The following is a 115,343-nucleotide window of genomic DNA, read 5'->3' on the forward strand; positions in this document are numbered from 1 at the left end:
GCAATGACCTTGCCTTGTGATAATTCCGTAATTTCAATACCAAGCGACGTCATTAGCGTATCCTTCAGATTCATATCCATTATCATATCTCCTTTTTTATGGGAATTTCCTGATGCTGCACAAAATTATATCTCTGCTGCATAAGTCTTCGCATACATTAGGAACATATAAACCTTTTAGCTTTCATACCTTATAGGCAGAACACTTCGAATTGCTGCATTTTTAATCAGTCATACGCCAAGGAGGAAAGGATATGGGGAATATACCCTATTTTTATTATCCCGGTTATTATCAGCATCCATCCTGTCTGCATCTATCTCCTTATTCATACCCTGTTGCAGCAGACAGGCAATTTAACATGACAAACCCGGATATGTTTATAAAGTCTGCAAATGTCTCCCTGGACTTGCTGAGAGATGCTGAAAAACTGCTTTCATCTTTAACGCGCTCCAGGGCTCTTTCACAGAAAATCATGTCTGCAGCCCAGTCTTCTGACATGAACGAAGTACGCAAACTGATTTTAAGGACGGGTATACAAACTTCTCCAGACATCCTCTTCTCACCCGACGGCATCCGCCTGGACTTTCATCCGAAAACAGCAAATGCCCAAGAAGGCTGCTGCCACATTATATTAAGAATAAAATGGATGAATTTCTAACAAAAAAAGCGGAAGCGCCTCGGTCAGCTCGCGAAGCAAATAGGGTTTTGGCCTTAGAAGGCGCTCTTTGCCTTCTGAGGACAAAACATCTTTCAAAGATCGAAGGCTAAGTGCTCTGCATCCTGCAGAAACGCCTTCATTACCTGCATCCTGCAGGCCTCAGCGAGCTAGGCACTGAAGCTGGATTACACAAAAAAGCGGAAGCGCCTGTTCAGAGGACCAAAGACTAAAAACGCCGCGTCCTGCGGCAACGTCTTTTGTGACCCCCATCCTGAGGGCCTTCGACCAGCATAAGGCGTCTCCGAATAGAAGGCGCTCTTTGCCTTCAATTCGGTGATGACTTATGACCTCGAGAGGCTAGGCGCTGAAGCTGGATTACACAAAAAGCGGAAGCGCCTGTTCAGAGGACCAAAGACTAAGAACGCCGCGTCCTGCGGCAACGTCTTTGTGACCCCCATCCTGGGGGCCTTCGACCAACATAAGGCGTCTCCGAATAGAAGGCGCTCTTTTGCCTTCAATTCGGATGTGGCTTATGACCTCGAGAGGCTAGGAGCTTCATGCAAATGACAGGCATTGTCCCCTTATTTTCCCGACTCAAATCTTTCCACCAGCAAGGCAAGTGTTCTTGTCATGACACCTGTTCCCCCTGCTGTACCAAGGTCAGATGAAGAGTTTGCTGTTGAAGTGCCGGCAATATCAAGGTGCACCCACGGAGTGTCCTCGGCGAATTCACCGACAAATGCCCCGCCCATTATTGCGTGCCCTGCTGCGCCTGGAGAATTATTGAGATCTGCAATCCGGCTTCCTCTTACACGTTCTTTATCTTTTTCCGTAATAGGAAGTCTCCACATTGGCTCACCTGCTTCGAATGAGGCCTCAAGCACTTGTTCGAAAAATTCCTCATTATTAGTCATGGCACCTGTCATATCATTTCCCAGCGCTGTGATAACACCGCCTGTCAGTGTGGCAACATCGACCAGATATTCCGCTCCGTGCTGCTTTGCATACGTGACCGCATCAGCCAGCACCAGCCGTCCCTCTGCATCCGTGTTCAGGACTTCAATGGTCTTGCCGCTCATCGAAGTAATAACATCGTCAGGCTTAAAGGCATTTCCGCTGATCATATTGTCTGTTGATGGAATAACAGCTACAACGTTTTGCTCTGGTCTTAGCTCGCCGATAATCTCCATGGCGCCAAGAACAGCTGCAGCGCCTCCCATGTCTGTTTTCATCCCGACAATGCCTGTTTTCGTTTTCAAAGAGTATCCGCCAGTATCAAAGGTAATACCTTTTCCGACCAGCCCAATAACATCCTTCCACTCTTCTTTTCCCTGATATTTTAAAACAATCATTTTTGGAGGTTCAACAGATCCCTGGTTGACCGCTAAAAGTGCGCCCATTCCAAGCTCAAGCATTTCATCCTTTTCCAAAATCTCAATTTCAAATCCGTAGCGTCCGCCAAGATCTGCCGCATGATCCGCAAGATCGGTTGATGTCAGAAGGTTTCCTGGCAGATTGACAAGTGTTCTTGCCGAGTTTGTAGCTTTACCGAAAACATGGCCAACTGTCAGGGAAGCAAGAATTTCCTCAGAGTCTTCTTTTGTATAAACGTTAAAGGAATTCAGCGTTTTTACAGCAGCATTCGATTTCTGCTTATACCCCTCAAATTCATACGTTGACAGCGCCAGAGCTTCACTTAATGCATGTGCAGCGTCAAGTGCGCCAATTTTCTCAGAGGTAAATGTATCAAGGTCTGCAGCAAGGGAAGTGAATTTCCCGTTCAGGCTTTTAAAAGCTCTTCCGTATGCCTCGCGAAGGGTTTCGAAAGTCAGCTCACTTTCTTTGCCCAAACCGATGAATACTAGCCTCTTCACACCAATTTTCCCTAATGTATGTATTCTGCCAATGCTTTTTTTCTTTCCGGCGATATCTCCGGATTTTAATAATTCCGAAAGCTGCCCTTCCAATTTCTGATCAGCAATCTCAGCGGCACCTGATAGTCTGGCAGGTTTATCAAAAACTCCAATCAGCAGACATTCCTGGCCTTGATTTAAATCGAGCTCATTCAGGACATTAAACATTCTGTCATTCCCCTCTCATATTGTCTCTCTCCATTATATCCAAGTTATCGATATTTTTCGAATGTTAAGGATGAAAGAAAAGCAGCTGTCACTGACCGCCGCTGTGAATACATGCTTTTTCTGCTGGGAAATGTTTAAAGAATAGCAAACTGGAGAACAAAGAACATATGACAATGACAATTTTGGCGGTTTAAGAAGGATTTTGGCTTCATTTATTGAATCAATAAATTCTGCCGTCTGAAAAAGCATTCTCACGGCCAATGTGAATTCACCATTAACATTATTAATAAATTTAAAGAAATGAGGCGAATAAGCTTGGAATTTTTTTTTAATTTCCCTTTAATATCATCTTTGGTTGCCATATTTTTCGCACAGTTCATCAAGGTTCCCATCCATTTCGTTGCTTTTAAAAAAATGGATTGGTCCTTGCTTACCTCTACAGGCGGCATGCCAAGCTCCCACTCTGCTGCCGTTACAGCGCTGGCAACTGCCATAGGCATAGAGTCCGGCCCTGACTCTCCTTCATTCGCTGTGGCTGCTGTTTTTGCCATTATTACGATGTTCGATGCAACAGGGGTAAGGCGGCAGGCTGGCGAACAGGCAGTGGTTTTGAATCGCCTTGTGGCAGATTTCAACACTTTTGTAGAAGAAGCAAAGAATTGGCAGAAGAAAGAGGAAAAACAAAAGCAGCGGAAATTGAAGGAGCTGCTTGGCCACAAGCCTATCGAAGTATTCTTTGGCGGATTGTCCGGCATATTTGTTGCACTTATTCTTAATATGCTTTTATTCCAGGGATAGGCTTTCACATGGCATATTCTGCTATTATTTAATATGCAGGGCTCATTTCAAATGCATCAGGGAGCCTATCATTTATTGGAAGGTGAGAGCATGAAAATCATTTCAATATGTCCAAGCAATACAGAGCTATGCGTTTATCTTGGCGCAGATGACCTGCTGATAGCACTTGATGATTATTCTGATTGGCCAGAACACCTGCAAAGCCTTCCTAAGCTCGGGCCGGACTTATCCATCCGCATGGATCGCCTGGAAGCTTTAAATCCCGATCTTGTCCTTGCCTCGCTTAGTGTGCCTGGAATGGAAAAAAACATCATGGAATTGGAGAAAAGGAATATTCCCCATATCATCTTTAATCCTCAGTCTCTGGATGATATAGCCAACGACTTAATTGTACTCGGTGAAGCTCTGGGAATGAAGGAGGAAGCAGAAAAAAGAGCCGGGCAATTCCTTGCATCACTGGAGGAATTCCGCATGGCGTCAAGCAGAATTAAGCATAAGCCCTCCCTATACTGGGAATGGTGGCCAAACCCATTATTCACGCCCGGCGGCATTAACTGGCTGACGGAAATTTCAAGGCTGGCAGGTGCCTATAATATTTTTGAGAACATTGAGCTTGCAAGTGTACAAGTGACCCCTGACGATGTCATTCAGCACGACCCTGATTACATCTGTCTTGCATGGGTAGGCGTGCCTGAAAAGAAGGTAAAGCCAGATCTTGTTAAAAAACGCCAAGGCTGGGGGGAACTCCAGGCAGTGAAGAACAATAACATATTCATATTGGAAGAGCCTCTGTACTGCCGGCCGTCTCCTCGGCTGCTCGAGGGTCTGCACAAGCTTGCAGGACTTTTGCATCCAAAGGAATTTCCACTATTAACGTCTTCTAAAAGCGCGCTGCAGGAATAAGAGATTATAATGCAAAAGAAGCAAGCACTAAGGCCCAATGTCCTCAGTGCTTGCTTCTTTTTCGTTCCGTTATGTATATCATGCTTTTTAGTGCATTGATTTCCCTGTAAATTGCTGGCGGAAAACCTGCAGCTCTTTATTTTCGTTCAGGTTCGTAAGCTGCTTCTCTGACAGCTTTCCGTCACCCTTTTTTATGATATAAACATCGAGTGTTTTCTTTCCCCAGTTGTTGTAAACCTCTTCCACCGTATCATAAAATAAATCCAGTTCGTTGCCTTTTATAGCCCCTCCTTTATCTGCCACTACCCCATATCCATAGTCTGGAATGAAAAGGATGGTTCCGACGGGAAAAACATTTAAATCAGCAGCAACCGTGGAGTACAGGTCTCTTTTAACTTTAACTCCGGAATATGTAATGCCATATGAAGGATTTCCAGGTTTTTTTCCGGTGGATTCGTATCCTGCCGTATACCCAGTAGCCTTAACCTTCGCTTTGGGATATTGTGAAAAATTCATTTTGCTTTCAATAGACTGCGGCTGCACATGTTCCATGCTGGATAAAACCAGTGGTGCCGCACCATATGCAGGATGCAAAGAGTTACTTTGCGGGCCTGTACCCAAGTCCATAGCTTTGCTCCATGATGTGCTGTGATAGGCAGAGCTCGTTTCCGGCAGTAAATCTGCTATTTTGGCATCCACACCTGTAATATGATAGAGGGTAGCATGAAGCGCTGCTGCAAAAAGCAGGATGATTCCCGCTCTCTTAGCTGTATTTTTAATTTTTGTCATATAAAAATATTTCACTCCTCTCATTTCATATTTCTTTCCCGAAAAAAGGAAAAGTATGCATAAAAGAGAGAAACATTTTTTTCATAAAAAGCGTAAGCGCCTCTCAGAGGATCAAAGACTAAGAACGCCACGTCCTGTGGCAACGTCTTTGTGACCACCGTCCTGGTGGCCTCCGACCAGCATAAGGCGCGTGAGAATAGAAGGCGCTTTTTGCCTTCAATTCTCATGTGACTTATGACCTCGAGGGGCTAGGCGCTGAAGCTGGATTACATAAAAAGCGTAAACGCCTGTTCAGAGGGTCAATGACTAAGAACGCCGCGTCCTGCCGCAACGTCATTGTGACCCCCGTCCTGGAGGCATCTGACCAGCATAAGTCACGTAAGAATAGAAGGCGCTTTTTGCCTTCAATTCTTACGTGACTTATAACCTCGAGGGGCTAAGGCGCTGAAGCTGGACTACATAAAAAAGCGTAAGCGTCTTGAAAGCTGGAGGACGGCATGAAGTGGAGAAGCTTATCCGCGATTGTTTTATAAAATCTTTAGGACATTTATTTTTCAGACAAGAAAAAAACAGGCTGCCAACTGACACAGCCTGTTCGATATTAGAACATTTGATACCCTTTATTTCTTAATAATTTGATAATGAACCCTGCTAAAATGGCTCCCGCAAGGCCGCTTGCCAAAATGATGATGTCTGCAGACTGCAGCGCAGAAAATTTTCCGCCCATCTGTCCAAATACTGTACCAGGATCTCTGAAATACTGTATCAGCTTTGCACCATTGACAATGAAAATTGCTATTATTGGGAAAATAATGACCATGATCCACGAGGAACGAAACAACATATTAAGCAAAAAGCCGATTCCAAAGAATAATACAAAAAATAAAACAACGGATATGATTAAAACCGGCAGCGGCATTCGCATTTTATTTAAGACCCCCTACAAGAAGCATCTATTTTAGTTTACTTAATGCACGTATGTCCGTCAATAACTGAAATGCCAGTATATTCAAGAAAATCATCTCAGAGAGAAAGGGGTTTCACCGGATTTACTGCGTAATATATGAAACAGCTAAAAAAGATTCATATTATTTTCAAAAAAAAGGGCTCCAAAGAAGGGGCCCATTTATTTTTGTTCCTTCACTTTTCCGCTTCCCTGACAGCAAGAACAGGTCTCTGACCCTCCAAGCAGCAATTGAAAATAACCTTTTCCAGCACAGTAAAGACACTCATTATTTTTATTGTTCATTTTCAGATCCCCTTTATTTTTTAAATTTTCTGATAATATATCAAGAATTAAAAAAAATGAAAACCCCTAAAATGGACATTATACTTTTATGTAAACGGATACATTGTATCATTTCTCCCATTTACTCATCTTTTGTTAAAATTACTGAAAATTACAAAAATAACTTATAAGAGGTGTATCCAAAGTGGCTCCCTGTATCAATACCATCCAGAATGGTTTGCATATGCTCTTTTTTATAAGACAGCAGCTGCTCAAGCAATACAGAATGATTGCCTTCTTTTATCAAAATCTCAGGATCTATAAATTTAGCTTCATATAGTTCCTCTGTCTGAGCAATCACATCAAAGGATCGTGGCTTCAGCAGAAAAATCAGCATATTATCGCTTATTTCATTGCCGATTACCCCGCTTCTTATCCCCAGCAATCCCTCTACCTCTGCTTGTATTCCTGTTTCCTCCAAAACCTCCCGGATGACGGCTTCATCAACTGTTTCGTTTTCTTTTACAAAACCGGCAGGCAGAGACCATACACCCTTTAGCCCCCCATATCTTTTATTGACGACAAGCCATTTTCCATCCTCTGCAGCGACAAGGCCTGAAACGGCCAGCCATACATTCTTACCGCGTTCTTTCATCTGCTCCATGCCCCTCCCATTTGAATTAATTTTTCTGTTTATCCTGTTTGCTGCCACAGGCCCACAATCGTAGCCTTCAAAACTTCCCGCTGCATCGCGCCTGCGTGATTATTACGTAATCCGCTATTTCACAGAGAATTTCAGCAATTGGCTGCAAATCAGCTTACATCTAAAGTTAAAAGACCATTAAGGAAAACCTTAACAGCCTTTCATTAACTCAGCAATACCCGTTTAATACTTAGCACGCCCATGAAGCCTAACTGCGGATAACATTGTTTTAAAAAATATTGAATTTTCCCTTTTTTAGGACCATGGAGGCCCCGCCGATCATATACAATGAACGATTATCAATGACTTTTTTCATAAAGGAAGCTTTCTTTCCTGACATTTTCTTGCCAAATGCCACACCTATTGCATCATGTTCACCAAGTGAACATACCGTACCTTTAATGTCTGGTTTAAATGAAATCAAATCATCTTCATTACGGATTAGTTTAGTCAGATTCTTTGCCACCGCTACTCCCTGCTGCATCGCTATCTGTGCAGTCGGCGGATATGGCCGGTTAATTTCTTCATTAATGACCAAGCTGCAGTCACCAATGATAAAAATGTCTTCATGCCCAGGGACCCTCAGGTCATGGTTTACTTTCACACGGCCGCGGGCAGCTTCAATCCCGGAGGTTTCAATAATTGAGCTTCCGCGTACCCCAGCAGCCCAGACAACTGTCCCTGCCTTAATTTCCTCTACTTCTTCCTCTCCCTTGCCAACGATGATTCCATCCGGAGTACACCCTTTTATAGGAGTTCCAATCATAAATTCAATGCCTTTTTTCTCAAGGTAATGTACCGCATATTCTACCAGCTCAGGATCAAAGCCCGGCAAAACGCTTGGTGCAGCCTCAACACAAATTACCCGTACATGGCGGAAGTCTACATCATAATCTTTGCATAGCTCGGGAATGCGGTTGGCCAATTCGCCAAGAAACTCGATTCCCGTAAAGCCGGCCCCTCCAACCACTATGGTCAGGCGCTCGAGCTTATTTTCTTCCTCTGCATGGAATGTCGCAAACTGCAGGTCAATATGTTCTTTAATCTGCCTCGCAGCATTAACATTCGTAATCGCGAAAGCATGTTCCTTTAGGCCTTGAATGCCGAATGTTTCGGCTTCAGCCCCTAGAGATACAACTAAATAATCGTAAGAAACTTCCCTGTCCTCAAGGATGACTTTTTTATCTGCAATTTTCATTTCTGTCACAGTGCCTTTAATAAAATCAACTTTATTTTTATCAATGACACTTTTGACATCGTACCGCACCCGGTCTGGATGCAGGGTACCTGCCGAGGCTTCATGCAGCCAGGTTGTTTCATAATGATAATCATGTTTATTAATCAGGATAATATCCGCTTCATTGACACCTAATGCCTTCTGCAGGCGGACAACCGTCATTAAACCGCCGTAGCCCGCCCCTAATATAACGATTCTTGGTTTGTTCAAGGGTATCACTTCACCTTTACTATTATTTCTTGTTTACCTTGTACTTATCATTTACAGGTTGCACGAACAATAGTGATAAAAATACAATTTTTTTTTGTGAATGTATTCACTAAGGCATGAAGAAGCCAGGCGGTGTTATTCGGAAAATTCACATAATTTTTCTGAAAAAATAATAACCTTTATCATTTTCTTTTTTCAATAACGATTTGTTTAATACTAACTGAACAATAGAAAGCATAATTTTACATACCCATTCTTTTCATAACACAATCCTTTTTTAAAGTGTTCTGTTACATTCAGCACCTTCCTTAACCGCACTTTTCCAGTGGCTTTCGCGGGGAGATTTGACGGATTCTTTTGAATAAAAGAAAAAATTGCCTTTTAATTCAGCTGCCAAATCAGTATTATTTAAAAGGATTAAGATATTATTTATGATAAAATATAAGGCAGATTAGAGTTATTACTTAGGAGGTTATCACTTGGAAGAAAATGAACAGGTTTTTGATATAACAATCATCGGCGGAGGTCCGGTAGGCTTATTCACTGCTTTTTACGGAGGAATGAGACAGGCCACCGTAAAAATCATTGAAAGTCTGCCGCAGCTTGGCGGCCAGCTATCAGCATTATATCCGGAAAAATATATATATGATGTTGCAGGGTTCCCCAAGGTAAGGGCACAAGAGCTCGTTAATAATTTAAAAGAGCAAATGTCCAAATTCGAACAAGAAGTGGTATTGGAACAATCTGTGCAAAGGCTTGAAAAGCAGGCAGACGGCATATTCAAGCTAACAACAGAAAAAGGAATCCACTATTCAAAAACAATTATCATCACTGCAGGAAATGGAGCGTTCCAGCCCCGCAGAATTGAATTGGAAGATGCTGTTAAATATGAGGGCAAAAACCTTCACTACTTTATTGATGATTTAAATCAGTTTGCCGGCAAAAAGGTTGTCGTTTTTGGAGGCGGAGATTCTGCAGTAGACTGGGCGCTTATGCTTGAGCCAATTGCTGAAAAGGTAACCATCGTTCACCGCCGCGACAAATTCCGCGCCCACGAACATAGTGTAGATAACCTTAAAAATTCTAAAGTAGACATCAAAACACCTTTTGTGCCTGCTGAATTTATCGGAAACGAAGACAAGATTACACAGGTTGTTGTTGAAGGTGCAAACGGAGAAGACAAGGAAGTAATTGACGTGGACTCTGTAATAGTCAATTATGGCTTTGTTTCTTCCCTTGGGCCAATCAAAGAATGGGGATTGGATATTCAGAAAAACACCATTGTTGTTAATTCGAAAATGGAGACCAACATTCCCGGCATTTATGCAGCTGGCGACATCTGCACATATGATGGAAAGGTAAAATTGATTGCAAGCGGATTTGGCGAGGCTCCAACTGCCATTAATAATGCAAAACAATACATCGATCCGAAGGCAAGAATCCAGCCTATGCATAGTTCTTCTATGTTTTAATACCGAAATCCATATAAAAATGAAAGGAAACCAGGGCGTTTGTTTTGCCCGTTTTGGTTTCCTTTTTTTTTGGGCAAGCAGGCTTAGGGAAATACAATGTAGTTTACTTCATTAACTGTCGGGGAAGATAATACGAGAAGCAAAAATGAGAGGGTGAAAAATAAATGAAAGTATTAATCGTCGGTGCAAACGGACATACAGGAAGAATAGCGGCAGAAATTCTTAGCCGTGACAGCGAGCATCAGGCATATGCCATGATTCGCAGCCAGGAACAGCAGAATGACATGGAGGGTCTTGGTGCAATCCCGGTTATAGCCGATTTGGAGCAAGAGGTTGATCATGCACTCAAAGATATGGATGCTGTGATTTTCGCAGCGGGATCCGGATCAAAGACCGGCCCTGAAAAAACCATTTCCGTTGATAGAGATGGCGCGATAAAGGTTGTCGATGCTGCAAAGAAAGCTGGCATTAAACGCTTTGTCATGCTGAGCTCCATGGGATCAGATTATCCGGAACAGGGAGCAAAGGAAATGCAGAATTATTATCAGGCCAAGCATGATGCAGATGAGCATTTAAAAAGCAGCGGCTTGTCTTACTCCATTGTGCGTCCAGGAGCACTTTCATTCGATGATCCAACAGGTAAAATCGTCGCCCAGGAAAAATTGGAAAGCCATAAAGGATCTATCACCAGGGGAGATGTCGCCCAGGTGCTTGTCCATTCTCTTACCGCTGCAAGAACATTGAATAAATCCTTTGAAATATTAAACGGCAATGTGCCTATAGAAGAAGCCATTGAAAATCTGTAACCGCCAATAGATGGATAAATAAAAAACCGGCCTGCAGCAGGCCGGTTTTTTTCAGCAATATCCGCCGTATCCGTAGCCGCCGGCATAACCGCCGCCACAGCTGCAGCCGATGATAATTAAAAGGATGAACAAAACAATTAATAATGCGAAACCTCCGCCAAATCCAAATCCGTCAGACATGTAAAACATCTCCTTATTCTTATTAAGGAAGTACTTCAATGGGTTAATACATAGTATGCAGGGCATAGGGAAATGACACAGAAAATGATTATTGGCTATTTATTGGGCGGGAAAACAAATACTCCTTCAACAGAAACCACCTCTCTAAAAACCGCTAAATTTAAAAACACCCTCTTCATGTGCATATCTATGGCCAATTAAAAATCTGCATTTTTTACATTCCTTGGCGGCCTTCATACAAAATGGCTGGCTTGTTCACCACTTTAGGAATAAACTGGATTTTTTGTGTTGCATTATCCTTTGTCTCTTTCTTTCCTTCCCTCAGACCTCAGTATTCGTGATAAATTTAATTATGCCTGGATTCAAGCGAAATCCAAAGAATTTAAGCCAAATTGAAATTTTAACCCCAGTAAAAGCACTCTTATTCACCTGCTTTAAAGCTCTTAATTAAATAAGACCGTTCATTTATTTTTTATGTTCGAATCGGAGTTATTTTTTCCTTTAATTGGATAATCGATTCTAATTGCGTCTTGATTCAAGCCAAATCGAAATGCTCACCAAAAAAGAGAACCAAAACGTTTTATCTTGTTTTATTGTAAACAGTTTCATCATAGCCCTATTAGGGACCGGCCATTTTCATTAAAAAACAAAAAAGCCAAATCCCTTTAATAAGAGACTTGACTACTTTTTTTAGCAAATAGGCTGATTGAAGCACAAAACGAGGCAACCCAACACGCCAATCAGCTAGCCGATTTTCTTAAGGCTGCACTTCAATCAGCGGCCCTGGATAGTGAGAGTTCAGCATTTAGCAATTCTCCGGAGTTCCTGCATTCGTTGCTGTCTTAAAGGATGACCCGCAGCCGCAAGATGCGATGGCGTTCGGGTTTTCGATGGTAAACCCGCCGCCCATTAAGGATTGTTTATAATCAATGACCGTGCCATTCAAGATGGGGGCGTCCTGTCCGTCTACAAGGACAGCTATGCCGAATTGCTCATCTTTTTGATCATTTTCTCCGGCTTTCTGTTCAAAGCCCATTCCATAGGATAATCCGCTGCATCCGCCGCCCTTTACCGCTACCCTTAAAAAGGATCCTTCTTCTCCGTTGTGTTTCATCATTTCTTTTATTTGAAAAGCTGCCGCTTCCGTAATTGTTACAACTTCACTCATTTGTAATCCTCCTTATCAATCTGCGTAAGGCATATTCTATTTATCAGTATATACCAGGAGATAAAGGCTTCTCAACTATCCCGCATTTAGGCTGTAAAAAGAATTGCTTCCAACGAAAGAAATATCCGCTATAATAAAAATATAGTCATAATATACTATATGCCGAATATGCCAAATGAACCATACAAATACATAAGGAGTGAAAATTATGGAAGGAATACAGCCGTTGTTTGACCGTAAGATGGAATGCATATATTGCCAGCACAAATCCAGCGTCAAAAATATCCGTTCGCGTTTTATTAAAGTTTCAAGCTATGATACTGATTTCTGCCCGCAATACAGCGCTGAAAGCGAAAATGCCCTCTTATACAATATTCACGTCTGCCCTAATTGCGGCTTTTCCTATTCTGCAGATTTTTCTCCATATTTTCCGCCTTCCACCAGGGAATCCATCGAGGATAAAATATGCGCAAACTGGGTCCCCCATGATTTCGGGGGCAAAAGAACTATTTATGAAGCTATTAAAACCTATAAACTAGCCAGTTATTGTGCTGTACTGAAAAAGGAAAAACATATCACCATTGCCGGAATTTATTTAAGGCTGGCTTGGCTGTTCCGGCTGTCAGAGGATTCTGTCCAGGAAATCCGCTTCATGAAATTAGCACGCCAGGAATACATGAATTCCTATTCTACAGATGACTTTAAAGGAACACAGGTATCAGAAGTTAAACTTTTATACCTTGCAGGAGAACTATCAAGAAGAATTTCAGATCTTCCCTCTGCAGTCAGGTACTTCTCTATGGTTATAGAACGCCAGAAGCAGACTATAGAGCCCAAAATCGTGGAAATGGCAAAAGAGCGCTGGCAGGAAATCCGCGAAGATAAGAAATCCCAGTCTGCTGAACTAATCGGAATCTGAGGCAGATACCAAAAAGGGACAGGCTCATTTCAGCCTGTCCCTAAGTTGTATTTATAGGGTTTAACCCAAAAAGTTCAAGTGCCTGCCGTTACCCTGCAGCACCGCAAATGGCTTACTCAGATGGTGATTTCCCCATAAATTTCCTGATATATATACTTGTTACTCTCTATTAAAACATTGGATTGTCTTCGAGATATTGGTAAATATTCCGGACAAGCTCCTCTGTGGTGTTTCCTGTTACAGGCTCTCCATTCACCAATGCAAATAAACTTCTGGCACACTTGCCGCAATAGCTTAAGCATCCATACTCAACAATATCAAAGTTTGGATCTCTTTCTAATTGCTCTAATGCTTCTTGAGAGCCGCTTGCCAGGTTGCTGATACAAAACTCGATAATTGGATTCATTCTACCACCTCACTATCACTAACAGAACATCCTACCCTTTTTCTTTACTCCAGTCAACTAATATAGAATCAAACAGCATCCTTTTTTTATAATTAAGTTGTGATTTTTTCACAATTTCGATATACTTTTGTATGGTATTTAAAAATATTTTACAATTAATCCTGCAGTAACGGGCAGTCATAACCTGCTTAAAAAATGGAATTATTATGAAGCAGGAAAGAATTTCTGTACAATCCCGAATGGTACGCCTTGCTGCCAGCGGGAGGCTGAATGCCTCCGCTGACGGAAGTTTTACTTTACTGCAAAAACAAAACGAACAGCATAGAACAAAGGAATCAGGGGATTTTTTTGAATGCTGCATAATGGCAGCTGACGGCTGAGCACTTAACGATCTAACCAATAAGATCATACACAAAGGGGAAATTCAAGATGAAGAATTTAGTCATACTTGGCGGCGGTTACGGCGGAATGAGAATCCTTCAAAGATTACTGCCTGGACAGCTTCCTGAAGATGTAACGATAACACTTGTTGACCGCAATCCATATCATTGCCTAAAAACAGAATATTACGCACTGGCAGCCGGAACGATCTCAGATCATCATATCCGTATGGCCTTTCCTGAGCATCCTCGCCTTAAAATCGTTTACGGTGAAATCGTTTCCGTGAACACAGAGGAAAAGCAGGTTATCTTAAAGGATAAAGAGCCTTTAAACTATGATGATTTAGTCATCGGCCTGGGCTGTGAGGATAAATACCACAATGTGCCTGGGGCAGATACCTATACCTACAGCATTCAAACCATGCATAAATCAAGAAAAACATATCAGGCACTTAACAATCTTGGCGAAGGAGCAACTGTAGCCATTGTTGGTGCAGGCCTTAGCGGTGTGGAATTGGCAAGTGAATTGATAGAAAGCCGTTCGGATTTGAACATCAAACTATTCGACCGCGGTGCACATATCCTTTCAGCATATCCTGAGCGCTTAAGCAAATATGTGGAGAGCTGGTTTACCAAGCATGATGTTGAAATTGTCAATAATTCCAATATTACGCGTGTTGAACCTAACCTGCTTTATAACCATGATGAAGCCATTCCGTGCGATGTCATTGTATGGACTGCCGGCATTCAGCCAAGCAGGGTCATTAGAGAAATGGATATTGAAAAAGACCGTCAAGGAAGGGCTGTATTGACTCCGCAGCATTTCATCCCAGGCAGCGACAGTGTCTTTGTAGTAGGAGACTGCGCAAGCCTTCCGCATGCTCCAAGCGCACAATTAGCTGAAGGACAAGCTGAACAAATCGTTCAGGTTTTGCTGAAAAAATGGGCAAATGAGCCGCTTCCTGAAAGCTTCCCGGTCATTAAGCTAAAAGGAGTCATGGGCTCACTTGGCAAAAAACACGGATTTGGCCTTGTAGCAGACCGTGCCATTACAGGCAGGGTAGCACGTCTCCTAAAATCAGGCATACTATGGATGTATAAGTATCATAACGGATAAGTATCTATTTCTTATATTCTTTCAATAACCCCTGATAAAAAAGGGGCTTTTTTACATTTATGAGGGGTTTCTATCCGATTGTACAATTGGGGAACGTTTTGTATAAAACTTAATTGCTGTTTTTTGAGTAAGTACATATGTTTTATTTCAAATGGTTATCTTAAAAGTGGGTAACAACCCTAACTAACTTCGATGTGGAGGGATACTTTAATGAATATACGTGAAGGTATGATCCCAACCGTTTTAGGTTCTGTAGTTACTGCTACTGGCTATGCCTTGAAACAAAAACCCGGTTCCAACAAAATGATTGCAAACACAGTTTTCGGATTCGGTTTAGCGCATATTGTATTAGGTACAATTGACCTTTTAGAACATCGTCGTTAGTAAAAATGGGGGCACTTTATGTGCTCTCATTTTTAATTTTTGCATTTCATAAGTGACGAACTATTCGGTACATGCTTCACTTTCCCAACCGCGTTTACAAATAGATGAACCGTATCAGGCACCCGCTCCTCCCCTTTAACATCTTTCCATAGATACAGTGCATTCATAGGCTATTTCTTCTCCGCCTGCTTCTTTAATTTTATTATTCTTACAAACGGGAAAATTCTTCATTTTTAAACCACCCTGGACAACACAGTTTTTGTTCAGTAGGAATGAACTGCGAATATTTTTTTCTCCTCGTGTACATATTTTTTTGAAATATTAAAGCCTTTGTTTTCATTGCTTACCCATGTATAGTTACAGGCATATCATATTTTAAGGAGTGGTTTTTTTGTTTTTAAATCTTTCAAAAGAGCAGCAGCAATTAATGATTTCCGATATTCAAACATTCTTTTCCCTAGAAAGAGATGAAGAGATAACTGAATTTGCGGCAGAAAGAGTATTAGATTTTGTTAAGGAGTCACTTGCTCCTCATTTCTATAATGCGGCTGTCCAAGATGCTAGACACGTTGCTGAACAACAGTTTTCTTCACTTGAAGATGAAATACTAACTCTTGAACGCCCCCTAAAAAACATATGATTTTTTTAGTGTGGATCAATTAGATTCACTCTTCACCCTTTTGTGCATTCAAAAGAAACTCCACTCTCACATACCGCCATACACATACTTTGATGCTGCCGAGGGGAATGTTAATTTACCGGCAATTATGAAAAGATCGGGTTACTCAAGCGGGAAGACCACCACGCAAATTTACACTCGCGTCACTAAAAGGATGCAGAATAAAATTGATGAAAGTATCTCTGAAGTTATAAGTCATCTTCTTTAAAAATGATGTTTTTTAAAAAGGCTGATTTCGTAAACTTTGTTGCTATGGAACAAGAGGTTGATTTCCGCTTCAGGATGCTCGCTTTCCGCGTGGCGGGCGGTGAGCCTCCACAGCAATGCCTGCGGGGGCCTCACCTTTCGCTAATCTAAGCAGGAGTCTCGCACCTTACGCTCCAATCAACCCGGTACAACGGAATCGCCTCACAGAACTCATAAAAAAACAACAATCTTTAAGAAAAGAGCCTTTAAAAAAAATGTTGGGTTTTAGTTGGATGAATTGTGATTGATACACCTATTAGTGGCAATAAAGACTAGTAATAAGGTTTGTAAATAATCACAGTACCATAACGGATAATGTCACGGCTCCTGAAACCCCTTTGAACAGGGGTTTTTATATCATTCTTTTAAACTGCAATCGCCATAAAAAAATCTCCCTGCATGATATGTTCATACAGAGAGATCTCTATTCAAAAATGGATTGTTCATGTCTTTCATTTTGCTCCTTGCATTCGGGGGAACCCCCCATTTATTATCCTACTAACTTAACAAGAAGATGTGCCAGTTTATGCTGTTCGTCCTTGTCGCCGACCTTCCAAAGCTCTTGAAGAAGCTTTTCTTCACGGTTGCGCGGCTCTTCATGTTTCGCAAGATAGCTCGCCACTTTTTCAGCTGTTTTAGCCAGCTGCTCTTCGTTTAGCCCAAGCTTTTCACCTTTAGAAACCTTATCGCCTAAATAGTCTTTGAATTCCTGGAAGCTTGATAGAATTTGGTCCTTTTGATTTCCATCCATGTTTTGTAATTTTCCTTCTACTTTATTAACATTTGTTTCTGCCATTTTACATTCCTCCTTTTATTGTTTACACGTATTCAATAGCCATGTTTCAATCCATTCAAACCTATCGATGTGTTTTCACAGATATTTCATTATCCATATATTTCCCCTGAGGGCGGCTCTGTCCTCTATAGGGCTCTTTTCTTTAAAAACTCCGTACAGATTATTTATGTCTGCAAATAAAAAAGGACTGATTTCTCGCAGTCCTCCATACTCTTGCTATTCTTTTATATGATCTTTTTTCAAACTGTCTAATTTGCGGCATATAAAGAACTGATAGCCGTTCCTGCTGAAAGTCTCTTTAATTATTCAGCCGGGACGTATCCATAGGTTTCCATCGTTTTGATAATGGATTTCAGGCGGGGATTTCCTTCCGCAATAATTTCTTCTTCAATTAAAACGACCGGATAAAACAAATCTTCATCAATAACCCTTTGTGCAAATGCTTTTTTTTTGGTTTCTTCTGCAGGATTGAAGATATCAATATATGTCACAGTGAATGGCTGTTCCGGAAACTTCCTCGCAAGCGCAGCCTCAAGCCACTCATAGGTGTCTTTTGAAGATGGCAGGTTCACACAGCTTGCACATATCTGTTCGGCGCCATATATTTGAATTTCAACATGTTTTTTCTCCATAAACGTCTCCCTGTCTTTTTTATCTCTATTGTAACTGATACCGCCCTGAAGAAGATAGGCGATTTTAGGCGAAGTTTCAGTTGGATTTTTTCATATGATGATATTATAATAAGTATTAGGAAAGGAGTCGATTGCAATGTCTGAACAAGCAATGGAAACTCAGGTTCAAGAGGTATTGGATAAACTTCGCCCGTTTCTTCTTAGAGATGGCGGCGACTGTGAACTTGTAGACGTAGAGGATGGCATCGTTAAATTGCGTCTTCTTGGTGCATGCGGCAGCTGTCCAAGTTCTACAATTACCCTTAAAGCTGGTATCGAACGTGCTTTGCTGGAGGAAGTTCCAGGAGTTTTAGAAGTTGAACAAGTATTTTAATAACTATCCTATAAAACAAAGCTGACTTCTTGAGTCAGCTTTTTTCTTTGCAGCTATTTCCTCCGCACATACAGTAAAACTCCCGTCAGCGGGTTACCTGTATTCCCCAATAATTTTATGCGTGATACATCTGGCCTTTTCCTTCCGTTAAAATGGACGTTTGGCTGCCTTCATTTACGATTTCAATTATCTTGATGAAAAAATCGGGGAATTCCTTAATCAGAATCTCTTGGATGCTTTTAGCCTGCTCATCCTGTACCAGGCAAAGTACAGTTGGTCCTGCGCCGCTTAAAGCCGTACCTATGGCTCCCGCTTTGGCAGCCTCCTTTTCTATCAGTTCCATATGCGGTACAAGATGTGAGCGGCAGGGCTGATGAAATCTGTCTCTCTTCATCATGGCCCCGGCGACTTCCCACTTCTTCGCCAAGATGGCCCCCAATAGCACATTTGCCGCTGCACTTGCACTGACGGCATCCTTGAATGACAAGGTATTCGGCAAAACATTTCTGGAGTCTTCTGTTAATAATTCATAATCAGGAATAACAGCAACCACCTTGATTCCTACCACCGGAAACGAAATGATATCGGTCCGCTCCTCCGTATGCCACCCTGCCACAAGCCCGCCATATACAGAGGCTCCCGCGTTATCAGGATGGCCTTCCAGTATAGAGGCATGCCTGTTTTTTTCGTGCAGGGGCAACTCCAGGCCGCAAACAATATTAGCCAATTCTATTCCTGCTACAATAGCTGACGCACTGCTGCCAAGCCCCCTTGCAAGAGGAATTTCGCTTTGAATAAACAGCTTGCAGGGAGGAAGCTCTCTTCCGTAATGCCGGGCTGTTTTTATGGCAACAGAAACTATATAATTACTTTCATCCGCAGGAAAAACAGATAATTCCTCATTCATCGGAATGACTTCCCACTTATCCGACAGGCAGCCCTTTATTTCCAGATATAATCCCAATGCAAGTCCGATTGAATCAAAGCCCGGCCCAAGATTGGCTGTGCTTGCCGGGACACGGATCAAAAACATCTCTCCTTCTTTCATAGAACAGGAGATCCTTGCAGATGTCTTAGAATGACTTCTTCATCCATCGGGAGCACAGCAGGCTTAATATCACTTGTTTCCACAGCTACATTGGGATCCTTCAATCCATTCCCCGTGAGTACAGCCACAATTTTGCTACCTTTTTGAATCTCGCCGCTTTTCAGTCCCTTGAAAATGCCGGCAATGGATGCGCATGATGCAGGCTCTGCGAATATGCCCTCTTTTCTGGCCAGAAAATGATAAGCCTCCAAAATTTCTTCATCAGACACCTCATCAATCTTGCCATTAGATTCATCTGCAGCCTCAACCGCGCTGTTCCAGCTTGCAGGGTTGCCAATGCGGATTGCCGTCGCAATGGTTTCCGGACTTTCAAAGACCCGGTTATGAACGATAGCAGCTGCACCTTCTGCTTCAAAGCCCCTGATTACTGGAAGCCCTGTCGCATTCCGTTCATGGTATTCTTTAAATCCCTTCCAGTAAGCCGTAATATTGCCCGCATTCCCGACTGGAAGAGCGAGGATTTCCGGCGCGCTTCCCAAAGCGTCGCAGATTTCAAAAGCAGCGGTTTTTTGTCCTTCAATCCGGTAAGGATTAACAGAATTGACTAAAGTAACTGGAGCTGTCTCACTAATATTCCGTACAATTTTCAGCGCCTGATCGAAGTTCCCCTTTATTGAAATGATTTCAGCGCCATACATAACAGCCTGGGCCAGCTTTCCCATCGCAATTTTCCCTTCAGGGATGACCACAATGCACCTCAAATTCGCTCTTGCCGCATAAGCTGCTGCCGCTGCAGAAGTATTGCCTGTTGAAGCACATATGATTGCATCACTTCCTGCCTCTGCTGCTTTTGCAACGGCCATGACCATGCCCCTGTCTTTAAATGAACCCGTAGGATTTGCACCTTCATACTTCACATACAGCTCAATATCCCATTCCTCTGAAATCCTGCTGCATTTTATCAAGGGGGTATTGCCCTCATGAAGAGATAGCTCCGGCGTATTTTCAGTAAGAGGCAAATAATCCCCATATTCTTTTAAAAGGCCCCTCCAGCTCATAAGATGTTCTCCCCCTCAACACGATATGTACTTTCAATTCCTTTTACCATTTCATAGCTCTCCAGCTTTTGGAGAATGCACTCGTAATCTCTCAAGGAAGCGGTATGCGTGACAAGTACGATTTCTGAGTAATCTTTGTCTTTTAAAGGCAATTGAAGGATTTTATCAAACCCGACACCATGTTCGGCAAATAATAGCGTAATGTTGGCAAGCACCCCTACTTCATCTTTTACATGAATCCGGATAAAGTACTTTGCGAAAATTTCAGCTGGTTTTTTCAGTAATTTGGAAAACTGCGGGGACACAGCACTCTTTCCATTGACTCCCAATCTTAAATTCTTAAGCACAGCCACAAGGTCGGACACAATGGCAGTCGCCGTCGGCAGGCTTCCTGCACCTGGTCCGTAAAACATCGTTTCGCCCACCGCTTCTCCATAAACATAAACCGCGTTATATTCATTATTCACTCCTGCTAGAGGGTGGCCCTCCGGAAGCAGGGCTGGCTGGACGCTTACCTCTACTTTATCTCCATCCCTCGAAGCAAGCCCGATCAGCTTCATGGTATAGCCAAGTTTTTTGCTGTATTTCAGATCCTCTTCAGATATTTCAGTGATTCCACGAACCTTAACATCAGCCAAATCAATATTCATTGAAAATCCCAGTGTGGCTAATATCGCCATTTTTCTTGCTGCATCCAATCCGCTGACATCTGAGGAAGGATCTGCTTCAGCGAATCCAAGCTCCTGCGCTTCCCTTAATACTTCTTCATATGCGCTGCCGTTTTTACTCATCTTTGTGAGGATGAAATTTGTCGTTCCATTGACGATCCCCATAAGCTTGGTAATGCGGTCTGACGATAAACCGTCGACTAATCCCCTTAGAATTGGAATTCCGCCGGCAACACTCGCCTCATAAAATAAGTCACAATTATTGCGGGATGCAGCAGCCAATAGCTCTGGGCCATGTAAGGCCATTAAATCTTTATTGGCTGTAACAATATGTTTGTTATTGGCTAATGCTTTCAATAAATATTCTCTTGTTAACTCTATTCCGCCCATCACTTCAATGACTGCATCTATTTCCGGATCCTCAAGTATCTCTGAGGGATTCAGCGTAAGCAGATTTTCATCAATGGAAACACGCCTCTCTTTTTCTATATCCTTTACAAGTACCTTTTTGATTAAAATTGGACAGCCAATCTGGTGCATAAGCTTGTCTTGGTGATTTTCAATAATTTTCACGACTCCAGAACCTACTGTTCCAAGTCCCAATAACCCAATCGAAATGGCCTTCACGATGGCTCCCCCTCTTCAATGTACTCTATATAAACACAAACGTTCTTTGCTTGTAGACATTATAAAAGTTTCTCTAACTATTTACAATAGTCTGAAATCTATTTGCAGATTGATGTAATCGCTTTACACACAGGGAGAGTAAGACTCATTTATTTTCAAAAAAATATCTTTATTTGATTTTGCCTCTTGTTTTGTGAATCAGGCAGTACCCATCATGCGAAACAGGCAAGGATCAACGCTGGAATCCCTCACTTTTGCTGGTTAGCTTGCTTTAACTAAAAAAATAGGCTGTTTTCGTAAACTTTGTTGCTATGAAACAAGGTGGTTGATTTCCGCTCCAGGATGCTCGCTTTCCGCGGGCAGGCGGTGAGCCTCCTCGGCTGCGCCTGCGGGGTCTCACCTGATCTGCTAACCCCGCAGGAGTCTCGCACCTTACGCTTCAATCAACCTGACTTAACAATGGGATCGCCTCACAAAACAAATATTAAAAAAATAATCTTTAAGAAAAGAGCAAAAAAATAAAAGAAACCAGCTGTGAAGGCTGGCTTTTATAATTTTTCGAGATAATCAGTAGTGCCTAAGAATATCCTGGGATTTTGTTTTGGTTCCAGCCAGTTTAAGATGCTGCGGACATTGTTTTCAGCTGTTGCTGTACATCCGGCCGTCCTGCTGTTCTCCCCTTTCCATACATGCAGAAATACCGCACTTCCCTTGCCCTTGATTATTGGATTTGTATTATAGTTAATGCTTATCCCATATTTATAGAGCGGATGATTCATCCTTTCAAATGAATGCCATCTCTTCTGGGGATTTCCCTTGTAATGGATCCACTTATTATAGTCCTTGGAAGATGTATCATCTATCCAATAATCATTTGCCCCCGTTTTTTTATAGGGCCATGTGACCCCTGCAGGCTTTGCTGAACTGCCAAATGCTGTGCCAAAGGAAAAAGTGCCCATAGGGGTTTTTCCGTCTCCTTCTTTTTTGCTGCCGGCAAATCCATTATAGCCGATGACACCTTTCATTACCTTCAAGCTTCTTCGCCAGGATCCATAAACCTTTTCATATGCTTCCATGTTTACTTTTACAGAGGCAGCCTTTGATCCTGTGACGGCAAGAATTTGATGGACTTCCTTTTTCCTCCCGATTTTTGAGAACAGTTTAAGCTGTTTTGAATTGAATACTTCTGATGTACCCGCTGCTTCTGTATAACCCGTTTTTCCGCTGATGCACACTGTATACCAGTTATTGTTCCGGCTGACAGCAGAAATCTTTTGTTTTCCTGAAAGCATCTTCAATGTCTTCGAGCGATTTTCCCGTGCAGCCTTAATAGTATGCTTAGCTGGAACAACAATTTGAAAACTCGTTTTTGCGCAGCTTGGCTGTTCTTGGGCACTGCTATCCGGTGCAGCAAAAAGAGAGAATAGTAGAGAAGTGATTAGTAAAACAGTCAATGATTTCATTTTTTTGGCGCCTCCTCTAAGCTGTATGTGCCATATGGTCTTCATTGGCTCTTCCATTCCTTATTTACAAGGGTTATAGGTCTTTCACCACGCAGGACCCTTTCAATATTTCCGCAGCAAAGGTTCATCATCTTTGTTCTAGTTTCCCTGCTTGCGCTCCCGATATGCGGCAGTGCCACTACATTAGGAAGGGAAAGAAGCGGATGTGATTTCTGTATAGGCTCTTTTTGAAAGACATCGAGTCCGGCACCTGCAATTTCTCCTTGTACCAGGGCGTTATATAAATCCTCTTCATTTGTTGTCGCCCCTCTTGAAACATTAATGAAGATGGCTGTATTTTTCATTTTCTTAAAAGCTTCAGCATTGAACATTCCTTGTGTTTCGTTTGTTAAAGGAGCGAGGCATACAACAAAGTCCGATGAAGAAATAAGTTCATCAAAGCTGCAATAAACAGCACCGAGCTCATATTCCGACGCAGGCTTGCGTTTACGGTTATGATAGAGAATTTTCATATCAAAACCTGATGCCCTTCTTGCCACCGCTTCTCCGATTTTCCCCATTCCCACTAGGCCGATTGTTTTATGATGAATATCCGTTCCGGCCAGTAAAAAGGGACTCCAGCTTTTCCAATTTCCTTCTTTTACCATTTTAAAAGCTTCTGTGATTCTCCGGGCAGAAGCCAGCAGCAATCCAAAAGTTAGGTCCGCTGTTGTGTCTGTTAAAACATCAGGTGTATGGCAAACTGCAATTCCCTTTTCATCCGCAGCCGCAATATCGATGTTGTCATAGCCAACAGCAAGGTTTGCAATAACTGAAAGATGTTCTGCCTGATTGATCATCTCCCCGTCCACACGGTCAGAGAGCATGGTGAGAAGCGCATCAGCTTTCTTTGCTTCTTCCTGCAATATGTTTCTAGGAACTGGAATATCTTCACTTTCCCATACCTTCACAGTAAAGTTTACCTTAAGGCGTTCAATGGCTGCTGGAGCTATTTGCCTTGTAATGAATACATAGGGCTTGTCCATTTTATACTCCTTCCCATGTCATGATGGCATGTATGACCTAATCATAACATAGGAATATCCAATATTACCCTGAGACCATTTTCCCTTTTAAAGCCAGCCTAATTCAGGAAGTTTATAATGCCTGGCCGGTATGTGTGCCAGCTCATAAAAACCTGCCAGGAACTCTTCATAATAGCCGGATGATTCTGCATAGAATTGAAGCTTTTCTTCCAGAACAATCGACCGCGATTCAGATGGCTTCGAATAATATTCCTCGATTGTTTCGTAATAATGCAGCGGAAAGATAAGCCTGGCATACAATAGCCTTGATGAAAAGCCGGATAGCCGCTGCACACTCTGATAATCCTGCATGAACTGGGAAATGCCGGGCTGATGTGTATGAACATTGCCATTATAATGCTCTCGGATCCATTCCCCTGCATCACGGCTTGCATGGTCGAATATCCAGTCAAACGGATTTTTTATACAATACTTCCCGCTCCAGGTCCCTTCCGAAAATCGTTCATAGCACACTGTGCCTCCATCAGATTCTTCCGGATTTCCGTCAATTTCCGTATCCACAAGATATTGAATGGCCGTTTCTCCCAGTGACATGTAGTAAGGAAAGGTCTCGATAAACAGCTGTTCAAATTTATTATTAGGATGTGCCATCAATTTTTCATTCCACATTCTCTCCAGCTGATCAATGCGCTGCTCCCAAAGCTGCCTCCAATTTCCTATTCTCGAGCATTTTTTTATAGGATAGCTGATGGTCCTGGCCCTGTGATGGAACTTGGCAAGCTTTCTTCCAAGCTTATAGCTTCTCGGCTCATCCAGTACAGGATTAGCCAGGAGAACAAACATGGCACCGTCCGCATCTGATATATAGCTGCCATGATTTGAAGCGACAAAGCCCGAAACATATCTGTCTCCTTGCTGAAGCAGGTGCTCAGACATTTTTTGCCTTTCCTCCAGCTCCTCTGGTTCCAATTCTTCAAGAGGAATAATACTATATATCACATTACCGGAATAAAAAGAGGGAAATCTGCTGCCCGCTTCTTCTTTTTCAACCGTAATATTGTAATTACTGTAGATTACATCTTCAATCACGCAATCATCGCCGCCTTTATGTAAAAGTGTAAACAGGTCAATAATGGACATTCTAATTTATATATATGAGCATTTTGCTGTTTTCTGCATACTTCTTGCAGAATGTTCGAAAACCCTTCATTGATTCTTAAAAGGATCGGTGGCTAATAATTACAAGGAAACCGGAGGCAGAGGCATGGATGATAAAATAAATAATCTCTCTGAGCAGACAGCAAGAAGATGGCTTGATGAGAGGGGCGTAAAGATTAAGGATATTGCAGAGCTGGTGATGTTCCTGCAGTCGAATTATCATGAAAATCTGCAAATAGAAGAATGTATTGAAAATGTTGAAAGAGTCCTTTCCAAGCGCGAAGTGCAAAATGCAATACTTACAGGAATCCAGCTGGATGTCCTCGCCGAGAAAAACCTGCTCGAAGACCCGCTGCAATCAATAATCCGAACAGATGAAAGCCTGTACGGAGTCGATGAAATTCTGGCTTTCTCCATTGTAAATGTATATGGCTCAATAGGATTCACCAATTACGGCTACATCGACAAACTGAAACCCGGCATTCTAAAATACCTAAATGATAAAAGCACAGGAATGGTCCATACCTATCTAGACGATATCGTGGGAGCCATAGCAGCAGCAGCCTCAAGCAGACTCGCACACCGTGTAAGAAATGAAATCTAACCAAATGCGCAAGCGCCTTGGTCAGCCTCGAACAGCATAAGACGCATAAGAATAGAAGGCGCTTTTTGCCTTCAATTCTTATGTGGCTTATGACCTCGAGAGGCTAGGCGCTGAAGCTGGATGAAACCAAATGTGCAAGCGCCTGTCAGCCTCAAATAGCATAAGACAGTTATGAATGAAGCTGTTCTTTGCTGCAGAGTCTTATAAACAGGTAAACAATAAAACAGGCCTGACTAGCCCAAAAGGAATGGTCAGACCTGTTTTTGTTTTTCAATCTTCAAATTTCCATAAATCAAGGGAATCGATGGCATGTGTAGGCATTTCATTGTAGCCCCCCAGCAATTCTCTGGTGGTTACGCCAGTATGCACAAGCAATGTATCCATTCCCGCATTGATGCCTGCAAGAATGTCTGTATCATAATTGTCCCCGACCATAATTGTATCCTCCTTAGGGATGCCAAGGACTTTAAGGGCCTGCTCCACGATGATGGATTCAGGCTTGCCGATGAAAATTGGCTGAACGCCTGTAGAAACAGTTATGACAGCTGTAATCGATCCATTTCCAGGTAATAATCCTCTTTCCGTAGGGAGGGCTATGTCGCCATTTGTTGAAATAAAGGTTGCTCCCTTTCGGACAGCCAAGCAAGCTTTAGCAAGCTTTTCATAGTTGATGTCCCTGTCGATGCCGACTACTACAAAATCCGGATTTTCATCTTCAAAGGTCATGCCTTTTTCTTTGAGCGCCTCCTTTATGCCTTCCTCACCAATCACATAGACGGATGCATTTTTCTTTTTCTCCTCTATGTAATTCGCTGTGGCCATGCTTGTTGTGAAAACCTGATCATCTTCCGTCGGAATGCTGAAGACCCGTAGCTTTCCTGCCACCTGTTCAGGGGTTCTAGAGGAATTGTTGGTTACAAACAAATATGGAATGCCTCTTTTTATCAGCTCATTGATAAAGTCTCCGGCTTCTTCTATTTTTTCACTGCCTCTGTACATCGTTCCGTCTAAATCAATTAAATAGCCTTTATACTGTTTCAATGATGTCCTCCTTCTGGTTTGCTGCAGCAAACAAGCCTTTTTATATAGTGCCTCTTCTTCTGCTGACAAATCCAAGCATTCTATTTTTACACGAAACACTCTGATAAAACAAGAAAAGGGCAGGCATAATGTTAAATTACAGCCTCAGCAGCCAGTAATTATATGCCTGTCCCTCATAAAAATTTAATTCTTAAAAGCCGAAACCGGCCCAAGTTCATTTCCCAGATATTCTCTTACAGCGTTCGGGTATTGTTTAAACGCTTCCAAGTTGCGCGTGAATCCGTCAGCTATTTCATTATGGGAAGTGCTCAGGTAATCCTGGATCAGCATTTTGCGAAGCGGCAGCATTTCTTTAAATTGAATAGCTGTGCCTTCCGTAATTACTTTTTCATCCTGCAGAATATCGAGAATGTCCTCATAGCTGCCGGGATCTCTCATGATAAAGCCATCAATCAGGGCATTTCCTGTATCCAGTACCGAGTCAATCGATACCTGTACAATCCTCTGCAATGCCAATTCGGCACGAGTCCCCTCCCAAACCGGATCACTTTCAAAGCTTTTAATCTGCTGTTCAAGAAACACTAAGATTTGTTCAATTTTCTGTCTGTCTACAAAGTACATCTTCCCAGATCCTTTCTGCCTAAGATGACATAGGGATTTTTTCCATTATGGCAGGTTTTGCATAGAAATATCCCTGTGCCAGGTCAACCTTATTCCTTGATAATACCATAGCTTCGGCGGCACTCTCAATTCCTTCAGCGACAACAAGGGATCCGGCTTCCTTCGCAATGAGCAGGAGTCCTTTCAAAATAGACTCTTTAATTGTGCTGCTGTCTATATCCTGGATGACCGAACGATCAATTTTAATGATGTCAGGTATAACCTCGCTTATCGTATGAAGACTCGCATATCCAGCACCAGTGTCATCTACGGCAACCCTGAAGCCAAGTGAGCGGAGCAGCTTAATATTCTTAGCAAAGTGGGCTAAATCATCAATTGAATCCCGTTCGGTAATTTCAATGACAATCCTTTCAGAATGAACATCCTGATATTTACCCAGCATTTTTTTCATATCGGAGACAAAGTTTTCATTTCCAATGGTCACGGGAGTAAAGTTAATGAATACCTGCTGCCCGGATTGATTTTCAGTAATCTGGTGAAGTGTTTTTTCAAGTACAATCATCTCAAGATCATACAAATGATTGGTTTGCCTTGCAACAGAAAATAGGGATAACGGGCTTTCCAGCTCTGTCCCGACAGGACCCCTTGTCAATACTTCATACGCTCTTATTTCACTTGTGGCCACATCAAAAATCGGCTGAGCCATGAGCCGGATGTTTTTATGTATAATAATTCTGTTCATTTGCTGGACTAATTGATTAAACTCCGTCTCAACTTTGCGGTCCGCCATGCTAATCGCCTGCTGCTCCGCTTTTCTAATTGCCTCTTCTGCGGAATAATGCTGCTTTTCAACAAACATATATCCTGTATTAAATTCCGCATCCACATCTGGCAAAGTGTCTTTTATCCGCTGTTCAGCTTCTCTTAAAACTGTATATGTAATGGCATCTATCTCGAGGAGACTTTGCTTTTCCCCTCCAGTCCGTAGCATAAGTGTGATTCCATCTGTATTATAATCATGGAGCACCAAAATCTCTTCTTCCGGAACAAGGTCCATAATAACTTCTTGAAAGGTTTTATTCAGGCAGCCTCTATATGTATGATAGCGCTCATAACCGATGCTTTCGGTTAATTGCTGCAGATTCTTAATGTTAAACACGATGACCGCAACTTCAAATCCCGATTCCAAAGCATTCCGGACACCGCTGACAACGGGATTTCTCAAAATAAACTGCGGGGGATAAAAGCGGATTTTTGAATGGGAGGAGAAAATTTTCATCCATTCAGCTAGTCGTTTCTTCCCTGTTCCGTATGGCTGTCTCATAGTATACATCCCTTCTGGGTGGACAATATTACCTATATATTATCATAATAATTAAAAAAAAGCGGATTTTTGTTAACTTTTATGAAATGCCCGCACATTTGTCCTGTGACTTTAGATATATTCCGCAAGATTTTGCAGTCAAAATCCGACATCCATTCCCTGTTTTCTTTTGTTATGATGGATATAATCATGCAGGAGAGGGAGAGATATCCAATGACTGAGCGATTTTTTTTATACAACGATTACCTGGATACGAAAACCAGGTTTGTGAGTTTTATGGGAGACCAGTCCAGGATGGATTTGGCCATTGTTGTGACCGACCGGTTTTATGGAAAAAAACTCGTACTGGACATGCAAAGCAGCCGCTTTGCCATCATAGGCCACGATGACTTAGAAGAAGAAGGATATTTGGAACACATTTTCCGCTTATCGGACGAAGAAGCAGAAGAGCTGCGGAATTTTTTATACGAGGTCATTTAGCGGTCTCCCCTCATGATTGTGCACCCTTTGGATACCCTATGAAGAGTGCTTACCGATCATTACGAGGTGATAATATGGATAAGAAAGAAAAATACTTTGATTTCTCAAACGTTGAAAAACAAAGAAACTTCATCATTCCTGAAGACTTGCCAGAAGGACCCTACGGTGCACCCCGGGGTAAAGACACCCCTGTTGAAAACAAAAGCACACCATGGGAAGAAGGCCAGCGCTACCAAAGCGCATTTAACTATGAAAACAAGTCCCTTCACGAAGGCATACCGCGCCAAATGGATGGCGCCCACCCAACACACGACGACCCAAAAACAAACCAGCAAAAACCATACTAAGGATGCGGAAGCGGACGTTTAGACCCGTCAAGCATAAGACGAAGCTATTTGGAAGGCGGTTTTCCCTTCCTAATAGCTTTGGCTTATGACCTCGAGGGGCTGGCCGCTGCAGCTGGACTATTAAGGATGCGGAAGCACCTGTCCTGCTTGCGAAGGAAATAGGGCTTTGATCCTGAAGCCGCTTTTTGGCTTCTGGAGCAAAGCATCTTTTCCACAGCAAGCAAGGCGCTGCAGCTGGACTATTAAGGATGCGGAAGCGGACGTTTAGACCCGTCAAGCATAAGACGAAGCTATTTGGAAGGCGGTTTTCCCTTCCTAATAGCTTTGGCTTATGACCTCGAGGGGCTGGCCGCTGCAGCTGGACTATTAAGGATGCGGAAGCGGACGTTCAGACCCGTCAAGCATAAGACGAAGCTATTTGGAAGGCGGTTTTCCCTTCCTAATAGCTTTGGCTTATGACCTCGAGGGGCTGGCCGCTGCAGCTGGACTACTAAGGATGCGGAAGCGGACGTTCTGCCCTAAGTTCACCATATCCTGCACCAATGTCTTTGTGATCACCCGCACCCATATATTTGAGAAAACCAAAAAACGACGGGCCGGAATCTTGATTCCAGCCCATCGTTTTTATTTTTTTATTTTCTTTGCCACAAAGTATGGGCAGCCAAAATTACAGTATTCATAAAGATACTCGGTTAGAGTGCTTATTTTTGTATCGAAGGTGGCTTTTTGATTTTGGTCATCAAAGAAGCCCCGCAGTCTTAGCTGGCCATAGCCCCAGTCACCGACAATATAATCATACTTGGTCAATATTTCACTGTAGCGGGCTTTGAAAGCTTCTTCATTGTAGCCTTCACTGCGCTCTTCCACTATTTCATATGTCAGGTTATTGATGCTAATCATGTGATCACCTCTCCCTTGCATGCTACTTCCTTAAATTATAACTTATTCCCCATGAATTACTAAGCGAAATTTAGAGAAAAGTGTTCATCCTATCTGATAGGGGGTGTTTTACCGTTGAAAAAGACTATTATATCTTTAGGCTTGGGTTCTATGCTGGCCCTGGCTGCATGCAGCAATAATCATGATCAGGGTGAAGGGCGCCGGATGAGCAATAGCCCTAATGACAACAGGAACACTGTCCATCCTGATCAAGTAAGCTCACCAGTAAAATATTATGATGAAGATCAGCGCCAGAAGAAAAGCAGCTCCCACGATTTTGGTTTTGTAAGGATGAACACTGCTGAAATAAACGGCAAGAATACCGCACATCAAACCCCATCCATTGATAGGGAACAGCTCGCGCATATGATATCACGATTATGTGCCCAAATGCCGGATGTAAGCAATGTTGCCACACTTGTGACTGATGAAGAAGCTTTGGTTGTATACAGAACACATTCTAAAAATCGATTCGAAACAGCTGATCAGGTAAAGAAAACGGCAAGTTCTGTTGTCCCCCGTTATTTTCATATTTATGTAAGCGACAACCATGCTTTGGCAAATGATATCGAAAGCTACGCCAATCTCCATACCACAAGCAAAAATATCGATTATGCCATTGATAAAACCATCCAGCAAATGCTGAAATCCCCTCAGGGGAGAAAGCTAAGTGATGGAGAAGATGCAAATGGCCGCATGTTGAACGAAAGTAATTCACTGCTAAACAAAAACAGCGAAAAATCCAGCAGCCCCTCCAATCAGTCCATGAAATGATTGGGAACAGGATCTAAGAAGTCCGGTAAAGGCTGGAGCAGCGAGCAGTCAAACCGCATAAAAAAAAGTGCCGAAAGCCGGCACTTTTTCTCCGTGTTTATTTCGCTTCAAGCACTTCTTCACCTTTTAAATGCATTTGCTTTGCAGCTGCATTCACCTGCTCATCCGCATGATAAGATGAACGGACCATCGGGCCAGCCTCACAATGGCTGAATCCTTTTTTAAGAGCAATTTCCTTCAATTCCGCAAATTCTTCAGGCGTATAATATTTCAGAACCTTTAAATGTTTTCTTGATGGCTGCAAATATTGACCAATCGTCATGATATCGACGTTATGTGCCCGCAGATCGTCCATCGTTTCAATAATTTCCTCTTTAGTTTCTCCAAGTCCGACCATAAGGCTTGACTTAGTCGGGATTTCCGGATACAGATCCTTGGCTCTTTGAAGAAGCTCGAGGGAACGGTCATATTTTGCTCTGGCACGGACGCGGTCAGACAAACTGCGAACGGTTTCAATATTGTGGTTCAAAATATCGGGCTTGGCATCCATGAGGGTTTTAATATTTTCGTAAACACCACCCATATCAGAAGGAAGAACTTCAATAGAAGTAAATGGATTTTTCCGTCGTATTGCTCTGACAGTCTCAGCAAATACGGCAGAACCGCCATCCTTTAAATCATCACGGGCAACGGCTGTAATAACGGCATGCTTCAGGTTCATGGCGAATACAGAATCCGCTACGCGTTCCGGCTCAGCAAGATCAAGCTCAGTTGGAAGGCCAGTTTTGACAGCACAAAAACGGCAAGCCCTTGTACAAACATCACCAAGTATCATGAAAGTGGCCGTTCTTCTTACAGCCCAGCACTCATGGATATTGGGACATTTTGCTTCTTCGCATACTGTATGTAAATTCTTTTCGCGCATCATTTTTTTTAGACCGGTATAGTTCTCATTTGTATTTAATTTAATTTTAAGCCATTCCGGTTTCCGGATGTGCTCTTCTTTGGTAGTCATGAAGATCCGCTCCAATCTATTTCTTAGAAAATTTTTGGGAAATCTTTAACTTGTTACCATGCAACTTTATCAAAAATTAATCATTCCGACAAGTTTCAGGGGATATTTCCAATATTTAATTTCAATATTTCAGAAAAACTTCAGCAAACTATAAGTATGAAATCAAGAAGGGAGAACGGGGATGCTTTTTAAAAGGATTTTTATTGGATGCATCATTTTATTCCTGACTTTAACGGGCATGCCCTTGTCCAAAATGGAGCATGCACAGGCATCGCCTGCTGTTTCTGACACAACAAAACGAAGAATGGAATTGTATAAAAATATGGAGGCAGCCCTTCAGATACCTTGGTACTATTTGGCTGCAGCAGATCAATATGAACAAAATCGGAGAAATTCAAGAAGAGATGCTGAACCTGCCAAAGGCTCAATCAGCATAGATATTAATCCTGTACGCTGGAACGGTCCGCTGAATCCTAAGGCTGTGGATGACAATCCGCTCACCATCAATTTCTTTCATGGATTAGGAGCCGATGGAAATGGAGACGGAAAGGCTGATATCCATAGCGATGAGGATATACTATTTGCTTTTTCAAGAGTGCTGCTTTCATACGGAACAGATGATGATAACATACGCATTGCCCTTTGGAATTATTATAAGCGGGATAAAGCAGTCGGGATCATAATGGGAAACGCCAAAATTTTCAAGACCTTCGGAAGGATTGACCTTCAGGAAAAAGTTTTTCCGGTTCCTGTCCGCACCCATTACACCTACCATAGCACCTGGGGTTCTGCCAGGGGATGGGGTGGCCGGCGTATCCATGAAGGAACAGATATTTTTGCCGATTATGGTCTTCCTGTCCGCTCCACCTGCTATGGAATCATTGAAATGAAGGGCTGGAATAAATACGGAGGATGGCGGATCGGCATCAGGGATATCAACAATTCCTACCACTATTTTGCGCATTTAAATGGCTTTGCCAAAGATTTAAAGGCTGGCCAGGTCGTTTCACCGGGCATGCTTCTCGGGGGAGTAGGCAGCACAGGGTATGGCCCTCCAGGCACATCAGGCAAGTTTCCGCCTCACCTTCATTACGGGATGTACAAGGATAACGGTTACCTGGAATGGAGCTTCGATCCTTATCCATATTTAAGAATGTGGGAAAGACGGGATTTGGCAAAGCCGAAATAAATAAAAAAATGAATCAAGGGGCCCTCGTGCCCCTTTTTTATTCTTTTATCAGATACCAGGAAGATTCGCAGGGCGGTGAGCATAGGTATAGTACAAAGGGGGCTGTATCATGTTCCGAAAAAGATTCCGGCCAAAGCCTGGTTTTTCAAAAGGGCCGCTGCCGACCAGATACGTTATTTTAATCACCTTTATCTTTTTTTCCAGTACCAGCCTGGTTTCCCTCTGGATCGTAAATAAGTCCATTGAACCCGTCATCATGGACATAGCAAAAAATGAAATTAAAAGAGTGGCTTCTGAAGTAATCAATGATTCTGTGGATAAAAACATTTTAAAGCAGCTCGATAAAGAAGAAGTTGTTCTTTATGATAAAAATGGAAGCGGGACAATCCGGTTTAATCCGAAGTATTACAGCAGCATCCGTGCCGATACGATAAAAGATATTCAAAAAAAGCTGGGGCTGAATGAAGAAAATCCTTTTACGAAGTCCCAAAATACAAAAGACCAATTTAAATCCATTGTTTATTATATACCTTTGGGAGTGGTGACCGGAAATGCCATTTTGGCAAATCTTGGGCCCAAAGTGCCTGTCAAGATGTCGCTGGTGGGTGATGTCGATTCAACAGAAAGGCTCAAGGTTACAGATACAGGAATAAACAGCAGCTACATAGAACTTTTTATTAATTTTACTGTAAACGTAAAAGTCGTGATTCCCTCTCTTACTGCAGAGACGCAAGTAAAACATGAAGTGAAAATCGGGGACTACCTCTTTCCCGGAAAAGTACCAAACTACTACGGAAATATGCCTGCTCCTGCAATCATCCAGCCAGGGACAGAAGAAAAAAAATAAAAAGCTTAAACCCGGGGTGCTCCCGCGGTTTAAGCTTTTTTTATTCCGGCATGCACTGTACAATCATCAGTGACGTTTCTGTCTGCAAATTTATTTCATATGCGTGATCAAGCTTCCTGCCTTTTTGTTCCAGGATAAAAATCTTAGGCCTTTCGCTCATCCCGCTATTCTGTGCGGAAACTACCCCTTTTCTTCCATCACTTAATTCAACTGTCAGACCTGTAGGGTAAATGGCGACGGCCTTTCTGAATGCCTCAATGACATTCGGGTCAAATTGTGAGCCGGAGCCTGCATATAAAATCTCCAGACCTTCATGCGGAAGCATTGCCTTCCTGTATACCCGGTTTGATGTAACTGCATCAAAAACATCCGCTACCGCAATGATCTTCCCAAATTGATGAATTTCATCACTGACAAGGCCCCGCGGATAGCCTGATCCATCAAGGCGTTCATGATGCTGATAGGCACAATGTGCAACAAGCAGCGGTAGGGTATGAATCCCTCTCAACAGATGAAAACCAAATTCTGAATGCTTTTTTATCATATGGAATTCTTCTTCAGTCAGCCGCCCTTCTTTCATTAACACCTCGGTTGGTACAAGCATTTTTCCGACATCATGCAAAATAGCGCCGAGACCCAGGATCTCGGCTTGTTTTTGGTCCAGCTTTAATTCTATTCCGATTGCCAAGGTATATAGAGTCACATTTAGTGAATGAGTGAAAATATAGTTATCATATGTATAAACGTCAGCTAAAAGCGAGAGCAATTCTTTATTTCCCTTAATTTCGCCTATAATAGACCGTATTAGACCGCTGAATTTCCTGACAGCCTTCTCAACAATAAATGAGGCAGATACGGAATTTTCGTGCTTTATGTCATTAAGTATTTTCTTAATCGTATCAGCAGCTTCTCTTCTTAGCTGTTCAGGGATTGAAGTTCCTGGCTTGATATGCTTTGTTTGTTCATCTTCTATGTAAGCGAAAGGGATATCAAGCTGCACCAAACGGTTTATCAGCTTTTCTGACAGCTCTTTCCCCGCTGCCAGCAGGATATTACCGTTATCGTTATAAATGTTTCTCCCCAGCTTATCCCCAGGCTTAACCGAGTCTATTGTTACCAGCCTCATATTATAGCTCCTGTTCATTCATCATCTATGAGGAAAATTTTAAGGTTTTAATCTCTTAACATAATTCCTCAGCTTTCCTTTTAATGTTAATATCGGCAGATTTGTGAATTATTGAAGTAATAGCTGCTGTAAAAGAACTGCAAGCGCCTGATTAAGGAGTAACGGCCTGAACGCCCAGCCCTCCTATCCATTGCTGACAGACTGTCAAGCGCACACATATATGGCCTTTAAGGCTAAAGCTTAAACTGGAGACACAAAGGAGTTATCCCCCCAAAAAAAGCCTGGTCTCCATGAATGGACCAGGCTGGAATTTCGCTATATATCAAACATTTTCAGTAAAGCAGATCTACCCGACATTCCTGCTGTCACGCCGATTTTTCCCGCTTCTTCAGTGACTGACTCCAAAGGGGCAGATAGGAGTTCATCAATGGTTTTGACCCCTACAGCCCTTGCAGCAATAATTCCCCGGCCCTTAAGTTTTCTATTGAGCAGCTCCACATCAAGTGCACCGCACATAATGTATCCCTTTTCTGCAGTGACCGCAAGCAGAGTGGTCTTTGGCAATTCAACAGTGATGGCGAGGAACGTCTTGCCGTCAATAAGTATTGGTGACATGCTTATCATTTCCATCCACTCCTTTCTTCTATATTTATGAAGAAAGGAAGCAGTATTGCTGATGATTTATTTTAAAGGAAACATTTTTTTCAATTTCCATTCAAGGATATCTCTCATAAATTCAGGCAGAAGATATTCTTTTTGCTCTGTTCGCTTTAAATGCGGAAAAAAGTAACCGAACGTAAACATATCAGGAAGCGCCAGGCTGTATCTGCCTGTTGGATTCAGTTTTACTCCATTAATCATGATTTCTTTAGGAGAAATAAATTCAATTCCTTCATAAAGCATGATTCCCATCATTTTGCCCCGGAAGCCGAATCCTTTCACCTGTATATGCGGCCATTCTTCATTCATGGACTGCATCAGAATTTCTTTCAATTCACTGCCCGACAGCTCTGCAATGCAGGGATTGATCGGGTGTGGACAAATCCGGTGAATGTCGCCTTTTGTAACATCACCTGCAGGCAGGCCGTCCAAAAGCAGGCCGGCATTTACAAAAGCACAATCCGCCTTTGTCCACTCTTTCAGTGATTCACACATTATCAGCGAAAGCGAAGAGGATTCGAACCATTTATTTTCCAAAGGATATGGCAGTGTTACACACTTTTCCTGAAGCAGGCCTTCCCCTTTTTTATTAATTTCCTCAATATATGATGATTCCAAAGGATCGGCGGGCAAAGTATTGGTATCGTAAAGCTGTGCTGTCTTGCGGGTCACACGGCGGTCATCGGAAACAGCCAAGTCTGCCTGGCCAATATAATAGCCAAATTTGCCGCCGCCGCACAGCAGGGTATTATTGATAGTTTTTCCTTCATGAAGTATATGATGAGTATGAGCACCTAAAATGACGTCGATTTCAGGATGTTCTTCTGCAATTCTTTCATCATCATGAATGCCTAAGTGTGAAAGCAAGACGATGACATGTGCTTTATCTTTTATTTCATCGAGCTGTTTTTTTAACTCCTCATAAGGGTCGGTGATATCCCAGCCCAATGCAGAATAGAATTTTTGAAAATAGGCTGTCAGCCCGATTAAAGCAATTTTCGTTCCCATTCTTGTTGTATGGATGCTATAAGGTTTGGCCCATGCTGGACGATCGCCATTTTTTTTGTAAATGTTGGCCGCTAGCACCTTAAAGGAAGCAGCCTCGTACAAAGAGTCCAGGTCATTGTGAGGAAGTGTGATTCCTTCGTTGTTTCCTATGGCAGCATATTGATAGCCTGCAGCATTTAGAAGTTCTACGTTCCCCTTTCCCATTGTGCCTTCCGTGAAAGGATGCCACCGGTCTACATGGTCTCCAATATCCATGATCAGGCACTCTTCCCCTGCATCGTGGTGCAGCTTCTTTCTTTCCTTCAAAAATGATTCAATCCTGGGCCAGTTTTCAAAATGGCTGTGAAGATCATTTGTATGATAAATATGTATATTCTCTGACACATGAATTACCCCATTTCCTGCCAGATAGTAAATGCCAATGTTTACATGTATTTTATGGCTGATGTGCGGAACTCCGCCTACGCTACAATCATACCACCCTGGCTGTTTCCAGAAAAGAGAACCGTTCTATTCATTATTTCCTTTAGTTGCTTGCGTTAAAACAAATCAAGCTGCTTTGGAGCAAGCCCCATATAGGTAAGGCCAAGAAGGTCAATCATTTCTTTGGCATTGCCGGCAGCATCTCCGCCAGAATTGTTATTGAACAGCACGTAAACATCCTTACTTTCCTTTTGCAGGAGTTTAATTTTACTTGCCCATTCCTGAAGCTCCTGTTTATTATAGCGGTACAAATAGCGGACCTCTCTCCAATTTCCTGAAGACGGCTTGTTCCAGCCATAAACGTTCCTGCCATGAAAACGGACCAGTGCTGCATCCGGATTGGTGGACTGAAGAACAATAGGCACAGAACCTTCACCTGCCTGCGGTTCATCACAAACAGTGTGGATCCAGCCTTTCTCCTTCATAAAAGCTAGGGTTTTGTCATACATAGGCGGCAGGAACCATGTATTATTGCGGAACTCCAGAGCCGATGGAATGCCGTTCATCTCCTGTTTGCACCAGCGCAGGTAATCCACATTCTCCTTGCTGCAGTCAAACCATGGCGGAAACTGAAAAAGAACCATACCCAGCTTTCCTGCCTCCCTATAAGACTTTAAGGATTCCCTGAACGCAGCAAACATATCACTTTTATTCGGAAATGGATTTTCACCCCGCTGGTGACCTGTCATCCCTTGATAAGCCTTCACAATAAACCGAAAAGACTCCGGTGTGTCGCGAACCCACTTATCTGTATTCCGCTTAGGCTGAACCGCATAAAAAGAAGCATCCACCTCAACAGCAGGAAAATGCGAACCATACACCTTCAGCTTATCCCGCCCAGCCACCTCCCCGGAATACAAAGAATCATGATCCCCCCATCCTGTCACACCCACATAAATCATAATGCTTGCCCTCCTTTTGGGGTCAGACCCCATTTCCCGAGTATTTCCCTTTGTATCTTCTACCCTATTTTTCAGGCTTTAAATCAGGAGAAAGTCCGGTTTGATCAGGTTCCTCGATTTTAACTTTTTTGCGGGAAATGGGGTCAGACCCCATTTCCCAGTTCATTTCCCATTGTTGGTATAATGGTTTGTATGATTGATTTTGAATGCAGGTTCATATTTATAGCGTGCCCGCTATTTATTTTATTTAGGAGGCTTAAAGATGAAGTATGTGATTGGAGTTGACTTGGGTACAAGTTCTGTGAAGGTTATTCTGGTTGATCAGGATGGGATTGTGCAGAATTCAGCCACTAAGGAATATCCTCTTATACAGCCTGAACCCGGGTATAGTGAACAAGATCCCGAGGAGTGGGTGGAGAAGACCATCCAGGCATTGAAACAGCTTATGGATGAAGGAGGGGCCAAGCCTCAGGATATTGAAGGAATGAGCTTTTCAGGCCAAATGCATGGCCTTGTTTTATTAGATAAAAATCATAAGGTCATCCGAAATGCGATTCTTTGGAATGACACCAGAACTACTCCGCAATGCAGGGAAATAGAACAAAAAATGGGCAGCAGGCTTATGGACATTGCCAAAAATCCTGCTCTTGAAGGGTTTACGCTGCCTAAGCTTCTCTGGGTGAAGGAGCATGAACCAGAGAATTTTGAAAATACCGCCGTTTTTTTGCTTCCGAAGGATTATCTCCGTTTCCGTCTGACAGGCAGCCTTCAAAGCGAGTATTCTGATGCATCGGGAACACTTTTGCTTGATATTGAAAATAAAGCCTGGAGCATGGACATTATCCGCACTTTTGAGCTTCCTGCTGATATTTGCCCTCCTCTAGTAAATTCTGGGGATCATACAGGAGATATACTTCCTGAAATTGCAATCGTTACAGGTCTTTCTCCAGCAGTAAAGGTGTTCGCCGGCGGCGCTGACAATGCTTGCGGTGCAATTGGCGCAGGCATACTGTCAGAAGGCAAGGCGCTATGCAGCATCGGAACTTCCGGCGTATTTTTATCTTATGAAGGAAATACCACCAGAAGCTATGACGGAAAGGTGCACTTGTTCAATCATGGAGAAAAGGATGCCTGCTATAGCATGGGTGTCACTCTCTCTGCAGGACACAGCCTAACCTGGTTCAAAAATACATTTGCAGAAAATGAAAGCTTTGATGAACTGATTGAAAAAGCTTCTTCATCACCAATCGGAGCAAACGGCCTATTATTTGCACCATACCTTACCGGTGAAAGGACACCACATGCGGATGCAAAAATCAGGGGCACTTTCACTGGGATTGACACCACACATAAAAAACGTGATTTCACCCGTGCTGTGCTGGAAGGCATTGTCTTTTCCATTAATGAAACAGTTGAGATTTTCCGCAATTACGGCAAAAAAATTGATATCGTGGTCTCTACTGGCGGCGGGGCTAAAAATGAGCTATGGCTGCAGATTCAAGCAGATATTTTTAATGCTAAAATCATTAAGCTGAAAAGCGAACAAGGACCTGCAATGGGGGCCGCTATGCTTGCTGCAGCTGGTTTAAAGTGGTTTTCATCCCTTAAGGAGTGTGCAGAGTGTTTTACCTCATCAGATGCCGTTTATGAGCCAATACCAGATAATGTCCTGCGCTATCAGGAACTTTTCCAGCTTTATAAAAAGATCTATCCGCATACAGCAGCAATAAATCACGGATTATTTGATTTTAAATCAAATCAGTAACCCTCCCCCAAAACATACAGATTTTAGGAACCAAAAAGTTATGCCCGGTTAATCATACTGAATTCCACGCAAAAAAGCTGCCATTAAGATCCATGAAGATGATCTTAATGACAGCTTTTTTAATAAAAAAATTATCCGATAGAGCCTTCCATTTCGAACTTGATCAAACGGTTCATTTCAACCGCATATTCCATTGGAAGTTCTTTTGTGAATGGTTCAATGAAGCCCATGACGATCATTTCTGTTGCTTCCTGTTGAGAAACTCCGCGGCTCATCAGATAGAATAACTGCTCTTCTGAAACCTTGGAAACCTTTGCTTCATGCTCAAGGGAAATGTTGTCGTTAAGAATTTCATTGTAAGGGATCGTATCAGAAGTAGACTGATTATCCATGATTAATGTGTCGCACTCGATGTTAGCACGTGCGCCATCTGCTTTGCGGCCGAAGTGTACAATTCCTCGATATGTCACTTTTCCGCCATGCTTGGAGATGGATTTAGACACAATTGTTGAAGATGTGTTTGGTGCAAGGTGGGTCATTTTTGCTCCAGCATCCTGGTGCTGCCCTTTTCCTGCAATTGCAATGGAAAGGGTCATGCCGCGGGCGCCTTCGCCTTTTAGGATGACTGCAGGATATTTCATGGTTAACTTAGAACCAATGTTTCCGTCAATCCATTCCATTGTTGCATTTGCATCACACACAGCACGCTTAGTAACCAGGTTATAGACATTGTTCGCCCAGTTCTGGATTGTTGTATAACGGCAGTATGCATCCTTCTTGATTATGATTTCAACTACTGCACTGTGAAGGGAGTTCGTTGTGTAAACCGGTGCTGTACAGCCTTCTACATAATGAACATGTGCGCCTTCATCAACAATGATCAGCGTACGTTCGAATTGTCCCATGTTTTCTGAGTTGATCCGGAAGTAGGCTTGAAGCGGCGTATCCACTTTGATGCCCTTTGGCACGTAAATGAATGAGCCTCCGGACCAGACAGCAGAATTCAATGCTGCGAATTTATTATCTGTAGGAGGAATGGTTTTTCCAAAGTGCTCGCGGAAAAGCTCTTCATTTTCTTTAAGAGCGGAATCAGTGTCTTTAAAGACAATGCCCATTTCTTCAAGATCTTCCTTCATATTGTGATAAACAACTTCCGATTCATACTGTGCAGAAACACCAGCTAGATATTTTTGCTCAGCTTCAGGAATTCCCAATTTATCGAAGGTTTGTTTAATTTCATCAGGAACTTCATCCCATGACTTTTCGGATTTCTCAGATGGCTTAACATAATAGGTGATTTCATCAAAGTTTAAGCTCATTAAGTCTCCGCCCCATTGAGGCATAGGCATTTTATAAAAATGCTCCAGAGATTTAAGACGGAAATCAAGCATCCATTGCGGTTCTTCTTTCATGCGTGAGATTTCTTCAACGATTTCTTTGGTAAGTCCCCGTTTTGAACGAAAAATCGACACATCGCGATCTGCAAAACCATATTTATAATCACCGATTTCAGGCATTTTCTTAGCCATAGTTCATATTCCTCCATTTCATAAATGGATGAAGCGTTTCGCTTAAAAAGGCCAGGCGCCAGCTCAGCCGCGGCAAGCATAAGGCCCCTTAAACAGATGGCACTTATGGCCTCGAGGGGCTGGGCGCTGGGTTAAGAAAGCCGAGACGGCCTTTCTTATCTTTTTAAGAAACCAAACGCTTCAAACTTCATTTATCAATTTTCTTCCTGCAAGCCTTTTTCCATTGCTTTCCAAGCCAGGGTGGCGCATTTGATTCTTGCAGGGAACTTGGTAACTCCTTGAAGGGCTTCCATGTCTCCCAAGTCAACGCCGTAGTCATCATATTCTTTACCCTGAACCATGTTAGAAAAAGAACCCGCGAGCTTTAAAGCTGTATCTATATCTTTTCCTTTAATCGTCTGAGTCATCATAGAAGCGGAACTCATAGAGATTGAACAGCCTTCTCCGTCAAACTTAATGTCACTTACCTTCCCGTCTTCCACTTTCATGGTTAAACGAATACGGTCGCCGCAAGTAGGGTTGTTCATATCAATAGTCAGGCTTCCATCCTCAAGTGTACCTTTATTGCGAGGATTTTTGTAATGATCCATGATGACTTGCCGGTAGAGTGTATCTAAGTTATTAAAAGACATTGCTGAAATACTCCTTTGTTTTGACGAGCCCTTCTACAAGCTTATCAATGTCTTCCTCTGTATTGTAGAGGTAAAAACTGGCTCTGGCCGTGGCTGAAACATCAAGCCATTTCATAAGCGGCTGTGCACAGTGATGTCCTGCCCTTACAGCAATTCCTTCAGCGTCAAGGACGGTTGCCACATCATGCGGATGGACATCTCCAATATTGAAGGTGACAACGCCAGCACGCTGTTTAGCATCCATTGGGCCATAAATCTGCAGGCCTTCAACCGCGGACATTTTCTCAAGGGCGTATGCAGCCAGTTTATGCTCATGCGCTTCTATATGTTCAAGCCCGATTTCTTCCAGGAAATCGATGGCGGCGCCGAGTCCGATGGCTCCGGCAATAATCGGCGTACCGCCTTCGAATTTCCATGGAAGTTCTTTCCAGGTAGAGTCATATAGGCCTACAAAGTCGATCATCTCGCCGCCGAATTCAATGGGCTCCATATTTTCCAGAAGCTCTTTCTTTCCATATAAAACGCCAATTCCAGTGGGGCCAACCATTTTATGTCCTGAAAATGCGAAGAAATCACAATCCAGGCTGCGGACATCCACTTTAAGATGCGGTGTGCTTTGAGCTCCATCTACTACCATTATAGCACCATTGTCATGGGCAATCTGAGCAATTTGCTTAACAGGATTAATTACACCCAAAACATTGGACACTTGCATAATGGAAACGATTTTGGTTCTGCTCGTCACTGTTTTCCTGACATCTTCCAGGGAGATGGTGCCATCCTGCTGAAGCGGAAGGTATACCAGTGAAGCACCGGTTTCTTTGGCAACCTGCTGCCAAGGGATGATGTTACTGTGGTGCTCCATATAGGAGATTACAATTTCATCACCCTCGGACAAGTTTGCTTTTCCATAGCTTCTAGCCACTGTGTTCAAGGCAGTAGTCGTTCCTCTTGTAAAAATGACTTCTTCGGCAGAAGCTGCATTAATGAATTTCCGAACCTTTTCACGAGCCCCTTCATATGCATCTGTTGCTTTTGTTCCAAGTGTATGGACTCCGCGATGGACGTTGGAATTATATTCGCGGTAGTACTTATCAATTGACTCAATTACAGCTGATGGCTTTTGGGAAGTGGCTGCACTGTCAAGGTATACCAATGGGTTGCCATTCACTTCCTGATCTAAGATAGGGAAATGCTTGCGAATTTCGTATGGATTCATTACTTAACTTTCCTTTCGATTACCTCAACCAATTGCTTCTTAACTCCTTCAACAGGAAGTTCATTAACAACCGGCGCAAGGAAACCATGGATTACGAGCCTTTCCGCCTCTTGCTTCGGAATTCCGCGGCTCATTAAATAGTAAAGCTGGACTGGGTCAACGCGGCCAACCGAAGCTGCATGTCCTGCAGTAACATCATCTTCATCAATAAGAAGAATAGGGTTTGCATCTCCGCGTGCCTTTTCGCTTAACATAAGAACTCTTGATTCTTGTTCAGCATTTGCTTTTGTTGCACCATGCTCTATTTTACCGATTCCGTTAAAAATGGCAGACGCACTGTCTTTCACGACGCCATGCTTTAATATATACCCTTCAGAGCGAAGCCCGTGATGAATAATGGAAGTTGTAAAGTTCTGTTTTTGTTCACCGCGGCCTACAGTAACCATTTTTGTATCTCCGAATGATCCATCTCCCATAAGGTAAGTGGTGTTCTCAGAAATGGTATTGCCGTCATTCATTAATCCGAGAGCCCATTCAATCCGTGCGTCGCGCCCTGCCACTCCGCGGCGGTTTACATACGTTGTATAGCCTTTTGACAGGGTATCAACCGCACCATAAGCCACTCGTGCATTATCATTTGCAAAAACTTCGGTTACGATGTTTGCGATTCCCTGCCTGGATTCGACAGTGGAAATGTAGTTTTCTACATATGTCACTGAGCTGTTGCTTTCGGCCACAATCAATACATGATTGAATAATGCAGCCTCAGCATGATCAACCAGGAATACTGCCTGCATCGGTTCCTTAATTTCCACGTTCTTGGGAACATAAAGGAAAGAACCGCCGTTAGCCAAAGCAGCATGCAAAGCTGCCAGGCGGTGCTCATCTGCTTTAACACCATTCTTCATATAATATTTTTCGACAAGATCGCTGTGGTCGCGGGCTGCTGTGAAAATATCAGTGAAGATGACACCCTGCTCCTTCAATTCATCAGAAAGCCTTGAAAACGCAGCGGTATTGTTCCGCTGGATGTACAGGTTTTTGCTTTCTTCAAGATGCACCAGGTTTTTCACGCTTTCTGGAAGGTCTTCCAAAGAAGCAAAAGCTTCACTTTCTACAATGTGTTTGCTGAAAGAAGTGAAATTCCATTTATCAATCTTTGTTTTATCAGGTTTTGGCATTGGAAGCGCATCAAGACCGGCAAGTGACTTGGTCCTGAGCTCCAAAAGCCAGGAAGGTTCATTATTTTGTTTAGAGAAGGAGCTGATGTACTCCTGATCAAATGGTAGTTTTGTTTCGGTAGTCATTCCAATCCCCCTACTTACGCTTCTTGGCCGACAGTTTCGTCTTCAATGCCTAATTCTTGCTTAATCCAATCATAGCCCTCTGCTTCCAGGCGATGTGCCAGTTCAGGACCTCCAGATTTAACAACGCGGCCCTGCATCATGATGTGGACAAAATCAGGAGTGATGTAATTCAGCAGGCGCTGGTAGTGAGTGATGATCAGGCAGCCAAAATCCTCGCTGCGCATTTTATTGATCCCTTTGGAAACAACTTTAAGAGCATCGATATCCAAGCCGGAGTCGATTTCGTCAAGAATGGCAATTTTAGGCTCAATCATCATTAATTGAAGAATTTCATTGCGTTTCTTTTCCCCGCCGGAAAACCCTTCATTAAGGTAACGCTGAGCCATGTCTTCATCCATTTCAAGAAACTCCATTTCTTTGTCCATTTTGCGGATGAACTTCATTAATGAAATTTCATCGCCTTCTTCGCGTCGGCTGTTAATCGCAGAACGCAGGAAGTCCGCGTTTGTTACACCGCTGATTTCACTTGGGTACTGCATGGCAAGGAAAAGGCCGACTCTTGCTCGCTCGTCAACTTCCATTTCAAGAACGTCTTCCCCGTCAAATGTAATGCTTCCGCTTGTTACTTCATATTTAGGATGTCCCATGATTGCTGAAGAAAGAGTAGATTTACCTGTACCATTCGGACCCATGATTGCATGGATTTCTCCGCCCTTCACTTCAAGGTTAACCCCTTTTAAAATTTCTTTTCCATCGATTGATACATGCAGATCTTTAATCGTTAAAGTTGAACCTGACATTTTCATACCTCCGTAAACTAATATCCTAATAATAGACTGAAAAATTACGCATTTTTCCTTCTATTTATTTCAAAAGTGATTCTCAATTTATTCTCATTACAATCTTATATCAAATGAAATCTGGAAGCAACTAATAAAGAGGGATTTTCACTGTATCCCCTAATATCACCGCACAGCACTTCTATGTTAGGAAGAAAGCATATTTCATTAGTTTTCCGCTTCCTTCCATATTATAGCATCTCTTCATATTGCTTTATTCATTCGAGCACTTTCTCATCCTGTTCTTCTTCCTCAAAACAGGGGCCTATTCAATAAAAAACCCGCGTTGCATAAAAGTTTAAGAAATCAAGCATACATTCTTCTTGATTCGCTCACCATTATCTCCGCGGGAGGCAGTCATATTTAATTTTCCTTTAAAAAACCATTAAGAATGAATTCTTCGATTAAGATGATTCACTAACAGATTGCCTTGTTCATAATCTTTCTCTCTTCGTTTCTCGACCTGGATCCGGGTATCCAATCTCCTGCTGTATTCGCTGTAGCCAATTCCATGTGATTGCTGCATAGCCTTTTCCATTTCACCTGTTACTTGTAAATCTAGAGAGTTGATAATGAATCAATCCTTTCATCTTTTATAGAACAGCTTAATTTTAACATAAGTGAAAATCATTGTTCAAAGTCCTTATACCCTTATGAAAATGGGTTAAAACTTATCCTATAGGCTTTGCCCAGGAAAATCGCTGCCAGATGGAGGATTGCTCCAAATACCCTCTGATTGCTTATGCATACAGAAATACTCTTAACTCTTTTGAATTCGTTATTAATGAAATTCCGATAATTCCTGGATCGTATCCTGTACAAGGGTAACTGCCTGGCTCATTACCGCTCCCCCGCCAAATGCAGCCGTTACGCCAATTGCTTCATGAATCTCCTGCTCACTGGCCCCCTGGTCAAGACATCCTTTAACATGATAAATGATGCAATACTCATCTTGTGTATATAGGCTTATCCCAAGTGCAATCAGCTGTTTCTCTTTTTGAGAAAGCGCGCCTGCCTGGAAACAGGCTTCAGTAAATGCATTGAATTTGCTGCCGAGCTCAGGCATTTTTTCCAGAAATACTCCGATTCCGGTTTTATAATCATGAAGTACACTTTCAGTTACATTCCTGGGTTCATTATTCAAATGCTTTCATCTCCTTGTTTCATTTTCCTTCATAGTATGGACGGTTAATGGCCAACTATGCAGGAACAGCTGGAGGGCAGCATATAAAAAGCGGCCCATTATAGGCCGCTCCGCTTACTTATTTATCTACAGGCAATACAGCGCCTTTATAAGTTTTCGTGATATAATCCTGGATTTCTTTAGAATGCAGAACTTCAACTAAAGTTTTGATGTCTTTTCTGTTTTTATCGCCTTTGCGGACCGTGATGATATTAACATAAGGGTTATCCTTGCCTGATTCAACCGCAATTGGATCATGTACCGGGTCTAAGCCTGCATCCAGTGCATAGTTTGCATTGATGACTACAGCATCGCCCTGATTCTTTTTGTACACCTGAGGCAATAAACCTGCTTCAATATTCGGCTGGAATTTTAATTTTTTAGGATTTTCCACAATATCCTTTATAGTTGCATCAGTTTTCTTCACACCCGGCTTCAGCTTAATAAGTCCATTTTGCTGGAAGATGGAAAGAATGCGGCCTTCATCTGCCACTGCGTCCCTCATGATGATTGTTCCGCCTTTTGGAAGATCCTGAAGTTTTTTATATTTCTTCGAGTAGATGCCGATTGGCTCAATATGAATTCCGCCGGCGTTTTCAAATTTATAGCCTTGGTCCTTCATTTGTGATTCCATGTAGGGGATATGCTGGAAATAGTTAGCGTCAATTTCTTTATTGTCAAGTGCTTTATTAGGAAGAATGTAATCCTGGAATACTTTAATTTCAAGATCCACACCTTTTTTCTTCAAGAGAGGCTTTGCCTGTTCCAATATTTTAGCATGGGGAATATTTGAAGCCCCCACAATCAGTTTCTTATCATCAGAGCCTGACTTCCCGCTATCGCTTGTTCCGCAGGCTGTAAGCCCTAATGCCAGTGCCGCCGAAGCCGCAAAAGCTGCAAACCACTTTTTCTTTTTCATTGTGTATTCCTCCAGATTTCATTTTATTTTTATCTTTTATCCAATTTGGATGAAATAATGTCTCCAATAAACTGAATGATAAATACGATGATTAATATGGTGATTGTAGCAACAAAAGTAACATCATTATTACTCCGCTGAAATCCCTGCAAATATGCAAGGTTCCCAAGCCCTCCTGCTCCAATTGCCCCGGCCATCGCAGTATAGCCGACTAGGGCTATTGCAGTTACAGTAATGCCGGAAATAAGCGCCGGCATGGATTCAGGCAGCAGCACCTTAAAGATGATTGTACTTGTTTTTGCACCCATTGATCTTGCTGCTTCCACCACACCTTTATCAACCTCGCGAAGCCCGATTTCCACCATTCTGGCGTAAAAGGGAGCTGCTCCAATAATTAAGGCTGGCAATGCCGCCTCAGGACCCAGCATAGTCTTCACCAAAAACAGGGTAAATGGAATCAGCAAAATAATCAGGATGATAAAAGGAATGGAACGGAAAATGTTGACCACTGCGGAAATAAGGACATTGATTGCTTTATTTTCCCACATTTGACCTTTTGAAGTCAGAAACAAAAGTGTTCCAAGCAAAATGCCTAAAATAAATGTAGCAACCAATGAAAAACCAGTCATGTATAAGGTTTCTTTCGTTGCTGCCCACATATCTGCCCAAACCACATTTGGAAGTAAATCAGTCAGCATTTGATATCACCTCCACGCCTACCTGCTGCTCATTTAAATAAGTTATCGCACGGGTGATTTCATCGCTTTTTCCATCAACATGTATGAACAGAGTGCCATAAGGGCCATTTTGCGTATGCGATATTTTCCCCTGGAGGATATTAACATCGATATTGAAGTTTCGGATTAGCCCGGTAATGAGCGGACTTTCTGTACTTTCGCCTATAAACGTTAACTGTATGACCTTGCCCTTTGGATAGCGGACTCCAATATGATCCAATACGGGTTTTGTTTCCTCCGGTTCTGTGACCTGCTGGACAAAACGTTTGGTAATTTGCGCCGTTGGCTTTCGGAAAACCTCCAGAACAGGTCCCTGCTCCACAACCCTGCCGCCTTCCATTACGGCAACACGATGGCAGATTTTGCGGATGACATGCATTTCATGCGTAATCAAAACAATGGTAAGACCTAGCCTTTTATTGATATCGACGAGCAATTCCAGGATGGAATCAGTAGTCTGGGGATCAAGTGCTGAAGTCGCTTCATCACATAAGAGCACCTTGGGATTGTTGGCAAGCGCCCTTGCAATGCCGACACGCTGCTTTTGTCCGCCGCTTAGCTGCGAGGGATATGCACGCTCTCTCCCTTCAAGGCCGACCAGATTAATAAGCTCGCTGACCCTTTCTTTTCTCTTATTTGCCGGGACGCCTGCAATTTCCAGGGGAAAGGAGATATTCTCTTCGACAGTCCTTGACCATAATAGATTAAAGTGTTGGAAAATCATGCTTATTTCCTGCCTTGCGTTTCGAAGCTCCGAGCCCTTTATTCGGGAAATCTCTCTGCCTGCTACAAGAACCGAGCCTTCAGTCGGCCTTTCAAGGCCGTTCAGCATCCGGATCAGCGTACTTTTCCCGGCACCGCTATAGCCGATAATCCCAAAAATTTCTCCTTTGTCAATTGAGATATCTACAGAATCAACAGCTTTTATAGGTTCGCCTTTCGCAAGGCTGGATTTAAATAGCTTACTTACTTTCGATACAGTTATCATTGAATCCACCTCTTATCCGTATAAGCCTATGAACATAGTAAACTTTTGCTCATCATGTATCCATCTACAATATATCATTGCGCATTATCTGTTCTTCATGCATGGCAGCCAGGCTGATCAGTGCCTTAAACAGAAAAAGCCTTTCTGCATGAGCAGAAAGGCAAGATAAGCTAAGGCCTTTCTCTCATCTCTAAAAGCTTTATCAGCTTTTTGTGAATTGGCACCTTTTCAAGGAAATCCTTGCCGGTTGCCGGGTTTCATAGGGCACATCCCTCCACCTCTCTCGATAAGAGCAACAGATATATGTAATTGACGGTTCACATCAATTATGTTCATTTTTAATTACGAAAGTGATCGTAACATACAGAAAGAAAATGTGTCAATGCATAACGATTAAAAGTTAGTAAAAATTTTAAATCCTTTGATAAACAATTTTTCCTGAATCAGCGAAGAAAGAGAATGCATGCCCGCACTCTCTTTCGGAATTATAAAGATTTCACAGCCAAGGACGCTAGGCCAGTTGCCTGTTCAATCGCCTGTTCAAGGTCTTCAATCAGATCGTCTGCATTTTCAATGCCGATTGACAGCCTGACTAAATCCTCGCTTACACCAGATTGAATCAGTTCGTCTTTATTTAACTGCTGATGGGTTGTGCTGGCAGGATGGATGATTAAGCTTTTTGCGTCTCCAACATTTGCTACATGTGACCATAGCTGGATGGAGTTAATCAGCTTGGCTCCTGCTTCTCTTCCGCCTTCAATCCCAAAAATGACAATGGCCCCTGCTCCTCTTGGAAGGTATTTATCTGCCAGCTTCCTATCAGGGTGATCTCTATGCCCCGGGTGTGACACCCATGTTACGGCCGGATGGTTTTCTAAATAATCAATGATTTTTCCGGTATTGGATACGTGCTCTTTCATCCTTACATGCAGGGTTTCCAGCCCGAGAGTGAATTGAAAGGCGCTTTGGGGACTGAGTGACGGCCCTAGATCCCTTAGTAATTGAACACGTGCTTTCGTTATAAAAGCAGCAGGGCCTGCAGCATCACTGTATACGATATTTCCATAGCTTGGATCAGGTTCCGTAAACCCTGGGAAATCAGGGGAATTCCAATCGAATTTCCCGCCATCCACGATGATGCCCCCTAGTACAGTTCCATTGCCTAGCAGCCATTTTGTAGCAGAATGCACAATAATATCAGCACCATATTCAATTGGCTTGCACAAATAAGGCGTGGCAAAGGTATTATCCACAATAAGCGGAATTCCTGCTTCATGGGCAATTTCTGCTATTTTTTCAATATCTAGTACACGAAGGCTTGGATTGCCGATCGTTTCACCGAATATTGCCTTAGTCTTTGGTGTAATGGCTTTACGGAAGTTCTCCGGATCATCCGGTTTTACGAAGGTAACCTTGATTCCATACCTCGGAAGTGTATTGGCGAACAAGTTATATGTGCCTCCATATAAAGTTGAAGCTGATACAATTTCATCTCCCGCTGAAGCAATATTCAAGATGGCCAGTGTGATTGCAGCCATTCCGCTTGATACGGCAAGGGCCCCGATCCCGCCTTCGAGCAGTGCCGCTCTTTCTTCAAAAGCAGTAACAGTCGGATTATGGATTCTGGTGTAAATATACCCCGGTTCCTTCAGTCCAAATAAATTGGCTGCATGATCTGTATCTTTGAACAAATATGCATTGCTTTGATAAATAGGCAATGCCCTGGCTCCTGTAGCATCTTCCTTTAGCCCTCCGTGAATGCTCAAGGTTTCAAAACGATAATTTTTGTTTTCTGCCATTTTCCTTCTCCCCCAACTTTTTATGAATTCATGGCTCTGAGTCATCTGAAATCATTCCTGGAAGGTTAACGAGAAACAAAAAAGCCTCTTCAAAAAGAAGAGGCTTTGCTTTATCTCTCCTTATCTGCCAGAGCCGATACTCTGCTGGAATTAGCACCGTGTATGATATATACCGGTTGCCGGGCTTCGATGGGCCAGTCCCTCCGCCACTCTTGATAAGATTCAGTTAATTAATCAGAAAATTTTGCTTAATCAAAAATATAACATACCCTTATGTAAATAGTCAAATTTTATTTTGGCATATTTGCCCCTGTTACTCTTGCCATTTAACTCCGCTACAGACTGTCATTTTCCTTGCTTTGCCGACATTATTTCAAAGCCTTGCTGCATATTCTCCGATAATAACAGATAGTTTGACTTTATTTCCTAAGAAATAAGAAAAAGGGGGAAGCCATCATCGCGTACCGGATTCTTTTGACATCAGCCGCATCGCCCCTGGAGCATGTCATGCAGCAGATACAGGTTCCATACTAACGCCCCCATTGAAGGAGGACTGGCTCGATAGAGACTTAAACACATAAAGAAAAAGGTTGTTGCCAGCAAATAAATTCCTGCGGTAATGGAAAATACGGCTGCATATCCCCAATAGCTGCCCAATAATATGACAAGAGAGGCAGATACCGGACCCATGAATGCCCACCCCAGGTTAAAGGCCCATCTGGTTCATGGAATTTGCCAGCCTTTAGAACGGTTGCTGCAAGTGACATCATTAAAGACATCTGTATGGGGTTTCCTGCATTCATTAAAAGCCTGCCGGAATAAAAAGGCGATGCCGCTATCCATAATTGACGGGTATACGCTTTAAGCAATAAGAAAGGCAGGGAAAGCAGCTGCAGAATAACAACGGATTTAACTTCTCCAAAGCGTTTTACAAACCTTGATCCGAGAAGCATAGCTGCTGCCGCGGCTCCCTGTCCTGCCGAGAGAGCAATAGCAATCATGGAATTGGACACAAAAAAAACGGTCAGCAAAATATAAAGTGAGATAAGGAGACAAGGCCTGACTGTATGAAAATATTGCCGAGAAGCAGCATTCTGACCTTTTCGCTTAACAGCACAAAAAAAATTCTTGCCTGTTTGGGCAAGAATGGTGATGTTTGTTATATTTCTTTAAGTACATCGTATATATACGGGACAGAATGAAAGGCGTATATCTTTTTATCAAGCTTGCCTTCTTTAAAAACCAATAAGCAGGGAACACTTTCTACTTCATATTCAGCTGCAATATTCGCCATATAGTTTAAATTCATTTTGCCGCAGTCCAAATCCGGAAAAAGCTCCAGGGAAACGGCAAGAATTTTCGAGGCAACCTGGCAAGTCCCGCACATTGGAGTGTATAGGTATAAACAAAATGTCCGATTCCATTTTACGGAAGTATTTAACTGTTCTTCATTCCACTCTTGCATATTACTTAATTCATCCTTTGTTCTAAATACACGGGGTTTACCTCAATATCTGCTGCCAATAAAACAGTAGCAATATGATTCATCGGCGAAGCAGCAACTTCTTTATACATTCGGTCTATATAAAGATGGTAAGCCTCTGGCATTTCTTTTTTAAACTGTTTGCGCAGCTTTTCCCCTGATTCATCAGCATCCACTAAAATATAAACATCTTTCTCAGCCAGTTCATCAACAAGTTCATCAAGCCTTGTAATTGAAATGGTGCCGTTGGTGCAGATGATTTCCACTTCTTCCTTCAATACACTTTTCACTTTTCTTTTATCTGAAGTTCCCTCTACAATAATTACTTTATCAGGTTGTCCGAATTCCATGCAATCACCGCCGCTAAAGGATAAAGTGAACCTTCCATCAGCAGAGGGCTCTCTCATCCCCGCTGATGATCAGTTGAACGAATCGGGCTTTCAGGCAGGGTTTCTAAAATTCACTGCCCCCATACGGGACAGAAATGCGTACCCTGTTCATATAATAACCCAAAACAGAAAAAAAGTGTCCAAAGTGCTTTCTTTGTAAAAGGCTCTTTTCTTAAAGATTGTTGTTTTCCAATAAGTTCTGTGAGGCGATCCCCGTGTTAAGTCAGTTTGATTGGTGCGTTTAGTGCGAGACTCCTGCGGGATTAGCGGAACAGGTGAGCCCCCCGGAAAGCGAGCATCCTGGAGCGGAAATCAGCCACCTTGTTCCATTGCCGCAACGTTTACGAAAAAAGCACTGTAAAAAAATAGAGAAGGCAAGAAGCCTTCCCGTCATGCATTATCCTTCGTTTGTCATTTCATCATACTGCTCAGAAGTCATAAGGCTTTCCACTTCACTGCTGTCAGAAGGCTCAATAACAACCATCCATGCCTTTTCATAAGGTGAATCATTTACATACTCAGGGTTGTCATTTAGCTCTTCATTGACTTCTACCACTTTACCGCTGATTGGCGCATAAAGCTCAGAAACCGTTTTAACAGACTCTACGCTGCCGAATGGCTCATCTGCTTTCAGCTCGTCTCCCACTTCAGGAAGCTCAACAAAAACGATATCGCCCAATTCTGATTGTGCAAAATGTGTAATGCCAACGCGGACTTTGTCGCCTTCTGTTTTTACCCACTCGTGTTCCTCTGAATAACGAAGATCCTTTGGTGTTGCCATGGTATATCCCTCCAAGGTATGTAAAATTATGATCTATTATAGTATAAAATAGATTTCTCTGATTTGGTGCAAAAAACTTCTTCTATTGCCAAATCTTTTGGTATTCCTGTTCATTGAACCCGACTGTCACTTGATTTCCGTCTGAAGCAATCGGCCTTTTCAGCAGCATTCCGTCCGAGGCCAGAATATCCAGCTTTTCTGAGTCAGAAGCATCCTTAAGCTTGTCTTTTAAACCAAGCTCCCTGTATTTTTGGCCGCTTGTATTAAAAAACTTCTTTAATTCCAAGCCGCTTTTCAGGTAAAGCTCTTCAATCAGCTCCCTTGAAGGGGGATTTTCTGCTATATGGACAGCTTCATAAGCAACCTCATGATCATCCAGCCATTTTTTCGCATTTCTGCATGTGCCGCATTTTGGATACCAATAAAATATCAATCCCATGGTTTCACCACCTAACGATAGGATACCCGTTTTTAAGCATTAATTCAAAAAATAAGCTATGCTTCCAGCAAAAAAACAGCTGCCGGACATACAAAAGCAGGAATATCCATTTTGGATATCCCTGCGGCTCCGATTGCCATACTAATTAAAGCACATATTTTTCTGCGTCTAACAATTTCACTGAAGCTTCGCGTTTTTTAGCAATCACATTAACAGGATTATGCCTTGTTAATTTGCGCAGTGAAGAAAGCATGATGCGCAATGTATCGCCGGCTTCTACCGCAACCAGGGTTTCCTTCGCATGCTGCTCGATTTGATTGAATGACTCCTGGCAGAAAATTTGAGTATAAAGAAGCTTCTGCTGGTTCTTTTCTTCTCCGGATTGTGCAATAGCTTTTTCTGTACGAAGCACAACAGATTCCATGGCATATGCAAGAGAAGCAAGGTCAGCTATGTTAACCAGGATTTCTTGTTCTTGCTCAAGCTTGTTCCCAAACTTTTGTGCAGCAAGCCCTGCAGCCAGCAACCCGATTTTCTTAGCATTTTTCACTAGCAGCTTTTCTTGTGCCAGCGGCTCATCACCAGGTTCTTCCGGCATTAGCATCATCAGCTCTTCCTGCAGGCTTTGTGCTTTTTGAAGAAGAGGAAGCTCACCCTTGAAAGCTTTCTTTAAGAATGTGCCCGGAACCAGCAGGCGGTTAATTTCATTTGTTCCTTCAAAGATCCGGTTGATTCTGGAATCACGGTAAGCTCTTTCGATTTCATATTCCTGCATGAAACCATAGCCTCCGTGCAGCTGAACGCCTTCATCCACTACATAGTCAAGAACTTCTGATGCGAAAAATTTATTCAGTGAACACTCGATGGCATACTCTGCAATAGAATTTGCCACTTCCTTGCCGTCTTTTACCTGTTCGTCTGTAAGCTGGCTCATCCTGCTTTCGAATAGACCGACAGTACGGTAAACAGAGCTTTCTGCAGCATAAATCTTAGATGCCATTGTAGAAATTTTTTCTTTTGTTAAGTTAAAAGAAGAAATTGGCGTCTTGAATTGCTGGCGCTGGTTTGTATATGCTGCTGTAAGGGCAAGTGCGTGCTTGGAGGCTCCCACAGCTCCTACACCTAATTTATAACGTCCGATATTAAGGATGTTAAAGGCGATAACATGGCCTCTTCCTTCTTCACCCAGAAGGTTTTCAACAGGCACCTTGGCATCTTCCAAGATCAATGTGCGTGTTGATGAACTTTTGATGCCCATTTTCTTTTCTTCTGCGCCCGTAGAAACGCCTGGATATTCACGCTCTACGATGAAGGCAGAGAACTTTTCTCCATCAATCTTCGCATACACAACGAATACATCTGCAAAACCTGCATTAGTAATCCATTGCTTTTCTCCATTAAGGATATAATGTGTGCCTTCAGCATTCAATTTAGCCGTTGTTTTTGCGCCAAGTGCGTCAGAACCTGAACCTGGTTCAGTGAGTGCATATGCTGCAATTTTTTCTCCTGTTGCTAGTAATGGAAGGTATTTATGTTTTTGATTCTCATTTCCAAAAAGGACGATTGGCAGTGAACCGATTCCAACATGCGCTCCATGAGTGATGGAAAATCCGCCAGCACGGGAAAGTTTTTCAGAAATCAGTGCTGAGCTGACCTTATCAAGCCCCAGGCCGCCATACTCTTCAGGAACATCCGCTCCAAGAAGCCCAAGTTCACCCGCTTGCTTCAATAGCTTTACGGAGCGGTCAAACTCATGCTTCTCCAGGTATTCGACCTGCGGAAGAACTTCATTTACCAAGAAGTCATCTGTCGTTTTTGCAATCATAATTTGTTCATCAGAGAATTCTTCAGGTGTAAAAACCTGGTCATACGTAACATCCTCTACTAGAAACCCGCCGCCTTTTACTATGCTTTCAGTTGATTTTGACATCTTGTTACCTCCTAATATATTAAATGAAATGAGTATCTATTAATCTAGACGTTTTCCTTCCGCATTATCCGATAAGCTCAAATACTCCTGCAGCACCCATTCCTCCGCCAATACACATGGTCACTACTCCAAACTGTGTATTTCTGCGCTTCATTTCATGCAGCAGGCTTAAAGTCAGCTTTGAACCTGTACATCCAAGCGGGTGTCCCAGAGCAATTGCGCCCCCGTTCACATTGACGATTTCCTCATTCAAGCCAAGTTCGCGGATGATTTGAATGGACTGGGAAGCAAATGCTTCATTCAGCTCAAATAATCCAATATCAGATAGTTCAAGTCCGGCAAGCTTGAGGGCTTTTGGGATAGCGGCAACCGGGCCGATTCCCATAATTTCAGGCGGAACCCCGGCAACAGCAAAAGATCTGAACCTGCCCATCGCACTCAGTCCTAATGAGGAAGCTCTTTCGCTGTCCATCACCATGACCGCTGCAGCACCGTCGCTCGTTTGTGAAGCATTACCCGCCGTTACAGTGCCTTTAACGGAAAATGCAGGCCTCAATTTAGCGAGGATTTCTGAAGTCGTTCCTTCGCGTACTCCTTCATCCTGTGTAAATTGAAATGTCTTTTCTTTTATCTTATGATCGGCTCCAACGGACCTCAATGTAACATCCACTGGCACGATTTCATCAGCAAACTTTCCTTCTGCTATCGCTTTGGCTGCTTTCTGGTGGCTCCTTACAGCAAAAGCATCCTGATCTTCGCGTGAAATACCGAACTTCCTCGCGACTTCCTCTGCTGTATGGCCCATTCCCATATAATATTCAGGAGCCGTTTCAGCAAGCTTTGCATTGGGGCGGGTTACATGGCCCATCATTGGCACAAGGCTCATAGACTCTGCACCGCCGGCAATCACGGTATCGCTTTGGCCAAGCATGATTCTCTCAGCAGCATATGCTATGCTTTGAAGTCCGCTTGAGCAGTACCGGTTAATGGTGATGGCAGGCACATTGTGCGAAAGCCCGGCAAGAGCACCTATGTTTCTTGCCATATTTAGCCCTTGCTCCGCTTCAGGCATGGCACATCCAATAATCAAATCATCAATATTGCCTTCGTAATTTCCAGCGCGTTTTAAAGTCTCTTTTACTACAAGAGCCCCTAAATCATCCGGACGGACGTTAGCAAGCGACCCTTTTTTCGATTTACCAACCGGAGTCCTTGCTCCAGCCACTATTACCGCTTCTCTCATGAGGGATCCTCCTTATTAGAACGCAGCGCCTTATTGAATGGTTCAGACTCCTTGAAATCAGTATGGACGGCTGCAGCAGGACAAAGATTTCTTTGGCTGCCCAGCCGATTTTCTTCCCGCTGATACATCTGCCTGCACATAAACCGGCGCTTGGGTTAGTTAATCATTTTTTACATTCTTCATTTAATCTTAATTGCGCAGCGGCTTACCTTTAAGGAGCATATGCTGCATCCTCTGCTGAGATTTAGGCAGCGCTATCAAACTTAAAAATGCCTCTTTTTCCAGATCCAGCAGGTACTGTTCGTCGACTTCTGTACCATATGGCACTTTGCCTCCCGCAAGTACGTAGGCCAATTTCTTGGCAATGCACATATCATGATCAGAAATAAATCCTGTCAGACGCATCGACTCTGCTCCCAATAGAAGGGCGGCATATCCTGTTTCACCGACTACAGGAATCTTCACCCTTGCAGGGGCTGTATATCCTGCTTCATACAGCGACAGTGCAGCCTGTTTGGCATCATACAGCAAATGATCAGGGTTAACGCTAATGCCGTCAGCAAAACTCAGGAAATTATTTTCCCGTGCTTCATCTCCTGAAGTAGATACTTTAGCCATGGCTACAGCTTCAAACACCTTGTTGGCTACCTTTTGAAGATCAAACTCGACTCCTTGCGGCATGCTCTTCAGATGCTTGTAATAAAGCTCTTTTGTGCCTCCGCCTCCAGGTATTAACCCAACTCCGACTTCCACAAGCCCCATATACGTCTCAGTGGAGGCCTGAATATGTGCTGCAGGAAGGCAAACCTCCGCTCCTCCTCCAAGAGCCATATTGAAAGGAGCTGCTACAACTGGTTTTGCGCTATATTTAATTTTCAGCATCGCTTTTTGGAATTGGCTGATCACCATATCCAATTCAAAGATGTTATCATCCTGCGCTTCCATGAGCATCATGGCAATATTGGCGCCTACGCAGAAGTTTTTCCCCTGATTCCCGATGACAAGACCCTTGTAATTCGCTTCCACTTCATCCACTGCGTAGTTAATCATCTGGATAATATCAAGTCCAATTGCATTATTAGGGGACGTGAACTCAAGCAATGCAATACCATCTCCGATATCAATCAGGCTTGCACCGCTGTTTTTCTTAATTACGCCGTTTTGCTGTTTTATTTTTTTAAGATTGATCACCTTTGGATTCTCTGTGATCTCCTTGTATTCTCCGTTACTGTAGTAGGAGGTTTCTCCAGCTTCCTGCTTGTAAAAAGATGTAAATCCTTTATCTGCCATATCCTTTATCCACTGCGGCACAGTGTGGCCCTCTTTCTCCATCCTTGCAACCGATTTTTCGAGGCCAATTGCATCCCATGTTTCAAATGGTCCCATTGACCAGCCGAATCCCCATTTCATAGCCTGGTCGATAGCAAGGATATCATCAGCGATATCACCAAGGAGTTCAGCAGAATACAGAAGTACAGGTTTTAATACATTCCATAAAAGCTGGCCGGCACGGTCCTCACTGTATACAAGCGCTTTCATTTTTGCCGGGACCCCTTTAGCCTGCTTGCTTAATTCTGTCGATGCTGTTTTTAATTTCTTTCTTTCTTCATATTCAAGTGTTTCAGGATTCAGCTCCAGGATTTCCTTGCCTTTTTTCAAAAAGAAGCCCTGTCCAGACTTGCTTCCAAGCCATCCCTGATCAAGCATTTTTTTCATGAAATCAGGCAATTGGAAAACTTCTTTTTCTGCTCCATCTACCTGGTCATACACATTTTTGGCAACATGTGAAAAGGTATCCAAACCTACAACATCCAAAGTGCGGAATGTAGCGCTTTTTGGCCTTCCGATCATCGGGCCAGTTACTGAATCCACTTCACCGACGCTATAGCCGCCTTCAAGCATTTCACGGACAGTCACCAATAGCCCGTATGTGCCAATTCGGTTCGCGATAAAGTTTGGCGTATCTTTTGCTTCGACAACGCCTTTGCCTAATATATCTTCTCCGAATTGCTTCATGAATGACAGCACTTCAGGATCTGTGAATTGAGTAGGAATCACTTCCAATAATTTTAAATACCGTGGAGGATTGAAAAAATGAGTGCCGAGGAAATTTTTCTGAAAGTCCTCTGAACGGCCCTCAGCCATCGCTTCAATCGATATACCTGAAGTATTTGAACTTATAATGCTTCCAGGCTTGCGGTACTGATCTACTTTTGAAAAAACATTTTTTTTGACTTCCAGATTTTCAACGACAACTTCAATGACCCAGTCAATATCTTTGAGTCGCTCCCAGTCATCTTCCAGGTTTCCTGCTTCAATAAGCGCGAGATTTTTTTTCGCAGTCAATGGAGCCGGCTTCTGTTTAAGAAGCTTAAGCTTAGCTGTTTGGCTGATCCGGTTGCGTACCTGTTTATTTTCCAGTGTTAAGCCTTTTTTCTTTTCATCCTCAGAAAGCTCACGAGGAACAATATCTAATAATAAAGTTGGAATGCCGATATTAGCAAGGTGTGCAGCAATTCCTGATCCCATAACTCCCGATCCAAGAACTGCAGCCTTTCGTATTTGACGAACCAAAATCATATCCCCCTTACGAAGTGTATTGAATGAATGCTCATTCATTTTTCTCGCAAAAAAATATAAATTCATTTTCCCTATATTAACTATAGAATATTTTAGAAAATTCCGCAATCAAAAAATACCAGAAAATTAGAATTTATTGTCCTTTACTTTTTTGAAAATAACTTCCTCTCATGATTGCCGGCTTCCCTGCAGAAACTATAATAGAACGCGAGGTGAATAGCATGAAAAGAAAACAAGATCCCACAAAGGCTGCAGTTAGTGCTGCCAGTGTAAAAGGAAACGCCGGTCCATCACCGGAACAAGGCGGGAAAAATAAGGTGAACAGCCAGAACAATCAGTATAAAAGGTAGCCTGAAGCCAAGACATAATATCCTTCATCAGGCTTCTTTTGACGGATAGCAGAACCGGCAACTCCGGACAGTTATCCCCGCTTGCCTTTAAGCTGTATAGCGGGGGCAGCTTCCCGTTTTATCAGGGAAAAGCCATGCTTATGGCAGCCTGGCTTTTCCCTTAAAAGTTTATTTAAAAATACCCTTCAATACAAAAGCAACATTGGCGGGCCGCTCTGCCAGGCGCCGCATGAAATACCCGTACCAGTCTGTTCCATAAGGGACATACACACGCATCTTATAGCCTTCTTTAGCAAGTTCAAGCTGCCGTTCATTGCGGATGCCGAACAGCATTTGAAACTCGAACTGATTGTTCGGAATATTATATTCCTTTACCAGTTTTTTGGTGTACTCAATTATAGCATCATCATGGGTGGCAACTGCTGTATAGTTTCCGTTCAGAAGATGCATTTTTATGATTTTTTTGTAGTTATCATCTACATCCTTCTTTTCCGGAAAAGCTACCTCAGGTGATTCCTTATAAGCTCCTTTTACAAGACGGAGATTTGGGCTGTATTCATTTAGATCTTTAATATCCTGTTCAGTCCTGTAAAGATACGCCTGGATGACTGTGCCAATGTTATCGTATTCTGATTTTAGCTTCTTGAAAATATCAATTGTTATTCCGCATCGGGCGAAATCTTCCATATCAATCGTTACGAACACTTGATTTTCCTTTGCCGCTTCAAGGATTCTTCTCATGTTATTCATGACAACGCTCTCATTTATATCCAGACCCATAGATGTCATTTTAAGAGAAAGCTGAGAATCCAGTCCGCGCCTGCCGATTTCCTTGATTGCCACAATGCAATTATCCGCCATTTCATTGGCTTCCTTTTCATTATCCACAAATTCTCCAAGGTAATCGATGGTTACAGACAACCCCTTATTATTCAAATCCTTTATAACTTCTGAAGCAAGCTCAACTGTTTCTCCTGCTACAAATCGGGAAGCTCCGAACCTCAAACCATATCTTTTGGCCATCTTGGTCAAGCCTCTATTTTTAGATAAAAAGAGAAAAAAATTCCTCATTGTTTGTTCCATCCTGCATCCCCCTGAAAACGGTTTATAGTTTATTAAAACAGAAAATAACCAAAATTTCGACACCATTATTTTATCATTTAAAACTATATTTGGATACAAATTATTGAGGTATATACCATGAGGAACAGGGAAGTTTATAGAGGAATGAATTTGCCAAGGAGGTAAAACCATGCAACAGCAAAATGCAAATCAAAACCAACAAGGCTCCAGTGCACAAATCATGCAGCAGCCGCCCCAAATTTTATCTTCAAAAGATGCCATGTATTTGACAGACATGCTCTCCTGGAACATGCTGGCTGTAAAAAAGGCCCGCTTCTTCGCCGAACAGTGCCAGGACCAGAAAGTGGTGCAGGCACTAAATCAATGTGGTCAAATGCATCAGCGCCACTATGAAACCATCCTTTCACATTTAAGCAAAGGACAGCAATCAAGCGGAAATCAGCTGCAATAAACATTTATAGAACAAGGAGGACCTAAGATGCCAGATCAGAATAAGATTCAAAATCCGGAAACATCCGTTTCAAAGACAACTCAAATGAATGATCGCGACTTTTTGAATGATATGCTTTCAACAGAAAAGTATTTTAATTCTTCATATTCTATTGCATTAAATGAAGCCAGCCATTCAGGGCTTTATAACGAATTGCTGAACATTTCCACTGAGACGAAGGATATGCAGCGCACATTGTATAATTTAATGTTCGAGATGGGATGGTATTCTCTTGAAAAAGCGGAACCTCAGAAAATAAGCCAATCATATCAGCAGTTTACGGGTTATAAAAACCAGCTTCCCTACAGCCAGCAGGAGCTTCAATAGCACAATCCTTCTCAAATAACTTTCACAGGGCACCAAGGTAGACTTGGCGCCCTGCATTATGTTTTATGTAAACCCTCATTTTGTTAGAACAGATTCTGTTCTATAAGATCTGTTTCTCTTTGACTCGTATAGCCGGTCATCTGCAAGCTGTATGAAATCCTGGAGCGTTTCCGGCATATTCGGCCTTATAGTTGCAATTCCCGCACTGACTGTCACATAAGGTTTATGAAAAGATGATTCGTGGATGATCCGGAGATTTTCAACTGCAGACATCAATTCTTCAGCAAGCTTCTTTCCAGAACGGTAGTCTGTATACGGCAAAAGGACAGCAAATTCCTCCCCGCCGTACCTGAAAACTGTCCCTTTTTCGCCCGCAGCCTTCTTTAAAGCCCCAGCCACGAACCTTAAACAGGCATCTCCCTCAATATGTCCATAAGTATCGTTATAGCTTTTAAAGCAATCAATATCCAGCATGATCAATGAAAGCTGGCCTTTTTTATCTTTCATTTCACTCCAAAGCTCTTTTATAAGAATGTCAAAATAACGGCGATTGGGAATCTCAGTTAATCCATCTGTAAGTGACAGATTCTGTAATTGCTTATTCTTCTCTTTTAATAAGTGATCCACCCTCATGACTTCAGTGATTTCTGTAAAAGAAAGAGCAGTTCTGCTTTTTCCAGAAGCTGATAAAAAGGACTGCCATTGAACAATAAGCCACTTTTCAATACGTCCAGTTTTTTTGCTTTTTAAGCCTATAATTTCTTTTTGTCCCGCTGCATGATTTTCCTGCCCCTGGAGCATTTGCCATTTACTTATGGCCTTGCCGTCTCCATCTGTAATATCCCAGATGCCGTCAAATTCATCTGCACTTTTTAAGCCAAGAATTTGATTTCCAGCTGCATTAAGATTGAGGATATTTCCCTCTGCATCTGCAACTCCGTATCCGCCTGGTATGCACGGATCAAGATGATCTGGCTTTTGGCTGAAACGTCTATATAAATAACCTGCAGCACAGACAATATGCAGAAGTACGAATAGCAGCCAGACAAGGCTGTTATCTTCTCCGTAAAAAGCGGCAGCAATATCGATGAAAATTAAAATAATAATATCAAAAGGGAGAGAAATTCCAAGCGGATTTTTCCTAAGCCCATTCATGTAACTGTCCTCCAGCTGATCTCGAATAGTATATAGTACCCTGATGGCCAGAATAAAAAACCAAAAACAAGCCTAATAGCCCACTCCAAAATACCTTGAACACAAAAAGCGTAAGCGCCTGTTCAGCCCCGACAAGCATAAGACGCATAAGAATTGAAGGCGCCCTTTACCTTCAACTCTTATGTGGCTTATGACCTCGAGGGGGTAGGCGCTGGAGCTGGATTACACAAAAAGCGTAAGCGCCTGTTCAGCCCCGACAAGCATAAGACGCATAAGAATTGAAGGCGCCCTTTGCCTTCAACTCTTATGTGGCTTATGACCGAGGGGCTAGGCGCTGAAGCTGGATATAAAAAAGCGTAAGCACCTGTTTAGCCCTTGTCCTGTGTCAAACGGCAAAAAAAAGACAAGCACATAAACTGTGCTTGCCCTCCTAACAAACTCTGCAGATTAGGAATCAGTTGAGAACATATATTTTTTATAATGGTAACGGATGCTGAAGATCAGCCCCATGCCAAGCATGTTGCCCATCAGCGAGCTTCCTCCATAGCTAATGAATGGAAGCGGGATACCTGTGATCGGCAGAACACCGATTGTCATTCCAATGTTTTGGAATACGTGAAAGGTAATCATACTGATAATGCCCACACAGAGGTACGTATAGAAATTGTTCTTGGTATCCATGCCTATTTTCGTAATGTGATAAACAAGCAAAAAGAATAAACTGATAACGATGCTCGAGCCGATGAATCCGAACTCTTCCCCTATAACGGTGAAAATGAAGTCTGTATGGCCCTCGGGAAGATAGACCTCGCGCCCGTCCAGACCCTTTCCTGTCGTCTGTCCCGAACCTATTGCCAATAGCGATTTTGTTAATTGAAAGCCTTCATTGCTTTGATAATTATAAGGATCGATCCACGAATAAATCCTGCCTAATTGGTATTGCTTCACTCCAAGATATTTATCTAATATTTTGGGCTGCCATAAAACCAGATAAATGATAACTGATCCAAAGGCCGCTACTCCCGAAAAAATCGGTACGATAATTTTCCAGGAGACTCCGGAAATAATAACCATACCTGATAAAATCGCTATTAATACGAGAGATGTCCCAAGGTCAGGCTGCTGCATGATTAATGCCAAAGGAATGAGTGTTACGATTCCGAGCTTAATGAGCAGCCAAAAATCCGTCTGAATAGTCTTGACCTGATTTTTAAGATGATGGCTTGAACTGACATTCGCCAGTGCCATAATCAGGAATATTTTCATGAACTCCGACGGCTGCAAAGAGCCCATTGCCGGAACTTTGAACCAGCTTTTAGCACCATTAACGGGCTTAGCTATGCTTTCAGGTGCCACTATGAGTAAGATAAGGAGAAAAATCCCAAATCCATATGTATACCAGGATATTTTCTTTAGCTGATCAGAATCAAGGGTGATGGTAGCGGCAATAAATCCTGCGCCTACTCCATACCAGACAATCTGTTTTAACAAAAAGTTTTCGCCATGATACTGTCCTGACTTCTGTGCACTGTATATGGAAATAGCACTAGCTATAAACATAAGAAATAATATAAATGCCAACCCGTAATCTAATCGTGTGGAACCATTTTTTTCTGATTTCATGATAACTCTCCCTTAAAGAGGACAACGCAAATAATCCAATTAAAATACACCTTCTCATTATACTTTAATCAGACAAAATCTCAACAATATATAGACCTGGATATTTTTTCTTATTTTTATCCCTGCCTTTGGATTAAAGGGAGCATGATTGTTTCTTAAAATAGAGAAAAACCCGATTGATTAACCCTTATCTGGCAGAGCCTTTTAACATCAGGTAAAATATGAGAAAGAGCAAAAAAAGAATGGTGATAAAATGGCAAATATCCGGCAGATTGCACAGCTCGCTGGAGTTTCAGTGACAACAGTTTCAAGGGTGCTCAATAATCACCCTTATGTAAGGAATGATAAAAAAGAAGCAGTCCTGCGCGCTATTGAGGAATCTCAATATTCCAGGAATATAAATGCAGTCCACCTTTCCCGCGGGAAAACCAATCTGATTGGAGTTGTCAGCCCATATTCCAACCACCCTTACTACGGGGGAATCATTGAAGGCATCTCTAAGAGGGCCCAGGAGGCCGGCTGCCATTTGGTGATTTTCCAGACGGATTATATAAAGGAAAAAGAACAGGAAGCCCTGGAAATGCTGAAGATGAAACAGCTTGATGGAGTAATCATCTGCTCAAGAAGCAGCGATATTTCCCTATTAAAGGACTACCTGTCGTATGGGCCCATCATTTTGTGTGAAGATACGTCACAGACAGCCTTTTCATCGGTTAGCATTGACCACTATGCTGCCTTTTCCTGCGCACTCATGCATGTAGCAGAAAAAGGGCATAAAAAAATCGGCTACAGCCTTGGGAGAAAAAACAGCAGAAATAGCTCCCAGCGTACTAAGGCATATAGAGATATGATCCAGAAATACAATGCAGAGTACCAGGAAAACTGGATATTTGAAGGCTGCTATACCATGAAGGACGGAGAAGAACTTTTTCATAAATGGAGCATGCTGAAAAACAGGCCAGATGCCTTGATCATCACTAATGATGAAGCTGCTGCCGGCTGTATGATTGCGGCAAGGAAATCAGGGATTCAAATACCAGAACAATTAGCAATTGTTGGTTTTGACAATAACTATATTTCAAAAATGCTGGACATTACAACCGTTTCACTGCCGCTAGAACAAATTGGAATAACTTCCTTTGAGCTTCTTAGCAGCCAAGAAGCCAGACAAGTTAAGCTGGACTACTCACTTATCGAGAGGAAATCAGTTTAAGCTGCACTTTCCGCTTTTCGCAGTAAACGCCAGGAAAGGTAAAATAAAACTATTGCGGAATCACAAAAACTCATTTATACTGCTAACATATCAAACCGGCATCACTGCCGGATTTAATTGAATATTCCTCATTAACCGATGAGGTAGAGGCCGCGGCTTATATCAGTATAACGGACGAGATACAGTGAATATTAAAGACTCCGTTAAAAAGGATAAGCTGCCGAAGAGTGGAATCATTCCTGTTTTTCCACTCTGGCGATGTTTTCGAACAGGAACATCACTGTCACGTTTTTTTGAACGTGGGGAGCTATCTTCGGAAGGATTACACGGGTATAACAGCCGTCGATCTTTTTCGACGGCTGTTTTTTGTGTTTTCTTCCAAATCTAAAGGAGTGTAATACATGACAAAGCAAGCTGAGAACCAAAATAACCAGCTTAAAAGAGGACTGAAGGCAAGGCACCTCAGCATGATATCGCTAGGCGGCACCATTGGCACAGGGCTCTTTTTAGCCAGCGGCGGAGCAATCCATACAGCAGGACCCGGCGGAGCACTGGCTGCTTATGCAGCTATTGGCATTATGGTGTATTTCCTTATGACTGGCCTGGCTGAAATGGCAGCCTTCATGCCTGTAGCCGGGTCATTCAGGGTGTATGCCAATAAATTTGTGGATCCAGCGTTCGGATTTGCGCTTGGCTGGAACTACTGGTATAACTGGGCAATCACTATAGCAGCTGAGCTTTCCGCCGCAGTGCTTATTATGAAATTCTGGTTTCCTGACTCCCCCTCAAGCCTTTGGAGCGGCATTTGTTTAATTATCATGTTTCTTTTAAATTATCTGTCCGTTAAGGGCTTTGGAGAAGCCGAATTTTGGTTTTCTTTGATTAAAGTAATAACTGTCATTATCTTTATTATTGTCGGATCTTTAATGATTTTTGGAATTATGGGCGGCAAAGCCATTGGTTTCGGAAATTTCACAGTCGGAGATGCTCCTTTCCATGGAGGATTCCTGACCATCCTCGGCATCTTTATGGCAGCAGGCTTCTCTTTTCAGGGAACAGAGCTTTTAGGAATTGCCGCGGGCGAGAGTGAAAATCCGCGAAAAACCATCCCTAAGGCAATCCGTCAGGTGTTTTGGCGTATTATTCTGTTTTATATACTGGCCATCCTGGTGATCGCCCTCATTATCCCTTATACCAACAGCAGCCTTTTAAGCAGCAATGTTGCTGTCAGTCCATTTACATTAGTTTTCCAAAAAGCTGGATTGGCATTCTCGGCCTCCGTCATGAACGCCATCATCCTGACAGCTGTCTTATCAGCCGGCAATTCAGGAATGTACGCTTCTACAAGGATGCTATGGGATATGGCCCGCGAAGGCAAGGCGCCGCGTTTCTTAGGAAAACTCGATAAAAGAGGCGTTCCGGTAAATGCATTGATAGTGACTGCGCTTGTCGGCACACTTGCTTTTTTAACGACATTCTTTGGAGACGGAGCCGTTTATGTCTGGCTGTTAAATGCATCAGGTATGTCAGGCTTCATCGCATGGGTCGGAATCGCAATCTGCCATTATCGCTTCAGAAAAGCGTATGTGGCTCAGGGAAGAGATTTAAATGAACTGCCCTACCGTTCAAAATGGTTCCCATTCGGACCGCTTTTTGCCTTGGTCATTTGCATCGTGATTATTTTAGGGCAAAACTATACAGCCTTCACTGGCAGTTCCATTAACTGGAGCGGTGCATTAGTTTCCTATATCGGCCTTCCGCTTTTTCTTATATTCTGGCTTGGACATAAATACATGTACAAAACAAAGATGGTTCCTTTAAAAGAGTGCGATTTTGAAAATGAACTTTAATAAATAAGACGTTTTATATCCAATCATGTTTTTTAAAATCACACAGGGAAAAGCATTCGTTATCAGCCATGCGCTGTACACGAATGCTTTTCCTTTTTTATTTGGCATTAGCAAGCAGAAGTATTATCGGTCTATTTCTTGGATCTCTTCTAAAACATGTTGTTTTTGTTGTTTTTTAATGAGTTCTGTGAGGCAGTCATATTGTTAAATCAGCCACCTTTTTCCATAGCAGCAAAGTTTACGAAAACAGCCTTTATAAAAAGCACCGCCGCTTTTAATTTACATAAGCGGAAATAGATCGGTCACAAATGGCAAAGACTAAAAAAGGCTGCTCCGTAAAAATCCCAAATACTTCATATTATGAGGGAATCCTCCTTAAATATTAAGGAGGCATTAAGGAAGGATTACAATTTCAATATAAACAGAGACACAGCCATTTCACCCTCCCGTTTTGCCTTATGATGGTGAAGGATTAAATTTAAAAAATATCAGGAGAAGAGACATGAACAGATATATGAACGCATTGCGCATCTTATTTTTCACATTTATTTTCATTTTTTCGGCTTCTGTAACCCATTCAGAGGCTTCATCACTAACAGCTCCTGACATCACAAGCGGTGCTGGCGTTGTAATGGATGCTAAAACCGGAAAAATCCTATTCGGCAAAAATGCTGAGCAAAAAATGTACCCTGCCAGTTTGACGAAGGTAGCAACAGCCATTTATGCACTGGAAAAGGCAGATCCAAGAGAATTAGTTACGGTCAGCGGGAAGGCTGCTAATGAAATTGGCTCTTCCGTATATATTGAAAAGGGCGAAAAGATACAGCTAAAAAAGCTTATCGAAGGGTTTTTGATTAACTCGGGCAATGATGCTGGAGATGCAATTGCTGAGCATCTGTCTGGCAGCGAAAAGCAATTTGCCATTGACCTCAATCATTTCTTGAAGAGTGAGGTGCATGTTCAACACACACATTTCACCAATCCGCACGGTCTCTTCAATTCTCAGCATGTTACAACAGCAGAGGATCTTGCGAAAATCACCCGGTTCGCACTTCAGAACCCTGATTTCAGAACCTTTATAGGAACTAAAGAACTGCCTTGGCATGTTAAAACCTGGGATACGACACTGGTTACCCATCATAAGCTTTTAAAGGGAGAATTCCCATATGAAGGTATCACGGGCGGAAAAACCGGTTATGTTCGCCAGGCCGGGCATACCCTGATAACTACAGCTCACAGAAACCAGCTGGATTTGATTGCAGTCACATTGAAAAATAATTCTTCAAAAAATGCCTATCTAGATACAGAGAAACTGCTGGATTATGGTTTCAATCATTTTGTGACAGCAAAGCTCAATAAAAACGAAAAGTTTAAACTGGCTGAAAAAACCTACTCACTAAAAAGTGATGTCTATTATACACAGGCAAAAGCCGACCATCCAAAAGTTTTAGCCATGAAAGACGGAAAACTTTCTATAAAAAACCAAGTGGGTCAGGTTATCCAATCCTTTAACCTCCAGCATATTGCATATGCTGAGGAAAAGCAGGATTTAAAAAGCACTCAATCAAAGCCATCGCCAGCCCGCCATGCTTTTTTCTCTATTTGGTCAATAGCGATATGGGTTCTTATCATCGTTATATTGACGATCATTATTAAATCGATCAGGAAAAGAAAGCAAAAAAACAGATAACGCAGATACATTGAAGAAGATCAAATTGATCTTCTTTTTTGTGCTTCATTCGGCTTCAAAGTACTGGCTTACCTAACCGCCCCAAGAGGCTGCTGCAGCGGATATCAGCAGGAGAAATAAACAAAACCAACAAAAAAAAAACGGCAAAACCAAAGGAACTTGGCCTTGCCATATTATGATTTATCTTGCATCAGGAAAGATGCGCTTGATTGTCTGGCTGAATTCATGTGCAAATCCTTTAACAGGTTTGCCGTTCTGGAAATCATTTGAATAGTTATCCAAACGCTGAACAAAGTCCGGGTTGATTGACACGTAAACTTTGTCAACAGATTTGTCGCTTTCTTTAACCTTATCGGCAATCTTATTTTCCAATGTTCCTGTTACATCTTTAACGTTCTTATCCACCAGCACGGCACCTACATATGCAGTATGGTCTGCCAGGACTACTCTTGCATGCTTGACGTCTTTCAGTGCTTCCACACGATTAGCTACTTTATCAGAGAAGCTGTAATCATTGTCATGACGATTTGTCATCTGATTAATGGTACCATTATTTGCAGGATCATTATTCATGATATCAGGGCGGTTATTGTCTCCAGTATTCCTGACATCCATCGTGTTATTGCGGTCTTTATGGTTGCTTGTATTCAACCCCAGATTTCTTTTTCCATCATTATTATGATCAGCGGCACACCCAGCGATAAAAAGCGCCAAAGCACCGCTTGCTGCTACAGCAAACTTCATTTCCCTTCACTCCTTTATAATGTTTATATGTTTACTATCCGTCTTTTCCAATTAAATATTCAGCAAAAAAATGGCAAAAAAAAACACCTCTTTATAGAGGTGCCCGCAAAATTATAGTTTATCTCATACGTACAGAAGGATGCCGTTTTTTCTTTCCTTTTACTGCCTTCCAGATTTGCTTAAAGGATTCTGGAGAAGCTTTAGCAGAATCCATAGTGTATTGGACCGCTTCCTTTTTGTATTCCATATCCTCTGCAATTTCCTGCTGTGTTCCGGTTAGTTTATCTGTCTCTGTTTTGATGAGCTGGGTTTTAGCCTGCATCCTTCCTGCAGTTTCCGACAAGCTGGCTAAAGCTGGTTTTGTGTCTTTATATGTCTTTACGGCTGATATAGCCAGATATATTAAAGATCCTGCAACCAGAATGATACTTGCATAAACAATAATCATATTTCATCCTCCTTCTGCAAAAATCTTTACTCACTTTTTAAAAAAAGGCTCTGTTAAGCTTTCCTGCTGATTTCTGCTACAGACGCCTTTGCCCAGCCTCTTGTTCAGACGGGCTTCGCCTTAATCCCCTCAGGATATAAGCATTTTTCAATCCAATAAATAAGTGCATATATCAGCCTTGTCACACAACCTTAAAAAGCTGCTCTGCACCGGCTGAATGAACCTTTGCTGTCCATTCACTCATTACATATATTTACCCACTCTTTCAGGCAAAAAACAAGAACTGCAGAAAAATTCCCGGATATTTCATCGCAGTCAAACTTTCAATTTGCCGGTTCGGCCATCAAACAGCCAGATTTATGAGCTGAAAGAATCCACGTCGCGCTTCGGAAGAGATTGTGAAGAACTCCCAGAATGGTTATTCCGCTATACTATATATTTAACCGCAGAAATTCATTCAGCCAAACTTTACGCAGCAAAAAAGCCGGGAAGAACAAGTCCCGGCTTTTTGCTTTGTTTATTCACCTGACGTTTGAGCCTTTGGAGCTCCTTCATCATGATTATAATCATACTTGTTAGGATCTATAGGCTTGAAGCCTTTTGGTGTATAAAATCTTAATAAATCTCCATTGACGACTTCATCAGAAAGTCTCAGCATGTTTTCAACCATCTTTTCATCGCTGGTAATTTCATCATTCTTCTTAATCAGTTCGCCTGTCTTTGAATCATAGTACTTTCCGTTAAGCGATGTTACTTTTGGAGAAACAAAATCTCCATTTCGGAAAGGAACAACTTGGCGATGCTGTTTTGAGAGCAGATCTGATCCAAACTGCACATAATCTTTTGTATCAATTCCAAGCAAGTGCATAAGAGTTGGCATTAAATCAACCTGGCCGCCGTATTGGTGCATTTGGCCGCCCTTCACTCCTGGAACATGAATGAACAATGGCACACGCTGAAGCTGCGCATTTTCAAACTTGTTAACATCTTTGCCCAGTAGCTGGGACATTGCTTTATTATGGTTTTCGGAAATACCATAGTGGTCACCATACATAATAATAATTGAATTATCATATAGACCTGACTTTTTCAGGTAATCAAAGAATTGACGGTATGCTTCATCCTCATATCGCGCTGTCTGGAAATAGCCATCAACAGAAGAGTCTCCTGTTGTTGCTTTAGGAATTGTAGCATCGGCCGGATCCAAAGGATACGGGAAGTGATTGGAAAGCGTAATGAACTTCGCATAAAATGGCTGCGGCAATGTCTTAAGCATTGGAATCGATTCCCGGAAGAAAGGCTTATCCTTTAATCCATAATTCATCACATCATTATCATTCATATCATAGTAGCTGGCATCAAAGAATTTATTATAACCCAGTGATTTATAAATCTTGTCTCTGTTCCAGAAGGTTTTGTAGTTCCCGTGGAACACAGCAGAAGTGTAGCCTTTTTCACCAAGTATGCCTGGTGCTGCCTGATAGGTGTTTTGAGCCTGTGTAGTAAAAGCTGCACCCTGCGGCAGACCGAATAATGAGTTTTCAAGCATAAATTCTGCATCAGCGGTTTTCCCTTGTCCTGTCTGATGGAAGAAATTATTGAAATACATGAAGTCTTTATTATTATTCGCAAGAGAATTCAAAAACGGTGTGACTTCCTGTCCGTTAAGCTTGTAATTGATCAGGAAATTCTGTGTTGATTCCAAGTGCAGGTAAATTACATTTTTCCCTTTTCCTTTCCCGAAATAAGCAGGATTAGGAGGGGACTGTGCTGCCTTTGTATAGTTTACAACCTCAGCTATATCTGTACTGTTGGCTGTGGCGCGCTGTGCATAGGTTTTTGTATTTTGGATGGCATCATAAACGGTATAGTTGTACATGCCCAAATATTTCACAATGTAATTCCTGTCAAAGGTTCTTGACAGAAGCTGAGGACGGTCTTTCTCTGCCAGTGCAAGGTTAATCGAGAAAGCAAAGATAGCCAGGATGAAAACGGATGCAACTGTACGGCGTTTCATCTTAATTTGTTCCGGTTTTATAATTTTCACATTGTAAAGCACGATTAAAATAATGGTATCCAGGAAATATAAGATATCATAGGGTTTAAGCAGTGCAGTGACACTTTGTCCTAGATCACCAGCATTTTTCACCTGTGTCAATGTCGGCAGTGTGATAAAATCGCTGAAGAAACGGTAATACGTAAAGTTGGCATATAATAGGAACGACAGGACCAAATTCAGGGCGATGATCCACTTATATGCTTTTTTGCCCTTTGCTAAAAGCGCTAATCCAAAAATGAAGATGGCTGAGCTTATCGGATTGATGAATAGCAGGAATTTCTGCATGGCATTATCTATGCCTAAGTTTAGCTCCACTCTATATCCGATATAGGTTTTTATCCAAAACAAAACAACTGCTATTAAGAAAAAGCCCAGCAATCTTTGAGTCAGTAAATCCCTGCTCTTTTTCAACAAGTTATTCATGATTTCACCTCTATCAATCTAGTGGTAATAATTTTTTAAGTAAAATGTAAAAAACTCTCTTACCGGTTGACTAAGAGAGGCGTACATGCACGACTAATGATACCTACGGGTGAATAATAAGTCAACAGCAGTCCGCTGTTTACCCGTAATTACCATCGTGCCCCTCTTACTGGTTTTACAAATTATAACATTCGCATAAGGACAGGTTAAGGTTCTAAATACTCAATTATCTTATGAACGAGCCTTTACAAAAATTACATGAAATTATTACATTTTTAACAAGAAACAATAACATGTTTAATACTATAAACAATTTAAAGGAAAATGACCAATAAATATAACTTCCACTTTCGTACTCTGATTTTCCTTTTTTTACCTCTTTTAATTTTATATTTCTTTAATTAAAAAAAGCCAACTTTGATCAAGCAGCGCCCGGCAGGTTCATGATATTTTAAAGACTTCACTATTATAAATGATTACTTACTACATTTCCACTATATTACATATACAGCGATAATTCAGATTTTTCGATGCAGTCCTTCCATTCCCCGATTCACCCTTATTTTCCAGATGTTTCATGATATAATGGGTGCTTAAGCTTCACTTCACCATAATACTCAAAAAGATTAAAGGAAGTGTTCCCGATGAAATCACTTTTCTCCAGGATACTGCCGAAACAAAAATCCATAACCCTTGAGTTCTGCCAAAATAATCTGGATCAATTTATTCAGGAAGGTGAAAGTTTTTCCGCATACAGAGAAACTTTGACTAAGCCGGGTGTCCATTACAAAGAGTATGAATGTCTAAGCAACTGCCTTATTTGCAGGACCCAGCCATATTGCAGGATAAACGGGGAAACAATAACAGGACAGGATGCGTCAAATCTGCTGTATAAAATAAAAGAAATAGCAAAACTTTAAGATGACAGCAAGCCTATCCATACGCAATGTGCAGGGCATCGGCAGAATAGTGAACATTTCCTGCTAAAATACCGGCACGTGCTGTATAATAAACATGCAAAAAACACTATGAAAATTTTTCATGTTCAGGAGAATTTTAATTAGGGAGTGAGAAAGATAGTAAAAAGAGGCATACCGAATTTATTCACATTATTTAACTTATTTTTCGGTTTTCTATCTATAATGTTTTCAGCACAAGGACACTACAAAAATGCAGCAATCCTTATTTTAATAGGCATGATGCTGGACAGCATGGATGGGCGTATTGCAAGAATGCTGAATGCAGAAAGCGAATTGGGAAAAGAACTCGATTCACTTGCAGATATTGTAACCTTCGGAGTTGCACCTGCAATGATGGCATATTATACCTTCTTCTCGGATTTCGGAGTTGCCGGGATGGCCATTGCCGGTTTATTTCCTTTATTTGGCGCCTACAGGCTGGCGCGGTTCAATATTAATGCAGTAAAATCTTCTCTGCACTATTTCACAGGAGTTCCTATTACAGCAGGAGGAGGGCTTTTAACTTTATTTACCCTGCTTCATGGCAAAATGCCTGTGTTTATTTTACCTCTGGCATTTATCGTCCTTTGTATTCTTATGGTAAGCAAAATAAAGATTCCAAGCCTAAAGGAAATTCCTCTCCCTAAATACGGGACCATCATCACACTGTTTCTAGCTTATGCAACTTATATGGTTTTTGAGAAAAAGCCTAAAGATTTTCCTTATTTTATTTATGTAGCTATTCCTTTATATATTGCCTTCATCAGCTACCAGCTCGTCAGAAAAAAAGAGAAAAGGAAAGAAAACAGCAGCCGCAAATGAAACGGCTGCTGTTTTCTTTTCAAATTAGAATACTAAGTTAGGGATATGCCTCAAAAGTGTGATATTATTTTTATTGGGCAAATTTTACGAAAGTAAAAGACGCAAAGCCACGGGCCTAAAGCAGTCATTACTTGTCATGGCGGCCGGGTTGCCAGAATTTCATATTGATAAATTCTGTCCCTTTCTAATTTGCCTAATAAATTAGCTAAAAGAGGGAAATCGATGCTGTATCCATCAGTCACACTGAATCATGCGAATGAAAGACATATTGTGAAAGATCAGAACCATTGTGAATGCGGAGTTAGATATCATACTTTTCCAACCTTCACTAAAAAGGATTTTAAAAAAATTCAGTTCAAGCACATTAAAGAAATCACTTGTCCTCATTGCAAAGCCACCTTTCAATAAGATGGCTTTTCAGCATTTCCCCTACTTTTTCCTTCAGGTTTTCATTTACTCTGTTTTTCCTTCAATCGCAATTTCCTTCCAGCTTCCGCCTTTATCATTTGAAATATATACATTATTACTTGACGTAGATAATGCCAATTGTTTTCCATCTTCAGGGTTTTCTGCTAAATAGAGCACAGGATGTTCAGAGGTGCCTTCTATACTGGACATAGCCGATAGTTTTTTTGTTTTGTAATCCAGCCTGTAAAGAAGTATTTCATTTTCATTGGCAGTGGCAAACAAAATGTCATTTTTCCCATACGACATTGAAGTGACTGGATCGGGTGTTGGAAATAATACAAAATCATTTCCATAATTGCTTGATAGAAAGATTCCCTCCTTTCCGTATAAAGCAAATAACCTTTCATCAAGCGGATGCGCTGCCATTCCTCCCAGCTGCTTTGATGTCATCCCCTTCAGCCGGCTTTTGGCCCAGGTGCCTCCTTCATCTTTTGTATAATAAATCCCTGCTCCGATCTTAGCGTTTTTCTGCTGATTCAAAGCGTATAATATCCCGCTTTCATATCCTGCAGCAAGGGCGTGAAAATCGGTTTCTCCATAAAACGACAGCTTGCTTACTGTCCTTCCGTAATCACTGCTTTTCACAAGTCCAAGCGGATCTTTCCAACGGGAGCCTTTTTCAGGATGGCCGCTTGCATAAAAACCATTTTTAATCGTTTGGAATCCCATATAATCATGTTTATTTTTTGAGGTTGTATACCACTTGTTTCCTGAATATCTTAAAATGCCTTTATGTGTGGCAAGAAGCAGTTCATTTTCTCCCGCAAAACCGATGCCATGAATATGCTGAAACGATGTTTTTTGCTGATGCTTAAAAAATGGCTGATCCTGCTTGCTTTCATCCTTTGTGCAGGCTCCCAGGACAAGGAACACTAAAGCTGCAAGCATAGCAACAGGAAGAAACCTACTAAGATACTTTTTCATATGTACAGACTCCTTCAAGAATAAAGTGAACTTTCCATCCGTATGTTTACTCTCATCCCCCGCTGAGATTTCTTTGATGACTCTTTTGTACCCTTTTGTGTTTTAGGATGTGACACCAGAGGTAACTCTTACTATATATTAAATACTTTATCAAACGCGGTGAAAAAAAGGAAAATAACATTTCTGTTCGATATGAATCTTTTTTAATTAGCATGCACTCATTCAGGATTATGGACTGAATCCTGTATAAAGTCAGCAGCATTTTCACCGCATTGAAGGGAGACTATTATATGGATACTATTGAAGTAATAACGATGTACTTTTCTGATGATGGCAATATACCCAATCATCCAAGCTTGCCTGTTTTGATCTATCCTGGGGTTTTAAGAGACAGAGCCGGACAAACAGAATCCATTTTCAACCGGAATAATTGGGGAAACAGCTGGCAGAATGGAGTGTTTGATTATCACCATTACCACAGCAATGCCCATGAAGTACTTGGGGTAATGAAAGGAACAGCCACCCTTATGCTTGGCGGGGAAAATGGAAAGCAAATTGAAGTCGGCGAAGGAGATGTGCTGGTGCTTCCTGCTGGTACAGGCCATAAAAAGATACATGCAAGCAGCACCTTTAAAGTGGCAGGAGCCTACCCAGGAGGCATGGATTATAATATCAAAGCCTGCGAATCCAGCGAACGTCCTGATGTGCTTAAAGAGATCCAGGACGTTCCGCTTCCCGGTAATGACCCGCTCTTCGGAAAAGATGGCCCTCTTATGGACCATTGGAATATTCGCTGATATACAAGAAGGGAAACCCTTTCCGGGTTCCCCTTCCTTCTATTATATAATTTTAGTACCCGGCTCTATATATGATTCTTTTTTCTCAAAGCTTTGAAGCTCATCAAGTGTTTTATCTTTTTCAATACGGTGCATTTCCAGTACCTCTTCAGTCGGAGGGATGATCAAGCTTGTAATTACAATGACCAGTCCTGAAACAACCGCTCCGGACAGCCCAGGGTTATGCCATAATTCAGTTATAAGCCCCCAAAATCCGGATGAGCCTGAAACAGGTCCTGGAACTGAAAATATAGAAGTTAAAATATAATAAATTAATCCGGCTGTAATGCTTGCCCATACGGCTGGTGTGCTCACTCTTTTCCAAAAAGGGCCAAGCACCAGCGGCCAGAACAGGGTAACGAACACGATATCCCATGCCAGATAAGCAAGGTTAATGATTTTTTGGAAACCAAGTGAAAGGGCAAGACCTAACATTGCGCTTACTACAATAGCCAGTCTTGAAAACAGCAGCAATTTTTTCGGATCTGGATTTGGATTAATAAAATCCAGATAAATATTTTTTGTTACGATTCCTGATGCTGCCACATAGCAGGCAGCAAGCGTAGACATACCCATCGCTGCCATTGCGGTTAAAAAGATGGCGGAAATGACAGGTGGAAAATACCCTTGTGCAAATGCAAGCATGAGTGTTTCAGGATTCGAGCTATGAGGGAAAATGGTTTTAAAAGCTTCCCCAAGCATCCCCGGTATCCAGCTGATAGAAATAACGATGCTGCCTGCGATAATCATGCTCAGATATGCAACCCTGGGATTTTTCGCTGCTGCAACCCGCTGTCCCAAGTCAGCTGCGGGAATGTCGCCAAGAGCCAGTATCAGGTACAGCGACCAAAATCCTGCACCGCCTTTGTTGAAAAGATGGCTGACATTCCACCAATTCGGATTGAAAGTGAAATCATGATACTTCAAGATAATGACCAGGGCAATGCCGAGTATCCCGACGATGGCAAACAAACCCTGGACAATCTCCGTATAAGCCACTGCCCATAAGCCCCCAACCACGGAGTAAATAACAGTCAGACTGACAAACAAAATGGCTGCAGGAATAAAACCAATTCCAAAAATATTCTGGATGATATATGTTCCGCCGACAGTCAGGGCCCCTGCATTGAATAATCCAAATGCCACAGCCATTACACTTCCGGTATAGGCTCCCAGTTTTTTGCTTGCGTATCTTAAGCCGTAATAATCTGCAATCGTCCATCCCTTCAGCCTTCTTAGCGGCTTGGTCCAAATCAGCGCGCCTAAAATCATGCAGGTGCCGAGACCAGCCATTGTGGCAGTCCCTTCAAAACCCCCGTCATTATAGCCTGATCCGACTGCTGCAAAAAAGAAAGGTGCAGCAAGTAAAGCAGCAACAAGACTTCCGGTTACCACGTAAAGAGGCATACTCCAGCCGGCTACAATCAAATCCTCTGCCGTATTGATTCTTTGATAGCCTTTAAAGCCAATATAGTAAATAAAGATAAGATATAAACAAAAGGTAAATATTGCGATCACTTAACATCCTCCATACTAAAATCTCATTGTTAAATCAGCCACCTTGTTTCATAGCAGCAAAGTTTACGAAAACACCCATTCACTTTATCCGTTCATGACAACTCCGCCATTGGGGCTTAAAATCTGCCCTGCATAAAAACTGGCAGAATCTGAAGCAAGGAATAACACACTTTTGGCGATTTCTTCAGGAGCTGCAAGTCTTTTCAGAGGATATTTGGCAGACTCTTCTTCAATATAATTCTCGCCAAATGCCTTAAGAATATCTGTCAGAGTTCCGCTTGGTGCCACTGCATTGACTAAGATGTCCGGTGCAAGCTCTCTGGCAAGCGCTTTTGTAAAGGCATTGATCCCGCCTTTTGCAGCTGAGTAATGAGTGAACTCCTCACACCCAAGGCTGCCCAGGTCAGAGGAAATATTGATGATCCTTCCCCGTCCTTTTTCCTTCATCCTTTTTGCAGCAGCCCTTGCATTATAAAAAGTGCCATATAAATGAACCTTTATCATCCGATCCCATTGTTCATCACTTAGGTCAGTAATAAGGGAGGATTGTGCGAACCCGGCATTGTTCACCAGAATATCAATGCTGCCAAGATGTTCATCCATATATGTGAACATGCTTTCCACCTGTGCTGAATCCGAAACATCCGCAAAAAAGGCCAGGGCCTTCACGCCATGTTTTTCTGCTGCTGCTTTCACCTCTTCAGCCTCTTCATGATTGCCTGTATAATTAATCAGGATATTGGCTCCCTCACTAGCGAACTCAAGGGCAATGGCTCTTCCAATACCTTTGCTGGAGCCTGTAACCAATACATTTTTTCCCTGAAATTTCATAATAATCTTCCCCCTCCTTAAATCTTAAATTTACCGACAAGCTCTTGAAGCTCTTCGGCTGTCTTTCCTAGAGAATTTGAGGTTGCTTTGATTTCTTCCATAGAAGAAAGCTGTTCATAAGTAGCGTCAGAGACACGTCCCGAGAATTCCGATGTACTTTGGGCGGTAGTTTTCATTTCATTTACCGATGCTGCAACTTCTTCTGATGATGCAGAAATCTGTTCAGAGGCTGCAGATACCTCATGAATCTGCATGGCCACCTCTTCTGCAGAATCTAAGATACGCTTGAATACTTCACCAGCTTCATTTGTAAGCTTCAAACCTGCTTCAACATTTTCTTCTCCTTTTTCCATAACAGAAATGGAGGAAGCAGAATCCTGCTGAATATCCCTGATCAGCTCCGTAATTTGAGTGGCTGAACTTGCAGATTGCTCCGCCAGTTTTCTTACTTCATCTGCAACTACCGCAAACCCCTTGCCATGTTCTCCTGCCCGGGCAGCCTCAATGGCAGCATTCAGGGCTAATAAATTGGTTTGATTGGCAATGTCAGATATAATCCGGACAAAATCATCTATTTTTGTTGTATTGTCATTTAGCTTGATAATCGCGCTGCCAATTTGATTCACAGAGGTATTGATCAGGCTCATCTGCTGAATTAATCGCTGAATAATATGGTTTCCATCCTTCGCCTCACGTGAAGTAAGCGTGGAAGACTCTGAAACTATAAAGGATGATCCGGCAATTTTCTGGATTCCGTAGGCAGTTTCTTCAATAGCAGCTGCACTTTCTTCGGTCGTCCTTAATGTAATTTCATTGCCCTTTGCGACCTTCGCCACATCATCTGAAACCTTCATTGAATAATCATACGTTTCAGATGCGTTTGCTGAAAGTTCTTCTGCAGAGGCTGCAAGATAGCTCGAAGTGTCATGAATATTGGTTATCAGCCCATTTAAGTTTTTCACCATCTCACCGATGGATCCTGATAGCCTGCCCACTTCATCGCTGGATGCTGCGGCCATATTGATATCCACCGTCAAATCTCCTTTTGCGATGCTATCTGCAATGCCAACCATTTTTTTCAAAGGCCTAAGGAGCCTGTTTATTACAAAATAGAGCAGTGACATCATGACAATCAGCCCGCCAATGGAGATGAGGATCTGATTTACTATAGAGGAATTTAAAGATTTATTTATGTACTCTGCCGAATAGTCAATTCCCAATACAGCAATTGTTTCACCGTTATAGGTAACAGGTGTAAATACTGTTCTCCAAGTGCCGAAGCTGTCCTTAAAGATATCCGTAACCTGAGGCTTGCCTGTTGAAATTGCAAGTTTCGCTGTTTTTAAATGGATGGGGGCAATATCCTTGAATAATTGGCCCGGCTTATAAATTTCATTTAAGTCACTGGTATATCCAATTGGAGCAAATCCGCCCTGATCCGGTTTCCAAATATAGCTCCAGCTCATGATTCCCTGTTCTTTTTTTATCGAATCAAGCTCTTTTTGGACATTCTTGAACACAAAATTATCCGGACTTGAAACACTGAGAAGCTGATGTATCTGTTCAGGATTCAAGTTCTTTTCTGTAAGCATGCCGACACTGCTCAGTTCATGCTGTAAATCTTCCTGCATCTTATGCTTTAAACTGTAAATGCTTGTGCCAGAAAGTATTCCCGTTAAAATCAGCACAGTAATAAAAACAATAATTAAAATCTTGTTCCGGAGTGAAAGCTTTTTTATCATAAGTTTTCTCCTTTTTTTAATTTGAGGTTCCTGGCCATCTTTAGCCATAAAAAAACACACCTGTTTACGGTGCGGTACAAATTAAAAACTAAAATGTACGGCAGCCCGGCTGTCTTAGCAGTTTAACTGCCTTAGATCCGCGGCTTTGCGTCCCCATCTTTCAATGAGTTTGCCCTTGGCTAAATATCTATAGATTTTTTTAAACGTACCCTATTCCCTCATGTACAAATACTTATATCGGAAACAAACAATAAATATTAACTCTCATTTCAATATTTATATAAATTTCCCACAACTTCCATAAAGAACCTTACTGACTTTTACAGCAAAAAAATAACTTTGAATGAATTCATTGACGATTATAAGATGGCTTGTACAGCAAGGGTATCGATATCAGCGCATAAATGACGGCCAGTTTGATTAACTGGCCGATAGTGTGTATCCCGGAGTGCGGGATCTTTAATTTTCTTTTTGCTCTCCATTTTCTTTTTCTGCACCCTGGGCAGCATTTTTTTCTGCTGATTGTTGTTTAATCTGCTCACGTAAATTTTTCCGTAAATAATCACGCAATTGCTCTGTTCTTTTAATTCTTCCCATCGTCACTGCTCCTTCCATAATCATTTCATCATTAGTATATTATCCCGTTCTCCATTTCGTGTGGACAATATCCAAATTTTCTAATAATTATTCACAAAGGAAGCATTGCATCACTGATTTGTTTTTCCTGATGAAAACCCCTCGAATAGCCGCCCTCCATGTGGTCTTAAGACATTCTCAGTTAGAATAAGTACCCTATTTTTTTCATTATATTGATAAAACGCATCGAAAGCATCAACAAAGGTTTTCGCAAATTGAGCATCAAATTGTTTTAATGACCGGACAATCCACTTAGAAGAGCCGATCCATTTCCCGTTTGTTCTCAGCACAAACTCATGAAGAAGGCCTGCCAAAGTATTCGCTGAAAAAATCGCTTCTCCCCGGTCAGCTGCCCCAATGAAATCATCCAATGCATCGGTTATAAAGTACCTTTTTACATCAATGGTTTCTTTGCTCCAACGCTTCGGTCCTTGTGCTAAAAGCTCTTCAGCCTCTTTTTTCATTGAAGAAACGAACCCCTCATCTTTTAGGACGATTCCTTCTGAAACCATTTTTGGCAGGCATGGCTTTGCCCTTTCGCAATCGCTTTTAACATACTGCTGATAGGATGTTAAATTGTGCACAAACACTTCAACAGGCCATCCATTTTCAAATATAGATTCCCTGTAAGAAGATGGGACAGTCTGATCAATGATCACAATATCTAAATCAGAGGTACCAGTCTCTTCTCCGCGGACTACACTGCCTGCAAGAATGGCACCCTGGCAGCCTGCAAAATATGAAGCAACAAATTCCCTGGCCGCATCAATCGGTTTTTTCCTTAATACATTCCCCACATTTCATTTCCCCTTTTGTTTTTCAGCCAATGAAAAGGATTCGAACTCCACTCGTTTTGTTGTTTCGTATTCGGCTATTTCTCTTTGATTCAATTCAATTTTTTTGCTGAACAAAGGGCCGTCATAAACAAATGTGTGATATTCTCCCGCTTCACCCATTGGGCAAATATCCATGTTTGCTATTTCCTTGGCAAACTCCCAGTCTATTGTTCTTCCCAGCCACTTTTCCAATTTTTCATCTTTAATCGTACGGATGACCATTGCCCGATACCCTGATTCTGTGAAGCGTTGAAGATTTTCAAAGGCATCCTTCTTCTCCATCCAAAGAGGATACAAAGCCTCAAGTCCAGTCTTTGCGGCAACATCCTCACCCCAGTCACGATGCTCCTGTAAATATAAATCTCCAAATGCAATCGCGTCTGCACTATATTGTTCCTTAAGGTGCAGAACATCCCGAATAAAACAATCCGTGTATGTATCCATATCCACCTCAATAAAGTGGATCGGAGTATTCAGGGCTTCTGATTGCGCCCTAATCATATCCCTTTTTTCACCATGTCCAAAGGTCCTGCCGATTTCCTTGGACGCAGTCGTTAAGAGACATACCACCTCATGCCCTTCTTTTCTTAACTTGTCAAAACTTAGACATGCATCTTTACCGCCGCTCCAGGATAATAATATTCTCAATTTAGTAGTCTCCTTTTTCATAAAGGCAGGATTTATATGCTTGAACATTTGGCAATAACATCATGCTCACTGCTGCTGCCAAAATGGCAAGTAATTATCCACTCCTTTATTTCCTTGGCTTCCTTGCCTTTATTATAAATGTCGTTGGAACCATTCTCGCTTTATATAACGAATAGTGCCTTTTTGAAAAACCCTCCTGCTGATTATGGTATTTGGCGGCTGTTTCTCCCTCTACCAATCTTTCAATCGTAAAACCAGCCTGTACTAATTCATTTATATAGGTGCTAAGTTTTCTTTTATATAAGTATACCGGCAGATTTCCGCCCTTAAATGAGCTGTATGAATAGATCTCTTCCTCCTGATAAGATCCCTGCATCTTCACTATTCCGTCCTCTGCAAGCAGATTCGTGTAAAAAGGATGTTCCCAGCTAAAGATAAAACTGCCTCCCTCCTTAAGGTAAGAATAAATGGCAGAAAGAGTTTTGGGTAAATCTGTGGTCCAGCCGAGTGCATAAATCGAATAAATAATATCAAAATAATCACTCGGGAGACCAATAGAATCCTCCATCGCAGCACAAAAAAGCCGGGCATCCTTATCTTTCAGAACAGCTTTTGCCGTTTCAATCTGTGCGGATGATAAATCCACTCCCCACAGCTCCTGCGCTTGATGATCTGCCATATATTTCAAGGAATGCCCGCTTCCGCACCCAATATCCAGCACCCGTCTGTTTTCAATTTTGTCAAATAATCCAATTTCTTCTTCTGTCACTGTGTATGGCCCAAACTCCGGCAGTGCTTCTATTCCATAAAATTCCGGCGCTACATGATTCCAGCATTTTTTGTTATGCTCAAGTATTTCAATTCCCTTCATAGATCCTGCTCCTTCCATATACCATCCTACTTTTCGCTGGACTGTTGCAAAACTCCTCTATTCTTTAGGCTCTTTTGTTAAAGATTGTTGTTTTTTAATTTAATGTGTTTTGTGAGGCGATTCCATTGTTAAGGCAGGTTGATTGAAGCGAAAGGTGCGAGACTCCTGCTTAGATTAGCGGAACAGGTGAGACCCCGCAGGCGCAGCCGAGGAGGCTCACCGCCGCCCCGCGGAAAGCGAGCATCCTGGAGCGGAAATCAACCCCTTGTTCCATAGCAACAAAGTTTACGAAAACAGCCATTCTTTAATACGGGATATATGAATGGATGGAGGCAGCGGAGAATATATTGGGAAATGAATAGCTTTTTAAAGGAGGCTGGACGGATGCAAAACACACAGCCGGAAATCGGGAGAATTGCAGAGATATTAGTTAAAGATCAATTATCAAATGGCTCCTGGGACTATCCTTTTGAAACAGGATTAGTGTCAGATGCCTATATGATTATTTTATTGAGGATATTAGAGAGAAATGATGAACATTTGATAAAACAGCTTACAGACCGAATTATCAGCAGGCAGGAGAAAAATGGGGCCTGGAAGTTATTCCAAGATGAAAATGAAGGGAATTTATCATTGACCATCGAAGCCTATTACGCGCTTTTATATTCAGGACTGAAGCATAAAGACGAACCAAACATGAGAAAAGCCCGCTCCTTTATACGTTCCAAAGGCGGTTTAAAGGAGGCCCGCATGTTTACTAAAATGATGCTGACGATAACCGGCCAATACAACTACCCTTCCATATTCCCCATACCACTTGAAGCCGTACTCCTTCCCCCTCTTTTTTTGCAAACATCTATGATTTGTCCGTATATGCGCGTTCTAATTTCATTCCGCTCCTTCTTTTAGCAGACCGCAAATTCCAGGTGAAAGTGACTAATACCCCTGATCTGGGCGATTTGATGCATACAAAAAGTATTCGGGATGACAGCAACTGGGAGGAATTGGAATCCAAAGAATACCGTTCAATCTTTTCTTCCATCAAGCAAGGTGCAGAAACGCTCATTGATATTACAGCCAATCATCACACTTTTGCCGAAAAAGCAGCCGAAAGATTTATGCTCGACCGCATAGAGCCGGACGGGACTCTTTATAACTTTTTCAGTTCTACCTTTTTTATGATTATTGCATTGCTCTCTCTTGGGTATTCCAAAAATGATCCAGTCATCGTAAGGGCTGTCAAAGGACTGAAAGCCACAGCTTGCACCATCGGCGGTTTTACCCATATTCCCTATACCACGGCACATGTATGGAATACTGCATTAATCAGCTACTCGCTGCAGGAATCAAAGGTACAATCAGCACATGATTGCATTAAGAAAGCAAATGGCTATCTTCTTTCCCGGCAGCATACGAGATACGGAGACTGGGCTATCCATAACTCAAAGGCGATTCCAGGAGGATGGGGTTTTTCTGATTGCAATACAATCAACCCTGATGTAGATGATACCTCAGCTTCTCTCAGGGCTTTGGTTCCTAAGCATGATTCCTTCCCGCAGCAAAAAAGCTCCTGGGTCCAGGGATTATCCTTCATCCTTTCCATGCAGAATGATGATGGAGGATTTCCGGCCTTTGAAAAAAATACCGATAAGCACCTTTTCACGCTTCTGCCGATTGAAGGAGCAGACACCATCCTCACAGACCCGTCGACTTCTGACCTTACTGGAAGAACACTCGAATTCCTCGGAACATACGCCAATCTTAAAAAAACTGAAAGGTCCATGAAGAAAGCCATCTCCTGGCTTCTCCACAATCAAAGAAATGATGGATCATGGTATGGAAGATGGGGAATTTGTTACATCTATGGCACCTGGGGAGCGCTTACCGGATTAATGGCGGCAGGCTTCCCGCACGATGACCGCAGAATAAAAAAAGCGGCAAAATGGCTGATGAACATTCAAAACAGCGATGGGGGATGGGGAGAATCCTGCTATAGCGATATCAAAAAAGAATATGTCCCACTTGGCGCCAGTACCTTAATCCACACAGCATGGGCAGTTGACGCGCTCATTTCCCAGTCCCCGCACGCCACAGCCGAAATTAACAGAGGAATTTCTTTTCTGATTCAGAATGGCGAAAAGGAGGATTGGACCGCTTCTTATCCGGCCGGGCAGGGGCTGGCTGGGTATGTGTATGCCCACTATCACAGCTACCGCTATATTTTCCCCTTGCTTGCATTAAGCCACTACCAAAGAAAATACAGTGTTTAACAGATAAAGAGGAATCAAAGCGGTTCCTCGTTTCTTGCTCCCGGAACGCGCCCGGTTTATCCTCCTGCCAAAATAGCAATGCTATTAATCATAAACTTCACATAAAAAAATCCATATGTGTTTTTTCACTTCTATAATAAAGAAGCCGGTCCTGCAAGTTGCCTGTATGAAATTCGAATTTATGTCCATCTGGGTCAGTAAAATAAATGGATTTTTTATCTTCATCACTTCTTTCACGGCCTGGAAGGATGGATACCTGCAGTTCTTCCAGGTGCCTTTTGAATGCATCAAAGTCCCTTTCTTCTATTGAAAAGGCAATATGCGTATAGGATTGATGAATGTCACACCGCGGAATATCCTTTTCTTCATTAAGAGCAAGCCATATTCCTCCTAAATCAAAGTATGCGGTGCTCCTGCCCTTTACCAGCAGCTTGGCTTTTAATGCTTGCTGATAGAAAATGATTGATTTTTCAAGATTTGAAACAGAAAACAGCATATGATTTAACCCTTTGATTTCCATTCTCTTCACTCCTTCTAAAGCATTAATGAACGCCTATTTCAAACAATTTGCTGCGATGAAACAAGGTGCTGATTTCACTCCAGGATGCTGCTCCAATCAAACTCATTTAATAATGAGACCGCCTCACAGAACTCATTAAAAAACAACAATCTTTAAGAACAATGAAAAAAGCAGCTCTGCGATAAAGCAGAGCCGCCCGAAATTATGGTATCAGCAAAATTTTCCCTGTACTTTTTCTGCTTTCCAGAAATTGATGAGCACGAGCTCCATCCTCCAATGGATATATAGCCGGTTCAGCAATTTTCACCTTGTTGTCCAGAATCCATTGAAACAGCTCGTTTGAACGTGATAATCTTTCCGAACGGGAAGTCAGGACATTCCAAAGATCCCCTCCGGTGAGTGTTTTTGAAGTATCCATAAGCATCCGGGGATCAACTGAAACCGGATCTCCGCCAGCCATTCCATAAAATACAACTGTTCCCCCGGTACGCACTGCTTTAAAGCTATCCATCAGGGTGGATCCTACTGACTCATAAACCACGTCTGCGCCGCGGCCATTTGTCCAGTTCAGCACCTCTTCTGACCATGGCTGATCATATAGGAAAACCTGATCTGCTCCTGCCCCTTTTGCTGTTTCCATCTTAGCTTCAGAGGATGTCAGGCCAATGACCCTTGCGCCCATCAGCTTCGCCATTTGAATAAGCAGCCCTCCAACCCCTCCGGCCGCTGCATGTATTAAAACAGTGTCACCTTCTTTGATTGTATAGCTGTCCTTCGTTAAGTAATGTGCGGTCAGCCCCTGCAGCAAAACTGATGCGGCTGTTTCAAACGAAATGCCTTCAGGCAGCAGTACCGCCTTATCCAATGGAACAGTGACAAATTCTGCATTTGCATAAGGAACATCGGCAAATCCGATCCTGTCTCCCGGCTTAATTTCTGTCACATTAGAACCGACTTGTTCAACAATGCCAGCACCTTCGTATCCTAAAATATACGGTGGCTCTCCAGCAAGATGGTAATTCCCTTTTCTTCTATAAACATCCGCGAAATTCAATCCAATTGCTTTCATGTTAACCAATATTTCATCACGTCCAAAAGACGGTGTTTCAAGCTCTTCCACTTTCAATACTTCCGGTCCGCCGAAAGATTCAAACACTAATGCTTTCATGTGGTTCCCTCACATTTTAATCAATTTGTTCTTGCTTATCAAAAGTCTACATGAAGAGGAACAAGATTTCAAAATTTCAACGCTTCAATAAGAAGGAGCAGCCTCACTTGTCTTAGTTATGGTCCCGAAAATTTAAAACGGAGAGAAGAAACATTCCAAAGCTGATCATCAAAGATAAAATTTCAAATGTATCCATTTGGGATCGCCTCCTTGATATTCAGCTTCCCCGGGTCCAAGATTGTCCTATACATAAGGGGCCTGGCCTTTTTTATAGAACTCTTTCCATAAGGCTATTTTCGTAAATTTTGCTTCTATGGGAACAGGGGGTTAATTTTCGCTTTTTATAGGCTTTCTAAATTATGCTTGTTGTGATTTGATTCCCAAGAACAAGTGTTTAAAAAGTAGAACCTGTGGAGGTAATGGTATGAAGTTAAGAGAATTAATAGATAAAATGAATAAGTTGAGTACAAAAGAACAACTTTTGTTAAAAGAGGATTTTGCTCATTTTCATCGAGTGAGTCTATATTCTTAGAAGAAACTGAACTCATAAACAAAGGGGGATACACTAGCATTCAATGTAAACCCAATGAAGTAACCGCTTTGTTAAATATAGTGTTCGTGTCGGCGTTAATGCTGTGGAACAAATTAGGAGGGGGAAAATGCAATTGTGTATATTTTGTGAGATTATTTCAAAAAGAGAGGAAGCGTATATTGTTTATGAAAATGATTATGTCTGTTGCTTTTTAGACAAATTCCCAATAAATATAGGTCACGTTTTAATTATTCCTAAAATACACTATCAAGAGTTCAGCGAGGTCGATTCAATCAGCCTTTCAGAAGTTATTCTCACTGCTCAAAAGATTGCTCAATCGCTTGAAAGTTTATTTAATACTGACGGTATAACTATTATGCAAAATAATGGTATTTTCAAAGATATGGAACATTATCATATGCATATTATACCAAGATTTAATGGGGACGGGTTCTCTTGGGTGGAACCAGATATTGATATAAATAATATTGATTTTGAATTATTACAAATGAAATTAACCGAATGCCTGTAAATGCTTTAAGCTATAAGCCTTTTTCATATAAAAAAGGCCACATCCCTTAAAAAAAAAGGAATGCGACCTTGTGAGGATTGGTCAGTATTTTAACAGCACGATCCTGGTTGCAGTAAATGCATGACACCGGGACGCGAAGCATCTTAACCGGAGAGCGGCCTGACAAAATAACATAGGCTATCCTTTAAGGCTTTTTAAGCAGCTTCTCCCGGTTGGACGGCGGCTTTGTACAGCGGTTTCCCCGCAATCACATCACTTATCTTCCGGACGCTAATGATCCGCAATCCGGAAGCATGATGCAGATTTCTCTTATTTAAAAGCCATAGAAGCTTTTACGGCCTTTTTCCAGCCCTCATATAATTGATTTCGTTCAGCATCCTCCATGGTAGGGCCGAAGGTTTTATCAATGGCCCATTGCTTGGCGATATCCTCCTGGCTTTCCCAATATCCCACAGCAAGGCCTGCCAGATATGCAGCTCCCAGTGCTGTCGTTTCATTAATCACCGGACGTTCTACCGGTACATTCAGCAAATCGCTCTGGAATTCCATCAAGAAATCATTTTTGACTGCCCCGCCGTCAACCCGCAGCGTTTTAAGGTGAATGCCGGAATCGGCCTCCATGGCATCCAGCACATCCTTCGTCTGATATGCGAGCGACTCAAGGGTGGCTCTGACGAAGTGCTCCTTCGAAGTACCGCGCGTAATTCCAAAAACAGCACCCCGAACATCGCTATCCCAATATGGTGTGCCAAGGCCTACAAATGCAGGCACAACATATACTCCATCAGTGGATGCTACTTTTTTGGCATAGCCTTCACTGTCCTGGGCTGTCTTTAGCATCCGGAGTCCGTCCCGAAGCCATTGAATGGCAGATCCGGCGACAAATATACTGCCTTCTAATGCATATTCTACTTTCCCGTTTAACCCCCACGCTATCGTAGTAAGCAGGCCATGCTGAGATTGGACAGCCTTTTCGCCTGTATTCATCAGCATGAAGCAGCCTGTTCCATACGTATTTTTTGCCATTCCCTGCTCGAAGCATGCCTGGCCAAAAAGGGCTGCCTGCTGATCCCCTGCTGCTCCGGCAATCGGGATTTCTTTTCCGAAGAAATGATAGTCAACCGTAGTGGCATATACTTCCGAAGAAGGGCGAACCTCAGGAAGCATGGATTTTGGCACACCCAAAATGCTTAACAATTCATCGTCCCATTTCAAGTCGTATATGTTATACATAAGTGTGCGGGATGCATTCGTGTAATCCGTTACATGCGCCTTTCCTCCTGAAAGCTTCCAAATCAGCCATGTATCCATGGTCCCGAATAAAAGCTCACCCGCTTCCGCCTTGCTTCGTGCACCATCTACGTTATCCAGAATCCACTTTACTTTTGTTCCGGAAAAATAGGCATCAATAAGCAGCCCTGTTTTTTCACGGAAGGTATCGTTATGTCCCTGGCTTTTTAATTCTGAGCAAATATCGCTTGTTTGCCTGGACTGCCAGACAATTGCATTATAAACTGGAGTTCCTGTTTTTTTATCCCATACAACAGTGGTCTCCCTTTGATTTGTGATTCCAATTCCGGCAACCTGTTCCGGCTTCACTCCGGATTCTGACAGGCAGGAGGCAATGACTGCAAGGATAGAGCCCCAGATTTCATTAGCATTATGTTCAACCCATCCCGGCTTGGGGAATATCTGGGTAAATTCACGCTGGGAAGTATGGACAATTTCCCCTTTTTTATTGAATAAAATCGCCCTTGAGCTTGTAGTCCCCTGATCCAGTGATAAGATATACGTTTCCATTTCGAATTCTCCTCCTAAATATCATTCTATAGCGGTACTTTACCCAGTAGTCAGCCGCAGCTAATCTTAGGCCGAGGTGTTAATGCCTTTATTTGAAGCTAAACCTTTTTTTCCAAAAAGAGCAGCAAGGCCTAAAATTACGAGCGTTCCAATTGCTACAATCCAAAAGGCTGCGTGCACTTCACCCTTAAAAACTGCTTTATAGAATACAGCTCCCAGTGAACCTCCAAGCAGCGGCCCAGCCACAGGTATCCAGGAATATCCCCAGTTAGAGCCGCCCTTTCCTGCAATCGGAAGCAAAAAGTGTGCAATCCTCGGGCCCAGGTCACGGGCGGGATTAATCGCATATCCTGTTGTTCCGCCCAAAGACATGCCGATTGCTACAATCAGCAAACCGACTGCAATAGGATTCAAGCCTTCTGTGAACTTATTGGCACCAATGAACAGAAGGCCAAGCACCAGGATGAATGTCCCGATGATTTCGCTTAGAAGGTTTGAAAAAGTGTGCGGGATGGCGGGTGAAGTTGAAAAGACACCAAGCTTTCCAGCAGGATCATCCGTCGCTTTCCAATGCGGCAGATAATGCAGGTAAACAATGGCTGCTCCAAGAATGGCTCCTATCATTTGGGCAATTATGTACTCTGGCACATCCGCCCATGCAAAATCTCCATTAATGGCAAGGGCCAGTGTAACTGCCGGATTTAGGTGGGCCCCGCTGATGGAACCTACTGCAAACACTCCCATTGTTACTGCAAGTCCCCAGGAAATAGTGATAACAACCCAGCCTGCATTATTCGAGTAAGATTTTTTCAGTGTGCTTCCCGCTCCGATTCCAGCCCCAAAAACAATTAAAATCATCGTGCCCACGAGCTCTCCCCAAAATGGCGTCATTTCCTTTTCCCCCTTTTTGTTTTTTCATTTCTTTCTATTAGAGATAAAAAAAGAGACCAGCAAACAGATTAACCCTAAGGTTAGAGCATGTTTGCGTGATCTCCTAATCTCCGTCACAATCATTAACTTAATAGAAGTATATGACAGGTTGTAAGCGTTGTCAATTATTTATATTAAATGATTGAAAATTCCGTAAATTACAGAGATTAGGAGTGTCATATAATATGTATCTATTTTTTGGGACAAAAAGAACTGTTCTAAAAAATTTTATCAATTCCATCTGCCTGACTACTTTCTGCCTAAGAAGTCCTGCAGAACAGAAAATTCCTGTTCTGCAGCGGCTACTAAACTTTAAACTGTCCAACAGATGTTAGCAGGGATTCCGCCAGGATTGAAAGCTTTTCTGCCGAAACCGCTATCCCTTCCATTGATGAGTGCTGCTCTTCCGCTGATGCAGCTGCTATTGCCGTATTATTGGCTGCTTCTTTGGAAAGGACAGCGACTTGTTCAGATTCTTCCGTTAAATAACGGACAGAACTTGACATCTCCTCTACCATATTTTGTACTTCTGCTGTTTTTTCAGATACCGAAGCTGCTGATAGCGAAATATGCCTGAAAGAAGCAACAGTCTGTTTGACAAATGAAACACCTTTATCCATGGAGGCGGTTCCTTCCTCCATCCCATTTACAGCGGTATGGGAACTTCCCTGAACCTCCTGGACCAATTTTCCGATATCCTCTGCAGCTATATTCGTTTCTTCTGCAAGCTTCCTTACTTCATTTGCTACAACAGAAAATCCTTTTCCGGCTTCACCTGCCCGTGCAGTTTCAATTGATGCATTAAGAGCCAGCAGATTCGTCTGGCTGGAGATATTCTTAATCATACTTAATATGGTTTCTATACGGTTGACTTGCTTGCCCAGCTCATAAATGGCAGAAGCTGTGTTGCCCATTTTATCCTGTACATCCTCCATAACATGCAAGGTTTTTCTCACAGAATCAGCTCCTTCATCGGCCCGTTCATGCGCCCGCTTGTTCCTTAGAGCTGCTTCCTCTACAGATAACGAAAGACTCTCTATTTTCCCTGCCAGATGCAAGCTCTTATGCAGTGATTCGGAAGACGAACTGAGCTGCTGGCCGCTTCCTGCTGCCACTTCTTCCATCGCAGCTGATATCTTCGCCGCAGCTACAGATGTTTCTGATGAGGATTCTGTCAGCTCCTCAGATGCTGCCGCAACCTGATTTGCAGCTTCTCCTACAGAAATCATAAGTTTTCTCAGAACGCTGAAGGTTTTATTAAAATATTCCGCGAGCTCGCAAAGTTCATCGCTTCCCTGCACCTTTAACTGTTTTGTTAAATCCCCTCCCCCTTCAGCAATTTCTTTAAATTGCTTTGTCATCCTTTTGACCGGCCTGACGATGGAACGTGTCAGGTACAGCGCAAGCAGCATGGCAAGAAGCAGGGAGCCTGAAACGATGACACCAATCAGAATCATTGCTTGTTTTGCAGCATCTTTTGCCTTTTTCAGGGCTTGATCCGTCAATATCATGTTATCCTGTTCCACTTTTTTATGTATTTTCCGGAAAGAATCCATATAAATTCTTCCGCCTTCGATATCCTTTGACGCCTGATTTAATTGCCCTTGTTTAATTAAAGATATCTGCTTTTCATAGTGCCACTGGAGATGGCTTAAATCAGGGAAGGTTTCGGTCAGCAATTTTTTCATCTGCGGATTGGACGCCTGATTGCTTCTTAAGATCCCTATATCCTTCTGCAGCTTTGCTTTCCCTTCCGTATAAGGCTGTAAATATTTCTCTTCTCCGGTAACCAGATACCCTCTTGTTCCAGTTTCCTCGTTAACCAGTTGTGTCAGCATATCAGCCGTAACAGTCCGTACCAATAAAATATCCTTAACGATCTTTTCAGAAGAGTTTTCCATTTTATAAAAGCAATAAATACTGAACCCTCCCATCATTCCCAATAAAAGAATCATGGATAAAAAAGCGGCCTGCAGCTTTCTGCCGATAGTCAGCCTAATACGTTTCATCTTTTTTGCCCTTTCGGAAATTGGTACTTTTTTCTTATCGGAGCGCCAAAATGATTATTTATTGCCTCGGTCCAATCTATACAGCAACTTTACACGGGTTTTACAAAGCCCCCTCTTTCCTGCCTTTGCAATAGAATCTATCGAAATATTAAAAATTATCTGGTATTATTTTACTATTACCATTTAAAGAGATAATAAGGGGGTAAAGTCATGAGATTGCTGCTAAAGTTATTTGGCAGTTTGCTGATGTGGGGGATTGTCGCCTGCCTATTAATTTTGATAGCGCTTCTTCCAAGAGATGTTGAATCACATCGTGTTGGCTATGATGATATTATGGAATACCATTTTAGCTGGGAAGCCTATGAAAAAAACATAAAAGATTACTTGAAGGATGTAAAAGTACATAAAAGCCTTGGCACCACCGCTTATGAAATGCCTGTTGAAACTGAGATGCTTCATTACGGCTGGAGAAGTGCAAAAGTCATCTTTCCAGCCCTCATCATCAGCCTTATCGCCGGCATCTTCAAGGGAATTTATGATTATAAACACCAAAGCGGATTTAGGAGGATGTTCGGGAAAAATGCTACGTGGCTTGGACAGTCAGTTCCCGAGTTCATTTCCATCATGCTTATACAGACGGTTCTTTTTGAAGCAGGAAAATATGGTTTCCCTGACGTGGATATATACGGAGATGAACAATGGTATAATATTTTTCTTCCTATATTATTTGTCAGCATGTATCCTGCTGCCATTATAGCCCGTTATACTTCAGAGGCCATCGAAAATGAGGATGGAAGGGATTATATCCTGACTGCCCGCTCCAAGGGGATTGGTGATAGGACCGTACTTTGGCGGCACACGCTTCGCAACTGCTGGCCTAATCTATTGCAGCAGAGCCTCCCGGTCATGATGACCCTTTTATCAGGGATGTTCATTGTCGAATTTATGTCTCAATACAGAGGCATAGGACTGCGCCTGGTGTCTGCCCTGCATATTAAAAGCAGCTTCATGGCCGGAGCACCCATGCCAATCGACACTTCCGCCGTCATTGGCTTCATCTTGCTTTTTACACTCATCCTTCTTATCACCCAATGGCTGACCCAGATTGTGTCCCATTTCGTGAATCCTGTTAAGAGGAGGGCCAGCTGAAATGAAAACTAATAAATCCTTCATTTTCGGGATAACTGGCTGCGGACTTTTGCTCTTTCTGATTATTTTTGGCCCTTATCTGCCTGGAATTGATGAAAATCTCACAACAAGAAGCTATTTTCATTCATTTTTCAATCTTCCTCCCTACCATCCATCCCGCGACTTTATCCTGGGTTCAGACAGGAAAGGCAGAGATGTGCTCAGTGTCCTTGTTTTGGGCACGAAAACCACCTTGCTAACAGGTGCAGGATTAAGTGCCGCTGTATTTGCACTGGCTATTCCGCTTGGTATCAGTTCAGCTCATTTTCCATACATTAAAGTAATTTTACAGGGATGGAATTATTTATTTTCCCGCATTCCGCTGATTTTCTTTTTTATGTTCATTGTTACCATTCCCTTTTTTATTTTTTCACAGCACCGTCCCATTTGGATGTTCATCATCCTGGTCGTTCTGGAAACAGGCAAGATAGCGGAGGTTATTGAAAAAAACATCCAATCCATTCACCAGACAACCTATTATGAAGCAGCCATGATATCCGGGACAGGCATTAAAGGGTTATTTAAGTGGTACTACTGGCCTATTTGCCTTCCGCAATGGCTCTCCTCCTTGTCCACACATATCGGGAACATGCTTTTTCTGATCGGGCAATTAGGTATTTTTAATATCTTCCTATCCCAAAAATTCATCCAGCTTCCCGGCGGGCCAGGACCCACCTTTTATGGGGTGGTGAATACAGCAAATGTTTGGCCGATCTATCTGACGAATATTATCAATGATATTAAAGTGGCACCATGGATACCGATATTTGCGTCCTGCTTTATCATTTTTCCCATGCTGTCTTTCTTTGCTCTTGGCGAAGGAATCCGCCAGCTGGCAATGCAATCTCATGAAAGCTCTTCATTGCAAAAAAAGAGTACCGCAAGACTCAAAAAGCTCCCATCGCTGCTTGGAAGAGGGAGCAAAAAGGGAACAAACTTATAGACTTTCGCAGCAGGAAAGCGGAATCGTTTTTAAAAATTTTGGATATTACAGTTAGGTTTAAGGACGGATTGGGTAAGATAAAATGAAATTCCCATTACTGATTTTCTTTCTGAAACTCTGCTGATAGCTAGTTGAATGAAAAGGACACCGAAGTCAATTCTTTTCCATCTATACTTCTTCGCTGCTCCCTGTATAGAATTAGGAGGCTTCTGCCCGTTCATCGGGAAAAATTTCGTACATCAAGGAAAGGAGTGTATCTGTTGCTGGCTCTCATTTTAAAGCTGACTGTTTCTTTTTTTGCAGTCATGAACCCGCTTGGAAATATCCCCATATTCATTACATTAACAAATGGATACTCTGTCAGTGAGAAGCGCAGGACGGCAAGAAAGGCCGCGATTATTTCCTTTATCATTCTTACTGTCTTTCTGGTTTTAGGGAATTTGATTTTTTCTGCCTTTGGAATTACTATCCATGCTTTTCGTGTAGCAGGCGGCATTTTAATCTTTGGAATAGCCTATAATCTGCTGCATGCCAAAAATTCCAGGGCCCAAACCCTCCACGAAGGAGAGCAGGAAGATGCAAAGCAGCAGGATGATATATCTATTACTCCTCTTGCATTGCCTATCCTGGCTGGACCAGGTACGATTGCAACGGTCATGGCTCACACTTCCACACATTCAGTTTCAAGCCTATTGACCGTATTGATCAGTTTTACATTAATCCTTGCCATTACCTTTGTTCTTTTTTATTATTCTACTTCGATCATATCCAAGCTTGGACAAAACGGATTGAATGTAATTTCCAGGCTAATGGGTCTTATCCTTGCTGTTATGGCTATCCAAATGATTGCAGAAGGTGTCCATGGGTTATTTCCGCATATGTAGATCATTACCGCTTTGTAATCCAGGTCATAATTCATGGAAAAAGCGCTGGGCACAATTACGTGCTTCAGCGCTCTTTTTTAGTTATCTCTGGAGTAGCAGGAAGAAAACTATGATCTTCTAGCAGAAAATGTTCTATCTCGTTTGCATCCAAAGGCTTTCTGTAATAGTATCCTTGACCGATTTCACAGGAATTCTGCAGAAGAAAATGCACTTGTTCGGCATTTTCAATTCCTTCAGCGATAACTTCAAATCGCAGGTTAAGGCTCATATCTATGATTGCCTTTACTATGGAGCCGTGATTCAACGGGTCCATAATGTCATCAATAAAGGATTTGTCAATTTTGATCCGGTCAATGGGAAGATGCTTTAAATAGCTTAATGAAGAATACCCGGTCCCGAAGTCATCGATAGACAAGGCCAGCCCCAGTTTCTTGAGCTCATTAAGAATAAGAGAGGATCTTTCTATGTTTTGCATGATGCTCTCTGTAATTTCCAATTCAAGATATTGAGGACTCAGTCCAGATTCAGCAATGATTTTTTGCAGCATTTCGATAAATGAGTCCTCCTGCAGCTGCCGCACCGAAATATTGACTGCTACAGGGACTGGCGTACACCCCGCTTTCTGCCAGCACCTGTTTTGCCTGCATGCTTCTTTTAAAACCCATTCTCCAAGCGGCACGATCAGCCCTGTTTCTTCCGCCAAAGGAATGAACTCATTTGGCGGAACAATGCCAAGCACAGGGTGCCTCCAGCGGATAAGGGCCTCAACTCCAATAACCTTTCCCGTCCCCAGCTCAACTTGAGGCTGATATTGAAGAAAAAATTCCTTCTGCTCCAATGCCTTTCTTAGCCCTTTCTCCAGCTCCATCTTCCGCATGGACATATTATCCAAATCGCGGGAATAAAATCTAAAGGTGTTTTTCCCCGCATCCTTTGCCAGGTACATGGCATTGTCAGCATGCTTGATCAGTGTATCCTGATCTTCACCGTCAGCAGGGCACAAGCTGATTCCAATGCTTGGTGTGATAAAATATTCTTCCATATCCAGATAAAAGGGAGGAGCAAAAGAATCTAAAATCCGCCGTGCAACTTTCTCCGCTTTTTGTTTATCCGTATTTTCCAGCAGGATAAGAAACTCATCTCCTCCCTGCCGCGAAACCACCCCTTCGTTCTGTACAGAATACGTGAGCCGCTCTCCGGCTTTGCGCAGCAAAAGATCCCCAGTTGTATGTCCTTTTGTATCATTGATGAGCTTAAACCGATCCAAATCAAGAAAAATGACAGCTAAAGACTTATCTCCCGGATTGTTCAATATGCTATTCAGCTTGCGGTTTAGCATATTGCGGTTGGGCAGCCCAGTCAGGGAATCATAGTAGGCCATATGCTGAATCGTTTTTTCCGTTTTTTTTCTTTCTGTAATATCCCTCCCGACGATATGCCACGCCCGCCTTCCTTCGTAGATAATCGGCATGGCCGATACCTCCACGTCCATAACTTCCCCGTTGATTCGGACTGCCTCAATTTCAAATCTGAGCTTTTCCGTTTCTTTGTTCCATTCGCCCAGGATTTTTTCTTTCACCGACTCCAGCGTTTGAGATGGGACAAATTGTACCGCAGGCTTTCCTATAAGCTCACGCGGATTGCCGGCACCAACCAGCCTGCTGCCTGTATCGTTGATATAATCTAATTTACCGCGGCTGACAACTGCGATAATATCCGGAGACATTTCAACAAGGCTTCGGTAGCGATCTTCGCTTTCCCTGCGGAGGGTGATGTCGAGCAAAACACTGGTAAAACTGATCATCTGTCCGTCTTCATTAAATGCTGGAATCCCCCGGTCCTGGATCCACCGGATTTCTCCATCAGGGAGGACAATCCGATAAACACTCGTTGCGGGCTGGCGTGCGTTGAATGATTCCTCCCTCGTTTTTAAAACATATTCATCCTCTTTATAGATTACTTTTTTCCATAAGCTATGGTCTCTATAAAACTCATCCAGGGAACGGCCGTAAAGCTTTTCTATCCCAGCAGAAATCAAAAGCTTGTCCGTTTTCATATCATGTGACCAGATGGCAACATCCAGCGTGCCGAAAATACTGTTCAGCTTTTGATTGCTTGTTATTAATTCCCCTGTGGTCCTTTTGTGGCCAGTAAACAATACATACAGCAATATAATGCTGCCAATTATAATGATAAGTTCAACTATTTGAAAATACAGCCATTTTTCAGGAAACCTTGCTTCCCATATTTCCTTTAGCATCGCCAGCAGAATGGCTGCTATGCATAATAAAACTGGCCAGCACCAGCTTTTACTTTTATAATCTAATTTCATGATAATATTCTCCCATTATTCAGCATTGAAATTTTTGTATACCATCGTCATTCTATACTTTTATCGGAAACTATGGCTGAAATTGTATAGCTGCACAATGTTCCGCTTACAAAAAAGGGAAGATAAACAAAAAAAGCCTGAATAAAAGGCTTTAGCTGTTTTTATGATTTAGCTGCAGATTATAGCGATAGGTTTCTTCATCCGAAGAAAGCTTATAGCCGAGGGCTGGACTGTAGTCTAGGGAGATTTTATGATAAAGATGCTTTTGGCTTTCCTTCGAAATCAAAACTGGAATTCCCTCCGTAATGAATAAGTCATCTTGTGGTCCTTTTTGGTCAATGCGCAGATCATGTTCTGCATATAAAGAACAACTGCCCACAAATATGGCTTCAATCCTGACTCCTTCATTTTCCTTAAATTCAATAATCTTTAATTGGGCTGCGGCAGCCGGTTTGATGATAACCTCCATGCCCTTCACCTTCCTTTATTTTGTGTAATAAGTATATACCCAAAATTTGAGCCAGCTATCATGTTAATCTCCTTATTGAATAGCGAATTATTTTATTAAATGGCCAATAGCGGTTATAGTAGTAATTAAGTGGTCAATGAATAAGAAAATAAAAAGATGGTGACATAATGTCTGATAATTTCGAACAACTAAAGCTGGAAAATCAGCTTTGCTTTCTTCTATATGCCAGTTCCAGGGAAATGACGAAGCAGTATAAGCCCTTGCTCGAAGAACTGGACGTAACTTATCCCCAATATCTCGCTCTTCTGCTGCTATGGGACCAGGAAAAGCTAACGGTGAAAAAAATGGGAGAACTGCTTTATTTGGACTCCGGTACTCTGACTCCTATGCTAAAGAGAATGGAACAGAATGGGCTGCTACAAAGGAAACGTTCTCCCGAGGATGAACGCTCAGTAATCGTCGGGATTACAGAAAAAGGAATGCAACTCAAGCAAAAAGCTGCCTCCATCCCCGGCCGCATCTTTGAATTGAGCGGGAACAGCGAGGAAGAATACACATCCCTAAAAGCTTCTCTTTTTCAGCTGCTGAATATGCTGCATAAAAATAATGAATAAGTAAATTGCCCGTCGGTCAAAGTTGTATCGTTCTGGCAGCACGAAATAAGGTATCGAAAAATATCCTCTCTCACTTTCAATGAAGAAGGGTGCCTGGTTAAGGCACCCTTCTTCATTGTATTAGATAACTTCCAGCACTGTTTCAATATTACCTTTTGTCGCCTTGGAATATGGACAGAATGCATGTGCTTTATGCACTAGCTCCTCTAATTGACCCTTTTCGATCCCGCTGCCTTTCACCTGCAATTTTACCGCTAATTTAAATCCTTGATCCGTTTCATCTTTTACAAGACTCACGTTAGCAGTTACTTCGGATTCAAAGGAGACTCTTTCTTTTCTGGCAATCAGCTGCAGCGCACTGTCAAAACATGCAGAATATCCAGCAGCAAAAAGCTGCTCAGGATTTGTAGCATCAGGAATTTTTTTCTTCCTTGGAGTGCCCGGCATAGCGATATCTAATGTTAAATTACCTTCCGATGATTCCACTCTTCCCTCACGTCCGCCAACAGCAGTTACAGATGCAGTAAATAATGGTTCAGTCATAATATAGTTCCTCTTTTCGTTTTTTTATTTTAATTGTGTACAATTAAATTTTACAAAACTATAAGTAAAAATTCAAGCCTTTTTTTGATACTGAATTCTCGTCTGCTGTTTCACTGCAGATATTCACTTTTCGAAGATAGTTCCGGAGCATCCACAACCCGCAGAAGTCTTGGCCTTCGGCTTCAATCAGCACCGTACAATGTACTTTAAAAAACCAATAAAAAAAGCTGATCTTTTCAGAGATCAGCTTTTGGTATTTATTTTCTTTGTGAATGTTCTTTTTCATTATCGTTTTCTTTCTCAGCATTAAATTCCTTTATAGCGTCATTAAAGCGGTCCGTAAAATTGGTAAATACTCCGTTCACTCCCCATTCGAGCGCTTTTTTCATATCAGCTTCATCATTCACGGTATATGGATGAATAAATAAGTGGTGCTTCTTTGTTTTCTCCACATATTCCTTGCTGATGCCATTAAAACTAGGTCCTATCCCAATGGCGTATTTTTTGATCCCTTCAAGCTCATCATCCGTGATGACAGTTGGCTTGCTGTAGGATAAAAGCTGGATCAGCGGGATTTTCCTGTTCATTTCATGTACTTTCAGCAAGCTTTCCTTGCTGAAGGATTGTATAAGAACATGGCTTGTTTTAGGGTTTTTACTTGTAAGCTTGTATTTTTCCAGGAGCTGAAGAAGCTTTTCTTCCATACCCGGATATACATCAGGAGACTTCGTTTCTATATAATAGTTGGAATCACTTCCAAATTCCTTAAGTATTTCTTCCAGTGTCTGTACCTTTAACCCTGCATATCCAGGCTTTGCATATTGAGGATATTTCTTATTGAACCATGAGCCGGCATCCAGATTTTTAAGCTGCTGCAGTGTAAAATCCTTTACCGCTCCTGTTCCATTCGTTGTGCGGTCCACTGTTTCATCATGCATGGCAACCAGCTGGCCGTCCTTGGTCATTTGCAGGTCAATCTCAATATAGTCACCCTTCAATTCCTTGCCTAACTGATAGGAAGGAAGAGTATGCTCCGGCGCATAACCTGATGCCCCCCTGTGAGAAATGGTAATCACTCTATTTTCATACACTGGTGCAATGTTGTGTTTTTCGTGTTTTTCATGTATTTGGTGAGCGGAAGCATGAATACCTGCCGCCTGAAAAATAAAGCCTGCACTCATAATAAGCAATCCTGCCTTTTTCATCGTTTTTTTCAATTTCCTCTCTCCCTTCCATTGATACCCCCATTGTAATAGAAACATGTTAAGTGGAAGTGAATATCCTGTAAATGCAAAGCATGATAAGGAAAACAGGAAATTTATACTAGAAAACGCAAGACGGCATCATTTATGAAATGCAAACATCCGGGAACAAAGTCCTTTTTTTCGTCTTTTTCGTTAAAAAAAACTTCATCTGCCTGCTTCCTATTTATTAAGCTCTCCTAAAAACTTTACAATCATTTATGCAGCTGACAAATAAAATTCAAATTGAAAAGCTATCATAAATTCAGGGCAGATAGCATGAGTGGCTATCAAAGCATTTGGCGAAGGCGGGGCCATTGCACTTTTCCATCCTCACTCGAGCTATCATGATAGTGGCTTGATCACAGGATTTTCAGGGTTCAGCCCATTTTCGAGAATTTCCATAACGGTCATGATATCGTCATCACTGACTAATTTCTTTTGACCGCTGGCAATGGTGCTGTACATGGTATCATATACCATGCCATAATCTCCTTTGGGCGAGGCAATTTTTTGTACTTTGTCTTGCCCGGACCCATCCAGATACGTGGCCTCTCCGTACATATCAGGTTCATCCTCTCCAAACCCTTTATCCTGCGGGGCCTTCCCTTCTTTCAGAAACTCCTCCTGCCTGTCCATTCCATATTTAACAAAACTTCCATTTTTGCCGTGAAGAATAAAGGAAGGGTAAGGACTCTTGACTAGATGATTCGTTTTAACAATGTATTTGAAATGATCGTAATAAAGCTCCGCATGATAATAATCATTAGGATTATGGTGGGTGCGTACTGAACGGATATCATAGTACACCGCACGCGGTCTCCCGAACAGAGAGACAGCCTGATCAATCAAGTGAACACCAAGCCCATACCAAACCCCGTCATAGCGGCTTCCTTTCTGATCAGGAGCATGGGGGCGGAAATAATCAAAATGAGATTCTATTTCAACTATGTCACCTGTATATCCGTCCTCAAGCACTTTTTTCATCGCCAGAAAATCACTGTCAAATCTTCTATTTTGATAAGGCATGATGACCAGGTTTTTTTCCGCTGCAAGATCCAGAAGCTCCCTTGCTTCTTCAGCTGTTTCGGTAAAAGGCTTCTCCACCAGAACGTGCTTTCCATGGGCGAGGCACAGCTTTGCAAAATCATAATGAGTGTCTGGCGGCGTGCAGATAGAAACCAGCTGGATTTCTTCATCAGAAAGCAACTGATGCAGATCATCAGTAAATTCTATTCCATGGCCTTTATACTGGTTTTCCTGCTCTTCCTTTTTGCTTCTCTTATATATCATTTTGACTTCCAGATTTCTTCTAATTAAGACATATGGCAGATGATAGCGTGTTACACTTTTGCCGAACCCGATAAATCCGATTTTCAGCGTCATGATAAGCCCTCCAAAAAATAAAATACAGCCAGGGACGATCGATCATCTCCCGGCTGCTTCGTTCATTGCAGTATTGTATCAATTTTTTTTAGAATTTCATCTGGTAAATGTGCCTCAACCGCTTTTGCGTTTTCCTCGACCTGCTCTGGCCTGCTTGCTCCGATCAAGGCACTGGCAACGTTCGGCTGCCTCAGGATCCAGGCAATCGCAAGCTGTGATAAGCTAATGTCCAGCTCCTTCGCTGTTTTTTCAAGTTGCTCTACCTTCAGGAGCACCTCATCAGAAAGAAGCCGTTCCATAAACATATTGGCTTTCGGGTCACTTGCCCTGCTTTCATCCGGCAGGTCACCGCCTCTTTTATATTTCCCGGTCAGCACGCCTTGTGCAAGCGGAGAAAATACAATCTGGCTGATGCCGCTTTGTGAGCTGACTGGAATGATTTCTTTTTCAATATTACGGTGGAGCATGCTGTAATTTGGCTGATTGACAACGATTCTGTCCAGCAGGTATCGATCTGCCGTTCCAAGTGCAGCCTGAATTTGCTGAGCTGTCCATTCACTTACCCCTACATACAGCACTTTACTCTGGCGTACCATATCATCAAGTGCACGAAGCGTTTCATCAATCGGTGTTTCCGTATCAAACCTGTGGCAGTAATAGATATCCACATAATCCAGCTGAAGCCGTTTCAAACTGCCATGCAGCTGTTCGAAAATATGCTTTCTTGATAGACCTTTGTCATTTGGCCCATCCCCCATCGCTCCGAAGACCTTTGTTGCCAGCACATAGGACTCCCTCGGATACCTGCGCAAGGCCTCTCCTACAATTTTTTCTGCTTCTCCCCTTGCATATACGTTGGCCGTATCAAAGGAGTTGATGCCTAAGCTGTAGGCAGCTTCGATTGTTGAAACCGCTTTATTTTTTTCGGTTGAATTGCCATATGTAAGCCAGCTTCCTAAGCTGATTTCGCTCACCTTTAAGCCAGTCCTTCCCAGTCGGCGATACTTCATCTGCTCTTTCCTCCACTCTCTCTAATTGATTATATATTTTAAATATTATAATAACACCAGGAGGATTAATAGAAAAGCAAAGCAGCTTCAGATTTTCAATGCTAAATAACACTTGTTTCATGACTGAAAAACCCATTCTGCTGGAATGGGCTTCTTTGAATCAATTATTGATATATTTCTCAAAAACTTCTCCATAATCCTTGATATGGTACTGTTCGTGGACACTTGTCATCCAGGTAAAGCCAAAATCAGTCAGGTCTCTATATGTATCTGCCAATTTATGATCTTCCGTTCTCGAGTTTTGCAGGATGTTCACAGCTTTGTCCAGGCTTTGGGAAGCCATATCAATAAAAAGACTGTTTTCATAGGATAATTCAGAAATGCGGAGAAGGGATTTATAGAGATCCTTTAATTGTTCGATCTGGTCTTTGCGGACGTCTATGTCGAATTGTTCCTTGCCCGCCATGAATTTGATTTCAACATCCATATCAATCTTGCCGGCAGTTTCTAAGAACACACTGGAAATTTTATGCTGTAAATAAGGATACCGCTTCAGTACTCTTTTAGAAGACACAGCATTCGCGCCATCGACATGAATGATTGCTAGATTGGTAAAACAATATTCATCTGCTTTAGTTTTGATTAAGAAGTATATTTTCTCGTTATCTTCATGCATAACATAATCATCAGCATCCGTTTTATCGTAATCAGAAGGGGCAATAATTGTACCGATATCAGATAATCCCAGTGCATCAGCAGCAATTTTCTTAAACATCGTATCATCCTCTCAACATTTCATCATTGTGCTATCTAATTTTATCATATAACAATTCCATATTTATACCAATTTTTCACTTTCGGGTTCTTTTAAAGGTCGATGAAAAACAAGCTCCTCCCCCGACTCTCCAGCAAATTTAATTCCATTATCCTTAAATCCGCACTTTTCATATAAATTACGGGCCGGAATATTAGTATGATGTACGGTCAGAAGAATTTCATTTTTTTGAGGTATCATCTGTTTTACGAATCCAGGCAATAATGTCATCGCCTGCACCGCTATTTTCCTCCCCTGATAGCGCTGATCAATGGAAAAAGAATTAAAGATCACCGCTTCTTCATTCCCCGTATAGACATTCGCCTCTGTTCCATAATCTAAAATAAAAAATCCAGCTGGCATCTCATCCTCAGTTATAAGAACAGCCAGGTTATCCTCACCGTCCCTGCATACTTTTACGGCATCAGCAGGCATGGATGTGTATATGGCCTGTTCAGCCGGAAGGACATACTGAAGGAGCGCCGGAAAGTCACCCTGCTCATACACCTTTAATTTCACCATTCCGTTTCCATCCACATTCATCTAATCGCCTCCGTTTACTTTTCATTTGGCCCCGCCTCGAATTCTAGGCGGCACCAAATACTAATCCATCAAAAAAGGAATTAAGCCCTTCGTTCGAGAACTATTTTAATGTCCGAAATACAGAAGAGGTGATGTAAATGGAGCAAAACACACTGGATAAAATCACAAAATGCATGCTTACAAATTCAAGTATACAGAAAGTCCAGACGGAGCACCGGATTAAGCTGGCTCAATTTTGGGGAATAAAAGAAGGCAGCCGGGTGCTCGAAATTGGCTGCGGCCAGGGAGATACCACAGCAGTACTTGCCTATCTTGCCGGGGAAACAGGCTTTGTGCATGGAGTTGACATCGCTTCTCCTGATTACGGAGCGCCGGCTACACTTGGAGCCTCTGCTGATTTCCTGAAAAAATCATATCTTGGAAACCGGATTACATTCGACTTTGAAACTGATGTATTATCTCCCGGCGTGGATTTTCCGGATAACTACTTTGACTTTATCATCCTGTCGCACTGCTCCTGGTATTTCAAGTCATCCGGAGAGTTTTCAAGTGTGCTTAACCGGTCCCGCAAGTGGGGAAGGCAATTATGCTTTGCCGAGTGGGATGCAAGAATTACCTCAATAGAGCAGTACCCCCATCTTCTGGCTATCCTGATACAAGCACAGTATGAAAGCTTTAAGAATGATAGTGACTCTAATGTGCGGACGCTATTTACTCCTGATGATGCTAAGCGTATTGCCAGGGAAGCCGGCTTTACGATTCAGAAAGAAACCTCACTATTTTCACCTGGGCTGCAGGATGCCGAGTGGGAAATTGATTACCTCTTACAAGAATATCACGGTGAGATGTCTTTAATCGATGAAATGCCGGACAAGCTTAAATCACTCATACACTCTGAAGTGAATTTGCTGCAGGAGTCCATTAAGCACCGGCAAGTAAAACCAATGTCCATATATGCATGTACTGCGGAATAGCCTTCGTGTTTTATCACGAACGGCTTTTTTTAGTTAATCCCCCTAATCCATATTTGATTCATTAAAATTATTCATAATAGGAAAGAATTGCCGATACTACTAGATAAGAAATAAAGTTAAACCGCCAATAGAAAAATAATAAATCCTTCCACACTCAAATTATGTAATTCATATATTCTATATTCTTTGCTCTGTTAAATTTGCCTGTTGATTTTCGCTCCAGAAGCTTAGCGGCCGGGGGGCAATCGCCGGGCCTGTAACGTTGATTCTCAGGGGCCAAGCGAATCCGCCCCAACCAACAGTGTACAGATACTTTAAATCCTATTTTATAAAATCACCAGAATAGGAAGCTTTATAGACCGCTATACTCATTGTAACTGTAAAGGATGCGACCATATGACTGCTAAAGCTTCACTGCCATCAGATCGTTTGTTTGATGTTTATCAATCTCTTTTTGATTATAATCCTGACGCGGGCTATGCGCTCGATATGGAAGGAAATTTTGTACTTGTTAATGATTCAGCTGTTAAACTTGTCGGTTATTCAAGCAAAGAAATGCTTTCGATGTCCTTTGTTTCGATTTTACCGAAAAATCAGATTGATCATACCCTTCAGCATTTTAATAGTGCCTTAAAGGGAAATCAGGAAAGATTTTACACGGCCATTCAAACAAAAAACAAGCAATATAAAGAACTATGCGTGATTGCTTTACCGATTTTTAACAACTCCAAAATCACTGGAGTAATCGGAATAGCTAAGGATATTACAGAAATAAAAAAGACAAGGCTGGAATTAATCAAGTCCCGCAGTCAGATGGAAAGCATATTTAATAGTGTGGATATTTGCTTATGGTCATTTGACCTCGGCATGAAAAGGCTATTAAATATTTCTCCTGCCTGCTTAAAAATATTCGGGCTCTCTCAAGAGGAATTCATAAAGAATCCTATTCTGTGGAGGGAATTCATTCATCCTGAGGATATGGATATGGTTAGCCGGAAACAAGCTGCGCTTTATGAGGGAACTTCGATTGAATACGAATATCGGATCATTCATCAGGATGGATCCGTCAAATGGATAAGTGAACGTACTATTCCCATGCGTGATCACATTGGCCGAATTGTCCGTTTTGAAGGTGTGGTCATTGATATAACACAGCGTAAGATGGCTGAAGAACACCTGCATCATATGGCGTACCACGATACATTGACCGGACTTCCGAACAGGCGGCTGCTCAGCGAGCGAATCGAATCAGGCCTTGCAAAGGCGAAGCTGAAGCAGGAAAAAGTTGTTTTTATGTACCTTGATCTGGATCATTTTAAATTTATTAATGATTCGCTTGGCCATGACCTTGGTGATGAGCTGCTCCAAGTCATAGCCGGACGGGTAAAAGGCTGTTTACGGAAACAAGATACGCTATCACGCCAGGGCGGTGACGAGTTCGCTATAATTCTCGATGATATCGATTTAAAAGAAGCCTTTGAAATTGCGGATACGTGCCTGAATGTCATTTCAAAACCCCTTTTGCTTCGTGACCAGGAATTTTTATTAACTGCCAGCATTGGAATCAGTGTTTTCCCTTATCACGGCCAGACGGCTGAACATCTGATCAAACGGGCTGACCAGGCTATGTACCAGGCAAAAGGCACTGGCAGGAATAACTTTAAGCTATACAAAGAGGAAATGGAAACTGGCCTGACAAGAAGAGTTTTAATCGGCCAGAGCTTTCATAGAGCTTTAACTAATCACGAATTCTCTTTGCACTATCAGCCAATCGTTAATGTTGAGGAACGCAGGATTATAGGCTTTGAAGCGCTGATCCGGTGGCAGCATCCTTCCCTTGGTTTCATTCCGCCATCTGAATTCATCGAATTATCAGAAGAAACGGGTATGATTCTCCACATTGGAGCGTGGGTTCTCCAGACAGCATGCCGGCAAATCAAGGAATTGGAACTAAAAGGATACAGCAATCTATATGTCTCTGTTAATGTATCGGCACGGCAATTTGAAGAAGCCTCCTTCGTAAAGCAATTAATGGACTTGCTTCAGGAAAACCGTCTGAATCCGAGCCAGCTGAAAATAGAGATTACTGAAAGCACCGCCATGACAAATGTGCTGGATATCATTCATAAAATGAATGAACTGCGGTCAATCGGTGTCGAGATTTCCATTGATGATTTTGGCACCGGATATTCCTCCCTAAGTTATTTGAAGAGCTTTCATATCCATACACTGAAAATTGACCAATCGTTTATAGCGGATATCCTGCTTGATTCCAACCAGGAAGCCATTGTCAAGGCCATAACCGCGATGGCTGCCAGCTTGGGAATCAAAACCGTGGCAGAAGGCGTCGAACACCTCGATCAGCTAATATTTTTGTATTCTATAGGCTGTACCCAAATGCAGGGTTATTTTTTCAGTAAGCCCCTTCCTTTTCCCCAGGCAGAAGAACTGCTCGCATCCGGCAAAGATTTATTTAAAAATTTTCCTGTTTAACTAATGTATGAAGCAGGATACAAACTTAGTAAAAACGAAGCACGAATGAGATCCAGTGCAAGCCAAAAATATTCAGCATGCGATTAAACTGGCAGCATGAGAGGGAGCGGATTATTTCCGCTCCTTTTTGATTTGCTGGTTTGTCACTAAAAATAGAATGGCCGTAAAATATATTGCATCAACAGAGCCAACTTTTTTTCGAAATATTATCAAAAATAAGCCCTGAGATCATTTATTTGAAATTGACTAAAGTCTAAGCTGCCAAATTTGATAAAAATACCTATGCCTTTTTGGCGAAAATTTATTGACAATCACCACTATTTAGTAATACTATATACCAGTAGTAAGTAATACTGAATATCAGTGCCACAAAATACCTGTGCTGCTGAGTACTAAAAAAATACTAAGTGAAATACAACTGGAGGAAGAATTTTGGAAAATATTACAGAAATGCTGAAAGGGGTGCTTGAGGGCTGTGTGCTTGAAATCATCAGCCGCGGTGAAACTTACGGCTATGAAATCACTCAGCAGTTGCGGGAACTTGGCTTCAATGATGTGGTTGAAGGTACCGTTTATACGATTACCATGCGGCTTGAGAAAAACAATCTGGTGAACATCGAGAAAAAACCATCCACCATGGGACCGCCCAGAAAATTTTACACGCTCAATACAGCAGGTCGAGACCAGCTTGAATTATTTTGGAAGAAATGGGATTTTGTATCGAGTAAAATTTACGAACTCAAAACTAAAATAAAATTAAAAGGAGAACTAAAATGAGTATTATTAAAAAAATTATCGGAAGTCTGGATGACAAGCGTGAATGGAAAGAGATAGAGGCACGCGGGAAGGCACTTCCAAGTGAGTACCGCAACGCATACAACGCTATCAAAAAATATATGTGGACCGCTGGCGGCCCCACTGACTGGAGTGACGTCAGCCGTATCTTTGGAGGCATTCTCGATCTCTTCGAGGAAGGTGCAGCGGAAGGCAAGAAAGTCACTGACCTTACGGGTGAAGACGTGGCCGCTTTTTGCGACGAATTAGTGAAGGATACGAAAACCTGGAAGGACAAATATCGCTCGAAGTTGAATGATACGATTGGCCCCGGCTAAGCGGCTAACGGAGCAAACCCAAAAAATATCGCTCGAAGTTGCTCCGTAGTAAAAGTGGGACATCACAACACTTGGAAGAAGCACTGGCAGATTGTATCGCTAATGCTCCTCTTGCTGAGCGGTTAGGCACTAGCAATAGCAACTTTTTAAATTAAGAATAAGTTTGTGAAAAAATGTATTCAAACAAACGGGCGCGTTCATGGAATAAGCTCCAAAATTATTACTGGGATTAGCTTAGTTCAAAGGGGACTAGGCTATTTTATTTTTTTTAAAAAAGCACCGCAGATACGGTGCGAATTAAGATTCATTTTACGGAACCTGTTACTGTCAGCAGACAACAAAATAAACCATAAGTTGTCCGCCTAAAAAATTAGACATAATGTAAAGTTAATTATAAATTGTCCAAAATTCACACTGATATAACTCATATTTGGAAAACCAATTTTTAAAAAGATAAAAATAGGTATTACCCTTTTTGAAGTAATATCCCTTTACCTAATGTAGTTTTTTTATTTATTAATTTCCCCTAAAACCTTTACAATGGAAGATTTAGTTGCCATGAAACCCCGAAGCGGTCATTTACCCAACCAAACTTTTTACTGAAACCATAATTGTTTAAAGGCATAAGTGCTTGTCCACCTTCATTAAGTTTTTCATAAAAATTATCAAGTTCTTCTTCAGTATTACAAGCAACAAAGATTGAAAAAGAAGGTGTAAAGGAGAATTGATGTTTTATATAACTGTCAATACACATAAATCCTTGCCCTTTCAAGGTAAAAGTAGCCTGCATTACGGTGCCTTCTGGTCCAGCTTCATTAGCCCCATATCTAACAATGTTTGTAATTTGAGAATCCTCAAAGATGGATGTATAAAAATTCATCGCTTCTTCTGCGTTGCCATCTTGAAACATTAAAAATGGTGTTATCTTTTCCATTTTTATCCGCCTCCTAATTTTATGTAATAAATTTATTATAGTTGATTTTCTTGTTGAACTAAACTGCCCCATTAGCACAATAAGAAAAAGCCGTCTCATGACGGCTCTTACTCCAGAGAACGAATCTGTAGTGAAGAAGGATAACAATATATCACTGAATATAGTTGGTATCCTATTCAAACACTTGCGAATCTATCCTTTAACACCAAATCACGTATTGCCTGCTGTAAAGTTCCAAATATCTGTATTAGGGATAAATCGGCTCCGAGCTGAACAACACTTTGGGCAATTTGGGGTCTTACTCCCGTTACAATAGAACGAACACCAAGCATACCAAGTACGGCACTAGTTTCAAACAGACATTGGATTACTATTGCATCAAGTTCATAGATTCCTGAAAAATCGCTAATCAAAGTATGGGCATTCTGTTCCTGTACTTTTAAAGGCACATGTTTTAAAATATAATTCGCTCTTTCAGAATTGATAGAACCTACTAGGGGTAACACAGCGACCCCTTCCAATATAGGGACGACAGGAGCTGATAGTGTGTTAATTTCTTTTGACACTTTTTCGAGAGTTCTTTCGATTTCTTTACGCCTTGTTATATCTCTGACGACAGATTGAATCGCTTTTTTATCCTCATACAAAACAGGAGTACAATTTGTTTCTACATCAACTAGTGAACCATCAAACCGTCTTAATTGTTTTTCGATAATTCCAGTTGGTTTATTTTCATCTAGGATAGATTTTGCGTGCCCTACTGTCAGCTCTCTATACTCCTCGGGTACGATATCAAATACAGATTTACCTATAACTTCCTCACTGGAAACGGCCCGTAAAAAGTCTACTCCTGCAGGGTTTATATACTTAAATTTCCCATCTTGTTGAATAATAATTGCCTCCGCGGACGATTCAACGATTTGACGATACAATTTTTCATCTGTATTATTTCCCACGAAAATTCATCACTCCTTACCATAAGCTAAAGTTTTCAACTAAGAACATTATACAATAAGTGAATAATTATTGTATTTTAGCCCCTTATCTGTGCTTATTAGTTTAAAAATCCTTCTTCCACTAACCTGCCCCTAATATTAGTTTTCTTTCCAATCTATAATATAATGATATTTAAGTATTTTACCTCAGAAGGGTAATCCCTTTTCTCATGTAATGTTCTGTACATAATATCTTTTATACTCTTCCACTTGCACTTTTCTCATTTGCCTTATCTTTTCCATCTGGAATTCTCAAAAATGGTCCAGACTAAAAATAAAGCATAAACTGTCCTATTAGACAATTTATGCTTTAACTTACACATAAACAAAAAACCACCAAATATGTATTTGGTGGAGACGGTGGGAGTCGAACCCACGTCCAGACATAACGGCACTTAAGCTTCTACGAGTGTAGTCGGCATATTAGTGTTTCGCTGAATCTTATGCCTGCCAACAGGCGTCAGAGCAGCTAGTCTGGTTGTTCTCTTCCTTCATCCTCAGACGGTGGAATCCGGCGTAGCCCACTTAGAGTGAGTCCCTTACCCTACCACATGGGCAATGGAGGGAGGAACCGCTATCGACTGTTATTAAGCAGCGAAAGCGAAGTTGTTGTTTTGTTTGCCAGTTATAGGCGTTGACGTTTTAACGAGGCCGATCCCCTCGACTCGCAACCTAAGCTCGAACTATCCCTGTCGAATCCGTAACGTCCCCATAATAGAAATGGAGCGTACGAGAAAGTGAATAGTCAGCTGGTGTGCTGATATTCAGTTGTCATCGGTACATAACTTATTATAACAGATTCGCTGAGAAATTCAATTGTAAGGTCTTGCTAATCCCTACATCTTTTGCCTGTCGCGGAAAGCACGCTCAATATCTCTTTTAGCTTCCTTCTTCTTCAGGTCCTCACGCTTGTCATATTGCTTTTTACCTCTGCCCAGGCCAATTAAAACCTTCGCAAATCCATTTTTTAAATAAATTTTCAAAGGAACGATGGTATACCCGGTTTCCTTGGTATCCCCAATTAGCTTACTGATTTGCTTTTTGTGCAGCAGCAGTTTTCTTGTTCTTAACGGATCATGGTTATACCGGTTTCCCTGTTCGTACGGGCTGATATGCATATTATGGAGATATACTTCTCCTCTTTCAATTTTAGCAAAAGAATCCTTGAGGTTGACCTTCCCGGCACGGATGGACTTGATTTCAGTGCCCTGCAGGACAATCCCAGATTCAAACGTTTCTTCAATAAAATAATCATGATACGCTTTTTTGTTTTGTGCTAATTGCTTGCCAGTACCTTTTGGCATCTCTTGTCTCCCCCTCATCAAAAAAGCAGCAGATAAATTGTCTTTAGCAGGAAGCAAGGCCCGTGCTTTAACGCAAAAGCCTGACTGCCGTAAAAACCCAATTTGTTCAACAAGCCATCAATGAAGAAAGAACCTTATTGATGGCTGTTTCACTATACCCGCTTTTTTATCTCTTTCTTGGTCTCTTCTTTTTACGTTTTGCTGCAGGTGCATTTTCGTAAAATTTTCTTTTTTTCTTGGACTTTCTTTCTGAAGAAGAACTTTCCCCGCTCTTTTCATTTGTTCCCCTGCCGCTTCCTCCGCCTTTTCGATCATTATTACGCCCGCTTCGGCGTTTTCGGTCGCTTGGAGCAGCCTTGAAAATCCTTTTTTCTCCAGTTGAACGCGGCCGGATATTTTTCATCCCGATGATTTCAAAATCTATGGCACGCTCATCTTTATTCACATTGGACACCCGGATGGAAATTTCATCGCCAATACGGTATACCTTAGCAGTCCTCTCCCCGATCATGGCAAGCTGGCGCTCATCAAAACGGTAATAATCATCACTCATCGCGCTGACATGCACAAGGCCTTCTATCGTATTAGGAAGCTCGACGAACATTCCAAAATTAGTTACAGAACCGATGATTCCATCATATTCCTCGCCAATCTTATCCAGCATGTATTCTGCCTTTTTCAGATCGTCCGTTTCACGCTCAGCATCGACAGCACGGCGCTCGCGCTTGGAAGTATGGTCAGCAATGCCCGGCAAAAGATCATTCCATTTTGCTTTTGACGCTTCATTCATTCTTCCTTCTATTAGATAGGTTCTGATTAACCGGTGAACGATCAAATCCGGATACCTTCGGATAGGTGAAGTAAAATGAGTATAATATTCCGTGGAAAGTCCAAAGTGACCCAGGCATTCAGGATCATATTTC

General features: G+C 42.1%; 114 protein-coding genes, 1 other RNA gene, 1 pseudogene and 5 riboswitches (2 of these 121 cut by a window edge). Of the genes and pseudogenes, 37 read left to right on the top strand and 79 right to left on the bottom strand.

Annotated features, from left to right (window positions below; translation table 11 throughout):
• Positions 1 to 74 carry the beginning of a hotdog fold thioesterase gene (locus ACN6MY_RS22220; protein WP_419884254.1) on the bottom strand. Its footprint begins 316 nt before the window's first position, so the window shows 74 of its 390 coding nt (coding positions 1-74); the start codon lies at positions 72 to 74; the stop codon falls past the left edge of the window.
• Between the two features lie 179 nt (positions 75 to 253).
• On the opposite strand from ACN6MY_RS22220, the gene ACN6MY_RS22225 reads away from it, so the two are divergent.
• Positions 254 to 658, top strand: coding sequence for a hypothetical protein (locus tag ACN6MY_RS22225; RefSeq protein ID WP_419882088.1), 405 nt, complete (start codon positions 254 to 256; stop codon positions 656 to 658).
• A gap of 581 nt (positions 659 to 1,239) precedes the next feature.
• Here the strand turns inward: ACN6MY_RS22225 and ACN6MY_RS22230 are convergent.
• Positions 1,240 to 2,739 carry a leucyl aminopeptidase gene (locus ACN6MY_RS22230; RefSeq protein ID WP_419882089.1) on the bottom strand — a complete coding sequence of 500 codons (1,500 nt, stop codon included), beginning with the start codon at positions 2,737 to 2,739 and terminating at the stop codon, positions 1,240 to 1,242.
• Between the two features lie 300 nt (positions 2,740 to 3,039).
• On the opposite strand from ACN6MY_RS22230, the gene ACN6MY_RS22235 reads away from it, so the two are divergent.
• The gene (locus ACN6MY_RS22235; protein WP_419882090.1) at positions 3,040 to 3,537 is read left to right on the top strand and encodes a divergent PAP2 family protein; all 498 of its coding nucleotides are present in this window, start codon (positions 3,040 to 3,042) and stop codon (positions 3,535 to 3,537) included.
• A 90-nt stretch (positions 3,538 to 3,627) separates the two neighbouring features.
• Entirely contained in the window at positions 3,628 to 4,440 is an 813-nt protein-coding gene (locus tag ACN6MY_RS22240) for a cobalamin-binding protein (protein ID WP_419882091.1), read from the top strand.
• A gap of 87 nt (positions 4,441 to 4,527) precedes the next feature.
• Here the strand turns inward: ACN6MY_RS22240 and ACN6MY_RS22245 are convergent, their stop codons facing one another.
• The 5 genes from ACN6MY_RS22245 to ACN6MY_RS22265 form a co-directional block, all read right to left on the bottom strand.
• On the bottom strand, positions 4,528 to 5,229 hold the full coding sequence (locus ACN6MY_RS22245; protein WP_419882092.1) for a 3D domain-containing protein: 702 nt from the start codon (positions 5,227 to 5,229) through the stop codon (positions 4,528 to 4,530).
• 601 nt (positions 5,230 to 5,830) lie between these two features.
• On the bottom strand, positions 5,831 to 6,154 hold the full coding sequence (locus ACN6MY_RS22250) for a YuiB family protein (protein WP_419882093.1): 324 nt from the start codon (positions 6,152 to 6,154) through the stop codon (positions 5,831 to 5,833).
• 201 nt (positions 6,155 to 6,355) lie between these two features.
• On the bottom strand, positions 6,356 to 6,478 hold the full coding sequence (locus ACN6MY_RS22255) for a YuiA family protein (RefSeq protein ID WP_170846081.1): 123 nt from the start codon (positions 6,476 to 6,478) through the stop codon (positions 6,356 to 6,358).
• Positions 6,479 to 6,629: 151 nt separating this feature from the next.
• Complete coding sequence (locus ACN6MY_RS22260) at positions 6,630 to 7,112, bottom strand: NUDIX domain-containing protein (protein WP_419882094.1); 483 nt, start codon at positions 7,110 to 7,112, stop codon at positions 6,630 to 6,632.
• A gap of 277 nt (positions 7,113 to 7,389) precedes the next feature.
• Positions 7,390 to 8,616, bottom strand: coding sequence for an NAD(P)/FAD-dependent oxidoreductase (locus tag ACN6MY_RS22265; protein WP_419882095.1), 1,227 nt, complete (start codon positions 8,614 to 8,616; stop codon positions 7,390 to 7,392).
• 470 nt (positions 8,617 to 9,086) lie between these two features.
• Between ACN6MY_RS22265 and ACN6MY_RS22270 the strand changes: the two genes are divergently transcribed.
• Together ACN6MY_RS22270 and ACN6MY_RS22275 are read left to right on the top strand one after the other, a co-directional pair.
• Positions 9,087 to 10,079, top strand: a complete 993-nt coding sequence (locus tag ACN6MY_RS22270; protein ID WP_419882096.1) for an NAD(P)/FAD-dependent oxidoreductase — start codon at positions 9,087 to 9,089, stop codon at positions 10,077 to 10,079.
• Between the two features lie 164 nt (positions 10,080 to 10,243).
• Positions 10,244 to 10,885 (top strand): SDR family oxidoreductase, encoded by a 642-nt coding sequence (locus ACN6MY_RS22275; protein WP_419882097.1) that lies wholly within the window; start codon positions 10,244 to 10,246, stop codon positions 10,883 to 10,885.
• Between the two features lie 51 nt (positions 10,886 to 10,936).
• Here ACN6MY_RS22275 and ACN6MY_RS22280 read toward each other — a convergent pair whose 3' ends face one another.
• Entirely contained in the window at positions 10,937 to 11,074 is a 138-nt protein-coding gene (locus ACN6MY_RS22280) for a YjcZ family sporulation protein (RefSeq protein ID WP_419882098.1), read from the bottom strand.
• A gap of 796 nt (positions 11,075 to 11,870) precedes the next feature.
• Positions 11,871 to 12,233, bottom strand: a complete 363-nt coding sequence (locus ACN6MY_RS22285; protein WP_419882099.1) for a HesB/IscA family protein — start codon at positions 12,231 to 12,233, stop codon at positions 11,871 to 11,873.
• Between the two features lie 208 nt (positions 12,234 to 12,441).
• On the opposite strand from ACN6MY_RS22285, the gene ACN6MY_RS22290 reads away from it, so the two are divergent.
• Complete coding sequence (locus ACN6MY_RS22290; RefSeq protein WP_419882100.1) at positions 12,442 to 13,152, top strand: DUF2225 domain-containing protein; 711 nt, start codon at positions 12,442 to 12,444, stop codon at positions 13,150 to 13,152.
• 169 nt (positions 13,153 to 13,321) lie between these two features.
• On the opposite strand, the gene ACN6MY_RS22295 is transcribed toward ACN6MY_RS22290, so the two are convergent.
• Positions 13,322 to 13,558: a YuzB family protein gene (locus ACN6MY_RS22295; RefSeq protein WP_071351866.1), complete on the bottom strand. Its 237-nt coding sequence runs from the start codon at positions 13,556 to 13,558 to the stop codon at positions 13,322 to 13,324.
• Between the two features lie 429 nt (positions 13,559 to 13,987).
• On the opposite strand from ACN6MY_RS22295, the gene ACN6MY_RS22300 reads away from it, so the two are divergent.
• The 3 genes from ACN6MY_RS22300 (at position 13,988) to ACN6MY_RS22310 (ending at position 16,079) form a co-directional block, all read left to right on the top strand.
• Positions 13,988 to 15,055 (top strand): NAD(P)/FAD-dependent oxidoreductase, encoded by a 1,068-nt coding sequence (locus tag ACN6MY_RS22300; protein WP_419882101.1) that lies wholly within the window; start codon positions 13,988 to 13,990, stop codon positions 15,053 to 15,055.
• Positions 15,056 to 15,265: 210 nt separating this feature from the next.
• Complete coding sequence (locus tag ACN6MY_RS22305; RefSeq protein WP_419882102.1) at positions 15,266 to 15,439, top strand: asparagine synthase; 174 nt, start codon at positions 15,266 to 15,268, stop codon at positions 15,437 to 15,439.
• Positions 15,440 to 15,830: 391 nt separating this feature from the next.
• Positions 15,831 to 16,079: a DUF2164 domain-containing protein gene (locus tag ACN6MY_RS22310; RefSeq protein ID WP_419882103.1), complete on the top strand. Its 249-nt coding sequence runs from the start codon at positions 15,831 to 15,833 to the stop codon at positions 16,077 to 16,079.
• Positions 16,080 to 16,854: 775 nt separating this feature from the next.
• Here ACN6MY_RS22310 and ACN6MY_RS22315 read toward each other — a convergent pair.
• Together ACN6MY_RS22315 and ACN6MY_RS22320 are read right to left on the bottom strand one after the other, a co-directional pair.
• A complete protein-coding gene (locus ACN6MY_RS22315; RefSeq protein ID WP_419882104.1) occupies positions 16,855 to 17,160 on the bottom strand; it encodes a DUF3243 domain-containing protein in 306 nt (101 codons plus the stop codon).
• A gap of 302 nt (positions 17,161 to 17,462) precedes the next feature.
• Entirely contained in the window at positions 17,463 to 17,792 is a 330-nt protein-coding gene (locus tag ACN6MY_RS22320; RefSeq protein ID WP_419882105.1) for a YuzD family protein, read from the bottom strand.
• 136 nt (positions 17,793 to 17,928) lie between these two features.
• Here ACN6MY_RS22320 and ACN6MY_RS22325 point away from each other — a divergent pair, with 136 nt between their 5' ends.
• The gene (locus ACN6MY_RS22325) at positions 17,929 to 18,165 is read left to right on the top strand and encodes a NifU family protein (protein WP_071351872.1); all 237 of its coding nucleotides are present in this window, start codon (positions 17,929 to 17,931) and stop codon (positions 18,163 to 18,165) included.
• A 115-nt stretch (positions 18,166 to 18,280) separates the two neighbouring features.
• Here the strand turns inward: ACN6MY_RS22325 and thrB are convergent, their stop codons facing one another.
• From thrB to yutH, 6 genes are all read right to left on the bottom strand, one after another.
• Positions 18,281 to 19,213, bottom strand: a complete 933-nt coding sequence (gene thrB / locus ACN6MY_RS22330; RefSeq protein ID WP_419882106.1) for a homoserine kinase — start codon at positions 19,211 to 19,213, stop codon at positions 18,281 to 18,283.
• Positions 19,210 to 20,271 (bottom strand): threonine synthase, encoded by a 1,062-nt coding sequence (gene thrC / locus ACN6MY_RS22335; protein ID WP_419882107.1) that lies wholly within the window; start codon positions 20,269 to 20,271, stop codon positions 19,210 to 19,212. Before thrC ends, thrB begins: the two co-directional genes overlap by 4 nt.
• Positions 20,268 to 21,569, bottom strand: a complete 1,302-nt coding sequence (locus tag ACN6MY_RS22340; protein ID WP_419884255.1) for a homoserine dehydrogenase — start codon at positions 21,567 to 21,569, stop codon at positions 20,268 to 20,270. Before ACN6MY_RS22340 ends, thrC begins: the two co-directional genes overlap by 4 nt.
• 545 nt (positions 21,570 to 22,114) lie before the next feature.
• The gene (locus ACN6MY_RS22345; protein ID WP_419882108.1) at positions 22,115 to 23,029 is read right to left on the bottom strand and encodes a L,D-transpeptidase family protein; all 915 of its coding nucleotides are present in this window, start codon (positions 23,027 to 23,029) and stop codon (positions 22,115 to 22,117) included.
• Between the two features lie 41 nt (positions 23,030 to 23,070).
• Entirely contained in the window at positions 23,071 to 24,054 is a 984-nt protein-coding gene (locus ACN6MY_RS22350) for a 2-hydroxyacid dehydrogenase (RefSeq protein WP_419882109.1), read from the bottom strand.
• Between the two features lie 87 nt (positions 24,055 to 24,141).
• Positions 24,142 to 25,143 (bottom strand): spore coat putative kinase YutH, encoded by a 1,002-nt coding sequence (yutH, locus tag ACN6MY_RS22355; RefSeq protein ID WP_419882110.1) that lies wholly within the window; start codon positions 25,141 to 25,143, stop codon positions 24,142 to 24,144.
• A 175-nt stretch (positions 25,144 to 25,318) separates the two neighbouring features.
• On the opposite strand from yutH, the gene ACN6MY_RS22360 reads away from it, so the two are divergent.
• Positions 25,319 to 25,816: a phosphatidylglycerophosphatase A gene (locus ACN6MY_RS22360; RefSeq protein WP_071351877.1), complete on the top strand. Its 498-nt coding sequence runs from the start codon at positions 25,319 to 25,321 to the stop codon at positions 25,814 to 25,816.
• Positions 25,817 to 26,086: 270 nt separating this feature from the next.
• Here ACN6MY_RS22360 and ACN6MY_RS22365 read toward each other — a convergent pair whose 3' ends face one another.
• The 3 genes from ACN6MY_RS22365 to ACN6MY_RS22375 all read right to left on the bottom strand — a co-directional run bounded on the left by ACN6MY_RS22365 (position 26,087) and on the right by ACN6MY_RS22375 (position 28,802).
• Complete coding sequence (locus ACN6MY_RS22365) at positions 26,087 to 26,857, bottom strand: TIGR01457 family HAD-type hydrolase (RefSeq protein WP_419882111.1); 771 nt, start codon at positions 26,855 to 26,857, stop codon at positions 26,087 to 26,089.
• A 183-nt stretch (positions 26,858 to 27,040) separates the two neighbouring features.
• Entirely contained in the window at positions 27,041 to 27,478 is a 438-nt protein-coding gene (locus ACN6MY_RS22370) for a DUF86 domain-containing protein (RefSeq protein ID WP_419882112.1), read from the bottom strand.
• 19 nt (positions 27,479 to 27,497) lie between these two features.
• Positions 27,498 to 28,802, bottom strand: coding sequence for an EAL domain-containing protein (locus ACN6MY_RS22375; RefSeq protein ID WP_419882113.1), 1,305 nt, complete (start codon positions 28,800 to 28,802; stop codon positions 27,498 to 27,500).
• A gap of 213 nt (positions 28,803 to 29,015) precedes the next feature.
• On the opposite strand from ACN6MY_RS22375, the gene ACN6MY_RS22380 reads away from it, so the two are divergent.
• Complete coding sequence (locus ACN6MY_RS22380; RefSeq protein ID WP_419882114.1) at positions 29,016 to 29,282, top strand: DUF3055 domain-containing protein; 267 nt, start codon at positions 29,016 to 29,018, stop codon at positions 29,280 to 29,282.
• A 74-nt stretch (positions 29,283 to 29,356) separates the two neighbouring features.
• A complete protein-coding gene (locus ACN6MY_RS22385) occupies positions 29,357 to 29,629 on the top strand; it encodes a cytosolic protein (protein WP_071351882.1) in 273 nt (90 codons plus the stop codon).
• Between the two features lie 624 nt (positions 29,630 to 30,253).
• Here the strand turns inward: ACN6MY_RS22385 and ACN6MY_RS22390 are convergent.
• Positions 30,254 to 30,529, bottom strand: coding sequence for a YutD family protein (locus ACN6MY_RS22390; protein ID WP_090988870.1), 276 nt, complete (start codon positions 30,527 to 30,529; stop codon positions 30,254 to 30,256).
• A 114-nt stretch (positions 30,530 to 30,643) separates the two neighbouring features.
• On the opposite strand from ACN6MY_RS22390, the gene ACN6MY_RS22395 reads away from it, so the two are divergent.
• Positions 30,644 to 31,342 (top strand): YhcN/YlaJ family sporulation lipoprotein, encoded by a 699-nt coding sequence (locus tag ACN6MY_RS22395; RefSeq protein ID WP_419882115.1) that lies wholly within the window; start codon positions 30,644 to 30,646, stop codon positions 31,340 to 31,342.
• Between the two features lie 97 nt (positions 31,343 to 31,439).
• On the opposite strand, the gene lipA is transcribed toward ACN6MY_RS22395, so the two are convergent.
• On the bottom strand, positions 31,440 to 32,357 hold the full coding sequence (gene lipA / locus ACN6MY_RS22400; RefSeq protein WP_419882116.1) for a lipoyl synthase: 918 nt from the start codon (positions 32,355 to 32,357) through the stop codon (positions 31,440 to 31,442).
• A gap of 238 nt (positions 32,358 to 32,595) precedes the next feature.
• Between lipA and ACN6MY_RS22405 the strand changes: the two genes are divergently transcribed.
• Both ACN6MY_RS22405 and yunB read left to right on the top strand, forming a co-directional pair.
• Entirely contained in the window at positions 32,596 to 33,546 is a 951-nt protein-coding gene (locus ACN6MY_RS22405) for a M23 family metallopeptidase (protein WP_419884256.1), read from the top strand.
• 109 nt (positions 33,547 to 33,655) lie between these two features.
• Positions 33,656 to 34,393 (top strand): sporulation protein YunB, encoded by a 738-nt coding sequence (gene yunB, locus ACN6MY_RS22410; protein WP_419882117.1) that lies wholly within the window; start codon positions 33,656 to 33,658, stop codon positions 34,391 to 34,393.
• A gap of 40 nt (positions 34,394 to 34,433) precedes the next feature.
• Here yunB and ACN6MY_RS22415 read toward each other — a convergent pair whose 3' ends face one another.
• From ACN6MY_RS22415 to ACN6MY_RS22430, 4 genes are all read right to left on the bottom strand, one after another.
• Complete coding sequence (locus ACN6MY_RS22415; protein ID WP_419882118.1) at positions 34,434 to 35,519, bottom strand: HD-GYP domain-containing protein; 1,086 nt, start codon at positions 35,517 to 35,519, stop codon at positions 34,434 to 34,436.
• A gap of 315 nt (positions 35,520 to 35,834) precedes the next feature.
• Positions 35,835 to 36,143 carry a YunC family protein gene (locus ACN6MY_RS22420; protein ID WP_419882119.1) on the bottom strand — a complete coding sequence of 103 codons (309 nt, stop codon included), beginning with the start codon at positions 36,141 to 36,143 and terminating at the stop codon, positions 35,835 to 35,837.
• Between the two features lie 57 nt (positions 36,144 to 36,200).
• Complete coding sequence (locus tag ACN6MY_RS22425) at positions 36,201 to 37,571, bottom strand: bifunctional metallophosphatase/5'-nucleotidase (RefSeq protein WP_419882120.1); 1,371 nt, start codon at positions 37,569 to 37,571, stop codon at positions 36,201 to 36,203.
• A gap of 155 nt (positions 37,572 to 37,726) precedes the next feature.
• Positions 37,727 to 38,572, bottom strand: a complete 846-nt coding sequence (locus ACN6MY_RS22430) for a DUF72 domain-containing protein (protein WP_419882121.1) — start codon at positions 38,570 to 38,572, stop codon at positions 37,727 to 37,729.
• A gap of 262 nt (positions 38,573 to 38,834) precedes the next feature.
• On the opposite strand from ACN6MY_RS22430, the gene xylB reads away from it, so the two are divergent.
• Positions 38,835 to 40,337 (top strand): xylulokinase, encoded by a 1,503-nt coding sequence (xylB, locus tag ACN6MY_RS22435; RefSeq protein ID WP_419882122.1) that lies wholly within the window; start codon positions 38,835 to 38,837, stop codon positions 40,335 to 40,337.
• 131 nt (positions 40,338 to 40,468) lie between these two features.
• Here xylB and sufB read toward each other — a convergent pair whose 3' ends face one another.
• From sufB to ACN6MY_RS22530, 19 genes are all read right to left on the bottom strand, one after another.
• Complete coding sequence (gene sufB / locus ACN6MY_RS22440; protein WP_419882123.1) at positions 40,469 to 41,866, bottom strand: Fe-S cluster assembly protein SufB; 1,398 nt, start codon at positions 41,864 to 41,866, stop codon at positions 40,469 to 40,471.
• Between the two features lie 194 nt (positions 41,867 to 42,060).
• The gene (gene sufU, locus ACN6MY_RS22445; protein WP_090988859.1) at positions 42,061 to 42,498 is read right to left on the bottom strand and encodes a Fe-S cluster assembly sulfur transfer protein SufU; all 438 of its coding nucleotides are present in this window, start codon (positions 42,496 to 42,498) and stop codon (positions 42,061 to 42,063) included.
• Entirely contained in the window at positions 42,488 to 43,717 is a 1,230-nt protein-coding gene (locus ACN6MY_RS22450; RefSeq protein WP_419882124.1) for a cysteine desulfurase, read from the bottom strand. The genes sufU and ACN6MY_RS22450 overlap by 11 nt, the downstream gene beginning before the upstream one ends.
• Positions 43,717 to 45,024: a Fe-S cluster assembly protein SufD gene (gene sufD / locus ACN6MY_RS22455; RefSeq protein WP_419882125.1), complete on the bottom strand. Its 1,308-nt coding sequence runs from the start codon at positions 45,022 to 45,024 to the stop codon at positions 43,717 to 43,719. The genes ACN6MY_RS22450 and sufD overlap by 1 nt, the downstream gene beginning before the upstream one ends.
• 14 nt (positions 45,025 to 45,038) lie before the next feature.
• Positions 45,039 to 45,824 carry a Fe-S cluster assembly ATPase SufC gene (gene sufC, locus ACN6MY_RS22460; RefSeq protein ID WP_419882126.1) on the bottom strand — a complete coding sequence of 262 codons (786 nt, stop codon included), beginning with the start codon at positions 45,822 to 45,824 and terminating at the stop codon, positions 45,039 to 45,041.
• Between the two features lie 424 nt (positions 45,825 to 46,248).
• Positions 46,249 to 46,401: a hypothetical protein gene (locus tag ACN6MY_RS22465; protein ID WP_170846122.1), complete on the bottom strand. Its 153-nt coding sequence runs from the start codon at positions 46,399 to 46,401 to the stop codon at positions 46,249 to 46,251.
• 243 nt (positions 46,402 to 46,644) lie between these two features.
• On the bottom strand, positions 46,645 to 47,007 hold the full coding sequence (locus tag ACN6MY_RS22470) for a carboxymuconolactone decarboxylase family protein (protein WP_071351294.1): 363 nt from the start codon (positions 47,005 to 47,007) through the stop codon (positions 46,645 to 46,647).
• Positions 47,008 to 47,125: 118 nt separating this feature from the next.
• Positions 47,126 to 47,965, bottom strand: a complete 840-nt coding sequence (locus ACN6MY_RS22475) for a MetQ/NlpA family ABC transporter substrate-binding protein (RefSeq protein WP_419882127.1) — start codon at positions 47,963 to 47,965, stop codon at positions 47,126 to 47,128.
• 29 nt (positions 47,966 to 47,994) lie between these two features.
• Positions 47,995 to 48,663, bottom strand: a complete 669-nt coding sequence (locus ACN6MY_RS22480) for a methionine ABC transporter permease (protein ID WP_419882128.1) — start codon at positions 48,661 to 48,663, stop codon at positions 47,995 to 47,997.
• Positions 48,653 to 49,690, bottom strand: coding sequence for a methionine ABC transporter ATP-binding protein (locus tag ACN6MY_RS22485; protein ID WP_419882129.1), 1,038 nt, complete (start codon positions 49,688 to 49,690; stop codon positions 48,653 to 48,655). The genes ACN6MY_RS22480 and ACN6MY_RS22485 overlap by 11 nt, the downstream gene beginning before the upstream one ends.
• A 181-nt stretch (positions 49,691 to 49,871) precedes the next feature.
• Positions 49,872 to 49,983, bottom strand: a riboswitch (SAM riboswitch).
• 192 nt (positions 49,984 to 50,175) lie between these two features.
• Positions 50,176 to 51,489, bottom strand: coding sequence for an O-acetylhomoserine aminocarboxypropyltransferase/cysteine synthase family protein (locus tag ACN6MY_RS22490; protein ID WP_419882130.1), 1,314 nt, complete (start codon positions 51,487 to 51,489; stop codon positions 50,176 to 50,178).
• A 117-nt stretch (positions 51,490 to 51,606) separates the two neighbouring features.
• Positions 51,607 to 51,711, bottom strand: a riboswitch (SAM riboswitch).
• Positions 51,712 to 52,058: 347 nt separating this feature from the next.
• Positions 52,059 to 52,490 carry a hypothetical protein gene (locus ACN6MY_RS22495; protein WP_419882131.1) on the bottom strand — a complete coding sequence of 144 codons (432 nt, stop codon included), beginning with the start codon at positions 52,488 to 52,490 and terminating at the stop codon, positions 52,059 to 52,061.
• Positions 52,491 to 52,648: 158 nt separating this feature from the next.
• On the bottom strand, positions 52,649 to 52,954 hold the full coding sequence (locus ACN6MY_RS22500) for a thioredoxin family protein (protein ID WP_419882132.1): 306 nt from the start codon (positions 52,952 to 52,954) through the stop codon (positions 52,649 to 52,651).
• Positions 52,955 to 52,959: 5 nt separating this feature from the next.
• The gene (locus tag ACN6MY_RS22505) at positions 52,960 to 53,322 is read right to left on the bottom strand and encodes a toprim domain-containing protein (protein ID WP_071351301.1); all 363 of its coding nucleotides are present in this window, start codon (positions 53,320 to 53,322) and stop codon (positions 52,960 to 52,962) included.
• Between the two features lie 436 nt (positions 53,323 to 53,758).
• Entirely contained in the window at positions 53,759 to 54,142 is a 384-nt protein-coding gene (gene gcvH / locus ACN6MY_RS22510) for a glycine cleavage system protein GcvH (RefSeq protein WP_071351302.1), read from the bottom strand.
• 82 nt (positions 54,143 to 54,224) lie between these two features.
• Positions 54,225 to 54,581: an arsenate reductase family protein gene (locus ACN6MY_RS22515; RefSeq protein ID WP_419882133.1), complete on the bottom strand. Its 357-nt coding sequence runs from the start codon at positions 54,579 to 54,581 to the stop codon at positions 54,225 to 54,227.
• 145 nt (positions 54,582 to 54,726) lie between these two features.
• Complete coding sequence (locus ACN6MY_RS22520) at positions 54,727 to 56,511, bottom strand: acyl-CoA dehydrogenase family protein (protein WP_419882134.1); 1,785 nt, start codon at positions 56,509 to 56,511, stop codon at positions 54,727 to 54,729.
• Positions 56,512 to 56,575: 64 nt separating this feature from the next.
• Positions 56,576 to 57,754 carry an acetyl-CoA C-acetyltransferase gene (locus ACN6MY_RS22525; RefSeq protein WP_419882135.1) on the bottom strand — a complete coding sequence of 393 codons (1,179 nt, stop codon included), beginning with the start codon at positions 57,752 to 57,754 and terminating at the stop codon, positions 56,576 to 56,578.
• Positions 57,755 to 57,943: 189 nt separating this feature from the next.
• A complete protein-coding gene (locus ACN6MY_RS22530) occupies positions 57,944 to 60,283 on the bottom strand; it encodes a 3-hydroxyacyl-CoA dehydrogenase NAD-binding domain-containing protein (protein WP_419884257.1) in 2,340 nt (779 codons plus the stop codon).
• A gap of 272 nt (positions 60,284 to 60,555) precedes the next feature.
• Between ACN6MY_RS22530 and ACN6MY_RS22535 the strand changes: the two genes are divergently transcribed.
• Positions 60,556 to 60,684, top strand: coding sequence for a YuzL family protein (locus ACN6MY_RS22535; protein ID WP_083392113.1), 129 nt, complete (start codon positions 60,556 to 60,558; stop codon positions 60,682 to 60,684).
• 168 nt (positions 60,685 to 60,852) lie between these two features.
• On the opposite strand, the gene ACN6MY_RS22540 is transcribed toward ACN6MY_RS22535, so the two are convergent.
• Positions 60,853 to 61,767, bottom strand: a complete 915-nt coding sequence (locus tag ACN6MY_RS22540; protein ID WP_419882136.1) for a proline dehydrogenase family protein — start codon at positions 61,765 to 61,767, stop codon at positions 60,853 to 60,855.
• 169 nt (positions 61,768 to 61,936) lie between these two features.
• On the opposite strand from ACN6MY_RS22540, the gene ACN6MY_RS22545 reads away from it, so the two are divergent.
• Together ACN6MY_RS22545 and ACN6MY_RS22550 are read left to right on the top strand one after the other, a co-directional pair.
• On the top strand, positions 61,937 to 62,218 hold the full coding sequence (locus ACN6MY_RS22545) for a hypothetical protein (protein WP_419882137.1): 282 nt from the start codon (positions 61,937 to 61,939) through the stop codon (positions 62,216 to 62,218).
• A 27-nt stretch (positions 62,219 to 62,245) separates the two neighbouring features.
• The gene (locus tag ACN6MY_RS22550) at positions 62,246 to 62,584 is read left to right on the top strand and encodes a spore coat protein (RefSeq protein WP_419882138.1); all 339 of its coding nucleotides are present in this window, start codon (positions 62,246 to 62,248) and stop codon (positions 62,582 to 62,584) included.
• A 75-nt stretch (positions 62,585 to 62,659) separates the two neighbouring features.
• On the opposite strand, the gene ACN6MY_RS22555 is transcribed toward ACN6MY_RS22550, so the two are convergent.
• Entirely contained in the window at positions 62,660 to 63,739 is a 1,080-nt protein-coding gene (locus ACN6MY_RS22555) for a diguanylate cyclase domain-containing protein (RefSeq protein WP_419882139.1), read from the bottom strand.
• A 447-nt stretch (positions 63,740 to 64,186) separates the two neighbouring features.
• Positions 64,187 to 65,362, bottom strand: coding sequence for an FtsW/RodA/SpoVE family cell cycle protein (locus ACN6MY_RS22560; protein WP_419882140.1), 1,176 nt, complete (start codon positions 65,360 to 65,362; stop codon positions 64,187 to 64,189).
• 253 nt (positions 65,363 to 65,615) lie between these two features.
• On the opposite strand from ACN6MY_RS22560, the gene ACN6MY_RS22565 reads away from it, so the two are divergent.
• From ACN6MY_RS22565 to ACN6MY_RS22575, 3 genes are all read left to right on the top strand, one after another.
• Complete coding sequence (locus ACN6MY_RS22565; protein ID WP_419882141.1) at positions 65,616 to 66,575, top strand: LacI family DNA-binding transcriptional regulator; 960 nt, start codon at positions 65,616 to 65,618, stop codon at positions 66,573 to 66,575.
• A 136-nt stretch (positions 66,576 to 66,711) separates the two neighbouring features.
• A riboswitch (Lysine riboswitch) is annotated at positions 66,712 to 66,893 on the top strand.
• 83 nt (positions 66,894 to 66,976) lie between these two features.
• A complete protein-coding gene (locus tag ACN6MY_RS22570) occupies positions 66,977 to 68,425 on the top strand; it encodes an amino acid permease (protein WP_419882142.1) in 1,449 nt (482 codons plus the stop codon).
• 502 nt (positions 68,426 to 68,927) lie between these two features.
• Complete coding sequence (locus ACN6MY_RS22575; RefSeq protein WP_419882143.1) at positions 68,928 to 70,115, top strand: D-alanyl-D-alanine carboxypeptidase family protein; 1,188 nt, start codon at positions 68,928 to 68,930, stop codon at positions 70,113 to 70,115.
• 180 nt (positions 70,116 to 70,295) lie between these two features.
• Here the strand turns inward: ACN6MY_RS22575 and ACN6MY_RS22580 are convergent, their stop codons facing one another.
• From ACN6MY_RS22580 to ACN6MY_RS22590, 3 genes are all read right to left on the bottom strand, one after another.
• Entirely contained in the window at positions 70,296 to 70,859 is a 564-nt protein-coding gene (locus ACN6MY_RS22580) for a YhcN/YlaJ family sporulation lipoprotein (RefSeq protein ID WP_419882144.1), read from the bottom strand.
• Between the two features lie 118 nt (positions 70,860 to 70,977).
• Positions 70,978 to 71,307: a DUF948 domain-containing protein gene (locus ACN6MY_RS22585; RefSeq protein WP_419882145.1), complete on the bottom strand. Its 330-nt coding sequence runs from the start codon at positions 71,305 to 71,307 to the stop codon at positions 70,978 to 70,980.
• A 517-nt stretch (positions 71,308 to 71,824) separates the two neighbouring features.
• Entirely contained in the window at positions 71,825 to 73,789 is a 1,965-nt protein-coding gene (locus tag ACN6MY_RS22590; RefSeq protein WP_419882146.1) for an LTA synthase family protein, read from the bottom strand.
• Between the two features lie 644 nt (positions 73,790 to 74,433).
• On the opposite strand from ACN6MY_RS22590, the gene ACN6MY_RS22595 reads away from it, so the two are divergent.
• Together ACN6MY_RS22595 and pssA are read left to right on the top strand one after the other, a co-directional pair.
• Positions 74,434 to 74,709: a DUF1450 domain-containing protein gene (locus tag ACN6MY_RS22595; protein ID WP_419882147.1), complete on the top strand. Its 276-nt coding sequence runs from the start codon at positions 74,434 to 74,436 to the stop codon at positions 74,707 to 74,709.
• Between the two features lie 147 nt (positions 74,710 to 74,856).
• Entirely contained in the window at positions 74,857 to 75,570 is a 714-nt protein-coding gene (pssA, locus tag ACN6MY_RS22600; protein ID WP_419882148.1) for a CDP-diacylglycerol--serine O-phosphatidyltransferase, read from the top strand.
• 66 nt (positions 75,571 to 75,636) lie between these two features.
• Positions 75,637 to 75,726: riboswitch (cyclic di-GMP riboswitch) on the top strand.
• Positions 75,727 to 76,023: 297 nt separating this feature from the next.
• Here pssA and ACN6MY_RS22605 read toward each other — a convergent pair.
• Positions 76,024 to 76,962: a F510_1955 family glycosylhydrolase gene (locus ACN6MY_RS22605; protein ID WP_419882149.1), complete on the bottom strand. Its 939-nt coding sequence runs from the start codon at positions 76,960 to 76,962 to the stop codon at positions 76,024 to 76,026.
• A 290-nt stretch (positions 76,963 to 77,252) separates the two neighbouring features.
• On the opposite strand from ACN6MY_RS22605, the gene ACN6MY_RS22610 reads away from it, so the two are divergent.
• Positions 77,253 to 77,759 carry a cupin domain-containing protein gene (locus ACN6MY_RS22610; RefSeq protein WP_419882150.1) on the top strand — a complete coding sequence of 169 codons (507 nt, stop codon included), beginning with the start codon at positions 77,253 to 77,255 and terminating at the stop codon, positions 77,757 to 77,759.
• Between the two features lie 42 nt (positions 77,760 to 77,801).
• Here the strand turns inward: ACN6MY_RS22610 and ACN6MY_RS22615 are convergent, their stop codons facing one another.
• The 7 genes from ACN6MY_RS22615 to ACN6MY_RS22645 form a co-directional block, all read right to left on the bottom strand.
• Positions 77,802 to 79,316 carry a sodium:solute symporter family protein gene (locus ACN6MY_RS22615; protein ID WP_419882151.1) on the bottom strand — a complete coding sequence of 505 codons (1,515 nt, stop codon included), beginning with the start codon at positions 79,314 to 79,316 and terminating at the stop codon, positions 77,802 to 77,804.
• 84 nt (positions 79,317 to 79,400) lie between these two features.
• Complete coding sequence (locus tag ACN6MY_RS22620; protein ID WP_419882152.1) at positions 79,401 to 80,147, bottom strand: 3-oxoacyl-ACP reductase family protein; 747 nt, start codon at positions 80,145 to 80,147, stop codon at positions 79,401 to 79,403.
• A 17-nt stretch (positions 80,148 to 80,164) separates the two neighbouring features.
• Positions 80,165 to 81,889 carry a methyl-accepting chemotaxis protein gene (locus tag ACN6MY_RS22625; RefSeq protein WP_419882153.1) on the bottom strand — a complete coding sequence of 575 codons (1,725 nt, stop codon included), beginning with the start codon at positions 81,887 to 81,889 and terminating at the stop codon, positions 80,165 to 80,167.
• 96 nt (positions 81,890 to 81,985) lie between these two features.
• A riboswitch (cyclic di-GMP riboswitch) is annotated at positions 81,986 to 82,073 on the bottom strand.
• A 275-nt stretch (positions 82,074 to 82,348) separates the two neighbouring features.
• A complete protein-coding gene (locus tag ACN6MY_RS22630) occupies positions 82,349 to 82,486 on the bottom strand; it encodes a hypothetical protein (RefSeq protein WP_419882154.1) in 138 nt (45 codons plus the stop codon).
• A gap of 110 nt (positions 82,487 to 82,596) precedes the next feature.
• Positions 82,597 to 83,322: a nucleotidyltransferase domain-containing protein gene (locus ACN6MY_RS22635; protein ID WP_419882155.1), complete on the bottom strand. Its 726-nt coding sequence runs from the start codon at positions 83,320 to 83,322 to the stop codon at positions 82,597 to 82,599.
• Between the two features lie 3 nt (positions 83,323 to 83,325).
• On the bottom strand, positions 83,326 to 84,009 hold the full coding sequence (locus ACN6MY_RS22640; protein WP_419882156.1) for a diphthine--ammonia ligase: 684 nt from the start codon (positions 84,007 to 84,009) through the stop codon (positions 83,326 to 83,328).
• Positions 84,010 to 84,115: 106 nt separating this feature from the next.
• A complete protein-coding gene (locus ACN6MY_RS22645; protein WP_419882157.1) occupies positions 84,116 to 84,880 on the bottom strand; it encodes a class I SAM-dependent methyltransferase in 765 nt (254 codons plus the stop codon).
• A 384-nt stretch (positions 84,881 to 85,264) separates the two neighbouring features.
• Between ACN6MY_RS22645 and ACN6MY_RS22650 the strand changes: the two are divergent.
• Both ACN6MY_RS22650 and ACN6MY_RS22655 read left to right on the top strand, forming a co-directional pair.
• Positions 85,265 to 86,082: pseudogene (locus ACN6MY_RS22650) on the top strand (squalene--hopene cyclase); the annotation flags it as partial.
• A complete protein-coding gene (locus ACN6MY_RS22655) occupies positions 86,059 to 87,150 on the top strand; it encodes a prenyltransferase/squalene oxidase repeat-containing protein (RefSeq protein WP_419884258.1) in 1,092 nt (363 codons plus the stop codon). The pseudogene ACN6MY_RS22650 and the gene ACN6MY_RS22655, both read left to right, overlap by 24 nt.
• Before the next feature lie 97 nt (positions 87,151 to 87,247).
• Here the strand turns inward: ACN6MY_RS22655 and fosB are convergent, their stop codons facing one another.
• The 3 genes from fosB to ACN6MY_RS22670 all read right to left on the bottom strand — a co-directional run bounded on the left by fosB (position 87,248) and on the right by ACN6MY_RS22670 (position 89,034).
• A complete protein-coding gene (gene fosB / locus ACN6MY_RS22660; RefSeq protein WP_419882158.1) occupies positions 87,248 to 87,670 on the bottom strand; it encodes a metallothiol transferase FosB in 423 nt (140 codons plus the stop codon).
• Between the two features lie 202 nt (positions 87,671 to 87,872).
• On the bottom strand, positions 87,873 to 88,838 hold the full coding sequence (locus tag ACN6MY_RS22665; RefSeq protein ID WP_419882159.1) for a quinone oxidoreductase family protein: 966 nt from the start codon (positions 88,836 to 88,838) through the stop codon (positions 87,873 to 87,875).
• 112 nt (positions 88,839 to 88,950) lie between these two features.
• Positions 88,951 to 89,034 (bottom strand): putative holin-like toxin, encoded by an 84-nt coding sequence (locus ACN6MY_RS22670; RefSeq protein ID WP_371261424.1) that lies wholly within the window; start codon positions 89,032 to 89,034, stop codon positions 88,951 to 88,953.
• 463 nt (positions 89,035 to 89,497) lie between these two features.
• Here ACN6MY_RS22670 and ACN6MY_RS22675 point away from each other — a divergent pair, with 463 nt between their 5' ends.
• Positions 89,498 to 89,902: an HIT family protein gene (locus tag ACN6MY_RS22675; protein WP_419882160.1), complete on the top strand. Its 405-nt coding sequence runs from the start codon at positions 89,498 to 89,500 to the stop codon at positions 89,900 to 89,902.
• 309 nt (positions 89,903 to 90,211) lie between these two features.
• Here the strand turns inward: ACN6MY_RS22675 and glpK are convergent, their stop codons facing one another.
• From glpK to ACN6MY_RS22690, 3 genes are all read right to left on the bottom strand, one after another.
• Complete coding sequence (glpK, locus tag ACN6MY_RS22680) at positions 90,212 to 91,702, bottom strand: glycerol kinase GlpK (protein WP_419882161.1); 1,491 nt, start codon at positions 91,700 to 91,702, stop codon at positions 90,212 to 90,214.
• Positions 91,703 to 91,768: 66 nt separating this feature from the next.
• Complete coding sequence (locus ACN6MY_RS22685) at positions 91,769 to 92,593, bottom strand: MIP/aquaporin family protein (protein WP_419882162.1); 825 nt, start codon at positions 92,591 to 92,593, stop codon at positions 91,769 to 91,771.
• Positions 92,594 to 92,937: 344 nt separating this feature from the next.
• Positions 92,938 to 94,641, bottom strand: coding sequence for a methyl-accepting chemotaxis protein (locus tag ACN6MY_RS22690; RefSeq protein WP_419882163.1), 1,704 nt, complete (start codon positions 94,639 to 94,641; stop codon positions 92,938 to 92,940).
• 210 nt (positions 94,642 to 94,851) lie between these two features.
• Here ACN6MY_RS22690 and ACN6MY_RS22695 point away from each other — a divergent pair, with 210 nt between their 5' ends.
• From ACN6MY_RS22695 to ACN6MY_RS22705, 3 genes are all read left to right on the top strand, one after another.
• Entirely contained in the window at positions 94,852 to 95,790 is a 939-nt protein-coding gene (locus tag ACN6MY_RS22695) for an ABC transporter permease subunit (RefSeq protein ID WP_419882164.1), read from the top strand.
• A gap of 1 nt (position 95,791) precedes the next feature.
• Positions 95,792 to 96,772 carry a hypothetical protein gene (locus tag ACN6MY_RS22700; protein WP_419882165.1) on the top strand — a complete coding sequence of 327 codons (981 nt, stop codon included), beginning with the start codon at positions 95,792 to 95,794 and terminating at the stop codon, positions 96,770 to 96,772.
• A 260-nt stretch (positions 96,773 to 97,032) separates the two neighbouring features.
• A complete protein-coding gene (locus tag ACN6MY_RS22705; protein ID WP_419882166.1) occupies positions 97,033 to 97,656 on the top strand; it encodes a MarC family protein in 624 nt (207 codons plus the stop codon).
• Positions 97,657 to 97,720: 64 nt separating this feature from the next.
• Here ACN6MY_RS22705 and ACN6MY_RS22710 read toward each other — a convergent pair whose 3' ends face one another.
• Both ACN6MY_RS22710 and ACN6MY_RS22715 read right to left on the bottom strand, forming a co-directional pair.
• Positions 97,721 to 99,988 carry an EAL domain-containing protein gene (locus ACN6MY_RS22710; protein WP_419882167.1) on the bottom strand — a complete coding sequence of 756 codons (2,268 nt, stop codon included), beginning with the start codon at positions 99,986 to 99,988 and terminating at the stop codon, positions 97,721 to 97,723.
• 151 nt (positions 99,989 to 100,139) lie between these two features.
• Complete coding sequence (locus ACN6MY_RS22715) at positions 100,140 to 100,457, bottom strand: iron-sulfur cluster biosynthesis family protein (protein ID WP_419882168.1); 318 nt, start codon at positions 100,455 to 100,457, stop codon at positions 100,140 to 100,142.
• Positions 100,458 to 100,624: 167 nt separating this feature from the next.
• On the opposite strand from ACN6MY_RS22715, the gene ACN6MY_RS22720 reads away from it, so the two are divergent.
• Positions 100,625 to 101,071 carry a MarR family winged helix-turn-helix transcriptional regulator gene (locus ACN6MY_RS22720; protein ID WP_071352499.1) on the top strand — a complete coding sequence of 149 codons (447 nt, stop codon included), beginning with the start codon at positions 100,625 to 100,627 and terminating at the stop codon, positions 101,069 to 101,071.
• Between the two features lie 120 nt (positions 101,072 to 101,191).
• Here the strand turns inward: ACN6MY_RS22720 and ACN6MY_RS22725 are convergent, their stop codons facing one another.
• The 6 genes from ACN6MY_RS22725 to ACN6MY_RS22750 form a co-directional block, all read right to left on the bottom strand.
• Positions 101,192 to 101,614 (bottom strand): organic hydroperoxide resistance protein, encoded by a 423-nt coding sequence (locus ACN6MY_RS22725; protein WP_419882169.1) that lies wholly within the window; start codon positions 101,612 to 101,614, stop codon positions 101,192 to 101,194.
• 257 nt (positions 101,615 to 101,871) lie between these two features.
• On the bottom strand, positions 101,872 to 102,819 hold the full coding sequence (locus ACN6MY_RS22730) for a glycerophosphodiester phosphodiesterase (RefSeq protein WP_419884259.1): 948 nt from the start codon (positions 102,817 to 102,819) through the stop codon (positions 101,872 to 101,874).
• Between the two features lie 381 nt (positions 102,820 to 103,200).
• Positions 103,201 to 104,241, bottom strand: coding sequence for an oxidoreductase (locus ACN6MY_RS22735; protein ID WP_419882170.1), 1,041 nt, complete (start codon positions 104,239 to 104,241; stop codon positions 103,201 to 103,203).
• Between the two features lie 62 nt (positions 104,242 to 104,303).
• The gene (locus ACN6MY_RS22740; protein ID WP_419882171.1) at positions 104,304 to 105,251 is read right to left on the bottom strand and encodes an aldo/keto reductase family protein; all 948 of its coding nucleotides are present in this window, start codon (positions 105,249 to 105,251) and stop codon (positions 104,304 to 104,306) included.
• A gap of 160 nt (positions 105,252 to 105,411) precedes the next feature.
• Positions 105,412 to 106,026 (bottom strand): PH domain-containing protein, encoded by a 615-nt coding sequence (locus ACN6MY_RS22745; protein ID WP_419882172.1) that lies wholly within the window; start codon positions 106,024 to 106,026, stop codon positions 105,412 to 105,414.
• 63 nt (positions 106,027 to 106,089) lie between these two features.
• On the bottom strand, positions 106,090 to 106,608 hold the full coding sequence (locus ACN6MY_RS22750) for a GNAT family N-acetyltransferase (protein WP_419882173.1): 519 nt from the start codon (positions 106,606 to 106,608) through the stop codon (positions 106,090 to 106,092).
• A gap of 137 nt (positions 106,609 to 106,745) precedes the next feature.
• Here ACN6MY_RS22750 and ACN6MY_RS22755 point away from each other — a divergent pair, with 137 nt between their 5' ends.
• From ACN6MY_RS22755 to ACN6MY_RS22770, 4 genes are all read left to right on the top strand, one after another.
• Positions 106,746 to 107,582, top strand: a complete 837-nt coding sequence (locus tag ACN6MY_RS22755; protein WP_419882174.1) for a class I SAM-dependent methyltransferase — start codon at positions 106,746 to 106,748, stop codon at positions 107,580 to 107,582.
• Positions 107,583 to 107,978: 396 nt separating this feature from the next.
• Positions 107,979 to 110,075: an EAL domain-containing protein gene (locus ACN6MY_RS22760; RefSeq protein ID WP_419882175.1), complete on the top strand. Its 2,097-nt coding sequence runs from the start codon at positions 107,979 to 107,981 to the stop codon at positions 110,073 to 110,075.
• A 432-nt stretch (positions 110,076 to 110,507) separates the two neighbouring features.
• Positions 110,508 to 110,852, top strand: coding sequence for a PadR family transcriptional regulator (locus ACN6MY_RS22765; protein ID WP_419882176.1), 345 nt, complete (start codon positions 110,508 to 110,510; stop codon positions 110,850 to 110,852).
• Positions 110,849 to 111,187, top strand: a complete 339-nt coding sequence (locus ACN6MY_RS22770; RefSeq protein ID WP_419882177.1) for a DUF1048 domain-containing protein — start codon at positions 110,849 to 110,851, stop codon at positions 111,185 to 111,187. The genes ACN6MY_RS22765 and ACN6MY_RS22770 overlap by 4 nt, the downstream gene beginning before the upstream one ends.
• Positions 111,188 to 111,722: 535 nt before the next feature.
• Here ACN6MY_RS22770 and ACN6MY_RS22775 read toward each other — a convergent pair.
• The 5 genes from ACN6MY_RS22775 to rnr all read right to left on the bottom strand — a co-directional run.
• Complete coding sequence (locus ACN6MY_RS22775; protein WP_419882178.1) at positions 111,723 to 112,121, bottom strand: VOC family protein; 399 nt, start codon at positions 112,119 to 112,121, stop codon at positions 111,723 to 111,725.
• Positions 112,122 to 112,297: 176 nt separating this feature from the next.
• On the bottom strand, positions 112,298 to 113,077 hold the full coding sequence (locus ACN6MY_RS22780; protein WP_419882179.1) for a PAS domain S-box protein: 780 nt from the start codon (positions 113,075 to 113,077) through the stop codon (positions 112,298 to 112,300).
• Positions 113,078 to 113,465: 388 nt separating this feature from the next.
• Positions 113,466 to 113,827, bottom strand: a transfer-messenger RNA (tmRNA) gene (ssrA, locus tag ACN6MY_RS22785).
• Positions 113,828 to 113,952: 125 nt separating this feature from the next.
• Positions 113,953 to 114,420, bottom strand: coding sequence for an SsrA-binding protein SmpB (gene smpB / locus ACN6MY_RS22790; RefSeq protein WP_419882180.1), 468 nt, complete (start codon positions 114,418 to 114,420; stop codon positions 113,953 to 113,955).
• Positions 114,421 to 114,586: 166 nt separating this feature from the next.
• Positions 114,587 to 115,343, bottom strand: partial view of a ribonuclease R gene (gene rnr / locus ACN6MY_RS22795; RefSeq protein ID WP_419882181.1) — the 3' portion only. Its footprint extends 1,616 nt past the window's final position; only the last 757 of its 2,373 coding nucleotides appear in the window; its start codon lies off the right edge, out of view — the gene reads right to left on this strand; the stop codon is at positions 114,587 to 114,589.

Origin of the sequence: Peribacillus sp. B-H-3 (assembly GCF_048572925.1) — a bacterium.
Taxonomy (GTDB): Bacteria; Bacillota; Bacilli; order Bacillales; family DSM-1321; genus Peribacillus.

Coding starts and splice junctions, on each gene's coding strand:
- ACN6MY_RS22730 (WP_419884259.1), bottom strand. CDS start 102,819: ATGAAAAAGGCAGGATTGCTTATTATGAGTGCAGGCTTTATTTTTCAG.
- ACN6MY_RS22590 (WP_419882146.1), bottom strand. CDS start 73,789: ATGAATAACTTGTTGAAAAAGAGCAGGGATTTACTGACTCAAAGATTG.
- ACN6MY_RS22675 (WP_419882160.1), top strand. CDS start 89,498: ATGCAATTGTGTATATTTTGTGAGATTATTTCAAAAAGAGAGGAAGCG.
- ACN6MY_RS22740 (WP_419882171.1), bottom strand. CDS start 105,251: ATGAAGTATCGCCGACTGGGAAGGACTGGCTTAAAGGTGAGCGAAATC.
- ACN6MY_RS22745 (WP_419882172.1), bottom strand. CDS start 106,026: ATGTTTAAGAAAATTGCTGCTGATGCACTGGGATTATCTGATATCGGT.
- ACN6MY_RS22735 (WP_419882170.1), bottom strand. CDS start 104,241: ATGACGCTGAAAATCGGATTTATCGGGTTCGGCAAAAGTGTAACACGC.
- ACN6MY_RS22545 (WP_419882137.1), top strand. CDS start 61,937: ATGCAACAGCAAAATGCAAATCAAAACCAACAAGGCTCCAGTGCACAA.
- xylB (WP_419882122.1), top strand. CDS start 38,835: ATGAAGTATGTGATTGGAGTTGACTTGGGTACAAGTTCTGTGAAGGTT.
- ACN6MY_RS22300 (WP_419882101.1), top strand. CDS start 13,988: ATGAAGAATTTAGTCATACTTGGCGGCGGTTACGGCGGAATGAGAATC.
- ACN6MY_RS22700 (WP_419882165.1), top strand. CDS start 95,792: ATGAAAACTAATAAATCCTTCATTTTCGGGATAACTGGCTGCGGACTT.
- ACN6MY_RS22625 (WP_419882153.1), bottom strand. CDS start 81,889: ATGATAAAAAAGCTTTCACTCCGGAACAAGATTTTAATTATTGTTTTT.
- lipA (WP_419882116.1), bottom strand. CDS start 32,357: ATGACTACCAAAGAAGAGCACATCCGGAAACCGGAATGGCTTAAAATT.
- ACN6MY_RS22670 (WP_371261424.1), bottom strand. CDS start 89,034: ATGGATACATTTGAAATTTTATCTTTGATGATCAGCTTTGGAATGTTT.
- ACN6MY_RS22475 (WP_419882127.1), bottom strand. CDS start 47,965: ATGAAAAAGAAAAAGTGGTTTGCAGCTTTTGCGGCTTCGGCGGCACTG.
- ACN6MY_RS22595 (WP_419882147.1), top strand. CDS start 74,434: ATGAAATCACTTTTCTCCAGGATACTGCCGAAACAAAAATCCATAACC.
- ACN6MY_RS22515 (WP_419882133.1), bottom strand. CDS start 54,581: ATGGGATTGATATTTTATTGGTATCCAAAATGCGGCACATGCAGAAAT.
- ACN6MY_RS22530 (WP_419884257.1), bottom strand. CDS start 60,283: ATGGGATCAGGAATTGCTGCACACCTTGCTAATATCGGCATTCCAACT.
- ACN6MY_RS22255 (WP_170846081.1), bottom strand. CDS start 6,478: ATGAACAATAAAAATAATGAGTGTCTTTACTGTGCTGGAAAAGGTTAT.
- yunB (WP_419882117.1), top strand. CDS start 33,656: ATGTTCCGAAAAAGATTCCGGCCAAAGCCTGGTTTTTCAAAAGGGCCG.
- ACN6MY_RS22415 (WP_419882118.1), bottom strand. CDS start 35,519: ATGAGGCTGGTAACAATAGACTCGGTTAAGCCTGGGGATAAGCTGGGG.
- smpB (WP_419882180.1), bottom strand. CDS start 114,420: ATGCCAAAAGGTACTGGCAAGCAATTAGCACAAAACAAAAAAGCGTAT.
- ACN6MY_RS22325 (WP_071351872.1), top strand. CDS start 17,929: ATGTCTGAACAAGCAATGGAAACTCAGGTTCAAGAGGTATTGGATAAA.
- ACN6MY_RS22505 (WP_071351301.1), bottom strand. CDS start 53,322: ATGGAATTCGGACAACCTGATAAAGTAATTATTGTAGAGGGAACTTCA.
- ACN6MY_RS22610 (WP_419882150.1), top strand. CDS start 77,253: ATGGATACTATTGAAGTAATAACGATGTACTTTTCTGATGATGGCAAT.
- thrC (WP_419882107.1), bottom strand. CDS start 20,271: ATGAGCTGGAGGGGCCTTTTAAAAGAATATGGGGATTATTTGCCTCTT.
- ACN6MY_RS22520 (WP_419882134.1), bottom strand. CDS start 56,511: ATGTCAAAATCAACTGAAAGCATAGTAAAAGGCGGCGGGTTTCTAGTA.
- ACN6MY_RS22535 (WP_083392113.1), top strand. CDS start 60,556: ATGAAAAGAAAACAAGATCCCACAAAGGCTGCAGTTAGTGCTGCCAGT.
- ACN6MY_RS22750 (WP_419882173.1), bottom strand. CDS start 106,608: ATGAATGTGGATGGAAACGGAATGGTGAAATTAAAGGTGTATGAGCAG.
- ACN6MY_RS22560 (WP_419882140.1), bottom strand. CDS start 65,362: ATGAAATCAGAAAAAAATGGTTCCACACGATTAGATTACGGGTTGGCA.
- ACN6MY_RS22295 (WP_071351866.1), bottom strand. CDS start 13,558: ATGAATCCAATTATCGAGTTTTGTATCAGCAACCTGGCAAGCGGCTCT.
- ACN6MY_RS22760 (WP_419882175.1), top strand. CDS start 107,979: ATGACTGCTAAAGCTTCACTGCCATCAGATCGTTTGTTTGATGTTTAT.
- ACN6MY_RS22285 (WP_419882099.1), bottom strand. CDS start 12,233: ATGAGTGAAGTTGTAACAATTACGGAAGCGGCAGCTTTTCAAATAAAA.
- ACN6MY_RS22665 (WP_419882159.1), bottom strand. CDS start 88,838: ATGAAAGCATTAGTGTTTGAATCTTTCGGCGGACCGGAAGTATTGAAA.
- ACN6MY_RS22570 (WP_419882142.1), top strand. CDS start 66,977: ATGACAAAGCAAGCTGAGAACCAAAATAACCAGCTTAAAAGAGGACTG.
- ACN6MY_RS22485 (WP_419882129.1), bottom strand. CDS start 49,690: ATGATAACTGTATCGAAAGTAAGTAAGCTATTTAAATCCAGCCTTGCG.
- ACN6MY_RS22315 (WP_419882104.1), bottom strand. CDS start 17,160: ATGGCAGAAACAAATGTTAATAAAGTAGAAGGAAAATTACAAAACATG.
- ACN6MY_RS22420 (WP_419882119.1), bottom strand. CDS start 36,143: ATGATAAGCATGTCACCAATACTTATTGACGGCAAGACGTTCCTCGCC.
- ACN6MY_RS22350 (WP_419882109.1), bottom strand. CDS start 24,054: ATGGACAAGCCCTATGTATTCATTACAAGGCAAATAGCTCCAGCAGCC.
- ACN6MY_RS22320 (WP_419882105.1), bottom strand. CDS start 17,792: ATGGAGAAAAAACATGTTGAAATTCAAATATATGGCGCCGAACAGATA.
- ACN6MY_RS22755 (WP_419882174.1), top strand. CDS start 106,746: ATGGAGCAAAACACACTGGATAAAATCACAAAATGCATGCTTACAAAT.
- ACN6MY_RS22685 (WP_419882162.1), bottom strand. CDS start 92,593: ATGACGCCATTTTGGGGAGAGCTCGTGGGCACGATGATTTTAATTGTT.
- ACN6MY_RS22555 (WP_419882139.1), bottom strand. CDS start 63,739: ATGAATGGGCTTAGGAAAAATCCGCTTGGAATTTCTCTCCCTTTTGAT.
- ACN6MY_RS22580 (WP_419882144.1), bottom strand. CDS start 70,859: ATGAAGTTTGCTGTAGCAGCAAGCGGTGCTTTGGCGCTTTTTATCGCT.
- ACN6MY_RS22540 (WP_419882136.1), bottom strand. CDS start 61,767: ATGGAACAAACAATGAGGAATTTTTTTCTCTTTTTATCTAAAAATAGA.
- sufD (WP_419882125.1), bottom strand. CDS start 45,024: ATGACTACCGAAACAAAACTACCATTTGATCAGGAGTACATCAGCTCC.
- ACN6MY_RS22405 (WP_419884256.1), top strand. CDS start 32,596: ATGCCCTTGTCCAAAATGGAGCATGCACAGGCATCGCCTGCTGTTTCT.
- ACN6MY_RS22245 (WP_419882092.1), bottom strand. CDS start 5,229: ATGACAAAAATTAAAAATACAGCTAAGAGAGCGGGAATCATCCTGCTT.
- ACN6MY_RS22775 (WP_419882178.1), bottom strand. CDS start 112,121: ATGGAAAAGATAACACCATTTTTAATGTTTCAAGATGGCAACGCAGAA.
- ACN6MY_RS22575 (WP_419882143.1), top strand. CDS start 68,928: ATGAACAGATATATGAACGCATTGCGCATCTTATTTTTCACATTTATT.
- ACN6MY_RS22645 (WP_419882157.1), bottom strand. CDS start 84,880: ATGAAGGGAATTGAAATACTTGAGCATAACAAAAAATGCTGGAATCAT.
- ACN6MY_RS22525 (WP_419882135.1), bottom strand. CDS start 57,754: ATGAGAGAAGCGGTAATAGTGGCTGGAGCAAGGACTCCGGTTGGTAAA.
- fosB (WP_419882158.1), bottom strand. CDS start 87,670: ATGGAAATCAAAGGGTTAAATCATATGCTGTTTTCTGTTTCAAATCTT.
- ACN6MY_RS22380 (WP_419882114.1), top strand. CDS start 29,016: ATGACTGAGCGATTTTTTTTATACAACGATTACCTGGATACGAAAACC.
- ACN6MY_RS22240 (WP_419882091.1), top strand. CDS start 3,628: ATGAAAATCATTTCAATATGTCCAAGCAATACAGAGCTATGCGTTTAT.
- ACN6MY_RS22370 (WP_419882112.1), bottom strand. CDS start 27,478: ATGTACTTTGTAGACAGACAGAAAATTGAACAAATCTTAGTGTTTCTT.
- ACN6MY_RS22345 (WP_419882108.1), bottom strand. CDS start 23,029: ATGAAATCATTGACTGTTTTACTAATCACTTCTCTACTATTCTCTCTT.
- ACN6MY_RS22720 (WP_071352499.1), top strand. CDS start 100,625: ATGTCTGATAATTTCGAACAACTAAAGCTGGAAAATCAGCTTTGCTTT.
- ACN6MY_RS22290 (WP_419882100.1), top strand. CDS start 12,442: ATGGAAGGAATACAGCCGTTGTTTGACCGTAAGATGGAATGCATATAT.
- sufU (WP_090988859.1), bottom strand. CDS start 42,498: ATGTCTTTTAATAACTTAGATACACTCTACCGGCAAGTCATCATGGAT.
- ACN6MY_RS22495 (WP_419882131.1), bottom strand. CDS start 52,490: ATGATTGCTATTGCTCTCTCGGCAGGACAGGGAGCCGCGGCAGCAGCT.
- ACN6MY_RS22430 (WP_419882121.1), bottom strand. CDS start 38,572: ATGATTTATGTGGGTGTGACAGGATGGGGGGATCATGATTCTTTGTAT.
- ACN6MY_RS22230 (WP_419882089.1), bottom strand. CDS start 2,739: ATGTTTAATGTCCTGAATGAGCTCGATTTAAATCAAGGCCAGGAATGT.
- ACN6MY_RS22450 (WP_419882124.1), bottom strand. CDS start 43,717: ATGAATCCATACGAAATTCGCAAGCATTTCCCTATCTTAGATCAGGAA.
- ACN6MY_RS22690 (WP_419882163.1), bottom strand. CDS start 94,641: ATGAAACGTATTAGGCTGACTATCGGCAGAAAGCTGCAGGCCGCTTTT.
- ACN6MY_RS22250 (WP_419882093.1), bottom strand. CDS start 6,154: ATGCGAATGCCGCTGCCGGTTTTAATCATATCCGTTGTTTTATTTTTT.
- ACN6MY_RS22375 (WP_419882113.1), bottom strand. CDS start 28,802: ATGAGACAGCCATACGGAACAGGGAAGAAACGACTAGCTGAATGGATG.
- ACN6MY_RS22465 (WP_170846122.1), bottom strand. CDS start 46,401: ATGGAAAAGGCTATGCAGCAATCACATGGAATTGGCTACAGCGAATAC.
- ACN6MY_RS22630 (WP_419882154.1), bottom strand. CDS start 82,486: ATGGGAAGAATTAAAAGAACAGAGCAATTGCGTGATTATTTACGGAAA.
- ACN6MY_RS22390 (WP_090988870.1), bottom strand. CDS start 30,529: ATGATTAGCATCAATAACCTGACATATGAAATAGTGGAAGAGCGCAGT.
- ACN6MY_RS22385 (WP_071351882.1), top strand. CDS start 29,357: ATGGATAAGAAAGAAAAATACTTTGATTTCTCAAACGTTGAAAAACAA.
- ACN6MY_RS22360 (WP_071351877.1), top strand. CDS start 25,319: ATGGATGATAAAATAAATAATCTCTCTGAGCAGACAGCAAGAAGATGG.
- ACN6MY_RS22770 (WP_419882177.1), top strand. CDS start 110,849: ATGAGTATTATTAAAAAAATTATCGGAAGTCTGGATGACAAGCGTGAA.
- ACN6MY_RS22260 (WP_419882094.1), bottom strand. CDS start 7,112: ATGAAAGAACGCGGTAAGAATGTATGGCTGGCCGTTTCAGGCCTTGTC.
- ACN6MY_RS22305 (WP_419882102.1), top strand. CDS start 15,266: ATGAATATACGTGAAGGTATGATCCCAACCGTTTTAGGTTCTGTAGTT.
- thrB (WP_419882106.1), bottom strand. CDS start 19,213: ATGAAAGAAGGAGAGATGTTTTTGATCCGTGTCCCGGCAAGCACAGCC.
- ACN6MY_RS22655 (WP_419884258.1), top strand. CDS start 86,059: ATGATTATTGCATTGCTCTCTCTTGGGTATTCCAAAAATGATCCAGTC.
- ACN6MY_RS22565 (WP_419882141.1), top strand. CDS start 65,616: ATGGCAAATATCCGGCAGATTGCACAGCTCGCTGGAGTTTCAGTGACA.
- ACN6MY_RS22500 (WP_419882132.1), bottom strand. CDS start 52,954: ATGCAAGAGTGGAATGAAGAACAGTTAAATACTTCCGTAAAATGGAAT.
- ACN6MY_RS22605 (WP_419882149.1), bottom strand. CDS start 76,962: ATGAAAAAGTATCTTAGTAGGTTTCTTCCTGTTGCTATGCTTGCAGCT.
- ACN6MY_RS22490 (WP_419882130.1), bottom strand. CDS start 51,489: ATGGCAGAAAACAAAAATTATCGTTTTGAAACCTTGAGCATTCACGGA.
- ACN6MY_RS22715 (WP_419882168.1), bottom strand. CDS start 100,457: ATGGAGGTTATCATCAAACCGGCTGCCGCAGCCCAATTAAAGATTATT.
- ACN6MY_RS22710 (WP_419882167.1), bottom strand. CDS start 99,988: ATGAAATTAGATTATAAAAGTAAAAGCTGGTGCTGGCCAGTTTTATTA.
- sufB (WP_419882123.1), bottom strand. CDS start 41,866: ATGGCTAAGAAAATGCCTGAAATCGGTGATTATAAATATGGTTTTGCA.
- ACN6MY_RS22550 (WP_419882138.1), top strand. CDS start 62,246: ATGCCAGATCAGAATAAGATTCAAAATCCGGAAACATCCGTTTCAAAG.
- ACN6MY_RS22275 (WP_419882097.1), top strand. CDS start 10,244: ATGAAAGTATTAATCGTCGGTGCAAACGGACATACAGGAAGAATAGCG.
- gcvH (WP_071351302.1), bottom strand. CDS start 54,142: ATGGCAACACCAAAGGATCTTCGTTATTCAGAGGAACACGAGTGGGTA.
- glpK (WP_419882161.1), bottom strand. CDS start 91,702: ATGGAAACGTATATCTTATCACTGGATCAGGGGACTACAAGCTCAAGG.
- ACN6MY_RS22225 (WP_419882088.1), top strand. CDS start 254: ATGGGGAATATACCCTATTTTTATTATCCCGGTTATTATCAGCATCCA.
- ACN6MY_RS22725 (WP_419882169.1), bottom strand. CDS start 101,614: ATGACTGAACCATTATTTACTGCATCTGTAACTGCTGTTGGCGGACGT.
- ACN6MY_RS22235 (WP_419882090.1), top strand. CDS start 3,040: ATGAGGCGAATAAGCTTGGAATTTTTTTTTAATTTCCCTTTAATATCA.
- sufC (WP_419882126.1), bottom strand. CDS start 45,824: ATGTCAGGTTCAACTTTAACGATTAAAGATCTGCATGTATCAATCGAT.
- ACN6MY_RS22620 (WP_419882152.1), bottom strand. CDS start 80,147: ATGAAATTTCAGGGAAAAAATGTATTGGTTACAGGCTCCAGCAAAGGT.
- ACN6MY_RS22280 (WP_419882098.1), bottom strand. CDS start 11,074: ATGTTTTACATGTCTGACGGATTTGGATTTGGCGGAGGTTTCGCATTA.
- ACN6MY_RS22585 (WP_419882145.1), bottom strand. CDS start 71,307: ATGATTATTGTTTATGCAAGTATCATTCTGGTTGCAGGATCTTTAATA.
- ACN6MY_RS22480 (WP_419882128.1), bottom strand. CDS start 48,663: ATGCTGACTGATTTACTTCCAAATGTGGTTTGGGCAGATATGTGGGCA.
- ACN6MY_RS22695 (WP_419882164.1), top strand. CDS start 94,852: ATGAGATTGCTGCTAAAGTTATTTGGCAGTTTGCTGATGTGGGGGATT.